96 protein-coding genes and 1 pseudogene (1 of these 97 cut by a window edge) are annotated in these 115,343 nt (G+C 69.5%); 40 read left to right on the forward strand and 57 right to left on the reverse strand.

Going from position 1 to position 115,343, the window contains the following annotated elements; genetic code table 11:
- Both OG226_RS16940 and OG226_RS16945 read left to right on the forward strand, forming a co-directional pair.
- Positions 1 to 118, forward strand: the 3' portion of a protein-coding gene (locus tag OG226_RS16940; RefSeq protein ID WP_328678950.1) for a M4 family metallopeptidase. 1,538 nt of this gene lie to the left of the window's left edge; only the last 118 of its 1,656 coding nucleotides appear in the window; its start codon lies beyond the left edge, outside the window; the stop codon is at positions 116 to 118.
- An 82-nt stretch (positions 119 to 200) separates the two neighbouring features.
- The gene (locus tag OG226_RS16945; RefSeq protein ID WP_328678951.1) at positions 201 to 710 is read left to right on the forward strand and encodes a DUF1990 family protein; all 510 of its coding nucleotides are present in this window, start codon (positions 201 to 203) and stop codon (positions 708 to 710) included.
- 243 nt (positions 711 to 953) lie between these two features.
- On the opposite strand, the gene OG226_RS16950 is transcribed toward OG226_RS16945, so the two are convergent.
- Positions 954 to 3,572, reverse strand: coding sequence for a glycosyltransferase family 1 protein (locus OG226_RS16950; protein ID WP_329349358.1), 2,619 nt, complete (start codon positions 3,570 to 3,572; stop codon positions 954 to 956).
- 223 nt (positions 3,573 to 3,795) lie between these two features.
- Here OG226_RS16950 and OG226_RS16955 point away from each other — a divergent pair, with 223 nt between their 5' ends.
- The 4 genes from OG226_RS16955 to OG226_RS16970 all read left to right on the forward strand — a co-directional run bounded on the left by OG226_RS16955 (position 3,796) and on the right by OG226_RS16970 (position 10,548).
- Complete coding sequence (locus OG226_RS16955) at positions 3,796 to 5,019, forward strand: S8 family peptidase (protein ID WP_328678953.1); 1,224 nt, start codon at positions 3,796 to 3,798, stop codon at positions 5,017 to 5,019.
- Between the two features lie 220 nt (positions 5,020 to 5,239).
- Positions 5,240 to 7,339 (forward strand): alpha-1,4-glucan--maltose-1-phosphate maltosyltransferase, encoded by a 2,100-nt coding sequence (locus OG226_RS16960; RefSeq protein ID WP_329349359.1) that lies wholly within the window; start codon positions 5,240 to 5,242, stop codon positions 7,337 to 7,339.
- Positions 7,336 to 9,036 carry a maltose alpha-D-glucosyltransferase gene (treS, locus tag OG226_RS16965; RefSeq protein WP_328678955.1) on the forward strand — a complete coding sequence of 567 codons (1,701 nt, stop codon included), beginning with the start codon at positions 7,336 to 7,338 and terminating at the stop codon, positions 9,034 to 9,036. Before OG226_RS16960 ends, treS begins: the two co-directional genes overlap by 4 nt.
- A 120-nt stretch (positions 9,037 to 9,156) precedes the next feature.
- On the forward strand, positions 9,157 to 10,548 hold the full coding sequence (locus tag OG226_RS16970; RefSeq protein ID WP_328678956.1) for a maltokinase N-terminal cap-like domain-containing protein: 1,392 nt from the start codon (positions 9,157 to 9,159) through the stop codon (positions 10,546 to 10,548).
- A gap of 12 nt (positions 10,549 to 10,560) precedes the next feature.
- Here the strand turns inward: OG226_RS16970 and OG226_RS16975 are convergent, their stop codons facing one another.
- A complete protein-coding gene (locus tag OG226_RS16975; protein ID WP_329353753.1) occupies positions 10,561 to 12,183 on the reverse strand; it encodes a hypothetical protein in 1,623 nt (540 codons plus the stop codon).
- Between OG226_RS16975 and glgB the strand changes: the two genes are divergently transcribed.
- Positions 12,134 to 14,572, forward strand: a complete 2,439-nt coding sequence (gene glgB / locus OG226_RS16980) for a 1,4-alpha-glucan branching enzyme (RefSeq protein ID WP_443066997.1) — start codon at positions 12,134 to 12,136, stop codon at positions 14,570 to 14,572. The two genes, OG226_RS16975 and glgB, sit on opposite strands and share 50 nt — an antisense overlap.
- 205 nt (positions 14,573 to 14,777) lie before the next feature.
- Here glgB and OG226_RS16985 read toward each other — a convergent pair whose 3' ends face one another.
- The 5 genes from OG226_RS16985 to OG226_RS17005 all read right to left on the reverse strand — a co-directional run bounded on the left by OG226_RS16985 (position 14,778) and on the right by OG226_RS17005 (position 20,375).
- Positions 14,778 to 17,012: a HelD family protein gene (locus OG226_RS16985; RefSeq protein ID WP_329353415.1), complete on the reverse strand. Its 2,235-nt coding sequence runs from the start codon at positions 17,010 to 17,012 to the stop codon at positions 14,778 to 14,780.
- A gap of 153 nt (positions 17,013 to 17,165) precedes the next feature.
- Entirely contained in the window at positions 17,166 to 17,489 is a 324-nt protein-coding gene (gene trxA, locus OG226_RS16990) for a thioredoxin (protein WP_328678957.1), read from the reverse strand.
- Complete coding sequence (locus tag OG226_RS16995) at positions 17,486 to 17,872, reverse strand: MerR family transcriptional regulator (RefSeq protein WP_328678958.1); 387 nt, start codon at positions 17,870 to 17,872, stop codon at positions 17,486 to 17,488. The genes trxA and OG226_RS16995 overlap by 4 nt, the downstream gene beginning before the upstream one ends.
- A 106-nt stretch (positions 17,873 to 17,978) precedes the next feature.
- A complete protein-coding gene (locus tag OG226_RS17000) occupies positions 17,979 to 18,743 on the reverse strand; it encodes a DUF2127 domain-containing protein (RefSeq protein WP_328686335.1) in 765 nt (254 codons plus the stop codon).
- A gap of 204 nt (positions 18,744 to 18,947) precedes the next feature.
- Entirely contained in the window at positions 18,948 to 20,375 is a 1,428-nt protein-coding gene (locus OG226_RS17005; protein ID WP_403590646.1) for a cation:dicarboxylate symporter family transporter, read from the reverse strand.
- 237 nt (positions 20,376 to 20,612) lie between these two features.
- Between OG226_RS17005 and OG226_RS17010 the strand changes: the two genes are divergently transcribed.
- Positions 20,613 to 22,301, forward strand: a complete 1,689-nt coding sequence (locus tag OG226_RS17010) for a sensor histidine kinase (protein ID WP_328678959.1) — start codon at positions 20,613 to 20,615, stop codon at positions 22,299 to 22,301.
- Positions 22,301 to 22,984, forward strand: coding sequence for a response regulator (locus OG226_RS17015; RefSeq protein WP_328678960.1), 684 nt, complete (start codon positions 22,301 to 22,303; stop codon positions 22,982 to 22,984). Before OG226_RS17010 ends, OG226_RS17015 begins: the two co-directional genes overlap by 1 nt.
- 10 nt (positions 22,985 to 22,994) lie before the next feature.
- Here the strand turns inward: OG226_RS17015 and OG226_RS17020 are convergent, their stop codons facing one another.
- Positions 22,995 to 23,528: a hypothetical protein gene (locus tag OG226_RS17020; RefSeq protein WP_328678961.1), complete on the reverse strand. Its 534-nt coding sequence runs from the start codon at positions 23,526 to 23,528 to the stop codon at positions 22,995 to 22,997.
- A gap of 78 nt (positions 23,529 to 23,606) precedes the next feature.
- Here OG226_RS17020 and OG226_RS17025 point away from each other — a divergent pair, with 78 nt between their 5' ends.
- The 5 genes from OG226_RS17025 (at position 23,607) to OG226_RS17045 (ending at position 29,819) form a co-directional block, all read left to right on the forward strand.
- The gene (locus OG226_RS17025) at positions 23,607 to 24,500 is read left to right on the forward strand and encodes a 5'-methylthioadenosine/S-adenosylhomocysteine nucleosidase (RefSeq protein WP_329349360.1); all 894 of its coding nucleotides are present in this window, start codon (positions 23,607 to 23,609) and stop codon (positions 24,498 to 24,500) included.
- Positions 24,501 to 24,597: 97 nt separating this feature from the next.
- A complete protein-coding gene (locus tag OG226_RS17030; RefSeq protein ID WP_329349361.1) occupies positions 24,598 to 26,529 on the forward strand; it encodes a tetratricopeptide repeat protein in 1,932 nt (643 codons plus the stop codon).
- Positions 26,530 to 26,601: 72 nt separating this feature from the next.
- On the forward strand, positions 26,602 to 28,005 hold the full coding sequence (locus OG226_RS17035; protein ID WP_329349362.1) for an extracellular solute-binding protein: 1,404 nt from the start codon (positions 26,602 to 26,604) through the stop codon (positions 28,003 to 28,005).
- Complete coding sequence (locus tag OG226_RS17040; RefSeq protein ID WP_329349363.1) at positions 28,002 to 28,976, forward strand: carbohydrate ABC transporter permease; 975 nt, start codon at positions 28,002 to 28,004, stop codon at positions 28,974 to 28,976. The genes OG226_RS17035 and OG226_RS17040 overlap by 4 nt, the downstream gene beginning before the upstream one ends.
- A gap of 3 nt (positions 28,977 to 28,979) precedes the next feature.
- The gene (locus OG226_RS17045) at positions 28,980 to 29,819 is read left to right on the forward strand and encodes a carbohydrate ABC transporter permease (protein ID WP_329349364.1); all 840 of its coding nucleotides are present in this window, start codon (positions 28,980 to 28,982) and stop codon (positions 29,817 to 29,819) included.
- On the opposite strand, the gene OG226_RS17050 is transcribed toward OG226_RS17045, so the two are convergent.
- From OG226_RS17050 to OG226_RS17060, 3 genes are all read right to left on the reverse strand, one after another.
- Positions 29,809 to 31,926, reverse strand: a complete 2,118-nt coding sequence (locus OG226_RS17050; RefSeq protein ID WP_329349365.1) for a tetratricopeptide repeat protein — start codon at positions 31,924 to 31,926, stop codon at positions 29,809 to 29,811. The two genes, OG226_RS17045 and OG226_RS17050, sit on opposite strands and share 11 nt — an antisense overlap.
- Positions 31,927 to 32,087: 161 nt before the next feature.
- On the reverse strand, positions 32,088 to 32,741 hold the full coding sequence (locus tag OG226_RS17055) for a class I SAM-dependent methyltransferase (RefSeq protein WP_329349366.1): 654 nt from the start codon (positions 32,739 to 32,741) through the stop codon (positions 32,088 to 32,090).
- An 84-nt stretch (positions 32,742 to 32,825) separates the two neighbouring features.
- Positions 32,826 to 33,032, reverse strand: a complete 207-nt coding sequence (locus OG226_RS17060; RefSeq protein WP_329353754.1) for a hypothetical protein — start codon at positions 33,030 to 33,032, stop codon at positions 32,826 to 32,828.
- A gap of 215 nt (positions 33,033 to 33,247) precedes the next feature.
- On the opposite strand from OG226_RS17060, the gene OG226_RS17065 reads away from it, so the two are divergent.
- Both OG226_RS17065 and OG226_RS17070 read left to right on the forward strand, forming a co-directional pair.
- Positions 33,248 to 33,637, forward strand: a complete 390-nt coding sequence (locus OG226_RS17065) for a hypothetical protein (protein ID WP_443066998.1) — start codon at positions 33,248 to 33,250, stop codon at positions 33,635 to 33,637.
- 477 nt (positions 33,638 to 34,114) lie between these two features.
- Positions 34,115 to 34,744 carry an XRE family transcriptional regulator gene (locus tag OG226_RS17070; RefSeq protein WP_328686337.1) on the forward strand — a complete coding sequence of 210 codons (630 nt, stop codon included), beginning with the start codon at positions 34,115 to 34,117 and terminating at the stop codon, positions 34,742 to 34,744.
- A gap of 34 nt (positions 34,745 to 34,778) precedes the next feature.
- Here the strand turns inward: OG226_RS17070 and OG226_RS17075 are convergent, their stop codons facing one another.
- Positions 34,779 to 35,804, reverse strand: coding sequence for an ATP-dependent 6-phosphofructokinase (locus tag OG226_RS17075; protein WP_328678970.1), 1,026 nt, complete (start codon positions 35,802 to 35,804; stop codon positions 34,779 to 34,781).
- 215 nt (positions 35,805 to 36,019) lie between these two features.
- Here OG226_RS17075 and pta point away from each other — a divergent pair, with 215 nt between their 5' ends.
- From pta to pyk, 3 genes are all read left to right on the forward strand, one after another.
- Positions 36,020 to 38,110 carry a phosphate acetyltransferase gene (gene pta / locus OG226_RS17080; RefSeq protein ID WP_329349368.1) on the forward strand — a complete coding sequence of 697 codons (2,091 nt, stop codon included), beginning with the start codon at positions 36,020 to 36,022 and terminating at the stop codon, positions 38,108 to 38,110.
- A complete protein-coding gene (locus OG226_RS17085; protein WP_329349369.1) occupies positions 38,107 to 39,318 on the forward strand; it encodes an acetate kinase in 1,212 nt (403 codons plus the stop codon). Before pta ends, OG226_RS17085 begins: the two co-directional genes overlap by 4 nt.
- Positions 39,319 to 39,391: 73 nt before the next feature.
- The gene (gene pyk, locus OG226_RS17090; protein WP_329349370.1) at positions 39,392 to 40,822 is read left to right on the forward strand and encodes a pyruvate kinase; all 1,431 of its coding nucleotides are present in this window, start codon (positions 39,392 to 39,394) and stop codon (positions 40,820 to 40,822) included.
- Between the two features lie 224 nt (positions 40,823 to 41,046).
- On the opposite strand, the gene OG226_RS17095 is transcribed toward pyk, so the two are convergent.
- The 4 genes from OG226_RS17095 to OG226_RS17110 all read right to left on the reverse strand — a co-directional run bounded on the left by OG226_RS17095 (position 41,047) and on the right by OG226_RS17110 (position 45,347).
- Positions 41,047 to 42,366, reverse strand: coding sequence for a hypothetical protein (locus tag OG226_RS17095; RefSeq protein WP_329349371.1), 1,320 nt, complete (start codon positions 42,364 to 42,366; stop codon positions 41,047 to 41,049).
- Positions 42,356 to 42,970 carry a DUF6114 domain-containing protein gene (locus tag OG226_RS17100; RefSeq protein ID WP_329349372.1) on the reverse strand — a complete coding sequence of 205 codons (615 nt, stop codon included), beginning with the start codon at positions 42,968 to 42,970 and terminating at the stop codon, positions 42,356 to 42,358. The genes OG226_RS17095 and OG226_RS17100 overlap by 11 nt, the downstream gene beginning before the upstream one ends.
- A 117-nt stretch (positions 42,971 to 43,087) precedes the next feature.
- Positions 43,088 to 43,723, reverse strand: coding sequence for a DUF6230 family protein (locus OG226_RS17105; RefSeq protein ID WP_328678976.1), 636 nt, complete (start codon positions 43,721 to 43,723; stop codon positions 43,088 to 43,090).
- Between the two features lie 646 nt (positions 43,724 to 44,369).
- Positions 44,370 to 45,347 (reverse strand): tetratricopeptide repeat protein, encoded by a 978-nt coding sequence (locus OG226_RS17110; RefSeq protein WP_328678977.1) that lies wholly within the window; start codon positions 45,345 to 45,347, stop codon positions 44,370 to 44,372.
- A gap of 214 nt (positions 45,348 to 45,561) precedes the next feature.
- On the opposite strand from OG226_RS17110, the gene OG226_RS17115 reads away from it, so the two are divergent.
- Positions 45,562 to 46,188, forward strand: a complete 627-nt coding sequence (locus OG226_RS17115) for a TetR/AcrR family transcriptional regulator (protein WP_329349373.1) — start codon at positions 45,562 to 45,564, stop codon at positions 46,186 to 46,188.
- A gap of 725 nt (positions 46,189 to 46,913) precedes the next feature.
- Here the strand turns inward: OG226_RS17115 and OG226_RS17120 are convergent.
- From OG226_RS17120 to OG226_RS17130, 3 genes are all read right to left on the reverse strand, one after another.
- Positions 46,914 to 48,614 (reverse strand): acyl-CoA mutase large subunit family protein, encoded by a 1,701-nt coding sequence (locus OG226_RS17120; protein WP_328678979.1) that lies wholly within the window; start codon positions 48,612 to 48,614, stop codon positions 46,914 to 46,916.
- Positions 48,615 to 48,707: 93 nt separating this feature from the next.
- Positions 48,708 to 49,046, reverse strand: coding sequence for a DUF3817 domain-containing protein (locus OG226_RS17125; protein ID WP_329349374.1), 339 nt, complete (start codon positions 49,044 to 49,046; stop codon positions 48,708 to 48,710).
- A 56-nt stretch (positions 49,047 to 49,102) separates the two neighbouring features.
- Complete coding sequence (locus tag OG226_RS17130) at positions 49,103 to 49,612, reverse strand: MarR family winged helix-turn-helix transcriptional regulator (RefSeq protein ID WP_328678981.1); 510 nt, start codon at positions 49,610 to 49,612, stop codon at positions 49,103 to 49,105.
- A gap of 188 nt (positions 49,613 to 49,800) precedes the next feature.
- Here OG226_RS17130 and OG226_RS17135 point away from each other — a divergent pair, with 188 nt between their 5' ends.
- On the forward strand, positions 49,801 to 50,793 hold the full coding sequence (locus tag OG226_RS17135) for a glycoside hydrolase family 6 protein (RefSeq protein WP_329349375.1): 993 nt from the start codon (positions 49,801 to 49,803) through the stop codon (positions 50,791 to 50,793).
- Between the two features lie 29 nt (positions 50,794 to 50,822).
- Here the strand turns inward: OG226_RS17135 and OG226_RS17140 are convergent, their stop codons facing one another.
- The gene (locus tag OG226_RS17140; RefSeq protein WP_328678983.1) at positions 50,823 to 52,778 is read right to left on the reverse strand and encodes a kelch motif-containing protein; all 1,956 of its coding nucleotides are present in this window, start codon (positions 52,776 to 52,778) and stop codon (positions 50,823 to 50,825) included.
- A 3-nt stretch (positions 52,779 to 52,781) separates the two neighbouring features.
- Complete coding sequence (locus OG226_RS17145; RefSeq protein ID WP_329349376.1) at positions 52,782 to 54,566, reverse strand: glycosyltransferase family 2 protein; 1,785 nt, start codon at positions 54,564 to 54,566, stop codon at positions 52,782 to 52,784.
- A gap of 377 nt (positions 54,567 to 54,943) precedes the next feature.
- On the opposite strand from OG226_RS17145, the pseudogene OG226_RS17150 reads away from it, so the two are divergent.
- Together OG226_RS17150 and OG226_RS17155 are read left to right on the forward strand one after the other, a co-directional pair.
- Positions 54,944 to 55,187, forward strand: a pseudogene (locus OG226_RS17150) (aminoglycoside phosphotransferase family protein); the annotation flags it as partial.
- A 31-nt stretch (positions 55,188 to 55,218) separates the two neighbouring features.
- Positions 55,219 to 56,136: a hypothetical protein gene (locus OG226_RS17155; protein WP_329349377.1), complete on the forward strand. Its 918-nt coding sequence runs from the start codon at positions 55,219 to 55,221 to the stop codon at positions 56,134 to 56,136.
- A 264-nt stretch (positions 56,137 to 56,400) separates the two neighbouring features.
- Here OG226_RS17155 and OG226_RS17160 read toward each other — a convergent pair whose 3' ends face one another.
- Together OG226_RS17160 and OG226_RS17165 are read right to left on the reverse strand one after the other, a co-directional pair.
- Positions 56,401 to 56,694 carry an MTH1187 family thiamine-binding protein gene (locus OG226_RS17160; protein WP_019060761.1) on the reverse strand — a complete coding sequence of 98 codons (294 nt, stop codon included), beginning with the start codon at positions 56,692 to 56,694 and terminating at the stop codon, positions 56,401 to 56,403.
- Positions 56,691 to 57,035: a DUF3817 domain-containing protein gene (locus tag OG226_RS17165; RefSeq protein ID WP_328678986.1), complete on the reverse strand. Its 345-nt coding sequence runs from the start codon at positions 57,033 to 57,035 to the stop codon at positions 56,691 to 56,693. The genes OG226_RS17160 and OG226_RS17165 overlap by 4 nt, the downstream gene beginning before the upstream one ends.
- Positions 57,036 to 57,156: 121 nt before the next feature.
- On the opposite strand from OG226_RS17165, the gene OG226_RS17170 reads away from it, so the two are divergent.
- The 5 genes from OG226_RS17170 to OG226_RS17190 all read left to right on the forward strand — a co-directional run bounded on the left by OG226_RS17170 (position 57,157) and on the right by OG226_RS17190 (position 60,889).
- Positions 57,157 to 57,480 carry a DUF6191 domain-containing protein gene (locus tag OG226_RS17170; RefSeq protein WP_328678987.1) on the forward strand — a complete coding sequence of 108 codons (324 nt, stop codon included), beginning with the start codon at positions 57,157 to 57,159 and terminating at the stop codon, positions 57,478 to 57,480.
- A 760-nt stretch (positions 57,481 to 58,240) separates the two neighbouring features.
- Positions 58,241 to 58,873, forward strand: a complete 633-nt coding sequence (locus tag OG226_RS17175; protein ID WP_328686338.1) for an AIM24 family protein — start codon at positions 58,241 to 58,243, stop codon at positions 58,871 to 58,873.
- A gap of 1 nt (position 58,874) precedes the next feature.
- On the forward strand, positions 58,875 to 59,525 hold the full coding sequence (locus OG226_RS17180; RefSeq protein WP_328678988.1) for an AIM24 family protein: 651 nt from the start codon (positions 58,875 to 58,877) through the stop codon (positions 59,523 to 59,525).
- Positions 59,522 to 60,319 (forward strand): AIM24 family protein, encoded by a 798-nt coding sequence (locus OG226_RS17185; protein ID WP_328678989.1) that lies wholly within the window; start codon positions 59,522 to 59,524, stop codon positions 60,317 to 60,319. Before OG226_RS17180 ends, OG226_RS17185 begins: the two co-directional genes overlap by 4 nt.
- Positions 60,320 to 60,412: 93 nt before the next feature.
- Positions 60,413 to 60,889: a MarR family winged helix-turn-helix transcriptional regulator gene (locus OG226_RS17190; protein WP_328678990.1), complete on the forward strand. Its 477-nt coding sequence runs from the start codon at positions 60,413 to 60,415 to the stop codon at positions 60,887 to 60,889.
- Between the two features lie 202 nt (positions 60,890 to 61,091).
- On the opposite strand, the gene OG226_RS17195 is transcribed toward OG226_RS17190, so the two are convergent.
- The 3 genes from OG226_RS17195 to OG226_RS17205 form a co-directional block, all read right to left on the reverse strand.
- On the reverse strand, positions 61,092 to 62,330 hold the full coding sequence (locus OG226_RS17195; RefSeq protein WP_329349378.1) for an MFS transporter: 1,239 nt from the start codon (positions 62,328 to 62,330) through the stop codon (positions 61,092 to 61,094).
- Positions 62,331 to 62,609: 279 nt separating this feature from the next.
- A complete protein-coding gene (gene meaB, locus OG226_RS17200) occupies positions 62,610 to 63,566 on the reverse strand; it encodes a methylmalonyl Co-A mutase-associated GTPase MeaB (protein WP_328686339.1) in 957 nt (318 codons plus the stop codon).
- A 43-nt stretch (positions 63,567 to 63,609) separates the two neighbouring features.
- Positions 63,610 to 64,812: an acetyl-CoA C-acetyltransferase gene (locus OG226_RS17205; RefSeq protein ID WP_328678992.1), complete on the reverse strand. Its 1,203-nt coding sequence runs from the start codon at positions 64,810 to 64,812 to the stop codon at positions 63,610 to 63,612.
- Between the two features lie 149 nt (positions 64,813 to 64,961).
- Between OG226_RS17205 and mce the strand changes: the two genes are divergently transcribed.
- The 3 genes from mce (at position 64,962) to OG226_RS17220 (ending at position 70,589) form a co-directional block, all read left to right on the forward strand.
- On the forward strand, positions 64,962 to 65,402 hold the full coding sequence (gene mce, locus OG226_RS17210; protein ID WP_328678993.1) for a methylmalonyl-CoA epimerase: 441 nt from the start codon (positions 64,962 to 64,964) through the stop codon (positions 65,400 to 65,402).
- Positions 65,403 to 65,611: 209 nt separating this feature from the next.
- Positions 65,612 to 69,460: a polarized growth protein Scy gene (scy, locus tag OG226_RS17215; RefSeq protein ID WP_329349379.1), complete on the forward strand. Its 3,849-nt coding sequence runs from the start codon at positions 65,612 to 65,614 to the stop codon at positions 69,458 to 69,460.
- Positions 69,461 to 69,653: 193 nt separating this feature from the next.
- The gene (locus tag OG226_RS17220) at positions 69,654 to 70,589 is read left to right on the forward strand and encodes a cellulose-binding protein (RefSeq protein WP_033285426.1); all 936 of its coding nucleotides are present in this window, start codon (positions 69,654 to 69,656) and stop codon (positions 70,587 to 70,589) included.
- A gap of 87 nt (positions 70,590 to 70,676) precedes the next feature.
- Here the strand turns inward: OG226_RS17220 and OG226_RS17225 are convergent, their stop codons facing one another.
- Positions 70,677 to 71,243, reverse strand: a complete 567-nt coding sequence (locus tag OG226_RS17225; protein WP_328678995.1) for a TetR/AcrR family transcriptional regulator — start codon at positions 71,241 to 71,243, stop codon at positions 70,677 to 70,679.
- 125 nt (positions 71,244 to 71,368) lie between these two features.
- Between OG226_RS17225 and OG226_RS17230 the strand changes: the two genes are divergently transcribed.
- From OG226_RS17230 to OG226_RS17250, 5 genes are all read left to right on the forward strand, one after another.
- Positions 71,369 to 72,733, forward strand: coding sequence for an MDR family MFS transporter (locus tag OG226_RS17230; RefSeq protein ID WP_328678996.1), 1,365 nt, complete (start codon positions 71,369 to 71,371; stop codon positions 72,731 to 72,733).
- A gap of 9 nt (positions 72,734 to 72,742) precedes the next feature.
- Entirely contained in the window at positions 72,743 to 73,714 is a 972-nt protein-coding gene (locus tag OG226_RS17235) for an ABC transporter ATP-binding protein (RefSeq protein ID WP_329349380.1), read from the forward strand.
- 1 nt (position 73,715) lies between these two features.
- Positions 73,716 to 74,486: an ABC transporter permease gene (locus OG226_RS17240; protein WP_318018857.1), complete on the forward strand. Its 771-nt coding sequence runs from the start codon at positions 73,716 to 73,718 to the stop codon at positions 74,484 to 74,486.
- Positions 74,487 to 74,612: 126 nt separating this feature from the next.
- A complete protein-coding gene (locus OG226_RS17245) occupies positions 74,613 to 76,022 on the forward strand; it encodes an ABC transporter ATP-binding protein (RefSeq protein ID WP_329349381.1) in 1,410 nt (469 codons plus the stop codon).
- Positions 76,019 to 76,891 (forward strand): ABC transporter permease, encoded by an 873-nt coding sequence (locus OG226_RS17250; protein ID WP_328678999.1) that lies wholly within the window; start codon positions 76,019 to 76,021, stop codon positions 76,889 to 76,891. The genes OG226_RS17245 and OG226_RS17250 overlap by 4 nt, the downstream gene beginning before the upstream one ends.
- A gap of 12 nt (positions 76,892 to 76,903) precedes the next feature.
- Here the strand turns inward: OG226_RS17250 and OG226_RS17255 are convergent, their stop codons facing one another.
- The gene (locus tag OG226_RS17255; protein ID WP_328679000.1) at positions 76,904 to 77,236 is read right to left on the reverse strand and encodes an ATP/GTP-binding protein; all 333 of its coding nucleotides are present in this window, start codon (positions 77,234 to 77,236) and stop codon (positions 76,904 to 76,906) included.
- 221 nt (positions 77,237 to 77,457) lie between these two features.
- Here OG226_RS17255 and OG226_RS17260 point away from each other — a divergent pair, with 221 nt between their 5' ends.
- Positions 77,458 to 78,486, forward strand: a complete 1,029-nt coding sequence (locus tag OG226_RS17260) for an LLM class flavin-dependent oxidoreductase (protein ID WP_329349382.1) — start codon at positions 77,458 to 77,460, stop codon at positions 78,484 to 78,486.
- Positions 78,487 to 78,578: 92 nt separating this feature from the next.
- Here the strand turns inward: OG226_RS17260 and OG226_RS17265 are convergent, their stop codons facing one another.
- Complete coding sequence (locus OG226_RS17265) at positions 78,579 to 78,971, reverse strand: SCO5389 family protein (RefSeq protein WP_328679003.1); 393 nt, start codon at positions 78,969 to 78,971, stop codon at positions 78,579 to 78,581.
- A gap of 253 nt (positions 78,972 to 79,224) precedes the next feature.
- Between OG226_RS17265 and nucS the strand changes: the two genes are divergently transcribed.
- Complete coding sequence (nucS, locus tag OG226_RS17270; protein WP_327401271.1) at positions 79,225 to 79,905, forward strand: endonuclease NucS; 681 nt, start codon at positions 79,225 to 79,227, stop codon at positions 79,903 to 79,905.
- A 98-nt stretch (positions 79,906 to 80,003) separates the two neighbouring features.
- Here nucS and OG226_RS17275 read toward each other — a convergent pair whose 3' ends face one another.
- The 3 genes from OG226_RS17275 to OG226_RS17285 all read right to left on the reverse strand — a co-directional run bounded on the left by OG226_RS17275 (position 80,004) and on the right by OG226_RS17285 (position 84,143).
- Positions 80,004 to 82,532 carry an ATP-binding protein gene (locus OG226_RS17275; RefSeq protein ID WP_328679006.1) on the reverse strand — a complete coding sequence of 843 codons (2,529 nt, stop codon included), beginning with the start codon at positions 82,530 to 82,532 and terminating at the stop codon, positions 80,004 to 80,006.
- A 275-nt stretch (positions 82,533 to 82,807) separates the two neighbouring features.
- Positions 82,808 to 83,131 carry an STAS domain-containing protein gene (locus tag OG226_RS17280; protein ID WP_328679008.1) on the reverse strand — a complete coding sequence of 108 codons (324 nt, stop codon included), beginning with the start codon at positions 83,129 to 83,131 and terminating at the stop codon, positions 82,808 to 82,810.
- 163 nt (positions 83,132 to 83,294) lie between these two features.
- Positions 83,295 to 84,143 (reverse strand): 3-hydroxyacyl-CoA dehydrogenase family protein, encoded by an 849-nt coding sequence (locus OG226_RS17285; RefSeq protein WP_328679009.1) that lies wholly within the window; start codon positions 84,141 to 84,143, stop codon positions 83,295 to 83,297.
- Positions 84,144 to 84,348: 205 nt separating this feature from the next.
- Between OG226_RS17285 and OG226_RS17290 the strand changes: the two genes are divergently transcribed.
- Both OG226_RS17290 and OG226_RS17300 read left to right on the forward strand, forming a co-directional pair.
- Positions 84,349 to 84,921 carry a cob(I)yrinic acid a,c-diamide adenosyltransferase gene (locus OG226_RS17290; RefSeq protein ID WP_329349383.1) on the forward strand — a complete coding sequence of 191 codons (573 nt, stop codon included), beginning with the start codon at positions 84,349 to 84,351 and terminating at the stop codon, positions 84,919 to 84,921.
- Positions 84,922 to 85,431: 510 nt separating this feature from the next.
- On the forward strand, positions 85,432 to 87,258 hold the full coding sequence (locus OG226_RS17300) for a glycoside hydrolase family 18 chitinase (protein ID WP_328679013.1): 1,827 nt from the start codon (positions 85,432 to 85,434) through the stop codon (positions 87,256 to 87,258).
- A 155-nt stretch (positions 87,259 to 87,413) separates the two neighbouring features.
- Here OG226_RS17300 and OG226_RS17305 read toward each other — a convergent pair whose 3' ends face one another.
- The 25 genes from OG226_RS17305 to nrtL form a co-directional block, all read right to left on the reverse strand.
- Positions 87,414 to 87,860 carry a DUF2550 domain-containing protein gene (locus OG226_RS17305; protein WP_033285408.1) on the reverse strand — a complete coding sequence of 149 codons (447 nt, stop codon included), beginning with the start codon at positions 87,858 to 87,860 and terminating at the stop codon, positions 87,414 to 87,416.
- 138 nt (positions 87,861 to 87,998) lie between these two features.
- Complete coding sequence (locus tag OG226_RS17310; RefSeq protein WP_266772606.1) at positions 87,999 to 88,373, reverse strand: F0F1 ATP synthase subunit epsilon; 375 nt, start codon at positions 88,371 to 88,373, stop codon at positions 87,999 to 88,001.
- 110 nt (positions 88,374 to 88,483) lie between these two features.
- Positions 88,484 to 89,920 carry a F0F1 ATP synthase subunit beta gene (atpD, locus tag OG226_RS17315; RefSeq protein ID WP_019060726.1) on the reverse strand — a complete coding sequence of 479 codons (1,437 nt, stop codon included), beginning with the start codon at positions 89,918 to 89,920 and terminating at the stop codon, positions 88,484 to 88,486.
- Positions 89,920 to 90,834, reverse strand: coding sequence for a F0F1 ATP synthase subunit gamma (locus OG226_RS17320; protein WP_328679022.1), 915 nt, complete (start codon positions 90,832 to 90,834; stop codon positions 89,920 to 89,922). The genes atpD and OG226_RS17320 overlap by 1 nt, the downstream gene beginning before the upstream one ends.
- 20 nt (positions 90,835 to 90,854) lie before the next feature.
- The gene (gene atpA / locus OG226_RS17325; RefSeq protein ID WP_328679024.1) at positions 90,855 to 92,444 is read right to left on the reverse strand and encodes a F0F1 ATP synthase subunit alpha; all 1,590 of its coding nucleotides are present in this window, start codon (positions 92,442 to 92,444) and stop codon (positions 90,855 to 90,857) included.
- Positions 92,445 to 92,574: 130 nt separating this feature from the next.
- Positions 92,575 to 93,390, reverse strand: a complete 816-nt coding sequence (locus OG226_RS17330) for a F0F1 ATP synthase subunit delta (protein ID WP_328686340.1) — start codon at positions 93,388 to 93,390, stop codon at positions 92,575 to 92,577.
- Positions 93,391 to 93,392: 2 nt separating this feature from the next.
- Entirely contained in the window at positions 93,393 to 93,935 is a 543-nt protein-coding gene (locus OG226_RS17335; protein ID WP_200679770.1) for a F0F1 ATP synthase subunit B, read from the reverse strand.
- A 43-nt stretch (positions 93,936 to 93,978) separates the two neighbouring features.
- Positions 93,979 to 94,215, reverse strand: a complete 237-nt coding sequence (locus tag OG226_RS17340) for a F0F1 ATP synthase subunit C (protein ID WP_093629141.1) — start codon at positions 94,213 to 94,215, stop codon at positions 93,979 to 93,981.
- Between the two features lie 75 nt (positions 94,216 to 94,290).
- Positions 94,291 to 95,127 carry a F0F1 ATP synthase subunit A gene (atpB, locus tag OG226_RS17345; protein WP_329353417.1) on the reverse strand — a complete coding sequence of 279 codons (837 nt, stop codon included), beginning with the start codon at positions 95,125 to 95,127 and terminating at the stop codon, positions 94,291 to 94,293.
- Between the two features lie 210 nt (positions 95,128 to 95,337).
- Positions 95,338 to 95,751 carry a hypothetical protein gene (locus OG226_RS17350; protein ID WP_328679032.1) on the reverse strand — a complete coding sequence of 138 codons (414 nt, stop codon included), beginning with the start codon at positions 95,749 to 95,751 and terminating at the stop codon, positions 95,338 to 95,340.
- 294 nt (positions 95,752 to 96,045) lie between these two features.
- On the reverse strand, positions 96,046 to 97,365 hold the full coding sequence (locus tag OG226_RS17355; protein WP_328679034.1) for an MraY family glycosyltransferase: 1,320 nt from the start codon (positions 97,363 to 97,365) through the stop codon (positions 96,046 to 96,048).
- Between the two features lie 129 nt (positions 97,366 to 97,494).
- Positions 97,495 to 98,733, reverse strand: a complete 1,239-nt coding sequence (gene glyA / locus OG226_RS17360) for a serine hydroxymethyltransferase (RefSeq protein WP_329349384.1) — start codon at positions 98,731 to 98,733, stop codon at positions 97,495 to 97,497.
- Positions 98,734 to 98,978: 245 nt separating this feature from the next.
- Positions 98,979 to 99,647 (reverse strand): arsenate reductase/protein-tyrosine-phosphatase family protein, encoded by a 669-nt coding sequence (locus tag OG226_RS17365; RefSeq protein ID WP_026150979.1) that lies wholly within the window; start codon positions 99,645 to 99,647, stop codon positions 98,979 to 98,981.
- A complete protein-coding gene (locus tag OG226_RS17370; RefSeq protein ID WP_019060715.1) occupies positions 99,644 to 100,291 on the reverse strand; it encodes an L-threonylcarbamoyladenylate synthase in 648 nt (215 codons plus the stop codon). The genes OG226_RS17365 and OG226_RS17370 overlap by 4 nt, the downstream gene beginning before the upstream one ends.
- A 181-nt stretch (positions 100,292 to 100,472) precedes the next feature.
- Entirely contained in the window at positions 100,473 to 101,318 is an 846-nt protein-coding gene (prmC, locus tag OG226_RS17375; RefSeq protein WP_019060714.1) for a peptide chain release factor N(5)-glutamine methyltransferase, read from the reverse strand.
- Between the two features lie 46 nt (positions 101,319 to 101,364).
- Positions 101,365 to 102,441, reverse strand: a complete 1,077-nt coding sequence (gene prfA, locus OG226_RS17380) for a peptide chain release factor 1 (RefSeq protein ID WP_328679040.1) — start codon at positions 102,439 to 102,441, stop codon at positions 101,365 to 101,367.
- A 108-nt stretch (positions 102,442 to 102,549) separates the two neighbouring features.
- A complete protein-coding gene (gene rpmE, locus OG226_RS17385; RefSeq protein WP_328679043.1) occupies positions 102,550 to 102,774 on the reverse strand; it encodes a 50S ribosomal protein L31 in 225 nt (74 codons plus the stop codon).
- 194 nt (positions 102,775 to 102,968) lie between these two features.
- Entirely contained in the window at positions 102,969 to 104,105 is a 1,137-nt protein-coding gene (locus OG226_RS17390; RefSeq protein WP_328679046.1) for an LCP family protein, read from the reverse strand.
- A 219-nt stretch (positions 104,106 to 104,324) separates the two neighbouring features.
- Positions 104,325 to 106,154 carry a trypsin-like serine protease gene (locus tag OG226_RS17395; RefSeq protein ID WP_329349385.1) on the reverse strand — a complete coding sequence of 610 codons (1,830 nt, stop codon included), beginning with the start codon at positions 106,152 to 106,154 and terminating at the stop codon, positions 104,325 to 104,327.
- Positions 106,155 to 106,304: 150 nt separating this feature from the next.
- A complete protein-coding gene (gene rho, locus OG226_RS17400) occupies positions 106,305 to 108,353 on the reverse strand; it encodes a transcription termination factor Rho (RefSeq protein ID WP_329349386.1) in 2,049 nt (682 codons plus the stop codon).
- Between the two features lie 384 nt (positions 108,354 to 108,737).
- Entirely contained in the window at positions 108,738 to 109,667 is a 930-nt protein-coding gene (gene thrB / locus OG226_RS17405) for a homoserine kinase (RefSeq protein WP_328679052.1), read from the reverse strand.
- Between the two features lie 247 nt (positions 109,668 to 109,914).
- Positions 109,915 to 110,973, reverse strand: coding sequence for a threonine synthase (gene thrC, locus OG226_RS17410; protein WP_033285390.1), 1,059 nt, complete (start codon positions 110,971 to 110,973; stop codon positions 109,915 to 109,917).
- A 6-nt stretch (positions 110,974 to 110,979) separates the two neighbouring features.
- Positions 110,980 to 112,272, reverse strand: coding sequence for a homoserine dehydrogenase (locus tag OG226_RS17415; protein WP_328679054.1), 1,293 nt, complete (start codon positions 112,270 to 112,272; stop codon positions 110,980 to 110,982).
- A 162-nt stretch (positions 112,273 to 112,434) separates the two neighbouring features.
- Complete coding sequence (gene lysA, locus OG226_RS17420) at positions 112,435 to 113,826, reverse strand: diaminopimelate decarboxylase (protein ID WP_328679056.1); 1,392 nt, start codon at positions 113,824 to 113,826, stop codon at positions 112,435 to 112,437.
- A gap of 63 nt (positions 113,827 to 113,889) precedes the next feature.
- The gene (nrtL, locus tag OG226_RS17425; protein WP_329349387.1) at positions 113,890 to 115,179 is read right to left on the reverse strand and encodes an ArgS-related anticodon-binding protein NrtL; all 1,290 of its coding nucleotides are present in this window, start codon (positions 115,177 to 115,179) and stop codon (positions 113,890 to 113,892) included.
- Positions 115,180 to 115,343 lie beyond the last annotated feature (164 nt).

Below are 115,343 nucleotides of genomic sequence, written 5' to 3' on the forward strand. Positions count from 1 at the left end.
CACCAAGTACGCGGGCGCTCGCACCGGCACGCTCTCGGCGGCGGCGGCGCTGTACGGCTCCGGTTCCACCGAGTACAACGCGGTGGCCGCGGCCTGGTCGGCCGTCAACGTCAGCTGACGGCAGCCGAGTTGACAGCCAAGTGACTAGGGCGGTACCCGGAGCGAAGGCAATTCCGGGTACCGCCCTACTCTTGGGTTCCATGTCCTTCACGTACGACGACGTCGGCGCGACCCGCGAACGCGGCTTCTGCCCCCCGGGCTTCCACCCCCTGTATGTGCGCACCCGGATCGGCGAGGGCGAGAAGGTCTTCCGCCGGGCCGCCGAAGCGGTCCTGACCTGGGAACTCCACCGCGAGATGGGCGTGGGCATCGAGGCGACCGCGGAAAAAGCGGCCCCCGGCGTGGACGTGACGATCACCCTCGCCGGCCTCATCAAGGCCCCCTGCCGCATCGTCTGGACGGTGGAGGAACACCGCCGGGCCGGCTGGGCCTACGGCACCCTCCCCGGCCACCCCGAAACCGGCGAGGAATCCTTCGTCGTCGACCGCACAGGTGACGGTACGGTCTGGCTGACCGTCTCCGCCTTCAGCCGGGGCGCCAAGTGGTACACCCGCCTGGCCGGCCCGGCAGCGAGGGGCTTGCAACACGCGTACGCGCGAAAGCTCGGCAGCACGCTGCGCCAGATGTGCGCACCGTATGCGGAGGTGTAGAGGGGGCCACCCGCGCCCCCAGAGGCGCGGGGCCGTGACATTTGCGGCTCCGCCACGTGGACGCGACCAGCTACGACAAACCCGCAGCCGGCGGCTCGGGGCCGCAGCCCACGTAACCGAAGTCCGGCGCTCGCGACAGCACCCTCAAGGGGCGCGGGGCCGTGACATTTGCGGCTCCGCCGCATGGGCGCGACCAGCCCCCACCGGCCCCGCAGCCAAAGCACCGGACTTCCCAACGGAGTGCTACCGCATCAAAACCCCGGCCCCCTCCACCCCGTCCTCGGAGGGCACCGCCACCAACCCCAACTCCGCACCGGACGCCAGCAGTCGATGCGCGGGCAGAATCCGGACCGTGTACCCATAGGGCCCGGTGCGATCAAGGGCGAGCGGCCCCTCGTACAACCAGTGCCCCTCCGCATCCGGCCCCCCCGCCGGCTTCAAGGGAACCGTAGTCGCATCCCCGATCCGGTCCTCCGGATCCACCCGCCCCGAAACCGCCTGCACTTCCACGTCGTCCGGAGCAAGCCCCGCCAGCCCCACCCGCACCCGGAGATTCAGCGTCGTACCGAGCTCCGCCGTGGCCGTGGCCGCGGAAGTCTCCACGTGATCGACGGTCACCCCATGCCAAGCGGAGCGCACCCGCCCCTTCCAGGCGGCCAGTTCACGAGCCGCGTCCGGGGTCATCGCACGATGGGCATGGGCCGCGGGGCCGTACAGCCGCTCCACGTACTCACGGACCATGCGCCCCGCCAGGACCTTCGGGCCCAGCAACGTCAACGTCTGGCGGACCATCTCGATCCAGCGGTCCGGCAGACCGTCCTGACCTCGCTCGTAGAAACGTGGGGTGACCCGCTGTTCGAGAAGGTCGTAGAGGGCCGCGGCCTCCACGTCGTCCCGGTGGTCGGGGTCCGTGCCCGTGCCGTCCGCCGTGGGGATCGCCCAGCCGAAGTCGGGCTGGAACCACTCGTCCCACCAGCCGTCCAGCACCGAGAGGTTGAGGCAACCGTTCAGGGCCGCCTTCATACCGCTCGTGCCGCACGCCTCCAGCGGGCGGAGCGGGTTGTTGAGCCAGATGTCGCAGCCGGGGTACAGCTTCTGCGCCATCGCCATGCCGTAGTCGGGCAGGAACACGATCCGGTGCCGGACGCGCGGATCGTCCGCGAACTTCACCAGCTCCTGCACCAGCCGCTTGCCCCCGTCGTCCGCCGGGTGCGCCTTGCCCGCCACCACGATCTGGATCGGGTGGTCCGGATGCAGGAGGAGGTCCATCAGCCGGTCCCGGTCGCGCAGCATCAGCGTCAGGCGTTTGTACGACGGGACGCGGCGCGCGAATCCGATGGTGAGGACGTCGGGGTCGAGGACGCCGTCGATCCACCCCAACTCGGCCGATCCGGCGCCGCGTTGACGCCAGGACGCGCGGAGCCGTTCCCGTACCTCCACCACCAACTGCTCGCGCAGATCGCGGCGCAGCTCCCAGATGTCCTGGTCCGGGATCTCCGCGACCGCGTCCCAGCGGTCCGAACCGCCCACCGTCAGCGCGTCCTCGGTCCGCTGGGCGCCGATCTGCCGCGCGCCGAGCCGGAACACCTCGGGGGCGACCCAGGTCGGCGCGTGCACCCCGTTGGTCACGGAGGTGATCGGCACCTCCTCCGCATCGAACCCCGGCCAGAGACCGGAGAACATCTCGCGGCTCACCTGACCGTGCAACAGGGAGACGCCATTGGCCCGTTGCCCCAGCCGCAGGCCCATCACGGCCATGTTGAAGAGGTTGGGTTCGCCGCCCGGGTAGGTCTCCATGCCGAGGCTCAGGATGTGCTGGACGTCCAGGCGCGGGAGTTCGGCCTCGGAACCGAAGTGCCGGGCCACCAACTCCCGGTCGAAACGGTCGATTCCGGCCGGTACGGGCGTGTGGGTGGTGAAGACCGTGCCGGCCCGCACCGCCTCCAGGCCCGCGTCGAAGTCCAGCCCCGCGTCGCAGAGTTCGGCGATCCGCTCCAGGCCGAGGAAGCCCGCGTGTCCCTCGTTCGTGTGGAACACCTCGGGCTCGGGGTGACCGGTGAGGCGGCAGTACGTCCGTACCGCCCGCACACCCCCTATGCCGAGCAACATCTCCTGGAGGAGCCGGTGTTCGCTTCCGCCGCCGTAGAGGACGTCGGTCACGCCGCGCTCGCCGACGTCGTTCTCCTCGACGTCCGAGTCCAGCATCAGCAGCGGCACCCGGCCGACCTGCGCGAGCCAGATCCGGGCGCGCAGCGAACGCCCGCCGGGCAGCGCCAGGACGACCTGGGCCGGGGTGCCGTCGTCCTCCCGAACCAGTGCCACCGGGAGTTCGTTGGGGTCGAGAACCGGATACGTCTCCTGCTGCCAGCCGTCCCGGGACAGCGACTGGCGGAAGTAGCCGTGCCGGTAGAGGAGTCCGACGCCGATCAGCGGTACGCCGAGGTCGCTGGCCGACTTGAGATGGTCGCCGGCGAGGATGCCGAGGCCCCCGGAGTACTGCGGCAGGGCGGCCGTCACGCCGAACTCGGGTGAGAAGTAGGCGACGGCGGCGGGCAGTTCACCGGACTGGGCCTGATACCAGCGGTCACCGCCCACATAGTCGGCGAGGTCGCCCGCGACCTCGGTGAGCCGGCGCAGGAAACGGCCGTCCTCGGCCAGCTCCGCGAGCCGCTCGGCGGAGACGCTGCCGAGGAGTCGTACGGGATCGCGTTCCGAGACGGCCCAGCGCTCGGGATCGACGGACTGGAAGAGATCACGGGTGTCGGCGTGCCAGGACCAGCGCAGATTGCGCGCCAGATCGCTGAGAGGTCGGAGGGGTTCGGGGAGAACGGGACGGACGGTGAATCGACGGATCGCCTTCACAGCTCCACCTCGGCGCTTCGCTGGATGACACACGGCTATGTGTGTCGTCGTGTGTGATGACGGTACCGGCGATGGTGTCGCCCTCGCTGGGGGCTTCGCCCCCAGACCCCCAACGGGCTGGTTACGACCACCCTGCACTCATACGGGCCCCTCATGCGCCCTTGTGGTGCTTCGCGCCTCACGAGAGGCTGCCCAGTGGAGAGTTGAAGGAGGGGAACTCGACATGGCACGGACGCGCACGCGGCGTCTGCGTCGGGCGGGGGGTCTGACCGCGGTCATCACGGCCGCGGTCGTTTCGGCCATCACCCCGACCGCGCACGCCGCACCGGAGGGGACCGTACTCGGCGCCGGTGAACCCGGTTCCGTCAGCGGCAGTTACCTGGTGACGTTGAAAGGGGGGACGCGGGCTCCGTCGGCGGCGGGCAAGGGCCTTGCCGAGAAGTACGGGGCGAAAATAAGCCACACCTACGGCACGGCCATCAACGGCTACGCCATCAAGGCGAACGAGAGACAGGCGGGACTCCTCGCGGCGGACGCGCGGGTCGCCTCGGTCGCCCAGGACACCCGCGTCACCCTGGACAGCAGCCGTGGCGCCGCCAACCGTGTCCAGCGCAATCCGCCGTCCTGGGGCCTGGACCGGCTCGACCAGCCGAGCCTGCCGCTGAGCAAGAGCTACACCTCGCCGGTGTCCGGGGGCAGCGGGGTGACGGTGTACGTGATCGACACCGGCATCCGCATCACCCACAAGGACTTCGGCGGCCGGGCGAGCTACGGCTGGGACTTCGTCGACAACGACGCCACCGCCCAGGACGGCAACGGCCACGGCACCCATGTCGCCGGCACGATCGCCGGCACCACGTACGGGGTGGCCAAGAAGGCCAAGGTCGTCGCCGTACGGGTCCTCGACAACGCGGGAGCCGGTACGACCTCGCAGGTCATCGCCGGTATCGACTGGGTCACCCGGCACGCGCGCAAGCCCGCGGTCGCCAACCTCAGCCTCGGCGGCATCCACAGCGCCCAGCTGGACGCGGCCGTACGCAACTCGATCGCCTCCGGTGTCACGTACACGGTCGCGGCGGGCAACGACGGACAGCCTGCCGGCCAGTACTCCCCCGCGGACGTGAAGGAGGCCGTCACGGTCGGCGCCACCGACCGGACCGACGCCCGGGCGGCCTTCTCGAACTTCGGCCCGGCCGTCGACCTGTTCGCCCCGGGCGTCTCGATCACCTCCGCGTCGTACGCGAGCGACACGGGGAAGGCGACCTTCTCCGGTACGTCGATGGCATCACCCCACGCGGCCGGCGCGGCGGCCGTCTATCTCGCCGGTCACCCGCGTGCCACCCCGGCACAGGTCTCCGCCGCACTCGTCGCGGGGACGGTTTCCGGGAAGGTGTCCGGCGTGGGGCTCGGTTCGCCGGACAAACTTCTGCAAGTACCGCGGTCGTAGTGCGGGAGTGACGGCTCCGGCCCCGTTCGCCCTGGACGGGGCCGGATCTTTCTGTGGAGATCTGCGCGTAAGTAGTTAGCAACCTGCCGGATTGCTAACCCGAATAGGGTGGGAAGGCTCCACCGGTACGCCCCCCAGACGCACCACGGGATCTCCTTCGCAGGACCCACCTCCCCACATCCATCCGCCCACACCCACGTTGACGCGGACAGGAGCGGTCATGCCCGCCACGCACCACTCGTCACCACCCTCGACACCCGGCACGGCCACACCCCCCGTGAGCCCCGCCGGCACGGCTCCACCCGCCCCGGAGCCACCCTCCGCGGACGGCACATCGCCCGGCATCGGACGCATCCCCGTCCTCGATGTCCGGCCGGTCGTCCAGCACGGCCACCGGTCCGCCAAGGCGGTGACCGGTGAGGCGTTCGAGGTCTCGGCCATCGTCTTCCGCGAGGGCCACGACGCGGTCTCCGCCAACGCCGTCCTGTACGACCCGGACGGCCGCCCCGGCCCGTGGACCCCGATGCGGGAGCTCGCCCCGGGCTCCGACCGCTGGGGCGCCACGGTCACGCCCGGCGAACCCGGCCGGTGGACCTACACCGTGGAGGCCTGGAGCGACCCGGTCGCCACCTGGCGCCACCACGCCCGGATCAAGATCCCGGCCGGCATGGACACGGAGCTGGTCCTGGAGGAGGGCGCGCGCCTGTACGAACGCGCCATCTCCGGCGTCCCGAAGGGCAAGGGCCTCCGCCCCGTCCTCCGCGCCGCCGTCACCGCCCTCCGCGACGAGACCCGCCCGCCCGCGTCCCGCCTCGCCGCCGCGCTGACGCCGGAGGTGGACGGAGTACTGGCCCGCTATCCCCTGCGGGAACTGGTCACGACCTCCGAACCCCGACCGCTCCTGGTCGAGCGGGAGCGGGCGTTGTACGGCGCCTGGTACGAGTTCTTCCCGCGCTCCGAGGGCACCCCGGCCCAGCCCCACGGCACGTTCCGTACGGCGGCGAAACGCCTGGACGGGATCGCGGCGATGGGCTTCGACGTCGTCTACCTGCCGCCGATCCATCCGATCGGGAGCACCTTCCGCAAGGGTCCGAACAACACCCTGTCCGCGGGGAGTGAGGACGTCGGTGTCCCCTGGGCCATCGGTTCCCCCGAGGGCGGCCACGACGCGGTCCACCCCCAGCTCGGCACGCTGGAGGACTTCGACGCGTTCGTCGCGCGGGCCGCCGAGCTGGGCATGGAGATCGCGCTGGACTTCGCGCTCCAGTGCTCGCCGGACCATCCGTGGGTGGAGAAGCACCCGGAGTGGTTCCACCACCGCCCGGACGGGACGATCGCGTACGCGGAGAACCCGCCGAAGAAGTACCAGGACATCTACCCGATCGCCTTCGACCGGGACCTGGACGGACTCGTCACCGAGACCGTCCGCGTGCTGCGGCACTGGATGGACCACGGGGTGCGGATCTTCCGCGTGGACAACCCGCACACCAAGCCGGTGGTGTTCTGGGAGCGGGTGATCGCGGAGATCAACGGCACCGACCCGGACATCATCTTCCTGGCGGAGGCGTTCACGCGCCCCGCGATGATGGCCACCCTGGCGCAGGTCGGGTTCCAGCAGTCGTACACCTACTTCACCTGGCGCAACACGAAGCAGGAACTCACCGAGTATCTGAGCGAGTTGTCGGGCGAGGCGGCGGCCTACATGCGGCCGAACTTCTTCGTGAACACCCCGGACATCCTCCACGAGTTCCTCCAGGACGGCGGCCGGCCGGCCTTCGAACTGCGCGCGGTCCTCGCCGCCACCCTCGCCCCGACGTGGGGGGTGTACAGCGGGTATGAGTTGTGCGAGAACACACCGTTGCGGCCCGGCAGCGAGGAGTATCTCAACTCCGAGAAGTACCAACTCCGTCCCCGCGACTGGGTGTCGGCCGAGCGGGAAGGACGTAGCATCGCGCCATTGCTGGGCAAGTTGAACGACATCCGGCGCCGGAGCCCGGCGTTGCGGCAGCTGCGCGACCTCCACTTCCACGATGTGGATCAGGAGGCGGTGATCGCGTACTCGAAGCGGAGCGGTTCGAACACGGTTCTGGTGGTCGCGAACCTCGACCCTCACCACACCCAGGAGGCCACGGTCTCGTTGGACATGCCGCAACTCGGCCTGGAATGGCACGAGTCGGTGCCGGTGCGCGACGAGCTCACCGGTGAGACCTATCACTGGGGCAGGGCCAACTATGTGCGCCTGGAGCCGGGTAACCGGCCCGCACACATCCTCACCGTCCTGCGACCGTCCCCGCAGATCGGAGGGTCACCCACCATATGATCGTCAACGAGCCCGTCCCGGACACCTTCGAGGACACTCCCGCCAAGGACCGGGACCCCGAGTGGTTCAAACGCGCCGTCTTCTACGAGGTCCTGGTCCGCTCCTTCCAGGACAGCAACGGCGACGGCGTCGGTGACCTCAAGGGCATCACCGCCAAACTCGACTACCTCCAGTGGCTCGGCGTCGACTGCCTCTGGCTACCCCCCTTCTTCAAATCCCCCCTGCGCGACGGCGGTTACGACGTCTCCGACTACACCGCCGTCCTCCCCGAATTCGGCGACCTCGCCGACTTCGTCGAGTTCGTCGACTCCGCCCACCAACGCGGCATGCGCGTCATCATCGACTTCGTCATGAACCACACCAGCGACCAGCACCCGTGGTTCCAGGAGTCGAGGAAAGACCCCGACGGCCCCTACGGCGACTACTACATGTGGGCCGACGACGACAAGCAGTACCCCGACGCCCGCATCATCTTCGTCGACACCGAAGCCTCCAACTGGACCTTCGACCCCGTCCGCAAGCAGTACTTCTGGCACCGCTTCTTCTCCCACCAGCCGGACCTCAACTACGAGAACCCGGCCGTCCAGGAAGAGATCATCTCGGCGCTGAAGTTCTGGCTGGACCTGGGTATCGACGGCTTCCGGCTGGACGCGGTCCCGTACCTGTTCGCGGCCGAGGGCACCAACTGCGAAAACCTTCCGGCAACCCACGAGTTCCTCCGCCGGGTGCGCAAGGAGATCGACGCCCAGTACCCCGACACGGTGGTGCTGGCCGAGGCGAACCAGTGGCCCGAGGACGTCGTCGACTACTTCGGCGACTTCCAGAGCGGCGGCGACGAGTGCCACATGGCATTCCACTTCCCGGTCATGCCGAGGATCTTCATGGCGGTCCGCCGGGAGTCCCGCTACCCCGTCTCGGAGATCCTGGCCAAGACCCCGGCGATCCCGTCCAGCTGCCAGTGGGGCATCTTCCTGCGCAACCACGACGAGCTGACCCTGGAGATGGTCACCGACGAGGAACGCGACTACATGTGGGCGGAGTACGCGAAGGACCCGCGTATGCGCGCCAACATCGGCATCCGCAGGCGCCTGGCCCCTCTCCTGGACAACGACCGCAACCAGATCGAACTGTTCACGGCCCTGCTCCTGTCCCTCCCCGGCTCGCCGATCCTCTACTACGGCGACGAGATCGGCATGGGCGACAACATCTGGCTCGGCGACCGCGACGCCGTGCGCACGCCGATGCAGTGGACACCGGATCGCAACGCAGGTTTTTCGTCCTGTGACCCCGGCCGACTGTCGCTGCCGACCATCATGGATCCCGTCTACGGCTACCAGGTCACCAACGTCGAGGCGTCGATGTCGTCGCCCTCCTCGCTGCTGCACTGGACGCGCCGCATGATCGAGATCCGTAAGCAGAACCTGGCGTTCGGGCTGGGTTCGTACCGGGAGCTGCCGTCGTCCAATCCGGCGGTGATCGCGTTCCTGCGCGAGTACGAGGACGACCTCGTGCTGTGCGTGAACAACTTCTCCCGGTTCGCGCAGCCGACGGAACTGGACCTGCGGGCGTTCAATGGGAGGCATCCGGTCGAACTGTTCGGCGGGGTGCGTTTTCCGGCCGTAGGAGACCTGCCGTACTTGCTGACGCTGGCGGGGCACGGCTTCTACTGGTTCCGGCTCCGCAAGGAAGCCGCCTAGATCGCTGCCGGATCCGTGCTGGATCCCGGTGGGGCGGGGCGGTTTCGGTTTCCCCCGCCCCGCCCGGGGCACGCAACAGTGACACCCCGACCCACCCCCGGGGAAAGGAATGTGACACCTATGGCGGAGACTGTCACAATTTCCGGCCGGACCAGTCCGGGTCCCGGTCCGGACCTCCTCGCGTCACTCGACCCCCTCCTGCGGGAGTGGCTGCCCAGGCAACGGTGGTTCGCGGGCAAGGGCCGTCCCGTCACGGGTTTCACGCTGGTGGCGGCGACCGAGCTGCTCCCGATGGACGGCAACAAGCCAGGCCTCCACCACCTCCTGGTCCAGGCCCACCAATCCCCCGCCCCCGGCGACTGCTACCAACTCCTCATAGGCGTGCGCGAGGCGCTGCCACCCCGGCTCGCGCCCGCGCTCATCGGACATGTGGAGGAGGGCCCACTCGCCGGTCACACGGTGTACGAGGCCCTGTACGACCCCCGGCCCGCCGAGGTGCTCCTGGAGGCGCTGCGCACCCAGGCCCGCATCGGCGGGCTGCGCTTCGAACGGGCCCCGGACGCCCCGGACATCGGCCCCGGCCTGACCCCCCGCCTCATGACCGCCGAACAGTCCAACTCATCGGTCGTCTACGGCGACACGTACATCCTGAAGCTGCTGCGCCGGATAGTCCCCGGCACCAACCCGGATCTGGAACTCCCGCTGGCCCTGGCATTGGAGGGCTGCCCCCGGGTACCGGCCCCGACGGCGTGGCTACGGGCGGAGCTCGCCGACGAGCCCTACGTCCTGGGAGTCCTCCAACCTTTCGTACAGGGCGCGGCGGACGGCTGGGAACTGGCACTGAGCGAGTTGTCCAAGGGCGAGGACTTCGGCGCGGAGGCGAGGTCACTGGGCAGGGCGACGGCGGAGGTCCACGTGGCCCTGGCACGAGCGCTGCCGACGATGACCTTGGGCCACGCACAACTGGAACAGCTGGTCACCGGCATGACCGACCGCCTGGACGCGGCGGCACAGGCGGTCCCGGCACTCCGCCCGTACGCCCCTGGCCTGCACTCGGCGTTCTCGGCCTTGGCGGACCTGGCGGCGGAGGGTCACACCTGGACCGCCCAACGCATCCACGGCGACCTGCACCTGGGCCAGTGCCTGCACTCGCCGTCCGGTGAATGGTCCCTGATCGACTTCGAGGGCGAGCCGTCCCGGCCCCTCGCGGAACGCCGTATGCCCCAGCCTCCGGTACGGGACATCGCGGGGATGCTCCGTTCCTTCGACTACGCGGCCCACTCGACGACACCGGCGGCGCCGGGCTGGGCGGACATGTGCCGGGCGGCGTACTGCTCGGGGTACGCGGAGGTGACGGGGGTGGATCCGCGGACGGATCCGGTGCTGCTGCGCGCGTACGAGACGGACAAGGCGATCTACGAAGTCCTCTACGAGGCCCGCCATCGTCCGGACTGGCTCCAGGTCCCCTTGTCAGCGGTCCGCCGCCTGGCCAACCCCGACCCCACCACCTGACCCACCCCGCCCTCACCCCGCCCAGGAGGCTCCACCCGTGACCCCGCGTCCCCCGTCCAACGGTTCTGATCCAAAGCCGAGGAAGAAAACGGCCGAGGGGAAGAGCGGTACGGAAGTGCAGCCGACGGCTTCTGGGAAGGAGCGGGGCGGTGGCGGCGGCGTGAAGCGGGCCGCCGGTGCTGCGGAGAAGGCTGCGGGTGAGGGGGCGGTGGGCAAGAGGGCTGCCGGCAACAAGGCAGCGGGTGAAAAGGCTGCGATCAAGAAGGCCCAGGCCAAGAGGGGTGCGGGCAAGGGGGCGGCTGCGGAGAAGGCGAGCGGCGGGACGGAGAGCGCCGCCGCGAAGAAGGCGGGGACGAAGGGGGCGGCGGCTGAGACGGCTGCGCCCGGGAAGGCCGGCACGGCCGGGGCCAAGAGGGCGACTTCGAAGGGCGCGTCGGCTGAGACGACAGGGTCCGAAAAGGCCCGAGTCAAGACGACGAAGAAGAACACACCGGCCGAGGCGACCGAGCCTGCGAAGGCGACAGCCAAGAAGACGGCGCCGAAGAACGCGCGGACTGAGACCCCCAACCCGGGAAAGTCCGGAGCCAAAACGGCGAGGAACGACACGCCGGCCGAGGCGACCGAGCCCGGGAAGGCCGCGGCCAAGAGGGCGACGACCAAGAAGGCCGGCACGAAGAAGGCAGCGGCGACCAAGAACGCCGTGGCGAAGACTGGTTCGGCGGAAGAGACCTCGGCGACAAAAGCTGCGACGGAGAAGGCCATGACGAAGACGGGCGCCGCGAAGACCGGTACGGCGAAGAGGACGAACGTGACGGCGAAGATCCCGGCGGAGACGGGCTCGACAGAAGAAGTCGTGGCGGAAACGAGCAGCGCGAGGAAGACCGTGACGAAGAGGGCCGCAGCGAAGAAGGGCGTGACCAAGAAGGTCGCCGCCAAGAAGGGTGCCGGGAAGAAGAACTCGGCGAAGAAGGGCCTGGCCAGGAAGACGATCGCGGCCGACGAGAAGCCCGCGCGGAGGATGGTGAGTGCCGACACGGGGGCGGACTCTCCCTCACCGGACGGGGAGACCGCCGAACGAGAGGGGGCGGCTTCTCCCGCGCGGGAAAGCGCCGCGCCCTTGCCGGAGAGGGCAGATTCCGCACCGGAGCAGGGGGCTTCCGCACCGCAGCAGGAAGGTTCCGCAACAGAGCAGGCGGCCTCCACACCGCAGCAGGCGGCTGCTGACCCCGGCGTCGCGTCCGCCCCGGAACCGGAGCCCACGTCGGAACCGGAGCCCACCCCGGAGTCGGAGCCCACGTCGGAACCGGAGCCCACCCCGGAGTCGGAGCCCGCCTCGGAGTCGGAGCCCACCTCGGAACCGGAGCCCACCTCGGAGTCGGGGCCCGCCTCGGAACCGGAGCCCACCTCGGAGTCGGGGCCCGCCTCGGAACCGGAGCCCACCCCGGAGTCGGGGCCCACCCCGGAACCGGAGCCCACCCCGGAACCGGAGCCCACCCCGGAGTCGGGGCCCACCCCGGAACCGGAGCCCACCCCGGAACCGGAGCCCACCCCGGAGTCGGGTCCCACCCCGGAGTTGGCCACACCGCTGGCAGCAACCGAGGCCGCAGAGCCGACCACGTCCTCGACACCGCCCACCGCACCGGCTCCGTCTCCGACACCGCCCACCGCACCGCCGACCGCACCGGCTCCGGCACCAGCACCAGCACCAGCACCAGCACCAGCACCAGCCGTGCTGCCTGCTCCCGACGACACCTCGGAGTCGGAGTCGGCCACACCGGCAACCCCGTCCACCTCGCCGATCACCCCGGCCCCGGCGGAGCCCACCCCAACCCCCACCATCTCGCCCGCCCTGGACGCCCCGGACCGTGACCGCCTCCTCCACGGAACCCACCACGCCCCCCACTCCGTACTCGGCGCCCACCCGGTCCCCGGCGGAGTAGCCTTCCGCGCATTCCGGCCGTTCGCCCTCGGAGTCACCGTCGTGGCAGGGCAGTTGAAGGCCGAGCTGCATGACGACGGGGACGGGTTCTTCTCCGGGTTGCTCCCCCTTCACGGTGTGCCGGAGTATCGGCTCGCCGTGGCCTACGAGGGCACCCTGCAGGAGGTCGAGGACGCCTACCGGTTCCTCCCCGCGCTCGGTGATCTGGACCTGCACCTGATCGGTGAGGGCCGGCACGAGGAGTTGTGGCAGGCGCTCGGGGCGCGGACGATGACGCATCAGGGGGTCACCGGCACCCGCTTCACCGTGTGGGCACCGGACGCGCAGGGCGTCCGCCTCGCCGGTACCTTCAACTTCTGGGACGGGACGGGCGCCCCGCTGCGCTCACTCGGCGGCACCGGTGTCTGGGAACTGTTCATGCCGGGTGTCGGCGAGGGCGAGCTGTACAAGTTCGAGATCACCCGGCCCGACGGGTCGAAGACGATGCGCGCCGACCCGATGGCCCGCCGCACCGAGGTCCCGCCCGCCACCTCCTCGATCGTCCACGCCTCGCACTACGAGTGGAACGACGAGGAATGGATCGCCCAGCGCACCGAACTCCCCGCCCACAAAGCACCCTTGTCCATCTACGAACTCCATCTCGCCTCCTGGCGACCGGGCTTGACGTACCGCCAGCTGGCTGACCAACTCCCGGCCTACGTCAAGGACCTGGGCTTCACCCACGTCGAGATGATGCCGGTCGCCGAGCACCCCTACGGCGGCTCGTGGGGTTACCAGGTCACCGGCTTCTACGCCCCGACCGCCCGCCTGGGCACCCCCGACGACTTCAAGTTCCTGGTCGACGCGCTGCACCAGGCCGGTATCGGCGTCCTGATGGACTGGGTCCCGGCCCACTTCCCGCGCGACGACTGGGCGTTGGCCGAGTTCGACGGCCGCCCCCTGTACGAGCACGAGGACCCGCTCCGGGCCGCGCACCCCGACTGGGGCACGCTGGAGTTCGACTTCGGCCGCCGTGAGGTCCGCAACTTCCTTGTGGCGAACGCCGTTTACTGGTGCGAGGAGTTCCACATCGACGGCCTGCGCGTGGACGCGGTCGCCTCGATGCTCTACCTCGACTACTCACGCGAACCGGGCCAGTGGACCCCGAACGAGCACGGCGGCCGGGAGAACCTCGATGCCGTCGCCTTCCTCCAGGAGATGAACGCGACCGTGTACCGCAGGGTGCCCGGTGTCGTGACCATCGCCGAGGAGTCCACCGCCTGGGACGGCGTCACCCGCGCCACGCACCACATCGGACCCGGCGGATTCGGCGGCCTGGGCTTCGGGTTGAAGTGGAACATGGGCTGGATGCACGACTCGCTCGACTACATGTCGCACGAGCCCGTCCACCGCAAGCACCACCACCACGAGATGACCTTCTCGATGGTCTACGCGTACAGCGAGAACTACGTCCTCCCCATCTCCCACGACGAAGTGGTCCACGGCAAGCGCTCGTTGGTGTCGAAGATGCCCGGCGACTGGTGGCAGCAACGCGCCAACCTCCGCGCCTACCTGGCCTTCATGTGGGCCCACCCCGGCAAGCAACTCCTCTTCATGGGCCAGGAGTTCGCCCAGGGCGCGGAGTGGTCGGAGACCCACGGCCCGGACTGGTGGCTCCTCGACCCCGCCTACGGCGCCGAGGCCGACCACCGAGGCGTACGCGACCTCGTCCGCGACCTCAACACGGTCTACCGCCACACCCCCGCCCTCTGGCAACTCGACACCGACCCGACCGGCTTCCAGTGGATCACCGGCGACGCCGCCGAGGACAACGTCTTCGCCTTCCTCCGCTACGACACCGACGGCTCCCCCCTCCTCGCCGTCAGCAACTTCGCCCCCGTGGTCCGCCACGACTACCGCCTGGGCACCCCCGACGACATCCCCGCCTGGCACGAAACCCTCAACACCGACACGGCCCTCTACGGCGGCAGCGACATCACCAACCCGGACCCCATCAAGCCAGAACCCCAACCGTGGCACGGCCGCCCGACCAGCATCCGAGTCACCTTGCCCCCGCTCGCGACGGTCTGGCTCCGCCCGGCCTAGCCGCTCGCGTCCATCGACGCCGGCCGGGACCTCTTCAACCCCGGCCGGCAAACCCCGGCCCATCCGGTACTCGCCGACGCAGGCCGGCACTAGTCAGCCCGTTGGGGGTCCCCCCTCTGGGGGAGTCCGAGGACGAGGCCCCTTCAGGGCCGATGGGGGTCCGGGGGCGCAGCCCCCAGGGGCGCCCACACCAACACCAGCCCCCTCACACCGCCCCCGCCTCCGCCAAGCTCAGCGGCAGCGCCCCCGTATGCAACACCCCCAACCGCTGCGTGGCCCGAGTAAGCGCCACGTACAGATCACTCGTCCCGTACCGCCCCGGCTCGACGACCAACACCGAGTCGAACTCCAGCCCCTTGGCCTGCCGAGGATCGAGCAGGACGACACTCCGCGTCAGATCCGGCTCCTCCCCCGCCGTCACCCCGTCCAGCCGCGCAGCAAGCCGCCGATGCAGATCCCGCGGCGCGATCACCGCCAAACGCCCCTCCGCAGGCGTGAGTTCACCCACGGCCTTGGCCACAGCACCCGGCAGATCGTCAGTGGCCCGCACCCAAGGCCGTACGCCGGTGGACCGCACCGAACTCGGCGGCTCGAAGCCAGGATTATCCGCGCGGACGACCGCCGCCGCGAGGTCCATGATCTCGGCGGGCGTGCGGTAGTTGACGCCTAGGCGGGTGTGGTCGTATCGGTCCTCGACGTACGGGGCGAGGATCTCCGACCAGGACCCCACACCCGCCGCCTCCGCCGTCTGCGCCGGGTCGCCGACCAGCGTCATCGACCGCGTGGGACTCCGGCGCATCAGCAACCGCCAGGCCATCGGCGAGAGTTCCTGCGCCTCGTCGACGATGATGTGCCCGAACGCCCAGGTACGGTCGGCCGCCGCGCGCTCGGCGGCGCTGCGGTGGTCCTCCTCCTCGTGCCGCTCCGCGAAGCGCTCCGCGTCGATGATGTCGTGCGCCGACAGCACCTCGGAACCCTCGGGATCGCCCTCCTCCTTGTCCTCGAACTCGAACGTCCGGGACGCGAAGGACACGTCCAACACCCCCTGCGCGAACGACACTTGCTCCTCGCGCTCCCGCTGGGCCCGCGCCACCCGCACCCGGTCGTCCCGCCCGAGAAGCTCCGCGGCCTCGTCCAGCAGCGGCACGTCCGCCACGGTCCACTCGCGCGTCACCGGGCGGCGGATGGCGTCCGCGTCGTCGTCGGAGACGTAGCCCACGGGGTCGGCGAGGAAGTCCGCGACGAGGTACTGCGGGGTCAGCCGCGGCCACAACTGGTCGATGGCGGCCCAGACTTCGGGGTTCTCGGCGAGTTCGTCGCGGATCTGGGTGATGTCGCTGGGGTCGAGGAGGTTGCTGCCGTCGAAGGGGTCGGTGCCGATGCGTTCGGCGACCATCTCGGTGAGCGTGTTGAGGATGTGGCCCTCGAAGTGCTCCCGGGCCGCGTTGTGCGGGAGTTGGGCCTCGCGCGCGCGGTCGCGGGCCACCCGTACGAGACCGTCGTCGAGCATCAGGATCTCGCGGTCGTGCTCGATCGCGATCACCGGGTCGGGCAGCGACTGCCAGTCGCGTACGACGGCGGCGAGGACGTCGGCCATGTCGGCGCGGCCCTTCACGGCTGCCGCCGCCCGGGTGTCGGTGGCCGTGGCCTTCACGCCGGGGAACAGTTCGCCGACGGTCGCCAGCAGCACGCCGGTCTCGCCGAGCGACGGCAGCACCTCGCCGATGTAACCGAGGAACGCGGGGTTCGGACCGACGATCAGCACGGCGCGCTTGGCGAGCAACTCCCGGTATTCGTAGAGGAGATACGCGGCCCGGTGCAGCGCGACGGCGGTCTTGCCGGTGCCGGGGCCGCCCTCGACGACGAGCACCCCGCGGTAGGGCGCGCGGATGATCTCGTCCTGTTCGGCCTGGATGGTCTGCACGATGTCGCTCATCCGGCCGGTGCGCGCGGAGTTGAGCGCGGCGAGCAGGACGGCGTCGCCGCTCGGGTCCTCGTGGCCGGTGCGGGTGGCATCGCCGAGATCGAGGATCTCGTCGTGCAGGGCGGTGACGCGGCGCCCGTCGGTGGTGAGGTGCCGGCGGCGGCGCAGGTCCATCGGGGTGTGGCCGGTGGCCAGGTAGAAGGGGCGGGCGACGTCGGCCCGCCAGTCGATCAGGATCGGCGTGAGGTCGGCGTCGTCGGAACGGATGCCGATGCGGCCGATGTGGTGGGTGGTGCCGGAGGTCAGGTCGATCCGGCCGAAGCAGAGCGAGCCGTCCACGGCGTTCAGCGCGGCGAGCAGACCCGAGCGCTCGGCGACCAGGATGTCCCGCTCCAGCCGGGCCTGCATGGGCGTGTTGCCCTGCCCGAGGGCGTCCGTGACGGAGTCCTCGGTGGCGCCGCGCAGCGCGTCCACGCGTGCGTACAGACCGTCGATGAATTCCTGCTCACCGTGAATTTCATCGCTGTTTGACAATTCCACTCCCGGACATATATACTGTGCTCACTAAGCCTCTTTGCGACCTAATTCCCATGAAGTCGCGAACCATTGAATATACGCAAAAGAATCCCCCGAGCGCAATTGCGCGGGGGATTCTTTCGTGTCAGGGGTTCAGATCACATCGGCCAGTTCCTCCAGCAGCCGGCGCTTGGGCCTGGCCCCCACCATGGCCTTCACCGGCTCACCACCCCGGAAGACCATGAACGTGGGCATCGAGAGGACCTTGTAGGCGTTCGTGGTCTCCGGATTCTGATCCACGTTCAGCTGCACCACTTTCAGCCGATCCGCCTCCTCGGCGGCGAGGGCCCGCAGTACCGGTCCCATCTGCCGGCACGGAGGACACCAGTCCGCCGTGAACTCCACCAGCACCGGCAGATCCGCCCGGATCACCTCCGCGGTGAAATCCTCGTCCGTAACGTCCGTAACGCCGCTCACAGTTCCCGCCCTCCCAGTTCGCACAGCGGCGCCGGCTCCTCCACCGTCGCCAGCCGCACCCCGATCTCCGCCCGCACCGCCTGCAACTCCCCGATCAGGGAATCCAGTTCGGCCAGCTTCCGGCGATAGACGGCGAGCGAGGCCGGGCACGAGTCCCCCTCGGGATGCCCGGCCCGCAGACACTCCACGAAGGGCCGCGTCTCCTCCAGGTCGAACCCGAAGTCCTGGAGGGTCCTGATCTGCCGCAGCAGCTTCAGATCACCCTCGTCGTACGTCCGATACCCGTTACCGCCCCGCCGCGCGGGCAACAGCCCCCGCGCCTCGTAGTACCGCAACGCCCGCGTCGTGGTCCCGGCCCGCGCGGCCAACTCGCCGATTCGCATGTCTACGACGGTAATCCTTGCCGTCGACGTCAAGGCAACGTCACCGACGTCACCGATGTAAGCGACGACACCGACGACAGGGCAACGCGGCTCGTCCCCGTAGCCGTCACACCATGACGCCGGCCGAGGTCTCCACCTCCAGCAGGGACGCGCTCTCCCGCTCCTCGTCGAAGGCCTTCCGGCCGCCGCGCAGCCCGAACAGCCGCTTGGCGAGGGCGATATAGAGGACGGCGAGGATGTTGAGGACGAGGGTGGCGATCTTCAACCAGCTGATGTGTTCGGTGAGTTCGTAGATCTCCAGCGGGAGGAACGCGGCGGTGGCGACCACCGTCAGGTACTCCGCCCAGCGCTTGGCGTACCAGAGTCCGCCGGCCTCGACGAGTTCGATCAGCGCGTACGCCAGCAGCAGGACGGCGACCAGGACCAGCGTGGAGTGTTTGTAGCCGAAGGTCTTCTGGATGGTGCCGACGATCGGCGAGTGGTCGAGGTCGTAGTGGAAGTGCCTGAAGACGGGCCGGAAGACGTCGAGGTACTCGTCGAAGAGCTGGCGCACCGAGTCCTGGCTGTTGCTGAACTTCCATACGGCGGCGGCGACCAGCACGATGAACACGCCGCGCACGGCCCGCTCGATGGCGAGGAACCGCAGGATGAACAGGTCCCGCAGCACCTTCCCACGCGGCACCAACGGAGCGTGCTCGGCGGGCCCCGAACCGTGCGGTTCGCCGAGGACGAAGTCGCCGCAGCGCAGACAGCGCCAGGCCTCCCCGAACCCGGTCTCGGCGCGCAGCCGTTCCCGCAGTGCCGTCTCGTCGGGCGCGTAGGTCGCGTGCCCGTGCCGTGCGCAGTGCCGCCGGTCCCAGTCGATCTTCATGCCCATGGCCCCCGTGACTCCCACCGAACGCGAACGTGCCGTGCGCGCCGGAGGTTTCCGGCACGGCACGGCACGCTAGTACATCCCTACTACGTCTCTGTAAGGACCGGGCGGCTGAGCGACGGGGGGACACCCAGCCGCCCGGCGTCGGCGGGGCGTCCGGACCGTGTTCAGGTCGGCCCGGGCACCCCGTGTCCGAGGGGGTCAGGCCTTGGCGAGTTCCTTCTCGCCGCCCTGCTCCGGTACGGCGTCGAGGTGGTCGTCGCCGTCCTTCGCGTCGAGCAACGTCTTCTCGTCGAAGGGCAGTTCACCCGCGAGGACCCGGTTCACCCGCTCCTTGTCGACCTCGCCGGTCCAGGTGCCGATGAGCAGCGTGGCGACGGCGTTGCCGGCGAAGTTGGTGACCGCGCGGGCCTCGCTCATGAAGCGGTCGATGCCGATGATCAGGCCGACACCGTCGACCAGCGCGGGTTTGTGCGACTGCAGACCACTGGCGAGTACGGCGATACCGGAGCCGGAGACACCGGCCGCGCCCTTGGAGGCGACCATCATGAAGAGCAGCAGGCCGATCTGCTGACCGATGCTCATCGGCTGGTCCATCGCGTCGGCGATGAACAGCGAGGCCATCGTCAGGTAGATCATCGTGCCGTCGAGGTTGAAGGAGTAGCCGGTCGGCACGGTGATGCCGACGACCGGGCGGCTGACACCCAGGTGCTCCATCTTCGCGATGAGCCGCGGCAGCGCGGACTCGGAGGAGGAGGTGGAGACGATCAGCAGGAACTCACGGCCGAGGTACCGCAGCAGCTGGAAGAGGTTGACCTTGGCGACCAGCTTGGTCAGCGTGCCGAGCACGACGACGATGAACAGCGCACAGGTGATGTAGAAGCCGAGCATGATCGTGCCCAGCGCCTTGAGCGCGTCCATACCGGTCTCGCCGATGACCGCGGCCATCGCGCCGAAGGCACCGACCGGCGCGGCCCACATGATCATGCCGAGGATGCGGAAGACCAGCTTCTGGATGTACTCGACACCGCGCAGCACCGGCTCACCGGTCCGGCCCATGGCCTGCAGCGCGAAGCCCGCGAGAAGCGCGATCAGCAGCGTCTGGAGGACCTGGCCCTCGGTGAACGCCGACACGAAGGTGGTCGGGATGACCCCGAGCAGGAAGTCGACCGGGCCCTCGGCGGCGGCCTGGGCCTGCGTGTGCCCGACGCCCTTGACGGCCTCGGTCAGGTGCATGCCGCTGCCCGGGTGGATGATGTTGCCGACGACCAGGCCGATGGCCAGCGCCACGAACGACATCGCGATGAAGTAGGCGAGCGCGAGCCCGCCGACCTTGCCGACCTGCGCGGCCTTCCGTACGGAGCCGACGCCGAGCACGATCGTGCAGAAGATGATCGGCGAGATCATCATCTTGATCAGCGCGACGAAGCCGGTACCGAGCGGCTTCAGCTCCTCGGCGAAGTCCGGCGCGGCGAACCCGACGGCGATGCCGAGGGCGACCGCGACGATCACCGCGATGTAGAGGTAGTGGGTGCGGTCCCGCTTCACGGGCGGTGCTGCGGGTGCGGCAGGTGCGGGTGCGGGGGTGCTGGCCACGGCTGCCCTCCTTGACGACGTCGTCGGCATCATCCGGCGTGCGGCTCACGACCGGCGGAACCCGGGTGGCGAGTGCGGCTCACGTCCGGGGATTCATGGGTCTTACGGGTTGTACGGGTTCTACGGCGGTCCGCACCGATCCGATGCGCTGTGCGGCCTGGTCCGGGAGGCGGCTGCTTCCGGGGTTGCGGTGACTATCTCCCGCCTTGTGAGGCCGGTCACCCTTGCGTTCATTTAGTTCGCGCCGAACAGGAGAGGCACACTGACGACATGCGCTTCCCGCACGTCCCCCGTCCCCGCAGCCTCGCCGGCCAGCTCTTCGGCATGCAGGCCGTGCTGATAGCGGTCGTCGTCGCCGGGTACGCGCTGTTCACCTACGTCAGCGACCGCAGCCAGGCCGAGGACGCGGCGGGCCGCCAGGCCATGGCGGTGGCACGGTCGGTCGCGGACTCGCCGTCGGTGGTGGCGGCGATCGGTACGTCGAACCCCACCACGCACCTGGAGTCGTACTCCCTGAAGGTCCAGCGGGACACCCAGGTCGACTTCATCACGATCATGAATCCGCAGGGCATCCGCTGGACGCACCCGGACAGGACGCAGATCGGCAAGAAGTTCCTCGGCCACATCGGGCCCGCCCTGAAGGGCGACTCCTTCACCGAGACCTACACGGGCACCCTCGGCGCGTCCGTCCGCGCGGTCACCCCCGTCTACGACACCGACGGCACCCGGATCATCGGCCTGGTCAGCGCCGGCATCCGGGTCGAGGCGATCACGCAGCGGGTGCAGGACCAGGTGACGGCGCTGATCGGGGTGGCGGCCGGTGCCCTGGCACTGGGTGCCGTAGGGACGTACGTCGTGAACGCCCGCCTGCGCCGCCACACCCACGGCATGAACGCGGCCGAGCTGAGCCACATGCACGACTACCACCAGGCCGCGCTGCACGCGGTACGCGAAGGGCTGCTGATGCTCGACGGTCAATACCGGGTGGCGCTGATGAACGACGGCGGACGGGAGTTGCTGGGCGTCGGGCCGGACGTGGACGTGGTGGGCCGCTCGGTCGCGAGCCTCGGCCTGCCGGCACCGCTGACGGGCGCGCTGCTGTCGTCCGAACCGCGCGTGGACGAGGTGCATCTGACGGCGTCCCGGGTGCTGGTGGTGAACACGTCTCCGGTGTCGGGCGGCGAGCGCCGCGGAACGGTGGCGACACTCCGGGACGTCACCGAACTCCAGTCCCTGATGGGCGAGTTGGACTCCGAACGGGGCTTCACACAGGCACTGCGCTCACAGGCCCACGAGGCGGCGAACCGGCTGCACACAGTCGTCTCGCTGATCGAGCTGGGGCGCGCGGAGGAGGCGGTGGACTTCGCGACGGCGGAGCTGGAGCTGGCCCAGACGCTCACGGACCAGGTCGTCTCGGCGGTCAACGAGCCCGTGCTGGCTGCCCTGTTGCTCGGCAAGACGGCCCAATCGAACGAACGGGGCGTGGAGTTGGTCGTATCGGAGGACAGCGGCCTGGACGACGGCCTGCTGCCGGACTCACTCCCCGCGCGAGACCTGGTGACCATCTTCGGAAACCTGATCGACAACGCGGTGGACGCGGCACAGGGAAGCCTGCGGGCACGGGTCACGGTGACGGCGCGCACGGAGGCGGGCGCGGACGGCTCCGCGCTGGTGCTGCGGGTCGCGGACACGGGCGCGGGGGTGGATCCGGCGCACGCGGAGGCGGTGTTCCGACGCGGCTTCTCGACGAAGCCGGCGGGTCCGGGGGGTCGGGGGCTGGGGTTGGCGTTGGTGCGGCAGGCGGTGAACCGGCATGAGGGGACGTTGACGGTGGCCGAGGCGGAGGGGGGCGGGGCGGTGTTCGAGGTGCGGTTGCCTTTGTGGGGGACGGATGTGGGTTCGGGTGCGGATGGTGCCCGAGCGTCGTCCCAGGGTTCTGTTTCCAGAGGTGGCAACTGATGAGTACGGCCGAGCCGATCCGCGTCCTGATCGTCGAGGACGATCCCGTCGCCGCCGACGCGCACGTCATGTACGTGGGCCGAGTACCGGGGTTCGTGGCCGTGGGCAAGGCGCACACGGGGGCGGAGGCACGGCGGGCGCTGGAGCGGACGCAGGTGGACCTGTTGCTGCTGGACCTGCATCTGCCGGACGCGCACGGGCTCCAACTCGCGCGGTCCCTACGGGCCGCCGGGTATCACGCCGACGTCATCGCGGTGACCTCGGCGCGGGATCTGGCCGTGGTGCGCGAGGGGGTGTCGCTGGGGGTCGTGCAGTACGTGCTGAAGCCGTTCACGTTCGCGACGCTTCGGGATCGGCTGGTGCGGTACGCCGAGTTCCATGCGGCGGCGGGTGAGGCGAGTGGTCAGGACGAGGTCGACCGTGCGCTGGCTGCGCTGCGGGCGCCGTCGCCTGCGGCGCTGCCCAAAGGGTTGAGTGCGCCGACGTTGGAGCGGGTGACGGTCACTCTGCGGGATTGCGGGGAGGGGCTTACCGCGGCGGGGGTTGCGGAGGCTGTGGGGATTTCTCGGATTACTGCTCGGCGGTATCTGGAGCATTTGGTGGAGGCGGGGCGGGCGGCACGGAGTCCGCAGTACGGGACTGTGGGGCGGCCTGAGTTGCAGTATCGGTGGGTCAAGGGGTAGGCGGGCGGGGCTAGTTGAAGGGCCGCGCGTAACTGAGGACCTGGTGGCCGAGGCCGACGACGATGAGCGCCTCGGCCACGGACAGGACGAGCAGGCCGGCGGACGTCTGCCCCGCGAACCAGTAGACGACGAGCCCGGCGAGCGGAACGACGCAGAACGCCAGCAGGTCGATCACACCCTGGATGACCTTGCGGGAACGGCGGCGGCTGTCGGAACGGTGGGCGGTCTCCCAGGCGAAGACCGCCTGGGAGTCGGCGAGTTCGGCGAGCCGGGGTCCCAGGTCCTCCCGTACATACGTCCCGATCGCGGAGATCTTCTCGTCGTTCACGAGGTAGGTCCAACCGAGCACGACACACACCGGGGGCAGCGCGAGCAGCATCTCGGACTGCTTGGCCTGGGCCGCGGCGGCGATGACGGCGGCGACGACGGTGAGGGTGACGTAGAGGAGGTTGTCGCGGAAACCGATACGGGTCTTCTGCTCGTCCTTGACGGTCTGGTACTCGGCGAGGAGCAACTGGCCCACCGTGACGTCCCGTTCCGGCATTGCCTCGCCTCTCCCCCGAGTGGTGCCAACACAGCATCTGCGCAGGCGACTTGGAAGTACCTTAAGGGAGTGTCTGAGATGCCTGAGTTTCAACCCACTGTCGCGGTGCTGACCGCGCTGCCGCTGGAGTACACAGCCGTGCAGGCCCATCTCACGGACATACGGAAGCGGGAGCATCCGCGAGGCACCCGGACCGCGATCGGCCAACTCCCCGGCACACCCTGGGCCGTCGCCCTGGTCGAGATGGGCGAGGGAAACCTGACGGCCGCCGCGCTCACCGAGCGCGTGATGACGTGGCTGGAGCCGGAAGCGGTGCTGTTCGTGGGGGTCGCCGGAGGCCTGAAGAGCGACATCGGGCTGGGCGACGTCGTAGTGGCGACGAAGGTGTACGGCATCCACGGCGGCAAGGAGACACCGGAGGGCTTTCTCGTGCGGCCGGAGGCGTGGCGGGCGTCGCACCGGCTGACCTCGGCCGCCCGGGAGGCGTTGCGGGACGACCCCCACGCCCACCTGAAGCCGATCGCCGCGGGCGATGTCGTCCTGGCCGCACCCGAGTCCGCGCTCGCGGAACACCTGCGGAGGCACTACAACGACGCGGCGGCCATCGAGATGGAGGGCTCGGGGGTGGTGAGCGCCGTGGATCTCGCGGGCGGTGACGCCCTGGTGATCCGGGGCATCAGCGACCGGGCCGACGCGGACAAGTCCCGTACGGACGGGGAGGGTTGGCAGCCCCGGGCCGCCGAGAACGCGGCGGCTGCCGCGGTGGCGGTGCTGCGGGAGCTGCGGCCGTTCCGTGGTGGGCGGGTCGGGGGTTCCGACAGGGAGGTCGAGGACTCCGAGGAGGGGCCCCATCGGGGGGCGACGGGGGCTACGGGGGCCACGTACGGAGGGGATCACCTCGACTTTCGGGGGAGCACCTTCAATGGGCCGTTCGTTGCCAAGCGGGTGGGACGGGAGGACGGGGAGCGGTAACGGCGGGGCGGGGCGCGGGTCCGTTCACGGTCCTGTGCCGGTTGCCACTGCCGCGTTGCCTGCGGTGCCGCCGGGGTTTACCGGGCGGGACGAAGACTTGGCACGGCTGTTTCCCGTACTGGACCCGGCCGCCGAGTCCGATCTGCCGGTGGTGATCTGCGCGGTGTCCGGGCTTGGCGGGATCGGGAAGACGTCGCTGGCGTTGTGTGCGGCCCATCAGGCGGTCAGGGACGGGTGGTTTCCGGGCGGGACTCTGTTCGTCGACTTTCGGGGGTACGACGAGGATCCGGTTACGGCGGATCAGGCGGTGGTCGCGTTGTTGGACGGGATGGGGGTGCGGGGGGCGGATCTTCCGCAGACGGTGGCGGGGCAGTACGGGTTGTATCGGCGGCTGTTGGGGGAGGAGGGGCGGTCGATGTTGTTGCTGCTCGACAATGTCTCGGATCCGGAGCAGGTGAGGCCTCTGATCCCTGGAACCGATCATCACCGGGTGCTGGTCACCTCGCGGGACCGGCTCACCGAGTTGGACGCTCAGCTCATCGACCTCGATGTCCTCAAACCGGAGGATGCCACCGACCTCATCAGCAGGTCCTTGCGGCTCAGCGACCGCGGCGACGATCGGGCGACGCGTGAACCGGAGGCTGTCTCGGAGCTCGCCACGCTCTGCGGCCACCATCCGCTCGCGCTGAGGATCACCGCCGGCATGCTGCGGAAGCGCCGCCACCGTTCCGTCGCGTCCCTCGTGAAGGAGTTGCGGGGTGCCGAGGACGTGACGGCGGCTGTCGGACTCCGCCCGCTCTTCGAAGCGGCGTACCGGCAACTGCCGTCTGAGCAGGCGAGATTGCTGCGTCTGCTCGCCTTGGCTCCGGCGGCGGAAGTCGGCGGTGAAACGGCCGCTGCGATGGCGGACCTCAGCGTCGGCCGGACGTTCGACCTGCTCGAAGAGCTTGCCGCAGCCCACCTTGTCACGCCTGTTCCGACAGGGGCGGGCGTGCGGTGGCGGTTGCATGACTTGGTGCGGGCGTTCGGGGCGGGTGTGGTTCAAGGGGATACGGGGTTGCGGGATGAGGGGGAGGCTGCGCGGGAGCGTGTGCTGGAGTTCTACCACCGGTGGGCGGATGCGGCGGATGACCGGTTGCAGTGGCTGCCGGGGATGCCGGAGCCGGAACTGTTCGCGGACCGGCCGGGGGCGTTGGCGTGGCTGGATGGTGAGCGGGCGGGTCTGGTGGCGGTGGTGCAGTGGGCGCGGGAGGAACGTTATGGAGACACGGCGATACGGCTGTCACAGTGCCTGGCGCACTATCTGGACTGGCGGCGCGCTTTCGACGACGAGATCACGGTCTGCGCTGCCGCGCGGGAAGCCGCCCACCGCGCCGGTAACCGGGTGGGCGAGGCCATCGCGTGGAACAACCTCGGTAACGCCCTGCGGCAGACGGGCCGGGCGGAGGAGGCCATCGACGCCCACACCCGCGCCCGCGACCTGTTCCAGGCGGCCGGGGACCGCCCTCGCGAGGCCACCGTTTGGGGCAACCTCGGCAGCGCTCTGAGGGAGGCGGGCCGGGCGAGGGAGGCCATCGACGCCCATACCCGGGCCCGCGACCTGTTCCAGACCGTCGGGGACCGCCACCGCGAGGCCATGGCGTGGGACCACCTCGGCCTCGCCCTGCAGCAGGCGGGCCGGGCGGGACAGGCCATCGACGCCCACACCCGGGCCCGCGACCTCATCCAGATCGTCGGGGACCGCCACCGCGAGGCCAGTTTGTGGAACAACCTCGGCGTCGCCTTGCGTGACGCGGGCCGGGTCGATGAGGCGATTGAGGCGTACGAAAAGGCCCTGGAGGGCTACCGGGAGTTCGACGACTGGTACCGGACGGGCAACAGCCTCTCCAACCTGGCCCTCGCCCACCAGCAAGCAGCCCGCCCCGCCGAGGCCCGCATCCACTACCTCCAGTCCGCCGACGCCTACACCCGAGCCAACGCCCCCACCGAAGCCGCCACCGCCCAATCCCGCGCAGACTCATTGACCTGACTAGACCACTCCACTTACCTTCACCGGGCAGCCATCCGCCCAGGCCACAACGTAGTGAGCCCGTAGGAGGTCATGCCCGTGCGCCCCACCGCCGCCAGCCCCCACCGAACTGCCGTACTCACACCCCTAGTTGCTCTCGCCGCCCTCTCCCTCGCCGCGACAACCCTCACCGCCTGCAGCAGCGGATCCGGGAGCGACCCAGACACGGTGAAGATCTCCTTCAAGCAGTCGACGGACAACTCCATCAAGGTGATGGACACCTACCTCGCCGACATGAAGAAGCAGTTCGAGAAGCAGTACCCCGGCAAGAAGGTCGAGCTCGTCCCGATCAAGGCCCCGGACTCGGAGTACTACACCAAGCTCCAGCAGATGCTCCGCTCGCCGAAGACCGCCCCGGATCTGGTCTACGAGGACACGTTCCTCATCAACAGCGACATCACCTCCGGCTACCTCAAGCCCCTCGACCCGTACCTCGACAAGTGGCCGGACTGGGACCAGTTCATCGACACGTCGAAGTCCGCCGCCAAGGCCGAGGACGGGAAGACGTACGGCGTCCCGGACGGCACGGACACCCGCGGCCTCTGGTTCGACAAGGGGATCTTCAAGAAGGCGGGCCTGCCCGCGAATTGGCAGCCGAAGACGTGGGACGACGTGCTCGCCGCTGCCCGCACGATCAAGCAGAAGGTCCCGAACGTCACCCCGCTCAACGTCTACACCGGCAAGCCAGCCGGCGAGGCGGCCACCATGCAGGGCTTCGAGATGCTGCTCTACGGCACCAACAACGGCTCCACGGACCCCCTTTACGACAAGTCGTCGAAGAAGTGGATCGCCGGCGGCCAGGGTTTCAAGGACGCGCTCTCCTTCGTCCACACGGTCTACAAGGAGAAGCTCGGTCCGGACGTGTCCGACGCCCTCGACCCCAACATCCAGACCTACGTGGCCGGTGAACTGCTCCCCAAGGGCAAACTCGGCATCGCGCTGGACGGATCGTGGCTGCCCCAGGCCTGGTTGAAGGGCAGCGGGCATGAATGGCCGGACTGGTCAAAGGAGTTGGGCCTCGCGTACATGCCCACCCAGCAAGGCCAGGCGCCCGGCAAGGTGAGCATGTCCGGCGGCTGGACCTGGGCGATCCCCGCCAAGGCCGGCAACCCCGACCTCGCCTTCGACTTCATCAAGACGATGCAGACGAAGGCGAACGCGGAGAAGTGGTACATCGCCAACTCCGGTATCTCCGTGCGGAAGGACGTCGCCGCGGACCCCGCCTACGCGACCGCCCAGCCCGGCATCAAGTTCTTCACGGACCTGGTCGCGAGCACGCACTACCGCCCCGCCTACCCGGCGTACCCGAAGGTCTCGACCGCCATCCAGGAGGCGATGGAGGGCGTGACGACGGGCGACATGTCGGTGGACAAGGCGGCGAGTTCGTACGACGACGAACTCAAGTCGGCCACGGACAACCAGGTCACGCAGAAGTGACCACCGCACCCCGGCAAGCGGCGGGCCCGGACGTGACGAAGTCCGACTCGGGCCCGGGCCCGGGCCCTCGACAGTCCGCGCACCAGCAGCGCCCCCGCAATGACCACCACACCCTCCGCCGCGTCCTCACCCACCTCCTCCCCCTCTCCCCCGCCCTGATCCTCCTGCTCCTCTTCCTGGCCGTCCCGATCGGCTACTGCGCCTACATCGCCTTCACCAATCTCCAACTCACCGGCCAGGCCCACTCGTCGTTCGTGGGCTTCGCGAATTTCCGTACGGCCTTCAAGGACGCGGAATTCATCAACGCGGTATGGCTGACGCTGGTGTTCACGGTGTTGTCGTCGCTGGTCGGCCAGAACACCCTCGGCCTGGCGCTCGCCACCCTCATGCACCGCGCGTCGAAACCGGTCCGCACCATCACGGGCGCGATCGTGATCACGGCGTGGGTACTCCCGGAGGTGGTGGCGGGCTTTCTCCTCTACGCCTTCTTCCGCCGCGAGGGCACCCTGAACGCCATCCTGGACTGGCTCCATCTCCCGTCCCAGAACTGGCTGTTCACACTCCCGATCCTCGCGGTGTCCTTCGCGAACGTATGGAGGGGGACCGCCTTCTCGATGCTGGTCTACTCAGCGGCCCTGGACGAGATCCCCAAGGAGATCACGGAAGCGGCGGAGGTCGACGGCGCGGGCGGCTGGCGCCGGATGTGGCACATCACGCTGCCGATGATCCGCCGCTCGATCGGCACGAACCTCATGCTCAACACCCTCCAGACCCTGTCCGTCTTCGGCTTGATCTGGGTGATGACGAGAGGCGGCCCGGGAAACAAGAGCCAGACCCTCCCCCTCTACATGTACGAACAGGCCTTCCAGAACAGCATGATTGGCTACGCCACGGCGGTCGCCCTGCTCCTGCTCCTGGTCGGCTCGCTCTTCTCGGTGATCTACATGCGCCTGCTGCGAACGGAGGTCTGACCCATGGCACTCACCCTCTCCTCCCGCCGCACGAGCCGACGTCTGGCGGCGGACGCGGGGCTGCTGGTGGTCGCGGCGACGTTCGCGCTGCCACTGCTCTGGGTGGTCCTGTCGTCCCTCGACGCCCACGCGGACCTCAAGGTGAAGACCCCCGACGGCCTGACCCTCGACAACTTCCACGCGATCCTGAAACCGGACATCACCTTCACGCCCCTGCTCAACAGCCTGATCCTGTGCGGGTTCGGAACGCTGCTGACGGTGGTGTGCTCGGCGTTGGCGGCGTATCCCCTGTCGCGTTTCCGGTCGCGCCTGAACCGCCCGTTCCTGCTGACGATCCTCTTCGCGACGAGCCTTCCGATCACGGCGATCATGGTGCCGGTGTACGCGTTGTTCGTGCAGGTGAATCTCATCGACACCATGCAGGGCACGATCTTCTTCTTCGCCGCGTCCCAACTCCCGTTCGCCATCTGGCTGATGAAGAACTTCATGGACGGGGTGCCGAAGGAGTTGGAGGAGGCTGCCTGGACTGACGGAGCGTCGTCGCTTCAGTCGCTGGTGCGGATTGTGCTGCCGCTGATGGGGCCGGGAGTGGCGGTGGTGACCGTCTTCTCGTTCGTGATGATGTGGGGGAACTTCTTCGTCCCGTTCATGCTGCTGCTCACGCCGGATCAGATGCCGGCGAGCGTGAGCATCAATGAGTTCTTCGGGAATCGGGGGATGGTGGCGTATGGGCAGCTGGCGGCGTTCTCGGTTGTTTATTCGACGCCGGTGATTTTGTTGTATGTGCTGGTGGCTCGGCGGTTGGGTGGGGGGTTTGCTTTGGGTGGGGCGGTTAAGGGGTGATCTCTTCGGCCCAGGTGCGGGCTCCGGCGGCTTCGGTGGGGGCATTGGCGCGGGTGTAGGCGTCGGCGGACTTGAGGTAGTGGGTGCGGGCCTCGGCGGGGCGGGCGGCGTGCTGGTGGGCGAGGGCCAGGTTGAAGAGAGTCTGGCCCGTTCCGTACCAGTCGTCGAACTCCCAGAAGCACTCCAGGGCCTGCTCATACGCCTCCACCGCCTCCTCCACCCGGCCCGCCTCCCACAGGGCGTTGCCGAGGTTGTTCCACGCAATGGCCCCGCGGCGGCGGTCCCCGGCGGCCTGGAACAGGTCGCGGGCAGGGGTGTGGGCATCGATCGCCTCCTCCACCCGGCCCGCCTGCCGCAGGGCGCTACCGAGGTTGTCCCACGCGCTGGCCCCGCGGCGGCGGTCCCCGACGGCCTGGAACAGGTCGCGGGCCCGGGTGTGGGCATCGATGGCCTCCTCCACCCGGCCCGTGGAACGCAGGGCGATGCCGAGGTTGTCCCACGCGCTGGCCTCGCGGCGGCGGTCCCCGACGGCCTGGTGCAGGTCGCGGGCCCGGGTGTGGACGTCGATGGCCTCCTCCACCTGGCCCATCTCCCTCAAGGCGATGCCAAGGTTGTTCCACGCGCTGGCCTCCCCCACCCGGTTACCGGCGCGGTGGGCGGCCTCCCGCGCGACACCGCAGACCGTGGTCAAGTCGTCGAAAGCGCGCCGCCAGTACAGATACTCCGCCAGATACTGCGACAGCCGTACCGCTGTGGCCGCGAACCGCTCCTCCCGCGCCCACTGCACCGCCGCCACCAGCCCAGCCCGCTCGGAGTCCAGCCACGCCAGCGCCCCCGCCCGATCCTCGAACCGCTCCGGCTCCGGCATCCCCGGCAGCCACCGCAACCGGACATCCGCCGCCCTCGCCCACCGCAGATAGAACTCCAGCACCCGCTCCCGCGCCGCCTCCCCCTCCTCCCACAACCCCACGTCCCCCTTGACCACACCCACCCCGAACACCCGCACCAGGTCATGCAACCGCCACCGCCCACGCCCACTCCCCCGCTCAACAAGATGGGCGCGGCACAACGCGTCGAGCACACGCACCGGCGGAGTGTCCGCTCCGTCCAGCACGGCGACGACGTCGGCCGTCACCTCCGGCCCCGGAGCCAGAGCCAACAGCCTCAGCAACCGGGCCTGTTCAGCCGGCAGACGCCGATACGACAGGTCAAAGGCGGCCCGCACACTGCGTTCACCGTCATCAAGGTGCTGGAGTCGGTCTCCGGACTCGGCGAGTTCCGACACGAGTTCGGCCACAGGCTTGTCCCGGTCGAGGACAAGCAAGGCCGCGGCGATCTGAAGGGCGAGTGGCAAGTGCCCACACAGCAAGGCGAGTTGGGCAGCCGCCGTACCCTCATTCGCCACCCGCGCATCACCCCGAGCGGCGATCCGCAACGCCCGGTCCAGCAGGTCGTACGCCTCCCCCGGACTCAGCTCCCCCAACGGCAGCAACCGCGCCCCCAGTTGAGGCAACTTGCTCCGCGATGTAGCAAGCAGCCGGTGCCGCACACCCCCGGGATGCAACGGACGCACCTGCTCAGCCGAGGACGCGTTGTCGGCCAGGACCAGCACCGCCCCCAACTCCCGCTCCCGCGCCGCAAGTACCGATCGATACAGTGCGGCCCGTGCGTCAACCCCGTTGGGAATGTGCTCCGGAGGCGTCCCCAGGGCCCTCAGCAGAGTCTCCAGCGCCTGTTCCGCCGTAACGCGATCATCGTCGTATCCATGGAGATTGACGAAGAGCACCCCACCCGGGAACCACCCCCTGTCACAGGCTTCATGCACCGCCTGCACCGCGAGCGCGGTCTTGCCGATACCGCCGAGCCCGGACACCGCGGCGACCAACACCGCTCCCGGCGCTTCGCCACTCCCATCCGGGTCGAACGCACCGAGCAGCTCGCCGAGTTGATCACCGCGACCGGTGAACCCGGCGGCCTTCGGAGGCAGGGAATCCAGCGCGGTGGGCGCCGGCGCGTGCTGGTGATACTCCACCTTCTTCGCGGTGAAGTCCCCGTTGAACTCCCCGCCCCGGAAATCTTGATGATCCCCGCCGTACTGCTCGCCCATCGCGCCGTCCCCGTGCCGCCGCCCCCGAATCGCGTGCCAACACGGTACGCCTACGGGCCTCGCCCACGTTGCCGTCCCGACCGGCACGCGTGGTTCAAGCCGATCACCGCAGGCGCACGGGCTCCTGGCCAACCTGCCCTGCCCACCCTGGTGGACTTGGGCTAGGCCTCAGCACGCACGATCAACGTCCCGATGTGGCCGAGCTCAGGCGCGTCAAGCACGGTCGCTACGGCCGAGGAGAACCCGGCCAGGGTCAACAGCCGTTCCCAGACGGACGGACGGTAGCTGTACCGGTACGTGAACATGGCCTTGCCCGCGAAGCCCCCCTTGTACATGCCCTGCGGGCCGTACGCACCGGGGATGGCCGGCGGCTGGGAGAACACGAAGACTCCGCCCGGGTTGAGCCGCGCCCGTACAAGCGGAAACAGCCGCCCCGGGTCGACGAACCAGGCCGCCCCGAAGATCGAGTAGACCGCGTCGTACGTGTCGTCGCACGAGGCGAGGTACTCCAGGACCTCACCGCACGCGAACTCGGCGCCTGTGTCGCCCCACCGCTCGCTCACCTTCTTGACCATGACCGGCGAGAGGTCGACGCCCTGCGCGCTGATCCCGCGCTGCGCGAGATGCGCGAGGGCCCGGCCGGTACCGCATCCGATCTCCAGCACGCTGCGCGGTTCGCCGAGCAGTTCGGGGCCGGGACCGTGACCGGCGTACTGCGTCCAGCAGAACGAGGGCTCGGCCTCGCCCTTGAAGGCGGACTCGGCGTAGGCGTCCCACAGTTCGGTCTCGGCCGGGATGTCGTGGGGTACGGGCACGGCGTCGTTCCTCTGCGTCGTGTCGGGGTGCTGGAGCCCCGCCCTCCTGGAGAACAGGGGAGCGGGCCCGACTGTAGCGGGCGGTCAGTGACTGTCGGGGACCTTGTCGTCGCACGGCGAGCAGTCCGTACCGTCGATCGCCCACAACTCCTCGTCCACGGGCCACCCTTGGCTCTTCAGGAAGTCGCCGGTGCGCAGGCACCGGCCGTCGAGCGGGCGCTGGGTGAGTCGGGGCAGTCTGCGCTGTTCCCTGATACGGGCGCCCGTGTGGTTCTCGTCCAGTGTCGGCATACCGGTCTTCGTTCTGAGCAGCCACAACCACAACCACTGGAACAGTACCCAGGCCGGGCCACGCGCCCGCGCCCTTCCGCTCCGACTCCCTCCGGAGCAGGAGCGGTTGTGTGTGATCGGATGACCCGCATGACGACCACCCCCCGCACCCTCTACCTCTTCGCCTCCGCCGCACCCCCACCGCCGCCCGCTGGCTCGAACCCCAACTCGGTGAACTGGCACGGCTGACAGGCCACCCCGTGCGCAGCGAGTACAAGATGCCGGGCGAGCCGGACGTCTGGCCGAAGGCGGACGTGATCGCGTTCGCGCCGGCGACCTTCAACACGATCAACTCATGGGCGTTGGGCCTGACTCACGACTTCGTGGTCGGTGTCGTCGCCGAAGGCATCGGCAAGCGCATCCCCGTCATCGCCATGCCCTGCGTCAACTCCGCCTACGAACAGCACCGGCAATTCGAGCGCAGCGTCGCCGAGTTGCGTGCCATGGGCGTCCAACTCCTTTACGGCGAAGGCGGATTCGTGCCGAACCAGCCCGGGCAGGGCAGGCCGAAGGAGTTCCCCTGGCGGCTGGTGCTGGATGCGGCCGTAGACGCGACACGCACCTGAACGCCCCGCCCACCCCCACCCCCCGGACACCCACCGTCGATTTCCCGCCACCCCCCACTTCCCCCCACACCCGATCACCACCCCCACCACAAACGCACTCCCCTTCGACCCCCGCCCACACACCCGACGGCGTCGAAACGGTCCCTGGGGTCCGCCGCACCGGCGAATGGCAAGGCAGGGAGGCATATTCACCCGGCGGCGCCCATCCCCTGCCCGTCTCTCAGCCCTCCTCGCCACCACTCAGCGTCACCGATCTCGCCCACCCCGGCCGCACTGGATGCCCGCCGGTCGACCGAATCCGTACGTTCCTACAATCCGTAATCCTGGCCGAACAGACCGTAGTCACCGCACTCAGGCACCCCTAGCTTGTGGCCCGTGCGCCGACCCCCAGCTCAACCCAGCCAGTCCACGCCGCCGACACCGCCCACTCCGCCCTTCAACGCGCCCGCCGCCCATCGGCTCCGTACCGCTCTCAACATGGGCCCGGAACACGTCGCGTACGGCATGCGTGCCTCGTACGGGCTGCCGTACGTCACGCCTGACCTGGTCATCGCCTGGGAGCGGGGACTCACCGCGCCCTCCGGGCCCGAACTCACCGCGCTGTCCGGCGTGTTGTGGTGCTCGCCGGCCGAACTCATCGGCAAGCCACGCACGCTGCGTGAGCATCGGCTCGCCCGGAGCCTCGCGCCGGAGGACGTCGCCCGGGCCGTCGGGCTCGAACTCCTCGCGTATCTGCGGATGGAGGAGCACGACCAGTGGCGCGGCACCGAGCGTCAGACCTCCGCGCTCACCGATCTCCTCGACCTCTCGCTGCCCGACTTCATCAGCGTCACCGGGCGCGACAGCCGCCTCGCCGAGCTGCTGCGCAGTGCCATGACCACGCGGTGGCAGGCGTACGTACGCCCGATCGGCAAGATGGTGCCGCTGGACCGGCGGCTCCTGGAGGACTCCCTCCAGGAGTTGCACGAGGACTACCAGGCGCAGATGGTCGCCACCCTGACCTGGGGCGGCGGCAACTCCGCCGTCGAAGCGGGCGAGGCAGGCCGGGACTTCCTCGACCAGATCATCAGCCGGTTCTGGTCCATGGTCGAGAGGAGTACCTACTGAGCGCCGTACCAAGAAAAACCGGCTAGAAAAGCGGCTAGAAAACCGACTCCGCCTCGTCCATCCGGTCCTTCGGCACCGTCTTCAGCTCGGTGACCGCCTCGGCCAGCGGCACCATCACCACGTCCGTCCCCCGCAGCGCGGTCATCCGCCCGAACTCCCCCTGGTGCGCGGCCTCCACCGCGTGCCAGCCGAAGCGCGTCGCCAACACCCGGTCGTACGCGGTCGGTACGCCGCCGCGCTGGATGTGTCCGAGGATGACCGGCTTGGCCTCCTTGCCGAGGCGGCGCTCCAACTCGTAGGCCAGCGCCGTGCCGATGCCCTGGAAGCGCTCGTGGCCGAACTGGTCGATCGCGCCCTTGTTGTAGTCCATGGAACCCTCGGCGGGGTGCGCGCCCTCGGCCACGCACACGACGGCGAACCTCTTGCCGCGCGCGAAGCGTTCCTCGACCATCTTGACCAGGTCGGCCGGGTCGAAGGGGCGCTCGGGGAGGCAGATGCCGTGCGCGCCCGCCGCCATGCCGGACTCCAGCGCGATCCAGCCCGCGTGCCGGCCCATGACCTCGACGACCATGACCCGCTGGTGCGACTCCGCCGTCGTCTTCAGACGGTCCATCGCCTCCGTCGCGACCCCGACCGCCGTGTCGAAGCCGAACGTGCGGTCCGTCGACGAGATGTCGTTGTCGATCGTCTTGGGGACGCCCACGACCGGCAGGCCCGCGTCGGACAGCATGCGCGCCGCCGTCAGCGTGCCCTCGCCGCCGATCGGGATCAGCGCGTCGATCCCGAAGTCCCGCGCGATGTCCAGCGCGTTCTCGCAGGCCTCGCGGAGGCGGTCCCGCTCCAGTCGTGACGAACCCAGGATCGTGCCGCCGCGGGCGAGGATGCCGCTGACCGCGTCCAGGTCGAGGTTGCGGTAGTGGCCTTCGAGCAGTCCGGCGTAGCCGTCCTCGAAGCCGATGACCTCGTCGCCGTAGTTGTCGACCGCTCGGTGCACGACCGACCGGATCACGGCGTTCAGGCCGGGGCAGTCGCCGCCTGCGGTGAGAACTCCGATACGCATCGTGCTGTGTCTCCTGCTCGCTGTTGACACCGGTGAGCCGGACCCGATTGTTTCACGTCCCTCAGGGCGTCGCCGCTCCCGTCGGACTGGCGGGCGCCTTAACCACCCCCGGAGGTATTGTCAAGAGGGTTCTGCTCACCCAGGTGGGCGATTTTTATGACCGTCGAAACGGGCAGCCAGAAGTCCTCGGAATCTGCCGGAAGAGGAGACCACGCGTGACCCGCAGCGTGTACGTGACCGGGATCGACCGCGGCGACGGCCGTCAGGTCGTCGAGCTGGGGGTCATGGAGCTCCTGACCCGGCAGGTCGACCGGGTGGGGGTGTTCCGACCCCTCGTCCACGACGGCCCCGACCGCCTGTTCGAACTGCTGCGTGCGCGCTACCGGCTCTCCCAGGCCCCCGCGACCGTCTACGGCATGGACTACCACGAGGCCTCCGCCCTCCAGGCCGAGCAGGGGACGGACGAGCTGGTGTCGACGCTCGTCGACCGGTTCCATCTCGTCGCCCGCGACTACGACGTCGTCCTCGTCCTGGGCACCGACTACGCGGACACCCAGTTCCCGGACGAGCTGTCCCTCAACGCCCGCCTCGCGAACGAGTTCGGCGCGTCCGTCATCCCCGTCGTCGGCGGCCGCAAGCAGACCGCCGAGTCCGTGCTCGCGGAGACCCGCAACGCCTATCGCGCCTACGACGGCCTCGGCTGCGACGTCCTCGCCATGGTCACCAACCGGGTCGCCCGCGAGGACCGGGAGGAGATCGCCCAACGGCTCACCACCCGGCTGCCGGTGCCCTGTTACGTCGTACCGGACGAGCCCGCCCTCTCCGCGCCGACCGTCGCCCAGATCACCCACGCCCTCGGCGGCAAGGTCCTCCTCGGGGACGACTCCGGGCTCGCCCGGGACGCGCTCGACTTTGTCTTCGGCGGGGCGATGCTGCCCAACTTCCTCAAGGCGCTGACCCCGGGCGCGCTCGTCGTCACCCCCGGCGACCGCGCCGACCTCGTCATCGGCGCGCTCGCCGCGCACAGCGCCGGCACCCCGCCGATCGCCGGCGTCCTGCTCACCCTGAACGAGGTGCCCAGCCACGGCATCCTCACCCTCGCAGCGCGTCTCGCGCCGGGTACCCCGGTGGTCTCCGTGCCCGGCACCTCCTTCCCCACCGCCGCCGAACTCTTCTCCCTGGAGGGGAAGTTGAACGCGGCCACCCCGCGCAAGGCGGAGACCGCGCTCGGCCTCTTCGAGCGGTACGTCGACACCGGCGACCTGCTCAAGCGGGTCTCGGCGCCGAGCAGCGACCGGGTCACCCCGATGATGTTCGAGCACACGCTCCTGGAGCGGGCCCGCTCCGACAAGCGCCGGATCGTCCTCCCCGAGGGCACCGAGGCCCGCGTCCTGCACGCCGCCGAGGTGCTGTTGCGGCGCGGTGTCTGCGAGTTGACCCTCCTCGGCCCCGAGGACCAGATCCGCAAGAAGGCAGCCGACCTCGGCATCGACCTCACCGCGGCCCAGTTGATCGACCCGCACACCTCCGAACTCCGTGACCGCTTCGCCGAGCGGTACGCCAAGCTCCGCGCCCACAAGGGCGTCACCGTCGAACTCGCCTACGACGTCGTCGCCGACGTGAACTACTTCGGGACGCTGATGGTCCAGGAGGGGCTCGCCGACGGGATGGTCTCCGGTGCCGTGCACTCCACCGCCGCGACCATCCGGCCCGCCTTCGAGATCATCAAGACCAAGCCGGACGCCGACATCGTCTCGTCCGTCTTCTTCATGTGCCTCGCCGACAAGGTGCTGGTGTACGGCGACTGTGCGGTCAACCCCGACCCGAACGCCGAGCAGTTGGCCGACATCGCCATCCAATCGGCCGCCACCGCCGAGCAGTTCGGCGTCTCGGCCCGGATCGCGATGCTGTCGTACTCCACCGGTACGTCCGGCTCGGGCGCCGACGTCGACAAGGTGCGCGAGGCGACCGAACTGGTCCGGCTGCGGCGGGCCGATCTGCGGATCGAGGGGCCCATCCAGTACGACGCCGCCGTCGAGCCGAGTGTCGCCGCCACCAAGATGCCGGAGTCCGAAGTCGCCGGTCAGGCAAGCGTGTTGATCTTCCCCGACCTGAACACCGGAAACAACACCTACAAGGCCGTGCAGCGTTCGGCCGGCGCGATCGCGGTCGGGCCGGTGTTGCAGGGTCTGCGCAAGCCGGTCAACGACCTGTCCCGGGGCGCCCTCGTCTCGGACATCGTCAACACCGTCGCCATCACGGCGATCCAGGCGCAGCACCCGATCGAGAAGGCAACCGCCCAGTGAGTCCCACGCGTGTCCTCGTCCTCAACTCCGGCTCCTCGTCGGTGAAGTACCAGCTGCTCGACATGGCGGCGGGCACCCGTCTCGCCGTAGGACTCGTCGAGCGGATCGGTGAGGAGACCTCCCGGTTCAAGCACACCGACATGGGCACGGACGCCACCCGGGAGTGGACGGGCCCGATCCCCGATCACGAGGCCGCGCTGAAGGCCGTGGCCGAGGAGCTGTCGAGGGACGGACTCGGGCTGGACTCACCGGAGTTGGCGGCCATCGGGCATCGGGTCGTGCACGGTGGGCTGGTCTTCACCGAGCCGACCGTCATCGACGACGCCGTGCTCGCCGAGATCGAACGGCTCATCCCCGTCGCGCCGTTGCACAATCCGGCGAACCTCGTCGGGATCCGGACCGCGATGGCGTTGCGGCCCGATCTGCCGCAGGTGGCCGTGTTCGACACGGCGTTCCACACGACGATGCCGGAGTCGGCCGCGCGGTACGCGATCGACGTGGCGACCGCGGACGCGTACCGGATCCGGCGGTACGGGTTCCACGGGACCTCGCACGCGTATGTGTCGCGGGCGACGGCGAAGCTGCTGGGGAAGGCGCCCGAGGACGTGAATGTCATCGTGCTGCACCTCGGGAACGGGGCGTCCGCGTCGGCCGTACGGGGTGGCCGGTGTGTGGACACGTCCATGGGGCTGACGCCGTTGGAGGGGCTGGTGATGGGGACGCGGTCGGGAGACCTGGATCCGGCCGTCATCTTCCATTTGATGCGTGTTGGCGAAATGTCCACCGATGAGATCGACACTCTTCTCAACAAGAAGAGCGGTCTGATCGGGTTGTGCGGGGACAACGACATGCGGGAGATCCGGCGCCGGATCGACGAGGGTGACGAACAGGCGGAACTGGCCTTCGACATCTACATTCACCGATTGAAGAAGTACATCGGTGCCTACTGCGCGGTACTCGGCCGGGTGGACGCGGTCGCCTTCACCGCGGGGGTCGGCGAGAACGCGAGCGCCGTGCGGGAGGCTGCCGTGGCGGGCCTGGAGCTGCTGGGGCTTGAGGTGGACGGCGCGCTGAACGCCGTACGGAGTGAGGAGCCGCGGCTGATCTCGCCCGCGTCCGGGCGGGTCGCGGTCGCGGTGGTGCCGACGGACGAGGAATTGGAGATCGCGACACAGACCTATGCACTGGTCGGAAATTACAACGCCTGAGCGCATGCCCGCCCATTTGTATCTTCCGCCAGACGGAATATTCCGTAGCGAAACAAACCGATAGGATCGTCCCATGCGCCGTTCGAAAATCGTCTGTACTCTCGGCCCCGCGGTCGACTCCCACGAACAACTGGTCTCGCTGATCGAGGCCGGTATGAATGTGGCCCGTTTCAATTTCAGCCACGGCACCCACGCCGAGCACCAGGGGCGGTACGACCGCGTCCGTGCCGCGGCCAAGGAGACCGGCCGTGCCATCGGCGTCCTCGCCGACCTGCAGGGCCCGAAGATCCGCCTGGAGACCTTCGCGGAGGGTCCCGTCGAGCTGGTGCGCGGTGACGAGTTCACCATCACCACCGACGACGTCCCGGGCGACAAGACCATCTGCGGGACCACGTACAAGGGCCTGCCCGGTGACGTCTCCCGCGGCGACCAGGTCCTCATCAACGACGGCAACGTCGAGCTGAAGGTCCTCAGCGTCGAAGGCCCCCGCGTGAAGACGATCGTCATCGAGGGCGGCGTCATCTCCGACCACAAGGGCATCAACCTGCCCGGCACGGCGGTGAACGTGCCCGCGCTGTCCGACAAGGACGTCGAGGACCTGCGCTTCGCCCTGCGGATGGGCTGCGACATGGTCGCCCTGTCCTTCGTGCGCGACGCGGGCGACGTGTACGACGTCCACAAGGTGATGGACGAGGAGGGCCGCCGGGTCCCCGTCATCGCCAAGGTGGAGAAGCCGCAGGCGGTCGCCAACATGGAGGCCGTGGTCGCGGCGTTCGACGCGGTGATGGTGGCCCGCGGCGACCTCGCCGTCGAGTACCCGCTGGAGAAGGTCCCGATGGTGCAGAAGCGCCTGGTGGAGCTGTGCCGGCGGAACGCCAAGCCGGTGATCGTGGCGACCCAGATGATGGAGTCGATGATCACCAACTCCCGTCCCACGCGCGCCGAGGCCTCCGACGTGGCCAACGCGATCCTGGACGGCGCGGACGCGGTCATGCTGTCCGCCGAGTCCTCGGTGGGCGCCTACCCGATCGAGACCGTGCAGACGATGTCGAAGATCGTCCAGGCGGCCGAGGAGGAGCTGTTCAGCAAGGGCCTGCAGCCGCTCGTGCCGGGCAAGAAGCCGCGGACGCAGGGTGGTTCGATCGCGCGTGCCGCGTGCGAGATCGCCGACTTCCTCGGCGGCCGGGCCCTGGTGGCCTTCACGCAGTCCGGTGACACCGCCCGCCGGCTGTCCCGCTACCGCGCCTCGCAGCCCATCGTCGCCTTCACCATGGACGAGAGCACCCGCAACCAGCTGACGCTCAGCTGGGGCGTGGAGTCGCACGTCGTGCCGTTCGTGAACAGCACCGACGAGATGGTCGACATGGTCGACATGGAGATCGCCAAGATCAACCGCTTCAACCCGGGCGACACCCTCATCATCACCGCCGGCTCGCCCCCCGGCGTCCCCGGCACCACGAACATGCTCCGCGTCCACCACCTCGGCGGCGGAGAGCGCAACTGACGTACGTCTGAAGGCTCTTGTACGACGCTGAGGGCGCCCCCGCTACAGGGGGCGCCCTCGGTCCGTCCGCCGCCGGATCGTGGTCGACGGTGCTCCTGGCGTCTCCCGGAGCCACGCGTCGCCCCTGTGGATCGGCCGCGCACCGGACTGAGCAGTGCCCCGCCGAGTGGGTACTCGGCGGGGCACTGTTCCTTCGCGGCTCCCGAACGGGCTTGTGGGCGGGCTCAGTTCTGGTAGCTGCGCAGCCCGGGGACCGTCAGCGTGCCGCCGAACTGGCCGGCCTGGACCACCTTCACGTTGGTGAAGTAGATCAGCGGGATGTTCAGCGGCGGCGGGTTGTCCGGGGTGAACGTGATCGGGATCAGTCCGAACAGGTTGCCCGAGATGGACTCCGTGTACATCACCGTGTCGCCGTCGCGGATCGTGGACGTCGAGCCGGAGGCAGCCTGGACGTTGTACGTCTTGCCGGACTGCTTGTCGTTCACCGTCTGGTGCAGGTCGCCGATGTCGGTGCCGCCGGAGATGACGTACTTCAGGACCTTCTTGACCTTGCCGCTGGCGGTCTTCACCTCGACGATGCCCTGATAGTCGGCGCCCTTGAGCAGCAGGGAGCTGGCGTTCAGGTACCAGGGGTCGTCGGGCAGCAGCACCTTGTTGTCGACGCCGCTCAAGTCGTCCGTGGCGACCGGGCAGTCCGAGGTGTCGGTGCTCGCGCTCGCGGACGGGCTCGGGGTGGCCGTGGCCGAAGGCGTCGCGGTGGCCGTGTCCTCGGCCGCCTTGGTCGCCGCGTCGGTCGTGTCCTTCACGGTGTCGTCGACCGTGTCGGTGACCTTCTTCGTCGTGTCCTTGACGGTGTCGGACCCGCTGGAGGAGTCGTCCGAGGACGTGTCCTTCGTGGCGCTCGCCGAGGCGGACGCGGTCGGCGTCGGGGTGGCGCTCGCCGTCGAGTCGGACTTCGACGAACCGCCGGTGAGGATCCCGGTGATGGCGTCGCCGATGGTGTCCAGCAGGTTGCCGCTGCTCGCGGACGCGGAGGGCGTCGCCGTGGCGGTGCTGCTCGACGAACCGCTCGACTCCGCGGACTTGCTCGCGGAGGCGGACGGCGTGGGGGTGGCCGCCTTGCCGTCGGAACCTGAATCCGACGAATCCGAAGATGTCTTGCCGGAGTCCGTGTCCTTCGAGGCCGAGGCCGACGGAGTCGCCTCGGCCTTGGACGAGGCGGCGGACTCGCTCGCGGACGTGGACGGCGTCGCCGAGGGGCTCGCCGTCGACCCGGCGATGGCGGCGACACAGTCCTTGTACTCGTCGGCCGTCAGGCTCTTCGACGACGGCGAGGTCGTCGATCCGTTGTCGGCGAGGGCGAGCGAGGACGTGAAGCCCATCCCCATGATCACGGCGGTCGGCATCGCCACCGTGGCTATCGCCTTGCCGGCGGGCATGTGGAGCCTGGTGAACAGCGGCTTCTTGGGTGCCGCATGCCGCGGCCCGGTTCTCACACGGGACTCGTCCACATCAGTCCCGTGGGTCACCTCGTCAGCCGGCACTGTGCCTCCCGTTCGCCCCGTTGTTCACCGGGCTCGTTCCTGACAGATCGTTCGGCTCGTCCGTACCGTCGGCGGACTCGGACGGCGCGGGCTCCTGAGGCTTGGCGTAGTACGACGCGGAGTCGTGCGGCGCCGCCTCGTACGGTGTGGCCGCGGCGGGGGCGCCGCCCTCTCCCTGTGTGACGTCCTGGAGCGACTGCGGCTCCGGCGGTGCGCCCGGCGCCCACGACACGGCCAGTGCCCCGCCGACCATGGCGAGGAGGAAGCCGATCAGGAAACCGCCGAGGTTGGACACGGGGATGGACACCAGCGCCAGCAGGATCGCCGCGACACCCGCGAAGGTGCGTACGTGCTTCTGGAACCAGAGGCTGAAGCCCAGGACGACCAGCAGTACGCCGATGATCAGGGACCCGGCACCCGCGGTGGTGGCCATCGCCAGCGTCAGATGGCCCACCTGGAGATGTGCGTACGGGAAGTAGGCGATCGGGAGTCCGCCGAGCATGACGAACAGACCGGCCCAGAACGGCCTCGTGCCACGCCAGGCACGAAACTGCAGCCTCCGGCGGGCGAACTGGCCGGGTGCGGCAGGAGTCTCGGCGCTCATGGAAAACAGCTCCCTGGTACGGCGTTGCTGTGGTGGAGAGTCGCACCTCGTGTGAAGGCGCTGGTGGAAGTGGGACGGGCGGGGGCGCCACCGGCTCCCCCGCCCGCCGTCAAGTGCCTAGTAGCACTCGTGGGTGCCGGCCGAGACCGACATCTTCAGCCCGCTGAGCTTGAAGGTTCCGGCAGTGGTGGCCCACGCCGTCTGCTTCACATTGGTCAGCGTGGCCGACTCGGCCTGCTGCGCGAATCCGTACGGGTTGGCAGCCTCGCTGCCGCCCTTCATGCCCGGACCCTTGGTCGCGCTTCCGGCCGCCACACCGATGTCGATGTTGTGGAACACAGCGTCGGCGCTGAGGTCCTGAACATCGATGTACAGATTCTCGGCCTGGACCGGCGTACCGTCGCCGCCCGCCTTCAGCACAAGGCTGACGGACCCGAGCAGCGGGATGTTCGGGGTGACCACCGACTGGCACATGTTGGTGATCGACGCGGACTTGAACGCCGAGACCGCGACGGGGTGAAGCGACTTGCTGCCGTCGAGGTTGTAACCCGAGTCGAGCGCTCCGTACTGCGTGAAGCCCGTGCCGTCGAGCTGGTCGGCCGACACCTTGAACGACTGACCCGAAACACTGAACGACGCGGCGAGAGCACCCTGCGCGAGGGCCACACCTATACACGCCGTAGCGGCGACGCTGGGCACCATGACCACAGCGAAGCGCTTCCATCTGGTCCCGCCACGCACCTGGGACTCCATATTTCCTCCTTCTCGGACGTACATCTCCTGGCCCTGACTGCCCCCTATTGGCGGCTCAGCCGGGCAGGGATGGGAGAAGTGCTACGTCCTCGGGAAGGGGAGCGCCCGTCCTCGGAGGCGCGAACCGCGCACCGATCACCGGCGATCACCCCCGAGCGACAACCACTGGTCGCGCCTGACGCACATCACGCACAACCTTGCTGGACAGGCTCCGCCTGGCGGCGAAGACCCCCCTGCCCAAGAGCCGACTCCATTGTTTCCGGCTCTACTCGGTGGGGACCCAGGAAACCCCGTCGGCCCGACCGGCTGTCGGGGTACGGAAATGGACCGAGCGTCGCCGATCGTGGTGCATTCTCGCCGCCCGCACAAGGGGCTTCGTTACTGGGTAGTAACGGCCGGATAACCGAACAACGACCCGCCGGTATCGGTCGACGACGCTGGGTGCCATCGTGGGCCAGGACAAATCAGTTGACACCCGGGCGGAATCCGACAGATCAACGCCCCTGGCTTACTCCAAGTAACAGCGGCCGCGATTACCAAGATTTGGCAAAGCGCGGCCGCAGTGACACTCCGTCGGCAAATCTTTCACTTCGGCATCACAGGTCACGAGGTTTACCGACTGGTCAGAACCGGCCCCGCGCCCCGCTCAGAACAGCGCCCGCGCCAGTGCCCGCCGGGCCGCCGTCACCCTGGGGTCATCGGCCCCGACGACCTCGAACAGCTCCAGCAGCCGCAGTCGTACGGCATCCCGGTCGTCACCCACCGTGCGCCGCACGGTGTCGATCAGCCGGCTGAACGCGTCCTCGACATGACCGCCCACCAGGTCCAGGTCGGCGGCGGCGATCTGCGCCGGCACGTCACCCGGCTTCTCGGCGGCCTCGGTGCGCACCTGCTGCGGGTCGAGCGTCGACACCCGGTGCAGCAAATCGGCCTGGGCGAGCCCCAGTTTGGCCTCGGAGTTGCCCGGGTCGTCGCTCAGCACGTTCTTGTACGCCTGCACGGCCCCGCCGAAGTCCCCCGCGTCCAGGGCCTGTACGGCGGCTTCGAGCAGCGCGTCGTACGGTCCCGCCGGCACCTCGGCGACGGCCTCGGGCCGGTCGCCCGGCGCGGCGTCGGGGTCGACGTCGAGACCGGTGAGGCCGAAGCGCTGCTCGGCGACCTGGATCAACTGGTCGAGGGTCTCCCGGATCTGCGACTCGGCGGCGGCACCCTGGAAGAGCGGCAGCGCCTGGCCGGCGACCACCGCGAAGACGGCCGGGATGCCCTGCACCCCGAACTGCTGCATCAGCATCTGATTGGCGTCGACGTCGATCTTGGCGAGGACGAAGCGCCCGTTGTAATCAAGCGCGAGCCGCTCCAGGAGCGGGCTCAGCTGCTTGCACGGCTCGCACCACTCGGCCCAGAAGTCGATGACGACCGGGACCTCGGTGGACCGCTGCAGGACCTCGCTCTCGAACCCCGCCTCATCTACGTCGATCACCAGGTCGGCCGGGGAGACGGCCCCGCCGCCGCCCTGCCTGGCGGTCTCGGCGCGCGCCTGCTCCGCCTTGACCTTGGCCTCCTGGGCCGCCTTCACCGCGGCGAGGTCGACGACTCCGCTCATGGACATGTTCCGTGGCTGCATGCGCCCATCCTCCCCCGTCCGCGCGTGTGAATGAAAAGCGTTGTGAAAGCCGGTCTGTCGCAAGCCGGTTGTGAGCTGTTCGGCGCCGGGTCCCCACCCTGCGCCCCGTGGTTACGCTACGACCCGTAGCGTAATAGCACAGGCCCCTTCCCGGATACAGATACCCGGTGATCTCCCTCACTGCACCACAGGAACCGACGGTTATGGTCGAGGGATGCAGAGCAGCACTCCCGCCCCGCGCGCCGCGGGACGACCCCGCAGCACCACCGCGGACACCGCGATCCTGGCGGCGACCCGAGAGGCCCTGGTCGAACTCGGCTGGTCCAGGCTCACGTTGGGAGACGTCGCCACGCGCGCGGGGGTTGCGAAAACCACCCTCTACCGCCGCTGGGCGGGCAAGAACGAACTCGTCGTCGACGCGGTGGCGGAGCTCTTCGACGAGCTCCACCTCCCCGACCGGGGCACGCTGGCCGCCGACATCGAGGGCGTGGTCCTCCAGTTCGCGGCGATCCTGGCCCGCCCGGAGGCCAAGAGCGGCCTGATGGCGGTGGTCGCCGAGTCCATCCACGACGACGCCCTGCGCGACCGCATCCGGGAGTCGATCGTCGACCGCCAGAAGTGCCTGGTCCTGGAGGGCAGAGCACGCGCCCAGGCCCGCGGCGAACTCCCCCCGGAGACCGACCCGCAGGAAGCCGCCCGCACGGCCGACCTCATCTTCGACGTGGTCGCGGGCGCGGTGGTCCACCGCACCCTGGTAAGCGCGGAACCGGCCGACGAGGAGTGGGTCCACAGCTTCACCCAGGTCCTACTGCTAGGCCTGACCTCGCTCAACAACCCCTAGAATCCACCGACCGACCCCGACCGCAGACACGGCCCCGGCACCCACCTGAGGCACTGCCGCCGCCTGCCGCGACTCCCCCGCCCCGGCTTCACCCATCTCGGCACACACGGGCCCGACAGGCACACCTGCGACGCTGTCAGTGGTCGCCGACTCCCCCACGCCCGGCTTCACCCACCTCCGTAGCCACCGCGCCCGACAAGCACACCTGAGGCACTACCGCCGGCCACCAACTCCCCCCGTCTCAACTCCCCCACGGCAGCCACCGGACCCGGCACGCACATCCACAACGCTGCCGCCGGCCACCAAATCCCCCGCAGGGCTTCACCCATCTCGGCACACACGGGCCCGACAGGCACACCTGTGACGCTGTCAGTGGTCGCCGACTCCCCCACGCCCGGCTTCACTCACCTCCGCAGCCGCCGAGCCCGGCAAGCACACCTGAGGCACTACCGCCGGCCACCAACTCCCCCGCCCCGGCTTCACCCATCTCCGCACACACGGGCCCGGCACGCACACCTGCGACGCTGTCAGTGGTCGGCGACTTCCCCGCGCCCGGCTTCACCCACCTCCGTAGCCGCGGAGCCCGGCACGCACATCCGCAGCGCTGCCATCGGCCACCAAATCCCCCGCCCTCGCCTTCGCCTCGCAGCGTCATGCCCCAGGCCCGATCACCGGCGCGGATCAGGCCCCGCCGGTCTCGCCGCGGCCTGATCCGCCGGGCAGGGCTAGAAGCCTGCGGGCTCCGTGTAGACGCCCCACTCGTCCCGCAGTACCCCGCAGATCTCCCCCAGCGTCGCCTCGGCCCGCGCAGCGTCCAGCATCGGGCCGATCATGTTCGACCCGTCCCGCGCGGCTGCCAGCATCGCGCCCAGGGCCGCGCCTACGGCCGTCTCGTCCCGTGCGCCCTTGCGCGTGCCCAACTCCTGGATCTGGTCCCGCTCCACCTCGTGGCTGACGCGCAGGATCTCCAGGTCGCCGGTGACGGAGCCGTGGTGGACGTTGACGCCGACGACCCGCTTGTCGCCCTTCTCGACGGACCGCTGGTACTGGAACGCGGCCTCGGCGATCTCGCCGGTGAACCAGCCGTCCTCGATGCCGCGCAGGATGCCGGAGGTGATCGGCCCGATCGGGTGCTGCCCGTCCGGGTGGGCGCGCAGGCCCCGCTCCCTGATCTGCTCGAAGATCTTCTCGGCGTCCGCCTCGATGCGGTCGGTGAGCTGCTCGACGTACCACGAACCGCCCAGCGGATCCGCCACGTTGGCGACCCCGGTCTCCTCCATCAGCACCTGCTGCGTGCGCAGCGCGATCTCCGCGGCCTGCTCGCTCGGCAGCGCGAGGGTCTCGTCCAGGGCGTTGGTGTGCAGCGAGTTGGTCCCGCCGAGGACGGCCGCGAGCGCTTCTACGGCCGTACGCACCACGTTGTTGTACGGCTGCTGCGCGGTCAGCGAGACGCCGGCGGTCTGGGTGTGGAAGCGCAGCCACTGGGCCTTCTCGGACTTCGCGCCGTAGACGTCCCGCATCCAGCGGGCCCAAATGCGGCGCGCCGCGCGGAACTTGGCGATCTCCTCGAAGAAGTCGACGTGCGCGTCGAAGAAGAAGGACAGGCCGGGCGCGAAGACGTCCACGTCCAGGCCCCGGGACAGGCCGAGTTCGACGTACCCGAAGCCGTCCGCGAGGGTGTATGCCAGCTCCTGCGCGGCCGTGGAACCGGCCTCGCGGATGTGGTAGCCGGAGACGGACAGCGGCTTGTAGGCGGGGATGCCGGTCGCGCAGTACTCCATGAGGTCGCCGATGAGGCGCAGGTGCGGCTCGGGCTCGAAGAGCCACTCCTTCTGGGCGATGTACTCCTTGAAGATGTCCGTCTGGAGCGTGCCGTTGAGGACGGCGGGGTCGATGCCCTGCCGCTCGGCCGCGACCAGGTACATGCAGAAGACCGGGACGGCCGGCCCGCTGATGGTCATCGACGTCGTGACGTCACCGAGCGGGATGTCCTTGAAGAGGACCTCCATGTCGGCGGCGGAGTCGATCGCGACCCCGCAGTGCCCGACCTCGCCGAGCGAGCGCGGGTCGTCGGAGTCGCGGCCCATCAGGGTCGGCATGTCGAAGGCCACGGAGAGGCCTCCGCCGCCGTTGGCGAGGATCTTCTTGTACCGCTCGTTGGTCTGCTCGGCGTTCCCGAACCCGGCGAACTGCCGGATGGTCCACGTCCGCCCCCGGTAGCCCGTCGCGTACAGCCCGCGCGTGTAGGGGTACTCCCCGGGCCATCCGATCCGCTCGAAGCCGTCGTACGTGTCCCCGGGCCGGGGCCCGTACGCCGGCTCCACGGGATCGCCGGAGAGCGTGGTGAAATCTGCCTCACGCGTGCGTGCGGCGTCGAAACGGGCCTGCCAGCGTCGGCGGCCTTCTGCGATGGCGTCAGCGTCCATGCCTTCGAATTTACTAGGACGTCCTAGTAAATGTCGATGGCTGACCGCCGTACGCAACTCGTACGGCGGTGAGAGCGGCGGGAACCGTGCGGCTCAGACCTTCGCGGCGACCGGAGTCGACTCGGCGAAGTGACCCTCCAGCTCGTGGCTGATCTTCCGCTCGACGAAGAACGCGGCCGTCGGGATCGTGCCCGCGAGGAGCACCCAGAGCTGCTTGCCGACCGGCCACTTCGCCTTGGAACCCAGGTCGAAGGCGAAGAGGAGATAGACGACGTACAGCCAGCCGTGCGCGATGGCGACGACCTCGGTGAAGCTCCCGGCGCCGTCGATCTTCAGGAGGTACTTGGCGATCATGCTCAGACAGAGCAGGACCAGCAGCACACCCGTGGTGTACGCCAAAACGCGGTAGCGGGTGAACACGCTCTTTTTCATGAGGACGAGCGTAACCACCCGTTCCGGGCGATCTTTCCCCGGGTCGGCGGCCCGGGTCACTCCTCGTCGAAGTCATCCGCGGCGACCCTCAGCGGCCGCAGCATCGCGAAGATCTCCCCGCACTCCTCGGCGTCGTAGGCGCCCAGACCGAAGTCCATCCCCATCAGGTCGCGGGTCGCCGCGTCGCAGACCTCGCGGCCCTTGTCGGTGATCGAGGCGAGGGTGCCGCGGCCGTCGTTGGGGTTGGGACGCTTGGCGACGAGGCCGGACCTGACCAGGCGGTCCACGGTGTTCGTCACGGACGTGGGGTGCACCATGAGCCGCTCGCCGATCTTCGACATCGGCAGCTCGCCCGCCTTGGAGAAGGTGAGCAGCACGAGTGCCTCGTAGCGCGCGAAGGTCAGTCCGTACGGCTTGACGACCGCGTCGACCTCGGCGAGCAGGATCTGCTGCGCCCGCATGATCGAGGTGATGGCGGCCATGGACGGCACGTTTCCCCAGCGCTGTTTCCAGTGTTCGTCGGCGCGGGCGATGGGGTCGAAAGGAAGACTGAGCGGCTTTGACACGGCACCAGACCTTACCGGCCGGTCACATCGTGGTCAGCCCCGTCTCGCCCATCGGTCCCCGGGAGGTTCCGCGAGGCACTGCGGGGCCGTACCCGTGTGCCCGGTGTCGTATCGGAGCGGGCCGGGCGGCTTGTGCCAGGATTACTGACTGATTGTCACTGAATGTCCCCCTCGCGCAAGGGAGCAGCATGTCCCGGCTGATCCGCACGTTCGCGGCGCTCACGGTCCTCGGCCTCGCGGTGGGCTGTTCGTCCGCGTCCGACGTCGACGAGGCCTCCGTCGCCGGTGCCCGGTCCAAGGGGCCGATGGGCGACATGACCTTCTGGGTCGACCCGGCGAGCCCGGCGGCCGAGCAGATCCAGATGTGGGAGCGGGAGGGGCGCAAGCAGGACGCCACGCTCCTCAAGCGGATCGCCGACGAACCGACCGCGCTGTGGCCGGCCGGTGAGATCGACCCCGGCCCGGTGATCAGGGCGGCGACCGCGGCCGCGCGCCAGGAGGGTCGTACGGCGCTCTTCGTCGCGTACGACATTCCGCACCGCGACTGCGGTCAGCACTCGGCCGGCGGCGCGGGGGACGCCGACGCCTACCGGGCGTGGATCGGGAAGTTCGCCGAGGCGCTGGGCGACGCGAAGGCACTGGTCGTGCTCGAACCCGACGCCGTCGCGCACATGGCGGACGGCTGCACGCCCGGCGAATACCAGGGCGAGCGGGAGCAGTTGCTGAGCGAGGCGGTCGTCCGGCTGAAGCAGCAGAAGGGGACGAGGGTGTATCTCGACGCGGGCAACCCGGCCTGGATCAGGGACCCTGGGAAGCTCGTGGAGCCGTTGAAGCGGGCCGGGGTCGAGGAGGCCGACGGTTTCTCGCTCAACGTGTCCAACTTCCAGACGGACGCGGTGACGAAGAAGTACGGCGTCCAGCTGTCGCGGAACCTCGGCGGCAAGCACTTCGTCGTCGACACCAGCCGCAACGGCAACGGGCCGCTGGCCGGCGCCTGGTGCAATCCGCCGGGCCGCGGACTGGGCACCCGGCCGACGACCGACACCGGCGAGCAGTCCCTGGACGCCTATCTGTGGATCAAGCGGCCCGGCGCCTCGGACGGCACCTGTGAGGGCGGTCCCGACGCCGGGCAGTGGTGGCCGGAGTACGCCTTGGAGCTGGCGCGCAACTCCAAGGCGTAGCAGGGCACTTCAGGTGGCTGCGGCCAACTTCAGTTCACCTGGATCCACTTGGCCTCCGACGGCGTGCCCTGGGCGTCCGTCACGAAGAGCATGTACCAGCCGGGCGGGACCAGGGCCCGGTCGTTCGGTACGTCCACGGTCACCGACTTGCCGTCCTTGACGAGGCCGAGCTCGATGGAGCGCTGCTCGACGTCCGTCGTGTGCGTGACCGAACTCGGGCGCATCAGACGGGCCTTGACGACGCGTTCGGGGTGGTCGGTGCGGAAGGTCGCGCGGTGGTGCCGGTCCAGGGTCTCCGGACCGTCCTGCAGGACCGGCCTGTTGGTGCCGTTCTTGTGCAGCGCGGGCGGGGTGAAGATCTCCATGCGCTGCTCGAAGTGGCCCAGTTTGGTGTTGGCCTGGTCGTCGAAGAGCGGGTCGGAGCCGAACGTGACGACCCGGCCGTCGGGCAACAGCAGTGCCTCGGAGTGGTAGTTGCGGCCGACCATCGGGGCGGCGGCCTCGCGGAAGGCGTTGCCCTTCGGGTCGTAGAACTGCGCCTTGAAGATGTTGCTGGCGCTGCGGCCGCGGTAGTCCGAGGAGCCGTTGGTGGTGAAGACCGAGTCGTCCGGCATGATCACGCTGTTCAAGTACCGCGTGCCCTGCGGGAGATCGGGGCCGTCCTTGAAGACGGGGCTGTCCTGCTTGAGGTCGACGACCGCGGTGCGCGGGGTCGACTTCTTGGACTCGCCGACGCCTCCGCCGCCGAGGATCATCACCTTCTGGTCCTGGGCGGGCGGCAGGAGGAGCGAGGACGAGGTCTCGGTCTCCTCGGGGTCGCGCAGCCCGGCGACCTTGGTGAACTTGTTGGTCTTCAGGTCCCAAAGGCCGGGCTCACGGCCCTTGTCGGCGGGTCCGTAGCCGGCGTTGGAGGCCGGATAGAAGAGCTTGCCGCCCTTGGTGAGGAAGAGGGCCGGGTAGGTGGGGAAGTAGCGCTTGGGGCCCGGGGTCCACTTCTTGGTCTTCGGGTCGTAGATCTCGTTGTCGCCCTGGTCGATGACACCGACGTCGTCGAGTCCGGAGACAGCGAGGACGCGGCCGTCGTCGAGGCCGACGAGGGTCGGGTACCAACGCGCCTTCTCCATCGGGTCGACGGGGATGTACCGCTCGGCCTTGGGGTCGAACTCGTAGGCGGCGCGGATGCCTTGGTAGTCCTGCTTCTCCAGGGTGATCTTCTCGGAGAGGCCGTACGTGTTGTTCGCGTCCTTGCCCTTGAGGCCGACGATGTCGTACTGGGCCTGGTTCTCGGTGACCGACATCGGGCCCGCCTCGGCGGCCTCGACGAAGACGCGGACCTCGCTCGCGGTGACCTTGGTCTGCCAGGGCTGCATCGCACCGCGGGCGTTGTACGTCACCTTGAACTCGCGCTTGGCCTTGGGGACGGTGACGTCGAACCTGGTGACGTAGTCGACGCCGGCCGGTGAGCGGAAGCGGGTGCCCTTCTTCAGGAACATCGCCTTGTTGGGGCTCTCGTTCTTGACGCGCATACCGCCGCCGGCCCGCTTGACCTCGCCGTCGAGGAGTTCGTAGCGGGCGGTGCCGCCGGCCACCAGCAGGTTGCCGCTGGGGAGTTGGCTGTGTCCGCCGCAGAAGAAGTCGACCGGGGTCGGGATCTTCTTGAAGGTGTCGGCCTTCGGGTCCCACAGCACGGTGTCGAAGGACCCCGCGTTGAACTTCTTCTGCTCGTTTCCGGAGCCCGCCACGATCAGCACCTTGCCGGTGTGCAGCAGCGAGGCGTGGATGGCGTTGGTCCGGTACTCCTTCGGGATGTCGATCTGGTCCCAGGAGCCGTACTTGGCCATGTACTCGGGCCGCGTGATCTTGTACTCGTGGTACTGCTCGCCGGCGAAGTCGAGGGCGGCCGGGGCGTTGAGACCGGCCAGGACGGCGACGCCGCCGATGCCGAGGACGGTCTTCCTGGTTTTCTGGGACGGCTGGAAGGCCATGGTCTAGCTACCCCCTGTCGTGGTGCTGGAGACGGACTGACCGGCCCCGGTGGTCGCGAGCGCGGGCTCGGCGGTGTCGAGGGAGCGCGCGCCGCCGAGCAACGACCGGCGTTCCCGCCGCTCCTTGATCAGCGAGCCGACCCAAACCCCCAGCGGCGCAAGGGAGATGAGCATCGCGAGGACCGCCCAGGTGCGCATGGCCGCGTGGGTGTGGTCGAGGATCACCGAGGCGGCCAGCGAGGTCGCCAGGAGGATCGCCCAGAAAAGATGGATCCGGAAGGTCATCACCCGGTCCGGGCTGGCGTCACCGCCCTTGGGCGTGACGACGAACCGGCTCGGCCGACGGATGAGCGCCTCACCGAAGGACTTCAGATAGATGGGCGCGGAGAGCGCGGACATCGCCATGCCGGCCAGCCCGCCCGACCCCTCGGGTTCGTGCGGGGAGACGTTGTGCCGCCGGTTCCAGAGGTAGAGCCCGATCTGAAGCGCGGCCGCATCGCTGTAGAGCATCAGCCACACGGAGGCCGCGACCTGCGTACCGGACGCCCCGAACCACAGGAACAGGAAGCAACTCATGATGCCCAGCAGCCAGTTGACGGCCGTCATCGGGTAGTAGACGAGCATCATCGTGTACGAGAACAGCCGCCCCGGAGGCATCGTGAACGGCGCCTTCCAGTACTGCTTGATGAGCGTCTCGTACGTCCCGCGCGACCACCGCATCTGCTGCGTGAAGAAGTCGGTCCAGGAGGCCGGCCCCTCTCCGACGGCTAGCACGTCGGGCGTGTAGACGGACCGCCAGTGCGTACGGGTCAACGGGTTGCGGTGGCGGTGCAGTTCGAAGCCGGTGGCCATGTCCTCGGTGATGGAGTCGTAGAGCCCGCCGATCTGCTTGACGGCGGCCATCCGTACGACGTTGTTGGTGCCGACGAACATGGGGGCGCGGTAGCGGTTCCCGGCGCGCTGGATCAGCGCGTGGAAGAGGAACTGCTGCGACTCGGCGGCCTTGGTGACGGGGTTGTGGTAGTTCCCGTACACCTGCGGTCCCACGACGAAGGCGATGTCCGGGTCGCGGAAGTAACCCATCATCCGCTCAAGGAAGTTGGGGAGCGGCACGTGGTCGGTGTCGACGGAGGCGAAGAACTCGTAGTCGCCGCCGTGCATGGCGATCCAGGCGTTGTAGTTCCCGTGCTTCGTACGGGCCTTGTGGACACCCTTGGGGCGGTTCCACTCGGGAACTCCGTGCCGCGTGAAGTGCCGTACGCCCAACTCGGCGCACAGGGCCCTGGCCTGCTCGTCGTCACCCTCGTCGAGGAGCCAGACGTCGACCGGCCCGGTGTGGGTCACCTTGACCGCGCCTTCGAGAGTCGCGCGGACCATGGAGAGGGGTTCCTTGCCCGGGACGTACGTCGTGAGGAAGGCGACGCGGGTGCCGGGGGCGGGGACGACGGGGATCGGGTCGCGGGCGACCAGCGTGGCGTGGGCGACGGAGGCGACGTTGACGACCATGAACAGCTCGATGAGCCCGATGGCTATCAGCATCGTGACGTCGAGCCCGACCATCCACTCCTGACCGCCCTCGCGCTCGACCCAGTGGGAGGGCCAGACGAGATAGACGAGCAGGGCGGCGGTGAGCACCGGGGCGAGGCTCATCAGGAGGACAGCGCGTATTCGGTGGGGCTCGCGCGAGAGGAGCGAGGTGTACTGCACCTGGTACGACGCACCGGACGGCTCGGTGAGCGGTCCGGCCAGTCGGCTGTAGGTGTCGTAGTCGTAGCCCTCCGGCCGCACAGCGCCCTCCAATGATTGAGGAGTGATCGAAGCCCGGGGAGCGAGGAACCGTGGAGTCCGAGTGAAGACCGTGGAACCGAAGATCGACCGGGCCGATACCCACACACAAGTGGAGATATGAGGGCGTGTCGAACTGGGTGCGTCCAGGTGGGTGGGGAGTTGACTCCGGCGGCGGAACGGGGGCCTCCGGCGGTTGGGCGGGGTGTGGGGGCGGGAGGTGGAGCGGGGTGTGGGAGGTGGAGCGGGGTGTGGGGGTGGCTCGGGGGGGCGGGAGGTGGAGCAGGGTGTGGAAGCGGCGGGGGGGGGAGGTGGTGCGGGGTGCGGGGTGCGGGGTGCGGGGTGCGGGGTGCGGGGTGCGGGGTGCGGGGTGCGGGGTGCGGGTGGCGCGGGCGTATCGGAGTGCCGGGGGGGCGTGCCGTCGTACAGGGTCTGCGGTCGTTCTCGATGCTTTTCGCCACCGCGCTGAACTACGTACGGGTGCAGGCCGAGTGCGCGATCGATCCGGCGGTGACGGCCGCGCAGAGGGAGTTCGCGAGCGGGCAGGTCGTCGCGGCGCTGGGGCAGTTGCCGGATCTCGGGGCCGTCTCCCGGCTGATCGTGGCACTGGAGCGGGTGTGGTGACCGACTGCGGGGCTGTGGTGGGGAGTTAGGGGTGACGGTTCTGGTGTCGGTGTGGGGAGCGGCTTCCGGGGTCGGCAAGTCGACGCTGTGCGCGGGCCTGTCCCGGGCGGTCGCCGGGGCGGGGCTGCGGGTGGATCACTTCCGTGAGGAGGAGATCCTGAGCCGGTCTCAATTCGCTGCGGTGGCTGGGGAGTTCGGGGCGACTGGAGCGGTCGGTCTGGAGAGGCTGGTCGCGGCGACGGGGCGGTTTGTCGCTTCTGTTCTGGCGGGCGGCGACGATGTGGTGATCGCGGATGCGCTGATGCCGTTCGTGCCGACGGTGCTGGCGATGGGGCACGGCGAGGAAGCGATCGACGCGTTCATGGCCGACCTCACGCGCGCGCTGGCGCCGGTCCGAACGGTCGTGGTCTTCCTGGACGGGGACGCCGGGGCCGCACTGTCCCGGGCGGCGGAGCGGGAGGAGCCGGGGCGGCTGGGCTGGTACGTCGGCAAGCTCGCCGCGTTCGCGGTGAGCCCGCCGGTGTCTGACCTCGCGTCGGCGGTGGCCTACCTGCGGCGCGAGCGGGCGGTGACGCTCGGCGCGGTGCGGCGGCAGAGGTGGGGGCTCCTCGTGGTGGGGCGGGCGGATGGGCTGACGCCGGGTGAGGTGTTGGGGGCGGTGGGGCAAGGCATCAGGCCCTGGCTCCACCGGCTGCCCTGCCCTCGGGGACGCCTGACCTGCGGTGACGCGCCTGCGGCGCGAGCGCGCGGTGGCCCGAGGGGGGCTTGGCGTGGTGGGACGGGCGAATGGGCTGACGCCGGGCGCGGTGCTGGGGGCGGTGAGGCAGGCCTCAAGCCCTGGCTCCCCCGGCTGACCTCACCTCGGGGACGACGCCGGGTCAACGGCGATGCAACTGCGGTGCGAGCGGGCGACCCGAGGGAGGCTCGGCATGGTGGACGGAGCCGATGAGCCGACTCCGGGTGAGGTGCTGGGGACGGTGGGGCAGAGCCCCGAACCACGGCTCCCCTGACTGACCCCACCTCGGGGACGACGCCGGGTCAACGGCGATGCAACTGCGGTGCGAGCGGGCGACCCGAGGGGGGCTCGGCATGGTGGACGGAGCCGATGAGCCGGCTCCGGGTGAGGTGCTGGGGACGGTGGGGCAGGGCCCCGAACCCCGGCTCCCCTGACTCCCCCGCTCGCGTGACCCGCCCCCGCCGGACGGCGCCCCCGCTACTCCGCCAGATGCCGTTCGACGGTCTCCACCTTGGAGGTGAGGCCGTCCGTCACGCCGGGGCGGATGTCTGCCTTGAGGACGACGGAGACGCGTGGGGCGCGGGCCTCGACGGCGGCGACGGCGCGCTTGACCACGTCCATCACCTCGTCCCACTCGCCCTCGATGGACGTGAACATCGCGTCGGTGCGGTTGGGCAGGCCGGACTCGCGGACCACGCGGACGGCGTCGGCGACGTACTCCCCCACGTCCTCGCCGACGCCGAGGGGCGTCACTGAGAAGGCGACGATCATGCGTTCACGACCCCTTCCTGGCGGGCGCGGGAGGCGATGACCGCGTTCTCGGCCTCGTGCTTGAGCTTGCGCTCGGCGAAGAAACCGCCGGTGGGCAGTACGGAGAGGACGAAGTAGAAGGCGGCGGTCTTGGCACCCCACTTCGTGCGGTTCCAGGCGTCGGCCCAGAAGAGGACGTAGAGGATGAAGAGGACACCGTGGACCATGCCCATGACGGGCACCGCGTTGAAGTCCGTGGTCCGCTTCAGCACCGAGCAGACGAGCAGGAGGAGGAAGGACACGGCCTCGGGGGCCGACACCAGGCGGAGGCGGCGGAGGGCGGTGGCGGTCTTGATGTCCACGGGTCACCTTCGGTGAGGGAGACGTCCACAGTTTGTGAACGCGAGCACAAACGTTCACCCATTGTGGCAAACGGCTGAGTGAGCCGAGACTGGGGGTCCGCAGCCGACCCCGGGAGTGCCCGTGCAGTTCGTTTTCTTCATGACGCTGCCCGGGCTGGTGGTCCTGCTGACCGCCCTCGCGTTCCTCGACCAGCTGCTCCTGAAGATGGGCCGCGCCGGAATGCTCCCCTGGCGGAACTCCGGGCGGCAGGGCCAGATATCCGCGACCGGGTTCGAGCAACTGCACGCGAGCCTGTCCCCGGGCAAGCAGACCGAGCTGAAGGAACGCCAGAGCGCGCTGGTCATGCGGGACGACGAGGAGGACGGGGCACCGCCGTGGTCGACCGTCGACCTGCGCGCGGGCACGGCCGTCATCCGGCTGAACAGGTCCCGCGACACGGCGTAGCGCCGGGCGACGACCTCCTACCACGGCCCGGCGGCAGGCGGGAGCATCGCGCGACGGCACGCCTTGGGCACCCCCTGGGGCCACCCCGCAGCGCGCCCTGAGGACACCCCGGGTCCGCCCCTAAAACGCGCCCCAGGTCCGTCCCGGGGTCCCTCCACGACAAGACTTGGGCACACCCCGAGCACGCGCCCACGCCTGTACAAATCACAGCTCGCCCCGCAACAACACCTCCTGGGCCGACGTCAGATCCGCGACGCAGCAAGGTCGCAGGCCCGGCCCGGGGTCCGCCCCGCGACCTGCCCCAGGCCCCCGCTCGCGACAAACCACAACCCACTCCGGGGCCACCCCACACCCCCCCCACACACACAACACCCGCGCCCTGGTCCCCGCAACAGACTTCGGCCCCGCCTTGCACCCACCCTCACGACACACCCCCCGGGCCACCCCTTCCACCCCTGCCAGCCCGCCAGCCCGCCAGCCCGCCAGCCCGCCAGCCCGCCAGCCCGCCAGCCCGCCAGCCCGCCGCAAGTCTTGGACACGCCCCGGGTGCGCCCCTGCAACAAGCCCCAAGCCCGGCCCGAATCCACCCCGCGACCCGCCCCCTGGACCCAGGCTCACCCTGGGCCTGCTCCGCGACACACCCCGACTCGCCCCCAACACACCCCCGCCCAGCCATGCCCTAGGGGCCAGGTCAGGGTCGTTCTCCACCCGTGGGCCCTGTCCTCGACCGCGTCCCTGCGGTTACCTTCGCAGCGTGGCGATGTTTCGGCTCCAGGGCAGCAAGGTGCTCGCCGTCGACATGACCGGGGACGCCGTGAAGGCGAAGAACGGCTCGATGGTCGCGTACGACGGGCAGATGGCCTTCAAGAAGATGACCGGCGGCGGTGAGGGCATCCGGGGGATGGTGACCCGGCGGCTCACCGGTGAGCAGATGACGGTGATGGAGGTGAGGGGGCAGGGGACGTGCTGGTTCGCGGACCGGGCCTCCGAGATCAACCTCGTGAGTCTCCAGGGGGACAAGCTGTACGTGGAGTCGAGCAACCTGCTCGTGACCGACGCGGGGCTGCGGACGGGGACCACGTTCACCGGCCTGCGCGGCGCCTCGCAGGGCAACGGGCTGTTCACGACGACCGTCGAGGGCCACGGCCAGGCGGCGATCATGTCGGACGGTCCGGCGGTGGTGCTGCGGGTCAGCCGGCAGTACCCGCTGACCGTCGACCCCGGCGCGTACATCGCGCACCAGGGGAACCTCCAGCAGTCCTTCCAGTCCGGTGTGACCTTCCGCACGTTCTTCGGGGAGGGCGGCGGCGAGGCCTTCCAGATCCGCTTCGAGGGCGACGGACTCGTCTACGTCCAGCCCAGCGAGCGGAACACGATCGCGGGGGACGTGTGACATGACGTTCACCGAGATCAACTCGAAGATGATCCAGGCCACGGTCATGCCGGGCCAGCGGCTGTTCAGTCAGCGCGGCGCGATGCTCGCCTACAAGGGCGACGTCTCCTTCACCCCCAACATCCAGGGCGGCCAGGGCGGCGTCATGTCGATGCTCGGGCGCCGGGTGGCGAACGAGGCGACCCCCCTGATGACCGTCGAGGGCAGCGGCACCGTGATGTTCGGTCACGGCGGCCACCACATCCAGATCATCAACCTCACCGGCGACACCCTCTACGTGGAGGCCGACCGCCTCCTCGCCTTCGAGGGCACCCTCCGGCAGGGCACGATGTTCATGGGCTCCCAGGGCGGCGTCATGGGCATGGTCCGCGGCCAGGTCACCGGCCAGGGCCTGTTCACGACCACCCTCCAGGGACAGGGCTCGGTCGCCGTGATGGCCCACGGCGGCGTCTTCGAGGTCCCGATCACCCCAGGGCGCCCGGTCCATGTCGACCCGCAGGCCTACGTCGCCCACCACGGCGACGTACGCAACAAGCTGTCCGCGGCGCTCGGTTGGCGCGACATGGTGGGCCGGGGCTCCGGCGAGGCGTTCCAGCTGGAGCTGAGCGGCAGCGGCGCGGTGTACGTCCAGGCGTCGGAGGAGAAGCTGTGAGCCAGTACGCGGGGTCCGGCCCCACGATCTACGACCCGATGACCCTCCCGGTCGACGACAACGTCAACAAGTACACCTTCTGCGTGGAGCTCAAGGGGAGCCAGTGGTTCCTGCAGAAGGGCAAGATGATCGCCTACTACGGCTCGATGGAGTTCAACGGCATCGGGCACGGGCGACTCGACCGACTTGTCCGTACGTCCTTCCATTCGCCTCTGCACGCGAGCGACTGGGTCGTGGCGGACGGCTCGGGCAAGATGCTGCTCGCCGACCGGGCCTTCGACGTCAACGCGTACGACCTCGAAGACGCCAACATGACCATTCGCTCGGGCAACCTGCTCGCTTTTCAGCCAAGTCTCGCTCTCAAGCAGTCGATTGTTCCCGGCTTTCTGACACTCATCGGAACGGGCAAGATCGTGGCCGCGTCGAGCGGCCCGGTGGTGTTCATGGAACCCCCGATCCGGGTGGACCCGCAGGCCCTCGTCGGCTGGGCCGACTGCCCCTCCCCCTGCCATCACTACGACCACGCGTACATGACCGGCCTGATGGGCGGTCTACGTGCGATGACGGGTATCGGCGGGGCCTCCGGGGAGGAGCACCAGTTCGAGTTCGTCGGGGCGGGCACGGTGCTGCTCCAGTCGTCGGAGAACCTGATGCCCGAGCAGGCCACAGGGGTTGTGCCACACGAGCCGGGGGTACCGGGTGGGGGCGGGGTCCCCACAGGCCCTTCACAGCAGGCGGGGGCACCGCGCCTTCCCGGACAGCTGGGGGACCTCCAGCGTCGCTTCGGTCTGTGAGCGGTAGTCTGCGGAGTGTGACGTCGAACGTGTGCGCGCCGTCACGCCACCCCTCACTAGTTCGCCTTTCAACATTTTAGGTAGACTTCATTCATGGAGACCGAGACGGCCACGCGCTGGCTGACCGAAGAGGAGCAGTGCGCCTGGCGCACCCACCTGGAGGTCAACAGGCTGCTGACGTACCAACTGGAGAAGGATCTGCAGCCGTTCGGCCTGACGATGAACGACTACGAGATTCTGGTGAATCTCTCCGAGGCGGAGGGCGTACGACTGCGGATGAGCGACCTCGCGGCCGCCACGCTCCAGTCCAAGAGCCGCCTCTCGCACCAGATCACCCGGATGGAGAACGCGGACCTGGTCCGCCGGGAGAACTGCGAGTCGGACCGCCGGGGCCTGTACGCGGTGCTGACCGACCACGGCCTGGAGACGATGAAGAAGGTCGCGCCCCACCATGTCGCCTCCGTACGCCGCCACTTCATCGACCTCGCCACCCCCGAGGGTCTGTCCGACCTCAGCAAGACCCTGAAGCCGATCGCGGAACATCTGCGGGGCCAGCGGGGACGTCCCTGACGCCGTGAGCGGGCCGTCTGGGGGCTCCGCCCCCAGACGGCCGTCGGCCCTGAAGGGCCTCGTCCTCAGACTCCCCCGGAGGGGGGACCCCCAACGGGCTGGATATTGCCGGCCCGTGTTCGAGAGGCGCCGGATGGGCTGGGCGGTGTCGGCGCCGATGAGCCCCGGCCCACGGCAACTCCCTCAGGGGCGCGAGGCTGTATCAGTGTGCGGCTCCGCCGCGTGGGCGCGACCGGTCACGACGAGCCGGCAGCCAGGACACAACCCCCGCACCCCCCGCCACCACCCCGGCGATCACGAAACAAACCCCCAACGGCACCCGCCCCACCAGCAGCCCCGTCGCCATCGACCCACCCGAACTCCCCGCGTTCACCGCCATGTTGACCCACGACCCCGCCTGAGTCCGCGCCTCCGGCAGAGCGACCTCATCGGCAAGCAGGTACGCGGTCGTCAACGCCGGCGCCACGAAGAACCCCGCACACCCCACCGCCACGGTGAGTGACCACACCCCCGAGGCGAACCCGGCCGCGGCCAACGCCACGCCAAGCCCCAACGCGGCCCAGGACAACCGAACCCGCGCGGCCGTACGCCAGTTGACCGCCCCGTTCAGCAACCCGCCCACCGCGCTGCCCGCCGACACCGCAGCCAGCACCCAGGGCACGACGTCGTCGCCGTACCCCCGCTGCTCCACGAACGCCATCACCAACAGGTAGACCGCACTCAACGCGAGCCCCATCCCCCCGGCCACGACGACCGGACCGAGCAGCCCACGCACCCGGGCCGGCCTCAATCCCCGCCCGGCGCCCGCGGATACGCGTACTCCGGACAGCGCGGGTGACAGGACGAAGGCCGTCGTCCCGGTCACGATGAGGGCCGCACTGAGCAGGACCCCGGCAGCCGGTGGAGCGATGGTGAGCAGCGCGCCGACCGCCAACGGGCCGATGACGTACAGGAGTTCCTCGGCGACGCCGTCGAGGCTGTACGCGCGCTGCAACAGCCCACGGTCACCGACGAGTTCGGCCCACACGGAGCGCATGGTGGGTCCCAGTGGAGGCGCGCACATGCCCGTCAGCGCGGCCACGATGCCGAGCACCACCTCCGGTGTCCCGGGGCTCCAGGTCACCGCCGCGAGGACGCACAGGAGACCGCTGTAGAGCATCGCCATGGGGAGGAGGGCGCGGCGCGGGCCGTGGCGGTCCACGAGTACGGCGCGCAGAGGTAGCAGGAGGACGGTCGCCGTGCCGAAGACGGCCATGATCGTGCCGGCGGCGGCGTAGGAGCCGGTGGCACGGACGACCGCGAGAAGGACCGCCGGGGAGACGATGCCGTACGAAAGACGGCCCACGAGCGCGGCGGCGAACGTGCGGCGGGCGTACGGGACTTGGAGCACGGCGGCATACGAAGGGCACGCCGAAGTCGGCGTGGAAGAAGACGCGGACATGCGAGATGTTCCTCAACTGGAGGCAGGAGAACGGGACGCCTGTGCGCCGCGCGACGGCGATCCGACTGGTGTCTGCCGTGCGCGGGCCGGGCGGGCCCTATGCCATGAGGAGGAACATGTGGGGCAACTTAACAGCGGGGGGCCGGGGTTGAACAGGGCTTTTCCGACCCGGCACCGTCAACACCGGCGTCGGCCGTCGCCCTCGGGGGCGCGACCGACCCGCACTCGCCGTGCAAGGACACCCGGCAGACGAGAAGGCGCCCGGCACCCGCACCCACGTCACCCCCGCGTAAGCCCCGCCACCAACTCGTCCGCCGCCCGGTACGGATCCAGTTCCCCCGCCACGATCCGTTCCGCGAGCGCGCTGAGGCGGCGGTCTCCGTGGAGGTCCTCGATGCGTTCGCGCAGGGCCGTGACGGCGATGGCCTCCACCTCGCGGGCGGCTCGGGCGCGGCGGCGCTCCGCGAGGACTCCGCGCTCCTCCATCCACGCCCGGTGCTTCTCCAGCGCCTCCACGACCTCGTCGATGCCCTCGGCGCGGGAGGCGACCGTCTTGACGATCGGGGGGCGCCAGTCTCCGGGGCCGCGGGACTCGCCGAGGCCGAGCATGTGGTTCAGCTCGCGGGCGGTCGCGTCGGCACCGTCGCGGTCGGCCTTGTTGACGACGTAGACGTCGCCGATCTCCAGGATTCCGGCCTTCGCCGCCTGGATGCCGTCGCCCATGCCGGGGGCCAGGAGCACGACAGAAGTGTCCGCCTGGGAGGCGATCTCGACCTCCGACTGGCCCACCCCGACCGTCTCGACCAGGATCACGTCGCAGCCCGCCGCGTCGAGGACGCGGATCGCCTGCGGGGCGGACCAGGCGAGGCCGCCGAGATGGCCGCGGGTGGCCATCGAGCGGATGTAGACGCCGGGGTCGGAGGAGTGGTCCGACATGCGGACGCGGTCACCGAGCAGGGCGCCGCCGGAGAACGGCGAGGACGGGTCGACGGCCAGGACGCCGACCCGCCTGCCCTGCTTGCGGTACGCCGTGACCAGCGCGGACGTGGACGTGGACTTGCCCACGCCCGGCGATCCGGTGAGGCCGACGACGTACGCTCCGCCGGTCAGCGGTGCGAGGGTCGCCATGACCTCCCTGAGCTGCGGGGACGCCCCCTCCACGAGGGAGATCAGCCGGGCCACGGCCCGCGGCCGGCCTTCCCTGGCCTGGGCCACCAGCGAGGCGACGTCCTGCATCACGGCTCCGATCCCTTGCGGATGTGCGAGAAGGTACTGCTGCTCAGGCCTTGGGTACCCGCACGATCAGCGCGTCACCCTGACCGCCGCCGCCGCACAGTGCCGCCGCGCCGACCCCGCCGCCGCGCCGCTTGAGCTCCAGGGCGAGGTGCAGGACCAGGCGGGCGCCCGACATGCCGATGGGGTGGCCCAGGGCGATGGCGCCGCCGTTGACGTTCACCTTTTCCGTGGACACCCCGAGGTCCTTCATTGACTGCACCGCTACGGCGGCGAAGGCCTCGTTGATCTCGATCAGGTCGAGGCTCTCGACCTCCAGGCCCTCCTTCTTCAGGGCGTGCAGGATCGCGTTCGAGGGCTGCGACTGGAGGGAGTTGTCGGGTCCCGCCACATTTCCGTGGGCGCCGATCTCGGCGATCCACTCCAGGCCCAGCTCCTGCGCCTTGGTCTTGCTCATCACGACCACGGCGGCGGCGCCGTCCGAGATCTGCGAGGAGGTGCCGGCGGTGATCGTGCCGTCCTTGGTGAACGCGGGGCGGAGCTTGCCGAGCGACTCGACCGTGGTCTCGGCGCGGATGCCCTCGTCCTTGCTGAAGACGACGGGCTCGCCCTTGCGCTGCGGGATCTCGACGGGGGTGATCTCGGCCTCGAAGACGCCGTTCCGCTGGGCGGCCGCGGCCCGCTGGTGGGACAGGGCGGCGATCTCGTCCTGCTCGGGGCGGGCGATGCCCAGGCGCGTGTTGTGCTTCTCCGTGGACTCGCCCATCGCGATGTTCTCGAAGGCGTCGGTGAGGCCGTCGTGGGCCATCGCGTCGAGCATCTCGATCGCGCCGTACTTGTAGCCCTCACGGGACTTGGGGAGCAGGTGGGGGGCGTTGGTCATGGACTCCTGGCCGCCCGCGACGACGATCTCGAACTCACCTGCACGGATGAGCTGGTCGGCGAGCGCGATGGCGTCGAGGCCCGAGAGGCACACCTTGTTGATGGTGAGCGCGGGGACGCTCATGGGGATGCCCGCCCTGACGGCGGCCTGGCGTGCCGGGATCTGCCCTGCCCCGGCCTGGAGCACCTGGCCCATGATCACGTACTGCACCTGGTCGCCACCGATACCCGCACGGTCGAGGGCGGCCTTGATCGCGAAGCCGCCGAGGTCGGCTCCGGAGAAGGACTTCAGGGAGCCCAGCAGGCGTCCCATGGGCGTCCGGGCGCCCGAGACGATCACCGAGGTCGTGCTGTTCGTTCCAGACATGAGGTGCGATCCCCTTCCAGCGTGTTTCAGCTGAGGAGTGAACGAGGGTTTACTTGAAATGTACTGAGCGGTAGTCCACCCCGTCATCGGGCCGTCGGTGTGATCGCGCGCACGTTGCGTAACCACCGCGTGAGCGCTGCACTACATACATGCTGACGCGAATCGACCACATCGGGATCGCCTGCTTCGACCTCGACACGACCGTCGAGTTCTACCGGGCCACGTACGGCTTCGAGGTGTTCCACTCCGAGGTCAACGAGGAGCAGGGCGTGCGCGAGGCCATGTTGAAGATCAACGACACGGACGACGGCGGCGCCTCCTACCTCCAGCTCCTGGAGCCGACCCGCGAGGACTCCGCCGTAGGAAAGTGGCTGGCCAAGAACGGCGAGGGGGTCCACCACATCGCCTTCGGTACGGCGGACGTCGACACGGACTCCGAGGACATCCGCGGGAAGGGCGTACGCGTTCTGTACGAGGAGCCCCGGCGCGGTTCCATGGGGTCACGGATCACGTTCCTGCACCCGAAGGATTGCCATGGCGTACTGACAGAACTGGTCACTTCGGCGCCTGTTGAGTCACCTGAGCACTGACCCTCGTACATATGGGCCGGTAGGGTTGGGGTCGGTCGTCGCTCGCAACCAGGGCAACGGCATGCCGGGGTCCGGGTTTCGGGGGGCGAGCGTCGGGCAGCAGCCCATGCTCCGTCGTTGATCTGACACCATTCCCCGGGAGCACCGTTCGATGGATGGACGGCGCTCGTTGGAGTAAACCGCGACCAGGGGACGGATGGGACCGCGCAGTGCGGGGCTACGAACGCCAGGAGCGAGAGCCGGCGGCTGACGTCGACCACCTCTCTCGGTTCGAGGCCGAGATGGAGCGGCTGAAGACCGAGCGGGAAAAGGCGATCCAGCATGCCGAGGACCTCGGCTACCAGGTCGAGGTGCTGCGCGCCAAGCTGCACGAGGCGCGCCGCACCCTCATGTCCCGACCGGCTTACGACGGCGGTGACATCGGCTATCAGGCCGAGCAGATGCTTCGTAATGCCCAGGTCCAGGCCGACCAGTTGCGGCAGGACGCCGAGCGGGAGCTGAGCCAGGCCCGCGCGCAGACCCAGCGCATCCTCCAGGAGCACGCCGAGCAGGCCGCGCGCCTCCAGGCGGAGCTGCACCAGGAGGCGGTGACCCGGCGCCAGCAGCTCGACCAGGAGCTGGGAGAGCGCCGGCAGACCGTCGAGTCGCACGTCAACGAGAACGTGGCGTGGGCCGAGCAGCTCCGCGCCCGCTCGGAGTCGCAGGCCCGCCGTCTCGTGGACGAGTCGCGCGCCGAGGCCGAGCAGGCGCTGGCCGCCGCCCGCGCCGAGGCCGAGCGCGTCGCCACCGAGGCCCGGCAGCGGCTGGAGATGGACGCCGAGGCGGCCCGTGCGGAGGCCGAGCAGTTGCTGCGCCGCGCCCGCACGGACGCCGAGCGGCTGCTGAACGCGGCGTCCTCGCAGGCCCAGGAGGCCACCGACCACGCCGAGCAGCTGCGCAGTTCCACGGTCAACGAGTCGGATTCCGCCCGCCGTCAGGCCACCGAGCTGAGCCGGGCCGCCGAGACCCGCATGGCCGAGGCCGAAACCTCACTGCGTGAGGCGCGCCTGGAGGCGGAGAAGGTCCTCTCCGAGGCCAAGGAGTCCGCCGCCAAGGCGCTCTCCAGCGCCGAGTCGGCCAACGAGCAGCGCACCCGGACGGCGAAGGAGCAGGTCGCCCGGCTGGTGACGGAGGCCACCAAGGAGGCCGAGTCCACCAAGTCGGACGCCGAGCAGGTCGTCGCCGAGGCCCAGGCCAAGGCCGACAAGATCGTCGCCGAGGCCGAGGAGAACGCGCGCAGCCTCACCGCCGAGGAGACCGCCTCCCAGCTCGCGAAGGCCGCCCGTACCGCCGAGGACGTCCTCGACAAGGCGTCCGAGGACGCCAAGAACACCACCAAGGCCGCCACCGAGGAGGCCGAGCGGATCCGCTCCGAGGCGGAGGCCGAGGCCGACCGGCTGCGTGCCCAGGCGCACGACATCGCCGAGGGGCTCAAGGGCGCGGCGAAGGACGACACCAAGGAGTACCGGGCCAAGACGGTCGAGCTGCAGGAGGAGGCGCGCCGGCTGCGCGGCGAGGCCGAGCAGCTGCGGGCCGACGCGGTCGGCGAGGGCGAGCGCATCCGCGCCGAGGCCCGCCGCGAGGCCGTCCAGCAGATCGAGGAAGCGGCCAGGACCGCCGAGGAACTGCTGTCCAAGGCCCGCGCGGACGCCGACGAGCTGCGCCAGACCGCCACCACGGACAGCGAGAAGGTCCGCACCGAGGCCATCGAGCGCGCCACCACCCTGCGCCGGCAGGCCGAGGAGACCCTCGACCGCACCCGCAAGGAGGCCGAGCGGCACCGCGCGGAGGTCATCGAGCAGTCCGAGGGCATCAAGGCGGACGCCGAACAGGCCGCACGCGACCTGCGCGACGAGACCGAGCGGGCCATAGAGGCGCGCCGCGAGGAGGCCGCCGAGGGCCTGACGCGGCTGCACACGGAGACCGAGGAGCGGCTCGCCGCTGCCGAGCAGGCGCTCACCGACGCCCGCGAGGAGGCCGAGCGGATCCGCCGCGAGGCCGCCGAGGAGACCGAGCGGCTGCGCGGCGAGGCCGCCGACCGCATCCGCTCCCTCCAGGCGCAGGCCGAGACGGAGGCCGACCGGCTGCGCAACGAGGCCGCGGGCGACGCGTCCGCGTCCCGCGCCGAGGGCGAGGCCATCGCCGTACGCCTGCGGTCCGAGGCGGCGGCCGAGGCCGAGCGGCTCAAGACCGAGGCGCAGGACACCGCCGACCGCGTCCGCGCGGAGGCCCAGGCCGCCGCCGAGCGGCTGGCCACGGAGGCGTCCGAGACGCTGGCCGCCGCCCAGGAGGAGGCCGTACGGCGTCGTCGTGAGGCCGAGGAGCTGCTCGGGTCGGCCCGTGAGGAGGCCGGGCAGGAGCGCGAGCGGGCCCGCGAGCAGAGCGAGGAGCTGCTGGCCTCGGCGCGCAACCGCGTCGAGGAGGCACAGTCCGAGGCCGTACGACTGGTCGAGGAGGCCGACCGGCGCGCCAACGAGATGGTGTCGGGCGCCGAGCAGCACGCCCAGCAGGTACGGGAGTCCGTAGCCGGGCTGCACGAGCAGGCACAGGAGGAGATCGCCGGGATCAGGTCGGCCGCCGAGCACGTGGCGGACCGCACCCGGCGCGAGGCGCAGGAGGAGGCGGACCGGGTCCGCGCCGACGCGTACAGCGAGCGGGAGCGGGCCACCGAGGACGCCAACCGCCTCCGGCGCCGGGCGGCCGAGGAGACGGACGCCGCCAAGGCCCTTGCGGAGCGCACCGTTTCGGACGCCATCGCGGAGTCCGAGCGGCTGCGGTCGGAGTCGGCCGAGCACGCCCAGCAGGTGCGCACCCAGGCCTCGGACACGATCGCGCAGGCCGACCAGGACGCGGCGCGGGCCCGTGCGGACGCCCGCGAGGACGCCAACCGGATCCGTTCGGACGCGGCGACGCAGTCCGACACCCTCATCACCGAGGTGACGGCGGAGGCGGAGCGGCTCCAGACGGAGACGATCAACGAGGCCGAGCGGGTGCGCTCGGAGGCCGTGGCCAAGGCCCAGAAGCTCGTCTCGGACGCGACCGGGGACGCGGAGCGGCTGCGTGCCGAGGCCGCCGACACCGTGGGTTCCGCGCAGCAGCAGGCCGAGCGGATCCGCAACGAGTCCAACCGTCTCAAGGCGGACGCGGAGGCGGAGGCGGAGCGGGTCACCTCGGCGGCGCGCGAGGAGTCCGAGCGGACGCTGGACGAGGCCCGCAAGGAGGCCAACAAACGGCGCTCCGAGGCGGCCGAGCAGGTCGACACCCTCATCACGGAGACCGCGGCCGAGGCCGACAAACTCCTCAACGAGGCCCAGCAGCAGGCGCAGAAGACGACGGCGGACGCCGAGGCGCAGGCCGACTCGATGGTCGGCGCGGCCCGCAACGAGGCCGACCGGCTGGTGTCCGAGGGCACGGTCGAGGGCAACTCCCGGGTGGAGCGGGCCCGTACGGACGCGGACGAGCTGTTGGTCGGCGCCCGCCGGGACGCCACCGCCATAAGGGAGCGGTCCGAGGAGCTGCGCGACCGCATCACGACCGAGATCGAGAACCTGCACGAGCGGGCCCGCCGTGAGTCCGCCGAGACGATGAAGTCGGCCGGCGACCGCTGCGACGCGCTGATCAAGGCGGCCGAGGAGCAGCTCGGCAAGGCCCAGATGAAGGCCAAGGAACTGGTCTCGGAGGCCAACTCCGAGGCGGGCAAGGTCCGTATCGCCGCCGTGAAGAAGGCCGAGGGTCTCCTCAAGGAGGCCGAGCAGAAGAAGTCCACGCTCATCCGCGAGGCCGAGGAGCTGAAGGCGGAGGCGATCCGCGAGGCCCGGCGCACGGTCGAGGAGGGCAAGCGCGATCTGGAGGTGCTCGTCCGCCGCCGCGAGGACATCAACGCCGAAATCTCCCGTGTCCAGGACGTCCTGGAAGCGTTGGAGTCTTTCGAGGCCCCGACAGCGGCCAAGGACGGCGGGGTCAAGGCGGGAGCCACGGCGGGCGCAACTCGTTCGGGTGGCAAGTCCGTTGAAGGCTAGGGAAAGCTGGGAACCTCCTGTGAGGTTCGGGCGTTCTGGGGCCTTTGACCCGGTCCTTGGCAAGCGGTCCGACGGTTAGCCACTCAAAAGAGGTGTCATTCTCCAGATCAAACACGTATCCGCTCGATGACACACCGCTTCGGCCCCTAGGATTCCACCTATCACCTCACCGGTCTCATTCGACAGGAACCCCATGAGCGACACTTCCCCCTACGGCTTCGAGCTTGTGCGGCGTGGGTACGACCGCGCTCAGGTGGACGAACGCATCTCGAAGCTCGTCTCCGACCGTGACAGCGCTCTGGCCCGTATCACTGCTCTTGAAAAGCGCATCGAGGAGCTCCACCTCGAAACGCAGAACGCCGCGGCCCAGGTAAGCGACGCCGAGCCGTCGTACGCCGGTCTCGGCGCGCGGGTCGAGAAGATCCTCCGCCTCGCCGAGGAAGAGGCCAAGGACCTGCGTGAGGAGGCACGGCGCGCGGCCGAGCAGCACCGCGAACTCGCGGAGTCCGCTGCCCAGCAGGTCCGCAACGACGCAGAATCGTTCGCTGCGGAGCGCAAGTCCAAGGCCGAGGACGAGGGCGTCCGGATCGTCGAGAAGGCCAAGAGCGACTCCGCCCAGCTGCGGGGCGAGGCCCAGAAGGACGCGCAGCAGAAGCGCGAGGAGGCCGACGCCCTCTTCGAGGAGACCCGCGCCAAGGCCGCGCAGGCCGCCGCCGACTTCGAGACGAACCTCGCCAAGCGGCGCGAGCAGTCCGAGCGCGACCTGGCGTCGCGTCAGCAGAAGGCCGAGAAGCGCCTCGCGGAGATCGAGCACCGCGCGGAGCAGCTCCGGCTTGAGGCCGAGAAGCTGCGTACGGACGCGGAGCGTCGCGCCCGTCAGACGGTGGAGACGGCTCAGCGCCAGGCCGAGGACATCGTGGCCGACGCGAACGCCAAGGCCGACCGCATCCGTTCGGAATCCGAGCGCGAGCTGGCCGCCCTGACGAACCGTCGCGACAGCATCAACGCCCAGCTGACGAACGTGCGCGAGATGCTCGCCACGCTCACCGGTGCCGCGGTGGCCGCCGCGAGCTCGCCGGTCGAGGACGAGCCGATCTCTCGTGGAGTTCCGGCTCAGCAGTCCCGGTAGGCAAGCGATTGCCGCACGTATGTGAACGCCGGCTGAGGCCCGCATTCCCTTCGGGGGTGCGGGCCTCAGCCGTGTCGCGGCGGTGTCTCAGCCGTGTCCGGCCAGCAGCGGCAGGTACACGTCGTCGACGATCCCGACGAGGACGGCGTCGGCGACCGGGTCCCGGGAGAGGAACATCTCGTACCGCAGCAGCTCCGCGGGGACGGTGACGGCCCGCCGGGGAAGGTCGGCGGTGGGGATCTCGCCCCGCTTCACGGCCCGCTGAAGCAGCGTCAGCAGGATGTCGTGCATGATCCCGAAGACCTTCGGGTCCAGGTCGGTCGCCTCCCCGAGCAGGCCCCGGATGACGTCGGACCCCAGTTCCCGCTGCCGCTCGACCATCAGCCGCAGCAGGGTCAGCACGTCCTCGCGCAGCTCCCCGGTGTCGGGCACCTGGTCGACGATGAAGCCGGTGCGGTGCGGCAGGGCGGCCTTGACGAGCTCGGCGCGGTTGGCCCAGCGCCGGTAGAGGACCTGCTTGCCGGTCCTGGCCCGGGCCGCGACGCCCTCCATGGTGAGCCTGGCGTAGCCGACAGCGGCCAGCTCCTCCCAGACGGCGTCCAGGATGTCGGCCTCCAGCGCGGCCCCGCGCCGCCGCGTCTGCTCTGCGGCCATCACCGGCACCCCCGACTCCCACTAGGAGACCTTGCGTCTCTTATAGGGTCCAGTCTAACGTGACTCTTTAGAGACGCACCGTCTCTAAAGACGTCTCCAGGGGCGTCTCCAAAGGGGGTCCCGCCATGCCCGACACCACCGTCCGCCCCGCCGAACACCTCGACCCGGCCATCCGCAGACTGGCCGGCATCCTCGTCCTCGGCGCACTCGCCCCGCTCCTCGACAGCACGATCGTCTCCATCGCCCTGCACACCCTGGGCCACGACCTGGGCGCCTCCACGACGAGCCTGCAATGGGTCAGCACCGCGTATCTCCTGGCCCTCGCGACGGTCGTCCCGGTCTCCGGCTGGGCCGTCGAACGCTTCGACTCCCGGAGCGTCTGGCTCGGCGCCCTGACACTCTTCCTCGCCGGCTCGCTCCTCTGCGGCCTCGCCTGGAACATCGGCTCGCTGATCGCCTTCCGGGTCGTCCAGGGCATCGGCGGCGGACTGCTGCTGCCCGTCCTGCAAACCCTGGTCATGCGAGCCGCCGGCGGCCGCAGCCTCGGCCGCCTGATGGCGGTGATCACCCTGCCCGCCATGGTCGTACCGATCCTCGGCCCGGTCGTCGGCGGCCTGATCGTCGGCCACCTCAGCTGGCGCTGGATCTTCTACGTCAACCTGCCCGTCTGCCTGCTGGCCCTCGCCCTGGCCTGGCGCGGCGTCCCGAAGGACACCCCGCGCCCCGGCCACCGCCTGGACCTGACCGGCCTCCTGCTCCTCTCCCCCGGCCTCGCCGCCCTGGTCTACGGCCTGTCCGAGACCGGCGTGGCCCGCGCGACGGCGATCCCGGTGGGCGCCGTACTCATCGCCCTGTTCACCCGCCACGCACTGCGCGCCCGCGAACCCCTCGTCGATCTACGACTGTTCCAGGACCGCGCGTTCACCGTCTCCTCGATCCTGATGTTCCTGAACGGGCTCGCCCTGTTCGGCGGGATGTTCCTGCTCCCCCTCTACTACCAACAGGCGCGCGGCGAGGGCGTGATCGCGGCCGGGCTGCTGCTGGCGCCGCAGGGACTCGGCAGTCTGCTGGCCCGGGTCACCGGCCCGCTGACCGACCGGCTCGGGCCGCGCCCGGTCACCGTGGCGGGGATGCTGCTGTGCGCGCTGGGCACCCTCCCCTTCCTTCTCCCGCACCCCGGTGGAGCGCTGCTCCTCGGCGCGCTGGTCGTGCGCGGGCTCGGGGTGAGCGCGGCCAACATGGCGGTCATGGTGGGCGCGTACCAAGGTCTCGACCGGGCCCGCATCCCGCACGCCAGCACCACCGTCCGGATCGTGCAGCAGCTCGGCGGGTCCGTCGGCACGGCCGTACTGGCGACGGTCCTCGCGCACGGGCACGGCGGCTCCGCCTTCCCGCACGCGTTCGCCTGGGCGACGGCGTTCACCGTTGTTGCCTGCCTCGTCGGACTCTGTTTGCCCGTTCGGGTGGCATCCGCCGAACGCCCGTCTTAGCGTGGCCGCATGATCGAGCTTGAGGGGCTGACCAAGCGGTACGGCGAGAAGGTGGCGGTCGACAACCTCACCTTCGCCGTCAGACCCGGCATCGTCACGGGCTTCCTCGGCCCGAACGGCGCCGGCAAGTCGACGACGATGCGCATGATGCTCGGTCTCGACCGGCCGACCGCCGGTGACGTACGCATCGACGGCCAGCACTACGACCAGCTCAAGGACCCGCTGACGTACATCGGCGCCCTCCTCGACGCCAAGGCCATGCACGGTGGCCGCAGCGCCTTCAACCACCTGCTCTGTCTCGCGCAGAGCAACGGCATCTCGAAGGCCCGCGTCCACGAGGTGCTGGACACCGTCGGGCTCACGGCCGTGGCCAAGAAGAAGGCCAAGGGGTTCTCGCTCGGCATGGGACAGCGGCTCGGCATCGCGGGCGCGCTGCTCGGCGATCCGGAGATCCTGATGTTCGACGAGCCGGTCAACGGCCTCGACCCCGAGGGCATCCACTGGATCCGCAACCTGATGAAGTCCCTTGCCGCACAGGGCCGTACGGTCTTCGTCTCCTCGCACCTGATGAGCGAGATGGCGCTGACGGCCGATCACCTCGTCGTCATCGGCCAGGGCCGGCTCCTCGCCGACACCTCCATGGCCGACTTCATCCAGCAGAACTCGCGGTCCTACGTCCGGATCCGCACCCCGCAGCGCGAGCGGCTGATGGATGTCCTGCACCAGGCCGGCATCACCGTGGTCGAATCCGGCAGCGGGGTCCTCGAAGTCGACGGGGGCAGCTCCGAGCAGATCGGTGAGCTGGCCGCGTCGCACCAGCTCGTGCTGCACGAGCTGAGCCCCCAACAGGCCTCCCTGGAGGAGGCGTTCATGCAGTTGACCGCGGAGTCGGTGGAGTACCACGCGCATTCCGACGCACCACCACCCCCTGTGGCACCTGCTCAGCAGCAGGGCTGGGGCGACGGCTGGAAGAAGGACTGACATGGCGGCGACCCAGGTCATCCGCTCGGAGTGGACCAAGATCCGTTCCGTCGCGTCGACGGTGTGGACGCTCTCGCTGGCCGTGGTGGTGACGATCGGGCTCGGCATGCTGATCTCGGCGCTGTCGAAGAGCCAGTTCGACGACATGAGCGCCAAGGACAAGCTGTCCTTCGACCCGACGTTCATCAGCTTCGCCGGGATGAGTCTCGGTCAGCTCGCGATGATCGTGTTCGGGGTGCTGGTCGTGTCGAACGAGTACAGCACCGGCATGATCCGCACCTCGCTCGCGGCCGTCCCGCAGCGCGGCACCTTCCTGTTCAGCAAGATCGCGGTGGCCGCCGGGCTGTGTCTCGTGGTCGGCCTGGTGACGAGCTTCCTCACGTTCTTCCTCGGGCAGGCGATGCTCGGCTCCCACCGGGCGGAGATCGGCGACCCGGGCGTGCTGCGCGCGGTGATCGGCGGCGGGCTCTACATGACCCTGATCGCGCTGTTCTCCATGGGCGTGGCCTCAATGCTGCGCTCGCCGATGCTGTCGCTGGGCATCCTGATGCCGTTCTTCTTCCTGATCTCCAACATCCTCGGCAACGTCTCCGCGACGAAGAAGATCGGCCAGTACCTGCCCGACCAGGCCGGCAGCAAGATCATGCAGGTGGTCACCCCGGTCGACGACTCGGCGCCGTACGGCCCCTGGGGCGGGTTCGGGATCATGGCCCTGTGGGTGCTCGCCTCGCTCGTGGGCGCGTACGTCCTGCTGAAGCGGCGGGACGCCTAGCTTCGGGCCTCGGCTTCGGGCGTTGCTTTACTTTCTCTTGGGCGGAACCGTCAGCGCCCCGATATCCTCCTAACCCTTACGGGGGCGTGTGCCCTGCTGTCCTGATCCTTTCGATGGGTGCGGAGCATGATCGAGGCTGTCGGCCTGACCAAGCGCTACGGCGACAAGACCGCCGTGTACAACCTTTCCTTCCAGGTGCGGCCCGGTGCCGTCACCGGCTTCCTCGGGCCCAACGGCTCGGGCAAGTCGACGACGATGCGCATGATCCTCGGCCTGGACAACCCCACGTCAGGACAGGTGACGATCGGCGGCTTCCCCTACCGCAAGCTGCCGAACGCCCCCAGACAGGTCGGTGCCCTGCTCGACGCCAAGGCCGTGCACGGCGGCCGCAGCGCCCGCAGCCACCTGCTGAGCCTGGCCCAGCTCTCGGGCATCCCGGCCCGGCGCGTGGACGAGGTGCTCGGGGTCGTGGGCCTCCAGGACGTGGCGAGAAAGCGCTCCAAGGGCTTCTCCCTCGGCATGGGCCAGCGGCTCGGCATCGCCGCCGCGCTCCTCGGCGACCCCCAGGTGCTGCTCTTCGACGAACCGGTCAACGGCCTCGACCCCGAGGGCATCCTCTGGGTGCGGAACCTGATGAAGGCGCTCGCGGCGGAGGGCCGTACGGTCTTCGTCTCCTCGCACCTGATGAGCGAGATGGCGCTGACGGCGGACCAGCTCATCGTGATCGGGCGCGGCCAGCTCCTGTCGGACATGAGCGTGCGGGACTTCATCTCGGCGAACTCGGCCGACTTCGCGCGCGTGCGCACCCCCGACACCGAGCCCCAGCTGCGCGAGAAGCTGACCTCCGCGCTGACCGAGGCGGGCGGCCACGTGCTGCCCGAGCAGGACGGCGGGCTGCGCGTCACGGGCCTGCCGCTGCCGCGCATCAGCGACATCGCGCACGACACGGACGTACGGCTGTGGGAGCTGTCCCCGCACCAGGCCTCGCTGGAGGAGGCGTACATGCGGATGACGCAGGGGGCGGTCGACTACCGCTCGACGATCGACCAGAAGGCCGGTCTGATGCAGCAGTTGCCGCCGGGCGCGCAGCCGCCCATGCCGGTACCGGGCCAGGGCCAGCCGGGCTGGTACGCGCCGCCGTCACCGCAGCAGGGCGGGCAGCCGTTCGCGATGGGACAACCGCCGGCGAATCCTTACGGCGCCCCGAATCCGTACGGCGCCCCTGCGGCGCCCGTGACGGCCGCACCGGGCCCGTACGGGCCTCCGCCGCCCGTGACCCCGCAGACGGCGGCACAGCCGCCCCAGGGACCGGCACAGGGTCCGTCGCAGGCGCAGGGCGCACCGCAGGCCCCGGCTCAGGGTGCCCCGGCGGTTCAGGCCCCGGTGGCCGCTCCGGCTCCGGTGGCCGCTCCGGCTCCGGTGGCCGCTCCGGCTCCGGTGGCGGACGCGGTCCCGGCCGCGCCCGCCACCGCGCCTGCTCCCGCGCAGCCCGCCTCTCCCGCCGCCGACCTGACCAAGCCCGAGGACGCCCGATGAGTACGCCCCAGCCCCCGATGCCGCAGGCAGCCGCGCCCAACTGGCAGGCGGCGCCCGGTCCTTCGTACGGCGGGTACACCTCGCCGATCCCGGTGGTGCGCACGCATCTCGGGCACGCGCTCGCCTCCGAGTGGACGAAGATCAAGTCGGTGCGCTCGACGATCTGGACGCTCGGCGTGTTCGTGGTCCTCGTCGTCGGCATCGGCCTGCTCGCCGCCGTCGTCGTCAGCAACTCCTCCTCGGAGCTGAACGACGAGAACCCGCTGTCCTACGGCTTCTTCGGGCTGCTGCTCGGCTGCATGTGCATCATCACGCTCGGCGTGCTGACCACGGCCTCGGAGTACGGCACGGGCATGATCCGCACCACGATGACCGCGTGCCCCAGCCGCGGCCGGGTCCTCGCGGCGAAGTCGATCGTGTTCTTCGGGGTTGCCTTCGTGGTCACGCTGGTGACCTCGGGGTTCATCGCCTTCGTGGACGCCACGCTGCTGGAGAACAACGGCGCGAGGGACCCGTCCGCCGGCGAGTGGCTCAAGGGGACGGTCGGCGTCTCGCTCTACATCGCGCTGCTGGGGCTGCTCTCGCTGATCGTCGGCTCGATCATCCGGCACTCGGCGGGCGCGATCACCGTCATGATCGGCGCGGTGCTCGCCCCGCTGGTCGTCGCGCTGTTCATGTTCTCGCAGTCGCTGGAGGACGTGCGCCAGGCGCTGTTCGAGTACTCGATCCCGAACCAGCTCAGCGTCTTCTACTCCAACTCCCTGACGGAGAGCGGCCCTTCGGGCTGGGACCCGCTGTGGATCATCGTGGGCGTGACGGCCGTGGCGTTCGCGGGCGCGGTCGCGCTGCTGGAGCAGCGGGACGTGTAGGCCGTAGGGCTCTCAGAACCTCGGCGCGTTCCTGGACCGCTGCACCCGTGTGGTGCGGCGGTCCTTCGCGTTCCAGCAGGCCTTGTGCCAGTGGCGGCGGTCGTCGACGCCCGCGTGCTCCGGCCAGGCCACGACGTGCGGGACGCCGGAGGGGATCTGCTGGTCGCAGCCGGGGCAGCGGTACGTCTTGCCCTGCGCGCTCGCCCCGGCGACGTGGCGCACGTTCCACTCCTCGCCCTGCCAGTGCTCCGTGGCCTGCCAGCCGCCGTAGCGGCCCGAACGCTCGTCGTCGGCACTCTGGCCGACGGAACCGGACTCCTTGGGTCGGTTGCGACGCGGGGACACAGAACACCTCACGGGGCTATACAGGAGGCAAGGGCTGTGTCCAGCCTACGTGGCCCGCACAGGGGTACGCGAAGGGCATCAACCCGCACAAGTCCCCCTCGGGACCGCGCATTCTGCAGACAATCCGGAAATCTCTTCGCCAGGCCGTGTCCTCGGCACGTGTCGGACGGTTATGCCCGGTGGGGGAGCTCCGTGTCGGAGCCAAGGAAGCAGGAAAAGCCATGCGCGTCGGAAGTTTTGTGTTGGCGGCCCAGTTCCCGGGGCAGGGCCAGGGGGAGGCCCTGCACCGCGCGGTCCGCTCGGTGGAGGTCGCGGAGGAAGCCGGTCTCGACACGGCCTGGCTGGCCGAGCACCACTTCGTGCCCTACGGCACCTGCCCGTCCGCGATCACCCTGGCCGCGCTGCTGCTGGGCCGCACCCGGCGCATCCGCGTCGGCACCGCGGTCAGCGTGCTGCCCACAGTGCACCCGGTCGCCCTCGGCGAGCAGGCCGCGCTGCTGCACGTGACGAGCGGGGGGCGTTTCTCGCTGGGCGTGGGGCGCGGCGGGCCGTGGGTCGACCTGGAGGTGTTCGGCTCGGGCCTCGCCGCGTACGAACAGGGGTTCCCGGAATCACTCGATCTGCTGATGAGCTGGCTGCGCGAGCCGTCGGTCGCGGGCACCGGGGACCGCTTCGCGTTCCGTGAAGTGCCCGTCGTACCAAGGCCGTCGGAGGCACTGTCGGACGCACCGGGCCCCGAGGTCGTCGTCGCCTGCACCTCCCCCGCGAGCGTGCGGCTGGCGGCCGAGCGGGGCCTGCCCATGCTGCTGGGCATGCACGTCGGGGACGAGGAGAAGGCGGAAATGGTCGCCCTGTGGCGGCAGTCGGCGCGGGCGGCCGGACGGTCGGCGGAGGAGATCCGCGGCGCGGCCCATGTGTCGGCCGGTGTCTGCCAGATCGCGGACAAGCGTGCCGACGCGGTGGAGACCCTGGTGAAGGCGATGCCGGGCTGGCTCAAGCAGGGGCTCGACGCCCATGTGACGGTGGACGACCGCGAGCGCCGGATGCGCGACCCGCTCGCGTACACCGAACTCCTCTGTGGGCTGCACCCGGTGGGCACCCCGCGGCTGTGCGCCGACCGGCTCGCGGCGACCTCGGAGCGGACCGGCATCTCCCGCTTCGCGCTGCTCGTCGAGGGGTCCGGGGACCTCGCGGCGACCGAGGAGAACGTACGGCGGCTCGGAGCCGAGGTGCTCCCTCACCTCGGCTGAGCGAACCGCGCTGGACGATCCGCGGGGAGCTTGCCGCCCCGTACAGAGCACCTCCCGCGTACGGAGCGGCAAGCAGAGCGCCGTCCGCCGCGTCAGCAGTCCCTGAACTCCGGGGACTGGTTCAGCAGCTGACTGCGCACCGAGGTGAAGCGGACCAGCGTCTCGTCGACCGAGCCGTCCAGCGGGAACACCGCCACCCGATGGCAGTTCTGGAAGGCAAGGCGTACACCGAAGTGCCGCTGCAGCGCGCCGCGTATCGCGTCACTCGCGAGCGCACGCAGCAACTGACCGCGTGCCTGCTCGTCCGGCGGCGGCGTCTGGTTGTCGGCGAACGCACCGCCGTCGACCTTCAGCTGAGCCACCAGGGAGCTGATCATCTCCCATGCGTAAGGCAGGGAGGTCCGGACGCAGTCGACGAATTCAGCTTCGTCGACCTCGCCTCGCTCGGCCTTTTCGAGTAGGGCCGGTGAGACGTCGAGCGACATGGGTTCTCCTCTCGCACCCCCAACGCGCGGGGGTTGCCGGACAGGTAAGGGAGTTCGCGATGACGAACACGCTGCGTACATGTCTCGCGACCTCCCGCTTATACGGTAGGCAACGGAGGGTGGCGGCACCAGGAGAATGCGTACATAGGGAACTCTCAATGGGCCCACAATCGGCCAAGAATGAACAACGGGCGTCACGGGTCTTCCAGGGCGAATCGCGTGCACCCACGCCCGTCGAGTAGCGTTGCCGACCATGCGTCTCGTCATTGCCCGGTGTTCCGTGGACTACGCGGGCCGGCTCACCGCCCACCTCCCCTCCGCCCCCCGTCTCATCCTGGTGAAGGCGGACGGCAGCGTCTCGATCCACGCGGACGACCGGGCCTACAAGCCCCTCAACTGGATGTCTCCGCCCTGCACGCTGAAGGAGGGTTCGGGGGACCCTGAAGATCCCGCGGGCGTCTGGACCGTCATCAACAAGGCGGGCGAGAAGCTCATCATCACGATGGAGGAGATCCTCCACGACTCCTCGCACGAACTCGGCGTGGACCCCGGCCTGATCAAGGACGGCGTGGAAGCGCACCTCCAGGAGCTGCTCGCCGACCGCATCGACACCCTCGGCGAGGGCTACACGCTGATCCGCCGCGAGTACATGACGGCCATCGGACCGGTCGACATCCTGTGCCGGGACGCCGAGGGCCAGACCGTCGCGATCGAGATCAAGCGGCGCGGCGAGATCGACGGCGTGGAGCAACTCACGCGCTACCTGGAGCTGTTGAACCGCGATCCCCACCTCGCCCCGGTCCGCGGCATCTTCGCCGCCCAGGAGATCAAGCCCCAGGCCCGCGTCCTCGCCACCGACCGCGGCATCGGCTGCACGGTCCTCGACTACAACGCCCTCCGCGGCATCGAGGACGACAAGCTCCGCCTGTTCTGAGCCTGTTCCGAACAGCCGTCGGCAGACACCGACTCCACCACGACGAAAAGGGCCGGTTCCGATCATCGGAGCCGGCCCTTCTCCTGTCGTACGGAGGGTCAGATGACGGCGCCCGAAGCGGAACCCGAACTCGGGGTGTCCACCGTGCTGCTCCCCGGCGCGACCGAACTGGCCGTCTCGACGGGGGCACTTGAGACCGCGCCGCTCGCCGAGGTGTCGGCGGACGGAGCGGTGGACGTGTCCGTCGGCGAAGGCGAGCCGCTGTCCGTGGGCGGCGGCGAGCTCTGCGACCCCGTCGGGGTCGGAGTCGCCGTCCTGGACGTGGTCGGGCTCGGCGAAGTCGGCCTGCTCGACGTGGACTTGGTCGGCGACGGCGTGTGCGACCCCTTCCCCGTCCCGCTCGGGGTGTCCGAAGGCTGCCCGCTGCTGCCGGGCGGTGTCGGGTCGTCCGACGTGCCGTAAGTCCCGTCCGGCCCCGGGTCGGTGGGCCGGCTGGTGGCCGTGCCGGTGTCGTTCTTGTCGCCGTTCTTCGCCTTGTCGGCGCCGAGGCTGTCGTCGTCGGTGCCCTGGCTGGCCGACGGGTTGACGCCGACCTTGTCGGACGGGTTGTCGGCGTTGTTGTTGGACGTGGCGCCGAGGGTGACGACCGTGCCGAGGACGGCGGCGAGCAGGACGCCCGCGCCGGCCGCGACGAGGTTGCGCCGGGCGTAACCGCGCAGGCCGCCCCTGGCCTTGTTGTGGGGCTTCGGGGGCGAGGGCTGGTGCGCGACGAGGGTGTAGGAGGTGTCGCCGGGCAGCTGGAGCGGCGGGAAGGGCGTCGGTGTGCCGCCGGGCGGCGAGGCCGACTCCTCGTAGCGCGCGTCCGGTACTTCCTCGCCCGCCGTGGAACCCAGGCCGAGCGCGATGCCGGAGCGGTCCGCGACCAGGGCGAGGGCCCGGCGGCCCGCTACGGCGCCGCGCTTGTCGGCGGCCTCGCCGCGCAGGCCGATGGACGACTCCAGTTCGGCACGGGCCCGGTCGAGGTCGCCCTCGCAGAGCGCGAGGACACCCAACTCGTGCTGGAAATAGGCCTGTTCACCCACATCTCCGGCGAGCTGCGCGGCCTCGACGCCGGAGCGCAGCACGCGCTCCCAGTCGCTCCAGTGCAGTCCGGCGGCGAAGGCGGGCGCCGCGGTGCGCGCGAGGTGGACGGTGGTGCTCTCCTCGCCGTCGCCGGGCGGTGTCGTCGCCGGCAGGAGGGCGACGAGCGCGGCGAGCAGGGCGTCCGCCTCGGCGCACACGCGCGCGGGCGTGACCGAGGGGTGCCCGGCCCACCAGGAGTAGTGCAGGGCGGCGATGAGGGCACCGGACGCGACGTCGTCGCCGTATCCGGCGGCCTCCAGCTGGGTCTGGACGCCGGTGGCGAGCCGATAGCGGGAGCCGACCGGGGAGACCAGTCCGCAGGCCGTGAGTTCGCCGAGGGCGGCGTCCGCGTGGGTGTCGCCGACGAGCGCGGGCAGATGCGCCTGGTGCGGCACCTCGCCGCCGAGCGCGACGGCGAAGCGCAGGGTGGCCCGGGCCGAGGTGCTGAGCCGGGAGGCGAGCAGCGGCGCGGGCGCGGCGGCCTCACCGAGGGACGGCAGGGGTACGGCGTCGACCTCGTCGAGCGGCGGGGCGTCGAAGGGCTCGTCGACCGGGGGCGTGTCCTGGAAGACGCCGAACTCCTCGACGGCGCTGGTGCCGACGCGCAGTTGGTCGCGCTGCCGGAGCAGGGCGCCGGCCTGGACGAAGCGCAGGGGCAGGCCCTCGGACTCGAAGTAGAGGTCGCCCGCCCAGTTCGCCTCCTCCTCGGTGAGGACGCGGCCCACGGCACGCTCCAGGACCTCCACGGCGCCGGGCCGGGCCAGGCCGCCGAGGAAGACCTCCTCGATCGCGGAGTCCGCGGACGGTGCCGGGACCTCCGGGGTCGCGGCGATCAGGAACGCGCACTCGGGCGTCGCGTCGAGGAGTTCGTCGAGGGCGGCGGCGCCGAACTCGATGTCGTCCAGGACGACGACCGCGCCGATCTCCCGCGTCAGCGCGAGGAGTTCCTCCCGGCCGGGCCGGTGCAGGGGCGCGTCGTAGACGGCGTAGAAGAGGTCGTGGAGGAGGTCGGTGGCGGTGCGGTGGAAGCCGGTGAGGCGGATCACGCCGTCCGGGGCGAGGTCCAGGCAGTCCTCGGCGACCAGGTCGAGCAGGCTGGTGCGGCCCGAGCCAGAGGGACCGGTGAGGCGTACGGAACGGCCGCGGGCGAGCAGCCGTACGAGACGCTCGCGCTCCTCCTGGCGCTCCAGGAGCGGCAGTTCGGGGCGGTTCAGGCCGGGCGGGACCGGCGGTCTGGCGGCGCGGGCCGCCTCGGTGCGCTCGGCGGCGCCGAACTTCGCGGGCCGGCCGGGCCGTTGACCGGGCGGGCAGACCTCGATCTCGCTGCCGTCGACGGGGTTGACGGTGAGCAGGAGGTCGCCGGTGACCAGTTGCACGGTGCGGGCGAGTGCGGGTGTGTGCTGGCCGAAGTCGGGTGTGAGGGGTTCCCGGAGCGGCCGCTGACGTGACGACGTGTCGTCGCCGTCCTGGCCGTACTCCTCGGGTCCCCGGTCGATCGGGTCCATAGGTCCAAGCCCCCCAAAAGCGTCGTGTGCGGGTCGACAGGACCCAAGGCCCCTCCCGGCCTTGTGCACATCGCGCTGTCGCTTCTGGTCCGGGCCCGCTCGAAGGGTTGTAAGGCAGCGGGCGACCGAACCCTAAACCTTGGCACAGTATCTACGACAGGCCGGGGTACCGCGCCGTCCGAGACATCACAGTCTCGTGAGGATTGTGCGCGGTGCGTGTTTCGCGGGCGCCTGACCGGTGTCTTTCGCGAATGTGACACTTCATGGGGCATGTGTCACATTCGCGGAAGTGACTCCGCCCCGACGCCGTCCTCGATGGCCAGGATGCGGTGCAGCCGGGTGGCCACGAGCAGGCGCTGCATCTGCGGCGGTACGCGGCGCAGCACCAGGCGGCGGCCGCAGCGGCCGGCCCGTCGGTGGGCTCCCATGATGACGCCGAGGCCGGTGGCGTCCCAGGAGTCGAGCTCGGACAGGTCCAGTACCAGATCGCCGACTCCGTCGTCGACGGCCGAGTGCAGGACCGTACGGGCGTCCGCCGCGCTGCGGACGTCGAGGCGGCCCCCGACGACCAGCTCGACGTGGTCGCCCCTGATGTACATATGCGCTCCCCGAGAGTGCGGTGGCGTTCTCCGTGATGCAGGTGATGCAGGTGATGCAGGTGATGCAACCTCTGACTGCGTGAAGTGCCACGAGGTTGCCGTCTGTGAGCGAACCGATACCGAATTCACCCCTGCGTGTGATGGGGCAGGGGCGTGTGCGGTTTCAGTGCTTGTAGAAGCCCTGCCCGCTCTTGCGTCCGATGTCACCGGCGTCCACCATTCGGCGCATCAGCTCCGGCGGGGCGAACTTCTCGTCCTGCGACTCGGTGTAGATGTTGCTCGTCGCGTGCAGCAGGATGTCGACGCCGGTGAGGTCCGCGGTGGCCAGCGGGCCCATCGCGTGACCGAAGCCGAGCTTGCACGCGAGGTCGATGTCCTCGGCGGTGGCGACGCCCGACTCGTACAGCTTCGCCGCCTCGACGACGAGCGCCGAGATGAGACGGGTCGTCACGAACCCGGCCACGTCACGGTTGACGACGATGCAGGTCTTGCCGACGGATTCGGCGAACTCCCTTGCCGTGGCGAGGGTTTCGTCGCTCGTCTTGTATCCGCGCACCAGCTCGCACAGCCCCATCATCGGAACCGGCGAGAAGAAGTGCGTGCCTACGACGCGCTCCGGACGCTCCGTCACGGCCGCGATCTTCGTGATCGGGATGGCGGAGGTGTTGGAGGCGAGTACGGCGTCCTCGCGCGCGATCTTGTCCAGCGCGCGGAAGATCTCGTGCTTGACTTCGAGCTTCTCGAAAACGGCCTCGACGACGATGTCCGCGTCGGCGACGGCGTCGAGATCGGTGGTCGCGGTGATACGGCCGAGGGCAGCGTCGGCGTCGTGCGCCTCCAGCTTGCCCTTGCTCACGAACTTGTCGTACGAGGCCTTGATGCCGTCGGTGCCGCGCTTCAGGGCTTCGTCGGTGACATCGCGCAGGACGACGTCCCAGCCCGCCTGCGCGGAGACCTGGGCGATACCGGAACCCATGAGTCCGGCGCCGATGACGGCAAGCTTCCGTGCCACTGTGCGACTCCCCTTTGAAACGCTTACAGCGTGTATCCGTATGCCTCTCGGCGGACACTAGCGAAGGTGCGGCGCTGTGTGACCGGTTAGTAACGCGCGTCACGTCTCATCTGACGGACATCACACCGCCACGGGTCATTCGACCCCCCGTACGGCCCAGTTGACCCCCTTCGCCGAATCCCCGGGCCCTAACTACGCTGGCCGTATGGTCAATCTGACGCGCATCTACACCAGGACCGGCGACCAGGGCACCACCGCCCTCGGCGACATGAGCCGGGTCGCCAAGACCGACGTCCGGATCTCGGCGTACGCCGACACCAACGAGGCGAACGCGGCGATCGGCACAGCCATCGCCCTCGGCGCCCTCCCCGAGGACATCGTCAAGGTCCTCACCCGCGTCCAGAACGACCTCTTCGACGTGGGCGCGGACCTGTGCACGCCGGTGGTGGAGACCCCGGAGTTCCCACCCCTGCGTGTCGAGCAGTTCTACATCGACAAACTGGAGTCGGACTGCGACCACTTCAACGAGCAGCTGGAGAAACTCCGTTCCTTCATCCTCCCCGGCGGCACCCCGGGCGCGACCCTCCTCCACCAGGCCTGCACGGTCGTACGCCGGGCGGAGCGGTCGACATGGTCGGCCCTGGAGATCCACGCCGAGGTGATGAACCCCCTGACGGCGACCTACCTGAACCGCCTGTCCGACCTCCTGTTCATCCTGGCCCGCACAGCCAACAAGGAGGCGGGCGACGTCCTTTGGGTACCGGGCGGGGAGCGCTGACCGATTGCCGGAGGCGGCGATCGCGTGGCCGGTACAGGTCGTCGCCGAGGCGGCCCGGCGCATGGAGGATGCGCAGAGCCCTCGCCTGCACCCCGTCCGGCGCCGGCCTGCCGAAGATGTCCGTACGCACGTCCGCGAGGGTGGCGTGCGACGCGTCATCCTCTTCGGCAGGAGTCCGCAGGGCCCTCCGCGTAAGCAGTTCGTCCGCCGCCTCCTCCAGCGCGCTGTAGTCGGACATGGGCACGACCGCGGCCACCGCGACGCCGCCGCGCGTTATGACGGTGAGGTGAAGGCGCACGTCAGCTGGTTGCGGGGCCGGTCGGGGCCGTGCAGCCGGGTTCAAGTGGCTTTGCCGGTGCGTGAATTGGGGTTTAGCACACGCATACCAAAGTGGTCCAGACCTATTGACCCGTGGTCCAGACCTTTCTATTCTCGCGGCACCGTGGGTGCGAAGGCTCAGTCGCGCCCCGACATCCTCGATACCCCCCGACACCCCCGAGGAGGCGCTCAATGCGCTTCAGACATCGAGCAGTTGCCGGGTTTACGACCCTGCTGCTTCCGCTCGCCGCGCTCGTCGGACTGGCGGCTCCCGCCCAGGCCGCCTCGACCGCGACCGCCACCTTCACCAAGTCCAGCGACTGGGGTACCGGCTTCGGCGGTCAGTGGACCGTGAAGAACACCGGTACCAGCGCGATCAGTTCATGGACGGTCGAGTGGGACTTCCCCTCCGGCACGTCCGTCACGTCGGCCTGGGACGCGGACGTCACCAGCTCCGGCAACCACTGGACCGCGAAGAACAAGTCCTACAACGGCGCCATCGCCGCAGGCGCCTCCGTCTCCTTCGGCTTCAACGGCGCCGGCAGCGGCGCGCCCAGCAACTGCCGCCTGAACGGCGGAAGTTGTGACGGCGGCACCACCGTCCCCGGTGACGCGGCCCCCTCCGCCCCCGGCACCCCCACCGCCTCCGGCATCACCAACACCTCGGTGAACCTGTCCTGGAGCGCGGCCACCGACGACAAGGGCGTCAAGAACTACGACGTCCTGCGCGACGGCACCAAGGTCGCCACCGTGACGACGACGTCGTACACGAACACCGGCCTCACCGCCGGCACCGACTACTCGTACACCGTGCAGGCCCGCGACACCGCGGACCAGACCGGCCCGGTCAGCGGCGCGGTCGCCGTGCACACCACGGGCGGTACGACCACTCCCCCGACCGGCGGCAGCAAGGTCAAGCTCGGGTACCTCACCGAGTGGGGCACGTACGACCGCAACTACCAGGTCAAGAACCTGGTGACGTCCGGTTCCGCGGCGAAGATCACGCACATCAACTACGCCTTCGGCAACGTGACGAACGGCCAGTGCGCGATCGGTGACGCCTACGCCGACTACCAGAAGACGTTCACCGCCGACCAGTCGGTCAGCGGCGTCGCCGACACCTGGGACCAGCCGATCGCCGGCAACTTCAACCAGCTGCGCGAGCTGAAGGCCAAGTACCCGAACATCAAGATCCTCTGGTCCTTCGGCGGCTGGACCTGGTCCGGCGGCTTCGGCCAGGCCGCGGCCAACCCGACCGCGTTCGCCAACTCCTGCTACAACCTGGTCGAGGACCCGCGCTGGGCCGACATCTTCGACGGCATCGACATCGACTGGGAGTACCCGAACGCCTGCGGCCTGAGCTGCGACACCAGCGGCGCGGCGGCGTACAAGAACCTGATGTCCGCCCTGCGCACGAAGTTCGGCTCCAACTACCTGGTCACCGCCGCCACCACGGCGGACGGCACCTCCGGCGGCAAGATCGACGCCGCCGACTACGCGGGCGCGGCCCAGTACGTCGACTGGTACAACGTGATGACGTACGACTTCTTCGGCGCCTTCAACCCGACCGGCCCCACCGCCCCGCACTCCCCGCTCACCACCTACACCGGCATCCCGACCCCCGGCTTCACCACCGCGGACGCGATCGCCAAGTTCAAGTCGAAGGGCGTCGCCGCGAGCAAGCTGCTGATCGGCATCGGCTTCTACGGCAGAGGCTGGACCGGCGTCACCCAGGACGCCCCGGGCGGCACGGCCACGGGCCCGGCACCCGGCACCTACGAACAGGGCATCGAGGACTACAAGGTCCTCAAGACGTCCTGCCCCGCCACCGGCACCGTCGCGGGCACGGCGTACGCGCACTGCGGCACCAACTGGTGGTCCTACGACACCCCGAGCACGATCGCCGGAAAGATGAGCTGGGCCAAGACCCAGGGTCTGGGCGGCGCGTTCTTCTGGGACTTCAGCGGCGACACCAGCAACGGTGAGCTGGTGAGCGCCATCAACAGCGGGCTGAGCTGATCCCCACACCGCTCAGCACCACACCGCCGCGGGCGGACCCTCACGGGTCTGTCCGCGGCGCGTTGTTTCGTGACGCGCACACCCGGCGTGCACCCCAGGGGCCCTTCGGCCCCGAGCGAAGGCCGATTGTCGCCCTCGCCACCCGGTGTGCCGGATCACGCCACGTTGACCCGCTGGCCGGGAGGAGCGGCCTCCAGCCAGGCCAGGAAACCGGTCAACGCGTCCTCGCTCATGGCCAGTTCGAGACGCGTGCCGCGGTGCAGGCAGGTCAGGATGAGCGCGTCGGAGAGCAGGGCCAGCTCCTCCTCGCCCTCGGGGAGGCGACGGCCGGCCACCTCGATCGCCGAGCGTTCCAGCGTGCGGCGCGGGCGGTAGGCGTAGGAGAAGACGCGGTACCACTCGATGCGGTCGCCGTTGTAGCGGGCGACGCCGTAGCTCCAGCCCTTGCCGTTGGTGTCGGGTTTCTCCGGGACGTCCCAGCGGAGCGAACAGTCGAAGGTGCCGCCGGAGCGCTGGATGAGTCTGCGGCGCAGGCCGAAGACGAACAGCCCCACGACTACCAGGGCCACCACGATTCCGCACGCAGTCAGAGCGAGGACCATCGACACCGACCTCCTCGTCTCCTAGGTAAAACAGGTAACGGAACGGAAAAAACACCCACATTCGCCTCAGCCGCGGCTGGGGCCGGATTCCTCCGGTCCCAGCCGCGGCTGAGTCACGTCATCGCGTCGAACCTGGGTTCAGCGCGTCTCCACCGCACGCAGGCGGACGTCCGCACGGCGCTCGGCGGATTCGTCGCCCTCCGCCTTCGCACGCTCCAGTTCCCGCTCCACGCGCTGGACGTCGATCTCGTCCGACAGCTCGGCGATCTCGGCGAGCAGCGACAGCTTGTTGTCCGCGAACGAGATGAAACCGCCGTGCACCGCGGCGACGACCGTCCCGCCGTCGCTCGTGCGGATGGTCACCGGGCCCGACTCCAGCACACCGAGCAGCGGCTGGTGACCGGGCATGACGCCGATGTCGCCGGACGTGGTGCGCGCGACGACCAGGGTGGCCTCGCCGGACCAGACCTGGCGGTCCGCGGCGACGAGCTCGACATGCAGCTCAGCAGCCAAGGTGGGCTCCTCGGGTCACCACCCGGCGGTCGTGCCGGGTGTGGGTTCAATTCTAGTAGGCATGAAAGAGGGGGTGGGACACGCCCCACCCCCTCAGGTGAAGCACGGGGTCAGGAGACGCCCAGCTCCTTCGCGTTCGCCTTCAGGTCCTCGATACCACCGCAGAGGAAGAACGCCTGCTCCGGGAAGTGGTCGTACTCGCCGTCGATGATCGAGTTGAAGGCCACGATCGACTCGTCCAGCGGGACGTCCGACCCGTCGACGCCGGTGAACTGCTTGGCGACGTGGGTGTTCTGGGACAGGAAGCGCTCCACACGACGGGCACGGTGGACGGTGAGCTTGTCCTCCTCGCCCAGCTCGTCGATACCGAGGATCGCGATGATGTCCTGGAGGTCCTTGTACTTCTGGAGGACCGTCTTGACGCGCATCGCGGTGTTGTAGTGCTCCGCCGCGATGTAGCGCGGGTCCAGGATGCGGGACGTGGAGTCCAGCGGGTCCACGGCCGGGTAGATGCCCTTCTCGGAGATCGGACGGGAGAGAACCGTCGTCGCGTCGAGGTGGGCGAACGTGGTGGCCGGGGCCGGGTCGGTCAGGTCGTCCGCGGGGACGTAGATCGCCTGCATCGAGGTGATCGAGTGACCGCGGGTCGAGGTGATGCGCTCCTGGAGGAGACCCATCTCGTCGGCCAGGTTCGGCTGGTAGCCCACCGCGGAGGGCATCCGGCCGAGCAGGGTCGAGACCTCGGAACCGGCCTGCGTGAAGCGGAAGATGTTGTCGATGAAGAACAGCACGTCCTGGTTCTGCACATCGCGGAAGTACTCCGCCATGGTCAGACCGGCCAGGGCCACGCGCAGACGGGTGCCCGGGGGCTCGTCCATCTGACCGAAGACGAGCGCCGTCTTGTCGATGACGCCCGAGTCGGCCATCTCCTCGATGAGGTCGTTGCCCTCACGGGTGCGCTCGCCGACACCGGCGAACACGGAGACACCGTCGTGGTTGTTGGCGACGCGGTAGATCATCTCCTGGATGAGCACCGTCTTGCCGACGCCGGCACCGCCGAACAGGCCGATCTTGCCGCCCTTGACGTACGGGGTCAGCAGGTCGATGACCTTGACGCCGGTCTCGAACATCTCGGTCTTCGACTCAAGCTCGTCGAAGCGGGGGGCCTTGCGGTGGATGGACCAGCGCTCGCCCGTGTACTTCTCGTCGCTGTTCAGCACCTCACCAAGGGTGTTGAACACCTTGCCCTTGGTGAAGTCGCCGACCGGGACGGTGATGCCCGTGCCCGTGTCGGTGACGGCGGCCTGGCGGACCAGACCGTCGGTGGGCTGCATCGAGATCGTGCGGACCAGACCGTCACCCAGGTGCTGGGCGACCTCCAGGGTCAGCGTCTTCTTCGCGCCGTCCAGGGCCGGGTCGGCCACCTCGACGTGCAGAGCGTTGTAGATCTCCGGCATCGCGTCGACGGGGAACTCCACGTCGACGACCGGGCCGATGACCCGGGCGACGCGGCCCGTGGCAACGGCCGTCTCAACTGTCGTCGTCATTACTTGTCACTCCCCGCGGTCGCGTCGGCCAGGGCTGCGGAGCCACCGACGATCTCGCTGATTTCCTGGGTGATTTCGGCCTGGCGGGCCGCGTTGGCAAGACGGGAGAGCGTGGTGATCAGGTCTCCCGCGTTGTCGGTCGCCGACTTCATCGCGCGGCGGGTGGCCGCGTGCTTGGAGGCGGCCGACTGGAGCAGCGCGTTGTAGATGCGGCTCTCGACGTACCGCGGCAGCAGGGCGTCCAGGACGTCCTCCGCCGACGGCTCGAAGTCGTACAGCGGAAGGATCTCGCCCGAGGGCACGTCCTCCGCGACCTCTTCGAGGCTGAGGGGCAGCAGCCGGCTGTCGATCGGCGTCTGCGTCATCATCGAGACGAACTCGGTGTAGACGATGTGGAGTTCGTCCACGCCGCCCTCCGCCGTGTCCAGCTCGATCGCCTCGATCAGCGGACCCGCGACCTTCTTCGCGTCCGCGTACGTGGGCTCGTCGGTGAAGCCGGTCCACTGCTCCGAGATCTTGCGCTCACGGAAGTTGTAGTGGGCGACACCGCGGCGGCCGACGATGTACGTGTCGACCTCCTTGCCCTCGGCCACGAGACGCGCGGTCAGCTGCTCCGCCGCCTTGATGGCGTTGGAGTTGAAGGCGCCGGCCAGACCGCGGTCGCTCGTGAGGAGCAGTACCGCGGAACGGGTCGGCGTCTCGGCCTCGGTGGTCAGCGGGTGCCGGGTGTTGGAACCCGTACCGACCGCCGTGACCGCGCGTGTCAGTTCCTTCGCGTACGGCGTCGAGGCCTGCACCTTGCGGTGCGCCTTGACGACGCGCGAGGCGGCGATCATCTCCATCGCCTTGGTGATCTTCTTGGTCGCGGTGACGGATCGGATGCGACGCTTGTAGACCCGGAGCTGGGCTCCCATGAGTCAGGTCCCTTCCTACGTCACTTGGCCGCGGCCGGGGCGTCCTCGCCGAGGAGCTTGCCGTCCGAGGTCTCGAACTGCTTCTTGAACTCGGCGATCGCGTCCGCGGCGGCGGTGAGGGTGTCGTCCGACATCTTGCCGCCCTCCTTGATGGAGGTCATGAGGCCCTGCTCCTTGCGGTGCAGGTACTCAAGCAGCTCCTTCTCGAAGCGGCGGATGTCGGCGACCGGTACGTCGTCCATCTTGCCGGTGGTCGCGGACCACACGGAGACGACCTGGTCGGCGGTGGCCATCGGCTGGTACTGAGCCTGCTTGAGCAGCTCGACCAGACGCTGACCGCGCTCCAGCTGGGCCTTCGACGCGGCGTCCAGGTCGGAACCGAAGGCGGCGAACGCCTCCAGCTCGCGGTACTGGGCGAGGTCGAGGCGCAGTCGGCCGGAGACCTGCTTCATCGCCTTGTGCTGCGCGGAACCACCGACTCGGGAGACGGAGATACCGACGTTCAGCGCGGGGCGCTGACCGGCGTTGAAGAGGTCCGACTCCAGGAAGCACTGGCCGTCGGTGATGGAGATGACGTTGGTCGGGATGAACGCCGAGACGTCGTTGGCCTTGGTCTCGACGATCGGCAGACCGGTCATCGAGCCCTTGCCCATCTCGTCGGAGAGCTTCGCGCAGCGCTCCAGCAGACGGGAGTGCAGGTAGAAGACGTCACCCGGGTAGGCCTCGCGGCCCGGCGGACGGCGCAGCAGCAGGGACACGGCGCGGTAGGCGTCGGCCTGCTTGGAGAGGTCGTCGAAGATGATGAGGACGTGCTTGCCGTCGTACATCCAGTGCTGGCCGATGGCCGAACCGGTGTACGGGGCGAGGTACTTGAAGCCGGCCGGGTCGGACGCCGGGGCGGCGACGATGGTCGTGTACTCCAGCGCGCCGGCCTCTTCGAGCGCACCACGCACGGAGGCGATGGTGGAGCCCTTCTGACCGATGGCGACGTAGATGCAGCGGACCTGCTTGTTCACGTCGCCCGAGCGCCAGTTGTCGCGCTGGTTGATGATCGTGTCGACGGCCAGGGCGGTCTTGCCCGTCTGGCGGTCGCCGATGATCAGCTGACGCTGGCCACGGCCGATCGGGGTCATCGCGTCGACGGCCTTGTAGCCGGTCTCCATCGGCTCGTGCACCGACTTGCGGACCATGACGCCCGGAGCCTGCAGCTCCAGCGCGCGGCGACCGGTGGTCTCGATCTCGCCGAGGCCGTCGATCGGGTTGCCGAGCGGGTCGACGACACGGCCGAGGTAGCCCTCGCCGACGGCGACGGACAGGACCTCTCCGGTGCGGGTGACCGGCTGGCCCTCCTCGACACCGCTGAACTCGCCGAGGATGACGGTACCGATCTCACGCTCTTCGAGGTTGAGCGCGAGACCGAGGGTGCCGTCCTCGAACTTCAGCAGTTCGTTGGCCATGGCCGAGGGGAGGCCCTCGACCTTCGCGATGCCGTCGCCGGCAAGGGTGACCGTACCGACCTCCTCGCGCGAGGCCGCGTCCGGCTTGTACGACTGGACGAAGTTCTCCAGCGCGTCCCGGATCTCCTCCGGCCGGATCGTGAGCTCCGCCATCTGGGTTCCCTGCTCTCCTTGTTGGGCCCGAAGTTTCACTTGGGGGGATGGGGGGACTCCCCCCGTGACGAGGTGAATCCTCTGCACGGCCCAACTCGGGCCGCCTTACTACGTCTTTGTATGGGTGCTGCTAGTTCGCCATGCGGCGGGCGGCGTCATCGAGGCGGTCCGCGATGGAGCCGTTGATGACCTCGTCGCCGACCTGCACCCGGATGCCGCCGAGGACCTCGGGGTCCACGTCGATGTTCAGGTGCATGTGGCGGCCGTAGAGCTTCGCGAGGGCGGCGCCCAGGCGCTGCTTCTGCGGGTCGCTCAGCGGGACCGCCGTGGTGACGACCGCGACCAGGCGGCTGCGGCGCTCGGCGGCGAGCTTGGAGAGGGATTCGAGTCCCGCTTCCAGGCTACGTCCCCGGGGCGCGGTCACCAGGCGGGTCACCAGTCGCTCGGTGGCCGGCTTGGCGCGACCGCCGAGCAGGCTGCCGAGCAGCTCGCTCTTGGCCGCGGTGCCGGCGGCGCGGTTGGTCAGCGCGGCGCGCAGCCCGGTGTTCGAGGAGACGATCCGGCCGAACCGGAACAGCTCGTCCTCGACGTCGTCGAGCTCGCCCGACTGCTGGGCGGCGGTGAGGTCGGCGGTGGCCGCCAGCTCCTCCAGCGCGTCCACCAGGTCGCGGGACTGCGACCAGCGGGAGCGCACCATGCCGGACAGCAGGTCGAGGGCGGGGCCGCCGACCTGGGCGCCGAGCAGGCGCTCGGCCAGCTGGGCCTTGGCCTCGCCGTCCTGCGCCGGGTCGGTGAGGACCCGGCGCAGGGACACCTCACGGCCGAGCAACGCGGTGACGGCGGCCAGCTCGTCGGCGAGCTGCGCCGCGTTCACGGACGTGGAGTCCGTCAGCGCGTCGAGACGCTCACGTGCGGCTGCCAGGGCCTCGCGGCTCGCTCCGTGCATGGTCATCGGGCCGCCTCGGCCTTCTCCTCAAGCTCATCAAGGAAACGGTCGATCACACGGCTCTGCCGGGCGTGGTCCTCAAGGGACTCGCCGACGAGCTTGCCGGCCAGGTCGGTGGCGAGCTTGCCCACGTCCTGGCGCAGCGCCTGCGAAGCGGCCTTGCGGTCGGCGTCGATCTGCGTGTGACCGGCGGCGACGATCTCCTCGCGCTGCCGCTGGCCTTCCGCGCGCATCTCGGCGATGAGCGTGGCGCCCTGCTCCTGCGCCTCCTGGCGCAGCCGCGCGGCCTCGTGCCGGGCCTCGGCGAGCTGAGCCTTGTACTGCTCAAGCACGCTCTGTGCCTCGGTCTGGGCGGCCTCGGCCTTCTCGATACCGCCCTCGATGGCCTCGCGCCGCTCGTCCAGAACCTTGTTGATGTTCGGGAGGAGCTTCTTGGCGAGGAAGCCGAAGACGATGACGAAGGCGATCAGGCCGATGACAAGCTCGGGGATCGGCGGGACGAGAGGATTCTCCTTCTCGGCCGCCAGAATGAGCAGCTGGCTCATGTCAGTGCCTTTCGTCTAGTGGGCTGTCGCTGATCGCGGTGGATCAGGTGCCGTAGACGAACGGCATGACCAGACCGATGAGGGCGAGCGCCTCACAGAAGGCGAAGCCGAGGATCTGGTTGGCACGGATCAGGCCGGCAGCTTCGGGCTGACGGGCCAGAGCCTGGGTGCCGTTACCGAAGATGATGCCGACGCCGACGCCGGGACCGATGGCGGCGAGGCCGTAGCCGATCGAACCGAGCGAACCGCCGACGGCGGCGAGGGTCTCAATGGCAGCCATGCTGATTCTTCCTTATCTGTACGGACCGGCGGGGATTGGCCACCGGACGCTAAGGGGGGTTCCGGAGGGGGTTGCTCAGTGGTTCTCGGCGAGCGCGCCCTGGATGAAGGTGCAGGTCAGCAGCACGAAAACATACGCCTGCAGGGCCTGGATGAAGAGTTCGAAGGCCGTCATCACGATGACCATGACGAACGAGACACCCGCGTAGGCGATGCCGATGCCGTTGAGCAGGTACCAGCTGGCGATCGTGAAGAGCAGCAGCAGGGTGTGTCCCGCGAACATGTTCGCGAAGAGTCGCACCGCGTGCGTGAACGGCCGGACGATCAGGTTCGAGAGCAGCTCGATGCCCATCGCCAGCGGGAGAACCGCGCCGAGCGACTTGTCGTAACCGCTGAAGTTCTTGAAGGCGCCGACGAATCCGTGCCGCTTGAACGTCAGGGAGACCCAGGTGATGTACACGATCGCCGCGAGGACGATGGGGTACGCGATGATCGACGTCACCGGGAACTGGGCGACCGGGACGATCGACCAGAGGTTCATCATCCAGATGAAGAAGAACAGCGAGACGACCAGCGGTACGTACTTCTCGCCCTCCTTCTTTCCGATCGTCTCGTAGACGACTCCGCGGCGGATGAAGTCGTAGCCGGACTCGGCGACCATCTGCAGCTTGCCGGGGACGACCTTCGGCTTGCGGAAGGCGGCCCAGAAGAAGCCGACGACGATGACCGAGCCGAGCAGCGCCAGCAGCATCGGCTTGTTGAAGTACACGTTGCTGTCGCCGTCCCCCAGAAGGGGCTTGAACAGGAACGAGTGCAGGCCGGGAGCCGGGAAGCCACAGCCGTCGAAGATGTGGCAGTCGGTCTCGAAGGCGAGCACCTGCGTCGGGTCAGCACTCACCGCGGGCTCCTTCAGCGTGGCGCATAGGTACGGCAACCTCGTTGTGTCGGCGCGGCGCGCAGCCGCGGTTCGGCACTGGACTGGTGTTACGGATGTGGGGGCGGCAGTGGGGCATCAAGCCTCGCGATTGAGCAGGCGTCAGCTCAGATGCCCGCGCCCGCGATGCCGCAGTTGGCACCGGACGATAGCAGGGTCGCTTACGTGCTCTTATCCCGGCCCTACCTCTCACGACGAGTGCCCCGACTTCTCGGGCTCGACGTAGAGGATTTTGGCCTTCATGTGGGCACGGGTCTGCGCGACGGTCCAGATGATGGTTCCGGCGAGCAGGGTGAACGCGAAGGCCTTGGGATTGAACAGCGTGGTGTGCTTGAACGCGGCAAGGAAAATGAACAACAGAAGAATCTGCGCCGCGAAGAGCATGAGGCCCATCGCCTGAAACAGGTGCGGAAGCGATTTGGCAGTGCGCTGCAGAACGTAGAGCCCGATTCCCATGAAGAGGATCACGATCAGCGTCCCAACGGCTGCCCCAATAGCTCCTTCACCGCCGGCGACCACGGCACTGACGACGGCGGCAATCGCGCCGACGGCAGCTGTGGGCACAGCGGCTTGAAGGAGAATCCGGGCGTCATTGGACGGCATGGCGGCAACTCCGCTTGCTAAGGGGGGCGTGTCGTCATGGACGAGCGTAGTCCCGGGATGAGAGAGAACCTCACGCCAATGGACCGTCGCACTACGGTCCTTCGGCTCTGTCCCGGGTTCTCGTGAACCGTATCACAAACTATTTGATGCGGTCTTTACCTAGAAGGTGTGCTTGCTGTCACACATGAGAGTGACAGTGCGCGTCTGTGCAAAATAACGGCCAACTTGTCTGGTATGGGGAGGCTTTGTCCTCCCACGAGATGGCAACGCTTTAGTCAGATTCTTACCTTGGCGTCAGCGCGAGGACTCCGCTTTACGTCCGTCCAGGAGGCGCGAACGAGGGCCGACTGCGGTCGCCCCGTTGACTCCTGACACTCCGGTGACAACCGGAGGACGCGGGTCACGGTCCTCCTCCGCCAGCACGGCAACGGGGTCAACTGCGGCCCTGCGACGGCGATATCGCGGCGGCACCAGGTGCTCGGCCCAGCGCGGGGCGCGCGGAGTGAAGCGCGGCAGCAGGAGCAGCAGCAGGCCGACCGCGCTCAGGAAGACGATGCCGAGGACGATCCACATCGAGGCCGAGTTGACCGAGTAGGACAGCGCCCCGAACGCGATCAGCGCCGACCAGAAGTACATGATCAGCACCGCCCGGCTGTGCGAGTGCCCGATCTCCAGGAGCCGGTGGTGCAGATGGCCGCGGTCCGCGGCGAAGGGCGACTGTCCGCGCCAGGTACGGCGGACGATCGCCAGCACGAGGTCGGCGGCCGGTACCGCGATGATCGTCAGTGGGAGCAGCAGCGGGATGTAGACGGGCACCGTCTGGTGCACCGCCGCCTTCTCGGAGCCGACGAACAGCTGCAGCGCGTCCGGGTCGACCTGTCCCGTGATGGAGATGGCGCCGGCGGCCAGCACGAGGCCGATCAGCATCGAGCCGGAGTCGCCCATGAAGATCCGCGCGGGGTGCATGTTGTGCGGCAGGAAGCCCAGGCACATGCCCATCAGGATCGCCGAGAAGAGCGTGGCCGGGGCGGCGGCCTCGATGCCGTACGAGTACCAGATCCGGTAGGCGTACAGGAAGAACGCGGCGGCGGCGATACACACCATGCCGGAGGCGAGGCCGTCCAGGCCGTCGACGAAGTTGACCGCGTTGATGGTGATGACGACCAGGGCGACGGTGAGCAGGGTGCCCTGCCACTGGGTCAGCGCCACGTTGCCGACGCCCGGGATGGGCAGCCACAGGATCGTCAGACCCTGCATGACCATCACGCCGGCGGCGATCATCTGGCCGCCCAGCTTGATCAGGGCGTCGATCTCGAACTTGTCGTCCAGGACCCCGATCAGCCAGATCAGGGCGGCTCCGGAGAGCAGGGCACGCGGCTCGTTCGAGTTCTCGAAGACCTCGCTGAGGTTGGTCAGGTGGTCGGCGACCAGCAGACCGGCGCACAGACCGAAGAACATGGCGATACCGCCGAGCCGCGGAGTGGGTTCCCGGTGCACGTCACGGGCCCGGATCTCCGGCATCGCCCCGGCGACGATCGCGAACTTCCGCACCGGCCCGGTCAGCAGATACGTCACCGCGGCCGTCACGCAGAGCGTCAGCAGGTATTCACGCACAGGCTTCCCCACAGGTCTCGCTGGCCATCACAGCCCCACACCCTAGCGAGGGACGCATATGGTTGGGGACTTCCGGGTAGCGACGATGGTTGCACGTGTGGCTGTGTACCTGAGTGCGGGTACCCCCGTTCAGCCCGGATAGGGCAGGAATCCACCCACAAGATCCCGCACTTCGTCACGGGCCCGCCGGGCGTCGACCCGCCCGCGCAGCACCCCGGCCATCAGCGCCGCGATCCCCGCCATCTCGCCCTCCCCCATGCCCTGCGTGGTCACCGCGGCGGTACCCAGCCGCAGCCCGCGCGAGTCGCCGTGCGGGAGCGCGCAGCAGTCCAACACCATTCCGGCGGCGGCGAGTTGACCGCGTGCGGCACGTCCGTCGGCGCCGAGGGGCAGCGGGTCGGCGGTGATGAGATGGGTGTCGGTGCCGCCGGTGGTGACCACGAACCCCTCGGCCGCCAGCCCGGCCGCGAGCACCCGTGCGTTGGCGACCACCTGATGGGCGTACGCCGTGAAGGCGGGGGTGGCCGCCTCGCCGAACGCGACGGCCTTGGCGGCGATGGTGTGCATCTGGGCACCGCCCTGGGTGAACGGAAAGACGGCCCGGTCCACCCGCTCCGCCAGCTCGCTCCCGCACAGCAGCATCCCGCCGCGCGGCCCGCGCAGCACCTTGTGCGTGGTCGCGCAGACGACATCGGCGTACGGCACCGGGTTCGGTGCCGCTCCCCCGGCGACGAGGCCGATGGGATGCGCGGCGTCGGCGATGAGATAGGCGCCCACCTCGTCGGCGACCTCGCGGAAGAAGGCGTAGTCGATGTGCCGGGGACAGGCGATGGACCCGCACACGATCGCCTTGGGTCGGCGCGTACGGGCGAGGGAACGCACCTGCACGTAATCGATGAGCCCGGTCTCGGCATCGACCCCGTATCCCACGAAGTCGAACCACCGCCCGGAGAAGTTCGCGGGCGACCCGTGCGTGAGATGCCCGCCGTACGGCAGCCCCAGCGCGAGGACGGTGTCACCGGGCCGCAGCAGCGCCGCGTAGGCGGCCAGCACGGCCGAAGACCCGGAGTGCGCCTGCACGTTGGCGTGCCCGGCCCCGAACAACGCCTTCGCCCGGTCGACGGCGACCCGCTCGGCGACGTCGACGATCTCGCAGCCGCCGTGGTGGCGGGCGCCGGGGTATCCCTCGGCGTACTTGTTGGCGAGCGGGGAGCCGAGCGCGGCCAGCACGGCGGGCGAGGTGAAGTTCTCGGCGGCGACCAGCTGGAGCGTCGTCGACTGCCGCGCCAGCTCCCCGAGCAGGATCTCGGCCAGCTCGGGGTCCTGCCGACGCAGCACGTCGGCCTCAAGGACAGGGATGACCGACATGGTGGACTCCGGACCGTCGACGGTGACGTACGTCCAATGTAGGCCCGGGGCGGGTGGGGCGCGCGGCCGTCGCCACGTCTTCGCGGGGACGCCGGCGAAGCACGGTCACCACCGGATCGATCGCCTGGCTCAGCCACATCAGCCGCTCCGCGGCAGGCGTCGCCGACTCCGCTCCCGCCGGATCAAATACCTGCGGGCACACCCGTGAGCGCCATGACCGTCGGAACAAGTCCCCGCGGGCGTCGCTACGTCTTCGCCGGGACGCCGGTGAGGGCGGTGACCACCGGATCGATCGCCTGGTTTATCTCGTCGCCGATGGAGCGGAAGAACGGCAGGGGGGCGCCGTACGGGTCGAAGACCTCGTCCGCTTCCGCCGTGGGGGCCAGGAGCCAGCCTCGTAGGGCCGCTGCCGCGCGGACCAGGGCGCGGGCGCGGGCCACCATGCCGTCCTCCAGGGGTGGGAGGGTCGCGGGGTCTATCGCCTTCACCAGGCGGGTGAACTCCTTGAGGGTGAAGGTGCGCAGGCCCGCAGAGTGGCCCATGGAGATGACCTGGGCGCGGTGGTCCCGGGTGGCCGTCAGGACCAGGTCGGCGCGGATCACGTGGTCGTCGAGCAGCTCGCGGCCGGTGAACCCGGAGGGGTCCGCGCCGAAGTCGGTGAGGACGGTCGCCGCGTTGGTCTCCATGGGTGCGCCCTCATGGCCCCACGTCCCGGCGCTCTCCACGATCAGCCCGCCCCACAGCGGGTCGCCGAGCCGGTCCGCCAGGGCATGACGGGTCAGCCGCTCGGTGATCGGCGAGCGGCACACGTTGCCGGTGCTGACGTGGAGGATGCGGAAGCTGTCCATGGGGAGCCCGAAGGTCCCCGTCACTTCCCCGTTGCCTATGCCACGCCCCGCGTCAGGGGCTGTCAATTCGCCACCTCAAGGTCGGGGACGACCTTCCGCAGCTCCTCGGCCGAGATCGCGCCCGCGCGCAGCAGCAGCGGCACCTCGCGCGTGACGTCGACGATCGACGACGGCACGTTGCCGGGCGTCGGACCGCCGTCGAGGTACACGGAGACCGAGTCGCCGAGCATCTGCTGGGCCGCGTCGCAGTCCTCCGGCGCGGGGTGGCCGGTGAGGTTCGCCGAGGAGACCGCCATCGGACCGACCTCCGTCAGCAGCTCGATCGCGACCGGGTGCAGCGGCATCCGTACGGCGACCGTGCCCCGGGTGTCCCCCAGGTCCCACTGGAGGGACGGCTGGTGCTTGGCGACCAGCGTGAGGGCGCCCGGCCAGAACGCGTCGACGAGTTCCCAGGCCAGCTCGGAGAAGTCCGTGACGAGGCCGTGCAGCGTGTTCGGGGAGCCGATGAGGACGGGGGTGGGCATGTTGCGGCCCCGGCCCTTGGCGTCCAGCAGATCGGCGACGGCCTCCGAGGAGAACGCGTCGGCCCCGATGCCGTAGACCGTGTCGGTCGGCAGGACCACGAGTTCGCCCCGGCGGACAGCGGACGCGGCCTCGCGCAGACCCGTCGTGCGGTCGGTCGCGTCATTGGTGTCGTATCGCCGTGCCATGTCTAGCGGTCTCCTTTTTTTGTAGCTCGGTTCGCCTCCGGGGCGCCTGTTGTCGGTGTCGAGCCCCCGACCGTGCTCACCCCTTCGGGCCTCCGCGCTCCCCCAGAGGGGGGACCCCCAGCGGTCTCGGCACCGACGCGCCCCTTCGGCTCACTCGCTGCCTGCCAGGCGAACGCGGCTGTCATGGCGTAGCCCTGCGGGCGGTCGCGAAGCGCGGGCGGTTGTTGAGATCGGGGTGGTCGGCCGCGTCGGCCCAGCCACGCTCCTCGGTGAAGATCCACGGCACCTGGCCGCCCTGGGTGTCGGCGTGCTCGATGACGACGACACCGCCCGGGCGCAGCAGCCGGTGTGCGGTGCGTTCGATGCCGCGGATCAGGTCGAGGCCGTCCTCCCCCGAGAAAAGGGCGAGTTCGGGATCGTAGTCCCGCGCCTCGGGCGCGACGTACTCCCATTCGGTGAGCGGGATGTACGGCGGATTGGAGATGACCAGGTCGACATGGCCGTCGAGGTCGGGGAAGGCGTCCAGCGCGTTGCCCTGCCGCAGGTCGACGCGGGAGCCGTCCATGTTCTTGCGGGTCCACTGGAGGGCGTCCTCGGACAACTCCACGGCGTGCACCCGGGAGCGCGGGACCTCCTGCGCGAGGGCGAGCGCGATGGCGCCGGATCCGGTGCAGAGGTCCACGATCAGCGGCTCCACGACGTCCATCGCGCGGACCGCGTCTATGGCCCAGCCGACCACCGACTCGGTCTCGGGGCGCGGCACGAACACCCCTGGCCCGACCTGGAGTTCCAGGTACCGGAAGAAGGCCCGGCCGGTGATGTGCTGGAGCGGCTCACGCTGCTCGCGCCGGGCGATGGTCTCCCAGTAGCGGGCGTCGAAGTCCACGTCCTTCACGGAGTGCAGCTCGCCCCGCTTCACACCGTGCACGTACGCGGCGAGTTCCTCCGCGTCGTTGCGCGGCGAGGGCACGCCGGCGTCGGCCAGCCGCTGGGTGGCCTGGGCCACCTCTGCTAGCAGCAGGTTCACGCAAGTCCTCCGTGTCGTACTCGTCCGTGCCGAACCGTGCCGTGCCTTACGCCGCCGCGAGCTTGGCGGCCGAGTCCGCGTCGACGCAAGCCTGGATCATCGCGTCGAGGTCGCCGTCCAGGACCTGGTCGAGGTTGTACGCCTTGAAGCCGACGCGGTGGTCCGAGATGCGGTTCTCCGGGAAGTTGTACGTACGGATCTTCTCGGAGCGGTCGACCGTGCGGACCTGGCTGCGGCGGGCGTCGGCGGCATTCTTCTCCGCCTCCTCCTGCGCCGCGGCGAGCAGCCTGGAGCGCAGGATACGCAGTGCCTGCTCCTTGTTCTGCAGCTGGCTCTTCTCGTTCTGGCAGGAAGCGACGACTCCGGTCGGAATGTGCGTGATGCGCACCGCGGAGTCGGTCGTGTTGACGGACTGCCCGCCGGGCCCGGAGGAGCGGTAGACGTCGATGCGGAGGTCGTTCGGGTTGATCTCGACGTCGACCTCCTCCGCCTCGGGGGTCACGAGGACACCGGCCGCCGAGGTGTGGATACGGCCCGCGGACTCGGTCGCCGGGACGCGCTGCACGCGGTGCACACCGCCCTCGTACTTCAGGCGGGCCCAGACACCCTGGCCGGGCTCGGTCGCGCCGTTTCCGCCCTTGGTCTTCACGGCGACCTGGACGTCCTTGTAGCCGCCCAGCTCGGACTCGGTGGCGTCGATGATCTCGGTCTTCCAGCCGACGCGCTCCGCGTACCGCAGGTACATGCGCAGCAGGTCGCCGGCGAACAGCGCGGACTCGTCGCCGCCGGCGCCCGCCTTGACCTCAAGGATCACGTCCTTGTCGTCGTTGGGGTCACGCGGCACGAGCAGCAGCCGCAGCTTCTCCGTGATCTCCTCGCGGTGCTTCTCCAGCTCCTTGACCTCGGCCGCGAACTCCGGGTCGTCGGCGCCGAGTTCACGCGCGGTCTCGATGTCGTCGCCGGTCTGCTTCCAGGAGCGGTACGTGGCGACGATCGGGGTGAGCTCGGCGTAGCGCTTGTTCAGCTTGCGCGCGTTGGCCTGGTCGGCGTGGACCGACGGGTCGGCGAGCTTCGTCTCAAGGTCGGCGTGCTCGCCGATGAGGTCCTCGACAGCCTCGAACATCTTGGGCTCCTGAAATGCGTACGGAAGGGTAGGCGGGCGACCAAAAACGCCGGTCCCGACACGCGCCCGTAGCAGGGCGCGGCCGTGGACCGGCGAAATGGAAGCTCGCTACTTCGTGGAGCCGGCAGCAGCCTTGCCGAAGCGGGCCTCGAAGCGGGCCACGCGGCCACCGGTGTCGAGGATCTTCTGCTTGCCCGTGTAGAACGGGTGGCACTCGGAGCAGACGTCGGCGCGGATCGCTCCGCTGGTGATCGTGCTGTGGGTGGTGAACGACGCGCCACAGGTGCAGCTGACCTGGGTCTCGACGTACTCGGGGTGGATCTCGCGCTTCAAGGGTGTCTCCTAGTTTCGGGAGGGCACCGGGTCGCTCCGCGGGTTGCGGGACGTGAACCGGGGCCGACTGTCCAGTCTGCCAGCACTGGAGCCATCTCCCAAAACCGGGGGTTGGCGTTGTCTATTCCCTGCGGGCCGGTAGGGGCTGAGCGCGCCCCGCGGCGGAGCCGCCAACCGATACAGCCCCGCGCCCCTCAAGAACTCGTCACCACGCCCTTGGCTTCACCGGTAGCCGTGCCTTTGGTCGCCGCCGCCGGGATCGGGCGGTCGTTCTTCAGGGCCGTCCAGACCATCTGGGCCTTCGACTTCTCCACGATGACCCGGTTCGGGTTGGCCGGGTCGTACTCGACGGGCATCGTGACCATGTTCATGTTCTTCGAGCTGATGGTCTTGAGGCCGTTGGCGAAGGAGGTGAGGGAGTTCACCGAGCCGAGGTCGGAGTCGGTGGTGACGGCCTTGGTGGCGGTGTTGGCGAGGTCGTAGAGCTTGGTCGGGCTGGTGAGGACGCCGATGTGCTTGACCTGGTTGACCAGGGCCTTGATGAAGGCCTGCTGGAGCTGGATGCGGCCGAGGTCGGAGCCGTCGCCGACGCCGTGCCGGGTGCGGACCAGGCCGAGGGCCTGCCGGCCGTTGAGCGTGTGGGTGCCGGCCTTGAGGTCGAGGTGGCTCTGCGGGTCCTTGATGGCCTTGGTCGTGGTGACCGGGACGCCGCCGAGTTCGTCGATGAGCTTCTCGAAGCCGGCGAAGTCGACTTCCAGGTAGTGGTCCATGCGCAGCCCGGTGACGGACTCGACGGTCTTCACCGTGCAGGCGGCGCCGCCCGTGGAGTACGCCTCGTTGAACATCACGCCGGACGCCGCGTCGTGCGTGACGCCCTTGGTGTCGGTGCACTCGGGGCGGTCGACGAGGGTGTCGCGCGGGATGGACACCACGCTGGCCTTCTTGTGGCCCTTGTAGACGTGCACGATCATCGCGGTGTCGGAGCGGGCGCTGCCGTCGTCGGTGCCGCCGCCGAGCTTCTTGTTCGTGCCGGAACGGCTGTCAGAGCCCAGGACCAGGATGTTCTCGGAACCGTTGTCGACCTTGACCGGCCGGTCGGTGCCGAGGGCCTGGTTGATGTCGACGCTCTTGATGTTGCCGTTGAGCTTGAAGTACACGTACCCGGCGCCGGTGCCGCCCAGCACGACGACGCCCGCCGCGACCCAGGCCGTGATCAGCAGGGCCTTGTGACGCGGACTGCGGTCCTTCTTACGGCCTCCGGCGCGGTGGCGCGGGCCGTTGGTGCCGTCCTTGCCCGGTATGGCGGGCTCCGGCGTGCTCTCGGCGGACATGGGCTCCTCGCATCTCGTTCCGGGTCGGTTACCCCCTGCTTTCAGGGTTCAGGCCTGGCCGAAGCGACCGATACCGCTCAATCCTCGCTCTATGGTCGCTCCGCCAGGTCAGACAGGGAAACTCGGGAAAGGGTTGCACAACGCAGAGTGCCCATCGCGTACGGCGATGGGCACTCTGTGTAGTCGAGTGAGCGGGTAATGCCCCGCTCACCTGCGATGTCAGCCGAAGATGTCGTACTGCTGGAAACCGGTGCCGAGGGACTTCGGTGTGCCGAAGATCTCGCTGGTGGCCTTGCCGGTGCCCGGGTAGAGGTACAGCGTGTTGCTCGCGTTGCGGATCAGGAGGTCCGCCTTGCCGTCGCCGGTGAAGTCACCGACGGCGTCGAAGGCGTTGTAGCTGCCCCAGGTGCGCACCTTCACGCGGGCCGCGAAGGCACCCGAGCCGGACTTGCCCGCGCCCTTGTACAGGTAGAGGACGCCGGTGCTCTTGTTGCGGGCGAGCAGGTCGGCCTTGCCGTCACCGTTGAAGTCGCCGTGGCCGACCAGCACGTTGTACTGGCTCCAGCCGCCGCCGACCCGCGACGGCGAGGAGAAGGTGCCGTTGCCCTTGCCCGGGTAGATCCACAGCACGCCCGCGCTGTCGACCGAGACCAGGTCGGGCAGGTAGTCGCCGGTGACATCGCCGGGGGCGAGGATCCGGGTGCGGGTCTTCCAGTTGGCGAAGATCTTCGTGCTGACCCAACTGCCGTCGTCCCGCGCGCTGTTGAGCTGGAAGTGGTCCCAGTAGACCGCGCCGGCGGTGGTCCGGTAGATCCAGTCCTGGTAGCCGTCCCGGTTCAGGTCGGCCGACCGGACCAGGTTGACGCCGCCCCAGTCGCCCAGGGACACGCGCGTGGCCAGCGAGGTGCCCTTGGAGTCCAGCTCGTAGCCCACCTTGTTGGAGGACTTGCGGGCGTAGATGTCGGCCTTGTTGTCGGTGTAGCTCAGGTTGCCGTCGTCGACCTGCGCGTAGGCCGCGCCGACGTAGGCGGTGACCTTGGTGAAGACGGCGTAGGCGCCCGCCGCGACACAGTCCTGGACGCCCCAGGACACCACGCCCACGATCCGGCCGCCGACGATGAGCGGGCCGCCGGAGTCGCCGTTGCAGGTGGTCGTCGTACCGGCGTCGCTGCCGGTGGCGGGCGCGCCCGCGCAGACCATGTGGCCCTTGACGTAGTCGACACTGCCGTAGGCGGCGGTGCAGGTGGCGTCCGAGTCGATCGGCAGCGTGGCCGTCTTCAGCGTCTCGGAGACGTCCTGCGTGGTGGAGCTGGTACGGCCCCAGCCGTAGACCTTGGCGGTCTTCGCGGGGGTGCCCGTGTACGACGCCGTGTCGGTGTTCGTCGTCATGCGGATCGGGGTCGCCTTGACGGGGGCCGCCAGGGTGAGGACCGCGATGTCGTTGTTCGGGGCGCCGTTGGTCGACACGCTGTACGACGGGTGGTTCCACTGGCGCAGGACCGCGGTGGCCTGGCCGCCGTGCAGGTCGGTGTCGCCCGCGTCGTCGGTGGTGGGCAGCTGGGTGGCGCTGGTGATGACGGCGCCGTACTTGGCCCAGTTGTAGCCCTTGACGCAGTGCGAGGCCGTCAGGATCTTCGACGGGGAGATGACCGAGCCACCGCAGAAGAAACCGATGTCGTCGGTCTCGGTGGTGGTGCCCTTGTCGTCGTAGTACCAGAGCTGCGCCATGAACGGCGCGGTGTTGATGGTGGTCGTCGTGCCGCCGATGATCTTCGGGCCGACGGCCTTGCCGGTGGTGCTCGCGCTCAGGGACGACTTCTTGGCCGTCTGGCCGGCTATGTCGTCACCGGCTTCGGCACCCGCGACGCGCTTCTTCAGCGTGGCGAGCGACGTCGTGCTCACGGCGGGCTTCACGGTCGGCGTCGGCAGCGCGGTGGCCGCGCCGGCGGACGTCGTCATCAGTGCGGCGGTCACGGCGGCGGCGATACCGGCCGCGGCGACAGGCAGGCCAAAACGTATCCGGCGTCTGTGCCGACCGGCCCCAGGCATGGGCATACCCACTCAAGTCCCCCCTCGGGATCAGAAGTTCGGACGATTATCGAAAACAAGTCCGAAGGGCGCGATCGTACAGCCAGCCACTGACAACCCAAAGGGCCGCCCCCTTAACAGGAAGCGGCCCTTTGATAACGCTGCCTTGCCCTAGTCCCCGTTGCCAGGAGTGGTCTTCTGGATCTGGAGCAGGAACTCGGCGTTCGACTTCGTCTGCTTCATTTTGTCGAGGAGCAGCTCGATCGCCTGCTGCTGGTCGAGCGCGTGCAGCACCCGGCGCAGCTTCCAGGTGACGGCCAGCTCGTCGGCGCCGAGCAGGATCTCTTCCTTACGGGTACCGGACGCGTCGACGTCCACCGCGGGGAAGATGCGCTTGTCGGCGAGCTTCCGGTCGAGCTTCAGCTCGGCGTTGCCCGTGCCCTTGAACTCCTCGAAGATGACCTCGTCCATGCGCGAGCCGGTGTCGACGAGCGCGGTGGCGAGGATGGTCAGCGAACCGCCGTCCTCGATGTTGCGCGCGGCACCGAAGAAGCGCTTGGGCGGGTACAGCGCCGTGGAGTCGACACCACCGGAGAGGATGCGGCCGGAGGCGGGCGCCGCGAGGTTGTACGCACGGCCGAGACGCGTGATCGAGTCCAGGAGTACGACGACGTCGTGGCCCAGCTCCACCAGCCGCTTGGCGCGCTCGATGGCGAGCTCGGCGACCGTGGTGTGGTCCTCGGCGGGACGGTCGAAGGTCGAGGAGATGACCTCGCCCTTCACCGACCGCTGCATGTCGGTGACCTCTTCCGGACGCTCGTCGACCAGGACGACCATCAGGTGGCACTCGGGGTTGTTGTGCGTGATCGCGTTGGCGATCGCCTGCATGATCATGGTCTTGCCGGTCTTCGGCGGGGCCACGATCAGACCGCGCTGGCCCTTACCGATCGGCGCGACGAGGTCGATGATGCGGGTCGTCAGCACACCCGGGTCGGTCTCCAGGCGGAGCCGGTCCTGCGGGTAGAGAGGCGTCAGCTTGTTGAACTCCGGTCGCCCGCGCCCGGATTCGGCCGCCATGCCGTTCGCCGAGTCGAGGCGGACCAGCGCGTTGAACTTCTCGCGGCGCTCGCCGTCCTTCGGCTGGCGGACCGCGCCGGTGACGTGGTCGCCCTTGCGCAGGCCGTTCTTGCGGACCTGGGCGAGGGACACGTACACGTCGTTCGGGCCCGGCAGGTAGCCCGACGTACGGATGAACGCGTAGTTGTCGAGGATGTCGAGGATGCCCGCGACGGGGATCAGCACATCGTCGTCGGCGACCTGCGGCTCGCCCGCGACACCGCCACCGAACTCGTCGCGTCCGCGACGGCCACGGCGGTCCCGGTACCGGCCGCGACGGCCGCGACGGCCGCCCTCGAAGTCGTCGTCGTCCTGCGGGCCGTTGTCGCGCTGCTGCCGGTCCTGACGGTCCTGGCGGCCACCGCTCTGCTGCTGACGGTCCTGCTGCTGGCGATCCTGCTGCTGACCGCCCTGCTGACGGTCCTGACGGCCGCCGCTCTGCTGCTGGCCGCCGCCCTGCTGCTCGTTGTCCTTGCGGCGGTCGCCGCGGTCGCGGTCCTGGCGGTCCTGACGGCCACTGCGGTCGCGGTCGCGACGGTCCCGGCGGCCCTGACGGCCGTCGTCACCGGCTTCGCCCTGCGCGGCGGCGGGCGTCTCGGCCTTCGGCTCGCTCTTCGCCTCGGCGGCGACCGTCTCCGGGCTGCCGGCCTCGGCGGTCGCGCGGCGACGACGGCGCTCCACAGGGGCGTCGTCGCTGGCGGGCTGGCCGGGGATCTCGATCTGCTGCTGGGCCACGGCCTTCTCGGCGGCGACCTTCTCGGCCTTCTCCTCGGCCGGAGTGGCCGCCTCGTCACCCGTACGGGTCTTGGAGGTGGCGCGGCGCTTCGGCTTGGTCTCGGTGGCGGTCTCGGCCTTGGCCGGAGCGCCCCCTCCCGCCTGCGCGTCCTTGATGACCTCGATCAGCTGGCTCTTGCGCATCCGCGCGGTGCCCCTGATGCCGAGGCCGGATGCGACCTGCTGAAGCTCGGCCAGCACCATGCCGTCGAGGCCGGTACCGCGGCGCCGCCGGGAGCCGGCACCGGTGGCAGGCGCGGAGGCGTCCGTGGCGGGCGCGGCAGCGGTCTCCTCGACACGCGCGCCCATCAGATCGGTGGTGTCGCTCACGAAGGGTCCTTCCCTGGAGCGGACGTCGGCCTGTCTGGCTCGGCGACCGGTTGTGCTGTCCGGCTTCGGTTCTTGCTGTGTGAACCGTGCCGGGGCGGTGGTCCGCCTAAGCGGCGGAAGAGATTTCTGGTGACGGCGCTTCCCGAAGCAGTGGCACCGAGTGTCTGTGTCACGTGGCTTGGTCGCACCAATTCCGGAGCGTGCCCGGCGAACCGCTCTGTGCCCCTACAGAACACGGTGCGGCTTGGGAGGCTCCCGGAAGAATGTCTGTCCCGGACGGGGACAACAAGCACCTCGCCATGGTGGGGTCGGGTGCAGACTTGAGATTAACACTACCGGATCCAACAAACATTCCCCCTCTCGAAATCCGGCGACGGTACGTAGTCAATTGACGCTGGGGGCCGCGAGCGGCAGTACGCACGCGCCCTGTGCGTCGAGATCCAGCCGGTTGGCGGCCCAGCCCTCACCGGCGAGGTGGGACACCTTGTCGGCGTTGTCGGCGTCGACCAGTGCGAGCACGGTCGGACCGGCGCCGGAGATGACGGCCGGCACCCCGTCCGCCCTCAACCGGTCGACCAGCGCGGCACTTTCGGGCATCGCCGGAGCGCGGTACTCCTGGTGCAGCCGGTCCTCGGTGGCGGGCAGCAGCAGCTCGGGGCGCCGGGTGAGGGCCTCGACGAGCAGGGCGGCGCGGCCCGCGTTGGCGGCGGCGTCGACGTGCGGGACGCTGCGCGGGAGCAGGCCGCGCGCGGTCTCGGTGAGTACCGGTTTCCCGGGCACGAAAACCACCGGAACGATCGAGTCGGCGGGGTCCATCCTGATCGCCCGCGCGGCTCCGCCGTCCAGCCAGGAGAGCGTGAATCCGCCCAGCAGACAGGCCGCCACGTTGTCGGGGTGACCTTCGATCTCGGTGGCGAGCTCCAGCAGGGCCGTGTCGTCGAGCCGGGAGTCCCCGCCTATGGTCACGGCGCGCGCTGCGACGATGCCGGCGCAGATGGCGGCGGAGGAGGAGCCCAGGCCGCGGCCGTGCGGAATGCGGTTGGCGCACACGATCTCCAGGCCGCGCGGCTGTCCGCCGAGCAGGTCGAAGGCGGTGCGCAGGGACCGTACGAGGAGGTGGTTCTCGTCGCGCGGGAGGGTCTCGCTGCCCTCGCCGGCGATGTCGATGAGCAGCCCGGAGTCGGCGACACGGACGACGACGTCGTCGTAGAGCCCCAGCGAGAGGCCGAAGGCGTCGAAGCCCGGGCCGAGGTTGGCGCTGGTGGCGGGGACGCGCACCCGGACGGCGGCGGCGCGGAAGGCTGGACCGGCCATCGCTCGATGACTCTCCTTGAGCTGCGTGACTGTCGAAGACATTCGATGAGATTCGATAGGTACGTGAAGACCCTCGGGCCGTGGAGACGGCGCGGTGCCGAGCCATGCGCGCAGGCATATGCGGCGGGCGGGTTCGGTACAGCCTATCGAAGGAAGGTTCTGTGGCGACATAGGGCGCACAGGAGGCGCACGATGCGTGTCGTAAGCCCCCTGTGCACCCCCCGTGGCGAGTACCCGCCAGGCGGCTTTACGCCAGCCCGAGGCGCTCGGCGGCCGTCGGCGCGTCGACCGGGATCGTGACCGGCTGCGGGGCGCCCGCGACGGCCCAGTCGGGGTCCTTGAGACCGTTTCCGGTCACCGTGCAGACGATGGTCTGGCCCGGGTCGACCTTGCCCTGCTCGGCCGCCTTCAGCAGACCGGCGACGGAAGCGGCGGACGCGGGCTCGACGAAAACGCCCTCCTGAGCGGCCAACAGCCGGTAGGCGCGCAGGATCTCACGGTCCGTCACCTCGTCGATGAACCCGCCGGACTCGTCCCGCGCGTCCAGCGCGAACTGCCAGGACGCGGGGTTGCCGATGCGGATCGCGGTGGCGATCGTCGAGGGGTCCTTGACGATCTCGCCGCGCACGATGGGCGCGGAACCCGACGCCTGGAAGCCCCACATGCGCGGGGACTTGGCGGCGATGCCGTCGCCGGCGTACTCCTTGTAGCCCTTCCAGTACGCGGTGATGTTGCCCGCGTTGCCCACCGGCAGGACGTGGATGTCGGGTGCGTCGCCGAGCATGTCGACGATCTCGAAGGCGGCCGTCTTCTGGCCCTCGATGCGCACCGGGTTGACCGAATTCACCAGCGCCACAGGGTAGTTGTCGCTCAGCTCGCGGGCGAGGGTGAGGCAGTCGTCGAAGTTTCCGTCGACCTGGAGGATCTTCGCGCCGTGCACGAGGGCCTGGCCCATCTTGCCGAGCGCGATCTTGCCGCGCGGCACGAGGACGGCACAGACCATCCCGGCGCGTACCGCGTAGGCGGCGGCGGAGGCCGACGTGTTGCCGGTGGAGGCGCAGATGACGGCCTGCGCGCCCTCCTCCTTGGCCCGCGTGATGGCCATGGTCATACCGCGGTCCTTGAAGGACCCGGTGGGGTTGGCGCCCTCCACCTTGAGGTGGACCTCGCAGCCGGTGCGCTCGGAGAGCACCTGCGCGGGCACGAGGGGCGTGCCGCCCTCGCGGAGGGAGACGACCGGCGTGCTGTCGGACACCGGGAGCCGGTCCCGGTACTCCTCGATGATTCCGCGCCACTGGTGGGTCATTGCTGGTTACTCTCCTTCAACCCGCATGATGCTGGCGACACCCCGCACGGTGTCGAGCTTGCGCAACGCCTCGACAGTCCCGCCCAGGGCGGCGTCGGACGCGCGGTGCGTGACGACGACGAGGGATGCCTCGCCGTCCTTCCCCTGCTGCCGAACCGTATCGATCGAGACTCCGTGCTCGGCGAACACGGTGGCGACCTGTGCGAGAACACCTGGTTTGTCGGCGACGTCGAGGCTGATGTGGTACCGCGTGACGACCTCGCCCATGCCCGACACGGGCAGTCCGGCGTACGCCGACTCGCCGGGCCCGGTGGTCCCGTTGAGCCGGTTGCGGCACACGGCGACGAGGTCACCGAGCACGGCGGAGGCGGTGGGGGCACCGCCCGCGCCGGGGCCGTAGAACATCAGCTGCCCGGAGGCGTCGGACTCGACGAACACGGCGTTGTAGGCGCCGCGTACGGAGGCGAGCGGGTGGCTGAGCGGGATCATCGCGGGATGCACGCGCGCGGTGACGGACCCGCCGTCCTCGGCGCGCTCGCAGATGGCGAGCAGCTTGATGGTGCAGCCCATGTTCTTCGCGGAGGCGAAGTCGGAGGCGGTGACCTCGGTCATGCCCTCGCGGTAGACGTCGTCGAGACGCACGCGCGTGTGGAAGGCGATTCCGGCGAGGATGGCGGCCTTCGCGGCGGCGTCGAAGCCCTCGACGTCGGCGGTGGGGTCGGCTTCGGCGTACCCCAGGGCGGTGGCCTCGTCGAGGGCCTCCTGATAACCGGCGCCGGTCGAGTCCATCTTGTCGAGGATGAAGTTGGTGGTCCCGTTGACGATCCCGAGCACGCGGTTGACCTTGTCGCCGGCGAGGGACTCGCGCAGCGGCCGGATCAGCGGAATGGCACCGGCGACGGCGGCCTCGTAGTACAGGTCCTTGCCCTGCTGCTCGGCGACGGCGTGCAGCGCGGCGCCGTCCTGGGCGAGCAGCGCCTTGTTGGCGGAGACGACGGAGGCGCCGTGCTCGAAGGCGGCGGTGATGAGGGAACGGGCGGGCTCGATACCGCCGATGACCTCCACCACGACATCAATGTCCCCGCGCTTGACGAGGGCGGTGGCGTCGGTGGTGACGAGGGCGGGGTCGATGCCTTCGCGGACCTTGGAGGGCCGGCGTACGGCGACGCCCGCGAGCTCGACGGGTGCGCCGATGCGGGCGGCGAGGTCGTCGGCGTGCGTCGTCATGATGCGCGCCACCTCTGAGCCGACCACTCCACAGCCCAGCAGCGCCACCTTCAGCGGACGCGTACGCATCATCCGACCTCGTTTCCTCATACCGTCATCGGTTGGACCAGTCTCACTCACCGGACGGGAGTTTCTATCCATGGTCCGGATCGTGAGACATCGATTTCATTTCCAGGGGGTGGAAGACCGGAGATCTTCCACCCCTCTTTCTTTTCGTTCCTTCATCCGGCTCACTCAGCCGACGTCGAGGCGGAGCAGGTCCTCCTCCGTCTCCCGGCGGACGATGATCCGCGACTCCCCATCCTTCACCGCGACGACCGGCGGCCGGAGCACATGGTTGTAATTGCTGGCCATGGAACGGCAGTACGCACCCGTGGCCGGTACGGCGATCAGGTCACCGGGTGCCAGGTCCCCCGGCAGAAAGGCGTCCTTGACCACGATGTCCCCGCTCTCACAGTGCTTGCCGACGACCCGCGCGAGCATCGGCTCGGCGTCGGAGCGCCGGGACACGAGAGCGACGCTGTATTCGGCGTCGTAGAGCGCCGTCCGAATGTTGTCGGACATGCCCCCGTCGACCGACACATACGTCCGCAGCCCGTCGAGGGGCTTGATGGTGCCGACCTCGTAGAGCGTGAAGGCGGTCGGCCCGACGATGGCGCGCCCCGGCTCGACGGAGATCCGCGGGGTCCGCAGCTTCGCGGACTCGCACTCACGCGTGACGATCTCGGTGAGCGCCTTGGCGATCTCGTGCGGCTCACGGGGATCGTCGTCGCTGGTGTAGGCGATCCCGAGCCCGCCCCCGAGGTCGATCTCGGGCAGCTCGACACCGTGCTCGTCACGAACGGCCTTGAGCAGCCCGACCACCCGATGGGCCGCGACCTCGAACCCGGACATGTCGAAGATCTGCGACCCGATGTGACTGTGGATCCCGATGACTTCGAGCCCGTCGAGCTGAAGAGCGCGCCGCACGGCTTCGGCGGCCTGCCCGCCGGCCAGCGGAATCCCGAACTTCTGGTCCTCGTGGGCGGTGGCGATGAACTCATGGGTGTGCGCCTCGACGCCCACGGTGATCCGGATCTGCACCGGCTGCCGCTTGCCGAGGGACTGCGCGATGTGGGCGACCCGCACGATCTCCTGGAAGGAGTCGAGAACGATGCGTCCCACGCCGGCCTCGACGGCCCGCGTGATCTCGCCGACTGACTTGTTGTTGCCGTGGAAGGCGATGCGGTCGGCGGGCATCCCGGCGGAGAGGGCGGTGGCGAGCTCGCCACCGGAACACACGTCGAGGTTGAGCCCCTCCTCGTGCAGCCACCGCACGACGGCACGGGACAGGAACGCCTTGCCGGCGTAGAAGACGTCGGCGTCCTGCCCGAACGCGGTACGCCAGGCCCGGGCCCGCCCCCGGAAATCGGCCTCGTCGAGCACGTACGCCGGAGTGCCGTGCCGCTCGGCGAGCGTCTTCACGTCGATACCGCCGACGGTGACGACACCGTCCGCGTCACGACTCACGGTCTGCGCCCACACCTTGGGGTCGAGTTCGTTGAGGTCGGCGGCCGGGGCAGAGTAGTGCCCCTCGGGCAGGACGTCGGCGTGACGGGGACCGGCGGGATGTGCGGAACGGCTCATGTCGTCTTCTCTTCTGTCTCTTCCTGGCGCTCAGATCGTGCGGTGTCTTGTCGGTCCTGGCGCTCAGAGGTGTTCGGGGGCATCGATGCCGAGCAGGAACAGGCCACCGGCGAGCACCACCCCGGCAGCTTCGGCAAGCGCGAGCCGGGCACGGTGGGCGGCCAAGGGTTTCTCGTCCCCGAGCGGCAACGTGTCGGCGAGGAGAGGAAGGACCTCGTCGGCTACGGCGACCAGGTGACGGGCGAGCAGGTCGGGAGCACGCTGGGCTGCCGCGCGGGCGAGGAGGCGGGGGTGGTCGGCGAGGTGGGTGAGGAGGGGGGTGGGGTCCGCCGGGGTGTGGGGGGCGGTGCGCTCTCGTACGCCCTGTTGTGTGCCCTGTCGTACGTCTTGATGTGTGTCCTGTCGTACGTCGCCGGGTTCGGCGGTGAAGCCGAGGTCGGCGGCATTGCGGCTGACGGCCCGGGTGCGGGCGTAGGCGTAACGGACCCGGAAGAGGGGGTTGCTCTCCCGCTGCACGAGATGGTCGGCGGTGAGGCGGGGCCGGTCGTGGGCAGCGGGGTGAAGGAGAGCCCAGCGGGCGGCGTCACGGCCGAGGGAGAGGAGTTCCACGGGGTCGGGGGCGGGCACGGGTCGTACGTTGACGTCGAGGGGGGCGGGTGCGGGTGCCGGTGCGGATGGCGGTGCGGGTGCGGGTAGCGGTGCCGACGCCGGGGTGCCGTGCGCGTCGACCTCGACATCGAGGATCGCCGTCCACTCGGGCTCGGGGCGGGTCTCGCAGCTGGTGCGGACGAGCGCGCCCTGGGAGCGGAGGAGGCGGGCGATGACGTCCATGTGGACGAGGGCGCGGGGGTCGTGGGGGGCGTGGAGTTGAACGCGGTGGGCGGTGGGGGGATGTTCGCGGGTGAGCGTGTTCGCGCTGCTGGGGGTGTGTTGGCGAGTGAGGGGGTTCGGGCTGCTGGCGGCGGGTTGGCCGGCGAGGACGTCATAGCTGCTGCCGGCCGCGGCCTCGTCGACGTACCCGTACCTCGGTCCGCGCCGCAGGATCTCCTCGACGAGGGCGGTGGACGCCGTACTCCCGAGGCTGATGTTGAGGAACCCGGGCCCGGTGATCTCGACACCGCTGACGCCATGGGCACCGGCGAGGTGCGGCCGCAGCAACTCGGCCACACGGCGGGGGGTCTCCCCCGCGGGCCGAGCAAGCTGGAGGGCGATGTTGGTGGCGTAGTCACCCCACCCGCCGGCCCCCGGCACGGTCACGGAGGCCTTCTCAGGTACGACCACACGCAGCTCCCCGTCTTCCACAGCACGACGCACCGCGCGCAGCACGGTACGGGAGAGCTCGACGGGGGTCACGGGACAAGCGTAGGGGAGGAGGGGGGTGGGTAGGCCAGCCGGTTTGTCTGGAGGTCCGGGATGTGGACATGCCGGGCACGGGGCGGACGGGATGGAGCGGGCCCTGCATCCGCGACGGCGGGTCTGTATATACGGGGAGCAAGTAACAGAGGGGAGCGCGTAAG

The sequence above is a fragment of the Streptomyces sp. NBC_01261 genome, assembly GCF_036226385.1.
In the GTDB taxonomy this organism is placed as follows: Bacteria; Actinomycetota; Actinomycetes; order Streptomycetales; family Streptomycetaceae; genus Streptomyces.

Coding starts and splice junctions, on each gene's coding strand:
- OG226_RS17205 (WP_328678992.1), bottom strand. CDS start 64,812: ATGTCTGGAACGAACAGCACGACCTCGGTGATCGTCTCGGGCGCCCGG.
- OG226_RS17035 (WP_329349362.1), top strand. CDS start 26,602: ATGCCCGTGCGCCCCACCGCCGCCAGCCCCCACCGAACTGCCGTACTC.
- prfA (WP_328679040.1), bottom strand. CDS start 102,441: ATGTTCGAGGCTGTCGAGGACCTCATCGGCGAGCACGCCGACCTTGAG.
- OG226_RS17415 (WP_328679054.1), bottom strand. CDS start 112,272: ATGATGCGTACGCGTCCGCTGAAGGTGGCGCTGCTGGGCTGTGGAGTG.
- OG226_RS17335 (WP_200679770.1), bottom strand. CDS start 93,935: ATGAGCCAGCTGCTCATTCTGGCGGCCGAGAAGGAGAATCCTCTCGTC.
- OG226_RS17025 (WP_329349360.1), top strand. CDS start 23,607: ATGCCTGAGTTTCAACCCACTGTCGCGGTGCTGACCGCGCTGCCGCTG.
- mce (WP_328678993.1), top strand. CDS start 64,962: ATGCTGACGCGAATCGACCACATCGGGATCGCCTGCTTCGACCTCGAC.
- OG226_RS17125 (WP_329349374.1), bottom strand. CDS start 49,046: ATGAAAAAGAGCGTGTTCACCCGCTACCGCGTTTTGGCGTACACCACG.
- OG226_RS17225 (WP_328678995.1), bottom strand. CDS start 71,243: ATGGCCGCAGAGCAGACGCGGCGGCGCGGGGCCGCGCTGGAGGCCGAC.
- OG226_RS17045 (WP_329349364.1), top strand. CDS start 28,980: ATGGCACTCACCCTCTCCTCCCGCCGCACGAGCCGACGTCTGGCGGCG.
- OG226_RS17060 (WP_329353754.1), bottom strand. CDS start 33,032: ATGCCGACACTGGACGAGAACCACACGGGCGCCCGTATCAGGGAACAG.
- pyk (WP_329349370.1), top strand. CDS start 39,392: ATGCGCCGTTCGAAAATCGTCTGTACTCTCGGCCCCGCGGTCGACTCC.
- OG226_RS17395 (WP_329349385.1), bottom strand. CDS start 106,154: ATGCCTGGGGCCGGTCGGCACAGACGCCGGATACGTTTTGGCCTGCCT.
- OG226_RS17135 (WP_329349375.1), top strand. CDS start 49,801: ATGTCCCGGCTGATCCGCACGTTCGCGGCGCTCACGGTCCTCGGCCTC.
- OG226_RS17240 (WP_318018857.1), top strand. CDS start 73,716: ATGGCGGCGACCCAGGTCATCCGCTCGGAGTGGACCAAGATCCGTTCC.
- OG226_RS17230 (WP_328678996.1), top strand. CDS start 71,369: ATGCCCGACACCACCGTCCGCCCCGCCGAACACCTCGACCCGGCCATC.
- thrB (WP_328679052.1), bottom strand. CDS start 109,667: ATGGCCGGTCCAGCCTTCCGCGCCGCCGCCGTCCGGGTGCGCGTCCCC.
- OG226_RS16945 (WP_328678951.1), top strand. CDS start 201: ATGTCCTTCACGTACGACGACGTCGGCGCGACCCGCGAACGCGGCTTC.
- OG226_RS17275 (WP_328679006.1), bottom strand. CDS start 82,532: ATGGACCCGATCGACCGGGGACCCGAGGAGTACGGCCAGGACGGCGAC.
- OG226_RS17020 (WP_328678961.1), bottom strand. CDS start 23,528: ATGCCGGAACGGGACGTCACGGTGGGCCAGTTGCTCCTCGCCGAGTAC.
- OG226_RS17330 (WP_328686340.1), bottom strand. CDS start 93,390: ATGCACGGAGCGAGCCGCGAGGCCCTGGCAGCCGCACGTGAGCGTCTC.
- OG226_RS17115 (WP_329349373.1), top strand. CDS start 45,562: ATGCAGAGCAGCACTCCCGCCCCGCGCGCCGCGGGACGACCCCGCAGC.
- OG226_RS16995 (WP_328678958.1), bottom strand. CDS start 17,872: ATGCGAATCGGCGAGTTGGCCGCGCGGGCCGGGACCACGACGCGGGCG.
- lysA (WP_328679056.1), bottom strand. CDS start 113,826: ATGAGCCGTTCCGCACATCCCGCCGGTCCCCGTCACGCCGACGTCCTG.
- OG226_RS17305 (WP_033285408.1), bottom strand. CDS start 87,860: ATGGTCCTCGCTCTGACTGCGTGCGGAATCGTGGTGGCCCTGGTAGTC.
- treS (WP_328678955.1), top strand. CDS start 7,336: ATGATCGTCAACGAGCCCGTCCCGGACACCTTCGAGGACACTCCCGCC.
- OG226_RS17005 (WP_403590646.1), bottom strand. CDS start 20,375: ATGATGCCGACGACGTCGTCAAGGAGGGCAGCCGTGGCCAGCACCCCC.
- OG226_RS17190 (WP_328678990.1), top strand. CDS start 60,413: ATGGAGACCGAGACGGCCACGCGCTGGCTGACCGAAGAGGAGCAGTGC.
- meaB (WP_328686339.1), bottom strand. CDS start 63,566: ATGCAGGACGTCGCCTCGCTGGTGGCCCAGGCCAGGGAAGGCCGGCCG.
- OG226_RS17050 (WP_329349365.1), bottom strand. CDS start 31,926: ATGGGCGAGCAGTACGGCGGGGATCATCAAGATTTCCGGGGCGGGGAG.
- OG226_RS17250 (WP_328678999.1), top strand. CDS start 76,019: ATGAGTACGCCCCAGCCCCCGATGCCGCAGGCAGCCGCGCCCAACTGG.
- OG226_RS17260 (WP_329349382.1), top strand. CDS start 77,458: ATGCGCGTCGGAAGTTTTGTGTTGGCGGCCCAGTTCCCGGGGCAGGGC.
- OG226_RS16960 (WP_329349359.1), top strand. CDS start 5,240: ATGCCCGCCACGCACCACTCGTCACCACCCTCGACACCCGGCACGGCC.
- OG226_RS17120 (WP_328678979.1), bottom strand. CDS start 48,614: ATGGACGCTGACGCCATCGCAGAAGGCCGCCGACGCTGGCAGGCCCGT.
- OG226_RS17195 (WP_329349378.1), bottom strand. CDS start 62,330: ATGTCCGCGTCTTCTTCCACGCCGACTTCGGCGTGCCCTTCGTATGCC.
- OG226_RS17300 (WP_328679013.1), top strand. CDS start 85,432: ATGCGCTTCAGACATCGAGCAGTTGCCGGGTTTACGACCCTGCTGCTT.
- OG226_RS17220 (WP_033285426.1), top strand. CDS start 69,654: ATGAGCGACACTTCCCCCTACGGCTTCGAGCTTGTGCGGCGTGGGTAC.
- OG226_RS17070 (WP_328686337.1), top strand. CDS start 34,115: ATGGGCCCGGAACACGTCGCGTACGGCATGCGTGCCTCGTACGGGCTG.
- OG226_RS17105 (WP_328678976.1), bottom strand. CDS start 43,723: ATGGAGTCCCAGGTGCGTGGCGGGACCAGATGGAAGCGCTTCGCTGTG.
- OG226_RS16955 (WP_328678953.1), top strand. CDS start 3,796: ATGGCACGGACGCGCACGCGGCGTCTGCGTCGGGCGGGGGGTCTGACC.
- OG226_RS17015 (WP_328678960.1), top strand. CDS start 22,301: ATGAGTACGGCCGAGCCGATCCGCGTCCTGATCGTCGAGGACGATCCC.
- atpD (WP_019060726.1), bottom strand. CDS start 89,920: ATGACGACGACAGTTGAGACGGCCGTTGCCACGGGCCGCGTCGCCCGG.
- OG226_RS17010 (WP_328678959.1), top strand. CDS start 20,613: ATGCGCTTCCCGCACGTCCCCCGTCCCCGCAGCCTCGCCGGCCAGCTC.
- OG226_RS17340 (WP_093629141.1), bottom strand. CDS start 94,215: ATGGCTGCCATTGAGACCCTCGCCGCCGTCGGCGGTTCGCTCGGTTCG.
- OG226_RS17160 (WP_019060761.1), bottom strand. CDS start 56,694: ATGATCGTCGCCTTCTCAGTGACGCCCCTCGGCGTCGGCGAGGACGTG.
- OG226_RS17370 (WP_019060715.1), bottom strand. CDS start 100,291: ATGGCACGGCGATACGACACCAATGACGCGACCGACCGCACGACGGGT.
- OG226_RS17180 (WP_328678988.1), top strand. CDS start 58,875: ATGACGTTCACCGAGATCAACTCGAAGATGATCCAGGCCACGGTCATG.
- atpA (WP_328679024.1), bottom strand. CDS start 92,444: ATGGCGGAGCTCACGATCCGGCCGGAGGAGATCCGGGACGCGCTGGAG.
- OG226_RS17265 (WP_328679003.1), bottom strand. CDS start 78,971: ATGTCGCTCGACGTCTCACCGGCCCTACTCGAAAAGGCCGAGCGAGGC.
- OG226_RS17290 (WP_329349383.1), top strand. CDS start 84,349: ATGGTCAATCTGACGCGCATCTACACCAGGACCGGCGACCAGGGCACC.
- OG226_RS17175 (WP_328686338.1), top strand. CDS start 58,241: ATGTTTCGGCTCCAGGGCAGCAAGGTGCTCGCCGTCGACATGACCGGG.
- thrC (WP_033285390.1), bottom strand. CDS start 110,973: ATGACCCACCAGTGGCGCGGAATCATCGAGGAGTACCGGGACCGGCTC.
- OG226_RS17235 (WP_329349380.1), top strand. CDS start 72,743: ATGATCGAGCTTGAGGGGCTGACCAAGCGGTACGGCGAGAAGGTGGCG.
- nucS (WP_327401271.1), top strand. CDS start 79,225: ATGCGTCTCGTCATTGCCCGGTGTTCCGTGGACTACGCGGGCCGGCTC.
- OG226_RS17100 (WP_329349372.1), bottom strand. CDS start 42,970: ATGAGCGCCGAGACTCCTGCCGCACCCGGCCAGTTCGCCCGCCGGAGG.
- OG226_RS17110 (WP_328678977.1), bottom strand. CDS start 45,347: ATGCAGCCACGGAACATGTCCATGAGCGGAGTCGTCGACCTCGCCGCG.
- OG226_RS17140 (WP_328678983.1), bottom strand. CDS start 52,778: ATGGCCTTCCAGCCGTCCCAGAAAACCAGGAAGACCGTCCTCGGCATC.
- OG226_RS17320 (WP_328679022.1), bottom strand. CDS start 90,834: ATGGGAGCCCAGCTCCGGGTCTACAAGCGTCGCATCCGATCCGTCACC.
- OG226_RS16970 (WP_328678956.1), top strand. CDS start 9,157: ATGGCGGAGACTGTCACAATTTCCGGCCGGACCAGTCCGGGTCCCGGT.
- OG226_RS17280 (WP_328679008.1), bottom strand. CDS start 83,131: ATGTACATCAGGGGCGACCACGTCGAGCTGGTCGTCGGGGGCCGCCTC.
- OG226_RS17075 (WP_328678970.1), bottom strand. CDS start 35,804: ATGCGTATCGGAGTTCTCACCGCAGGCGGCGACTGCCCCGGCCTGAAC.
- OG226_RS17390 (WP_328679046.1), bottom strand. CDS start 104,105: ATGTCCGCCGAGAGCACGCCGGAGCCCGCCATACCGGGCAAGGACGGC.
- OG226_RS17350 (WP_328679032.1), bottom strand. CDS start 95,751: ATGCCGTCCAATGACGCCCGGATTCTCCTTCAAGCCGCTGTGCCCACA.
- glyA (WP_329349384.1), bottom strand. CDS start 98,733: ATGTCGGTCATCCCTGTCCTTGAGGCCGACGTGCTGCGTCGGCAGGAC.
- OG226_RS17245 (WP_329349381.1), top strand. CDS start 74,613: ATGATCGAGGCTGTCGGCCTGACCAAGCGCTACGGCGACAAGACCGCC.
- OG226_RS17000 (WP_328686335.1), bottom strand. CDS start 18,743: ATGAAGATCGACTGGGACCGGCGGCACTGCGCACGGCACGGGCACGCG.